Source organism: Brevibacterium aurantiacum (assembly GCF_900169065.1).
Lineage (GTDB): Bacteria > Actinomycetota > Actinomycetes > Actinomycetales > Brevibacteriaceae > Brevibacterium > Brevibacterium aurantiacum.
Genome location: NZ_FXZB01000016.1, coordinates 1 through 114392, shown reverse-complemented (window position 1 = coordinate 114392; position 114392 = coordinate 1). Strand labels below are relative to the sequence as shown.

At 64.4% G+C, this 114392-nt stretch carries 99 protein-coding genes, 3 tRNA genes, 1 pseudogene and 1 riboswitch (1 of these 104 running past the window's edge); of the genes and pseudogenes, 47 read left to right on the top strand and 56 right to left on the bottom strand.

Going from position 1 to position 114392, the window contains the following annotated elements:
- The 7 genes from BAUR9175_RS12345 to BAUR9175_RS12315 form a co-directional block, all read left to right on the top strand.
- Positions 1-1101, top strand: partial view of a 4-hydroxybenzoate 3-monooxygenase gene (locus tag BAUR9175_RS12345; protein ID WP_069599552.1) — the 3' portion only. It extends 84 nt beyond the left edge of the window; the window shows 1101 of its 1185 coding nt (coding positions 85-1185); its start codon lies off the left edge, out of view; its stop codon occupies positions 1099-1101.
- A 65-nt stretch (positions 1102-1166) separates the two neighbouring features.
- Positions 1167-1967, top strand: a complete 801-nt coding sequence (gene pcaH, locus BAUR9175_RS12340) for a protocatechuate 3,4-dioxygenase subunit beta (RefSeq protein ID WP_101583953.1) — start codon at positions 1167-1169, stop codon at positions 1965-1967.
- Complete coding sequence (gene pcaG, locus BAUR9175_RS12335; protein WP_009881622.1) at positions 1960-2532, top strand: protocatechuate 3,4-dioxygenase subunit alpha; 573 nt, start codon at positions 1960-1962, stop codon at positions 2530-2532. The genes pcaH and pcaG overlap by 8 nt, the downstream gene beginning before the upstream one ends.
- Before the next feature lie 54 nt (positions 2533-2586).
- Complete coding sequence (locus tag BAUR9175_RS12330; RefSeq protein ID WP_009881621.1) at positions 2587-3990, top strand: lyase family protein; 1404 nt, start codon at positions 2587-2589, stop codon at positions 3988-3990.
- A gap of 6 nt (positions 3991-3996) precedes the next feature.
- Entirely contained in the window at positions 3997-5295 is a 1299-nt protein-coding gene (gene pcaDC / locus BAUR9175_RS20030; RefSeq protein ID WP_096160329.1) for a bifunctional 3-oxoadipate enol-lactonase/4-carboxymuconolactone decarboxylase PcaDC, read from the top strand.
- A gap of 170 nt (positions 5296-5465) precedes the next feature.
- Positions 5466-6668, top strand: coding sequence for an MFS transporter (locus tag BAUR9175_RS12320; protein WP_069599550.1), 1203 nt, complete (start codon positions 5466-5468; stop codon positions 6666-6668).
- Positions 6669-6912: 244 nt separating this feature from the next.
- On the top strand, positions 6913-8322 hold the full coding sequence (locus BAUR9175_RS12315) for an MFS transporter (protein WP_164743221.1): 1410 nt from the start codon (positions 6913-6915) through the stop codon (positions 8320-8322).
- Positions 8323-8483: 161 nt separating this feature from the next.
- On the opposite strand, the pseudogene BAUR9175_RS12310 reads toward BAUR9175_RS12315, so the two are convergent.
- Positions 8484-8927: pseudogene (locus BAUR9175_RS12310) on the bottom strand (proline racemase family protein); the annotation flags it as partial.
- A gap of 6 nt (positions 8928-8933) precedes the next feature.
- A complete protein-coding gene (locus BAUR9175_RS12305) occupies positions 8934-11795 on the bottom strand; it encodes an aminotransferase class I/II-fold pyridoxal phosphate-dependent enzyme (RefSeq protein ID WP_096162249.1) in 2862 nt (953 codons plus the stop codon).
- Between the two features lie 109 nt (positions 11796-11904).
- On the opposite strand from BAUR9175_RS12305, the gene BAUR9175_RS12300 reads away from it, so the two are divergent.
- Together BAUR9175_RS12300 and BAUR9175_RS12295 are read left to right on the top strand one after the other, a co-directional pair.
- Entirely contained in the window at positions 11905-13689 is a 1785-nt protein-coding gene (locus BAUR9175_RS12300; RefSeq protein ID WP_257944330.1) for a thiamine pyrophosphate-dependent enzyme, read from the top strand.
- Positions 13690-13919: 230 nt separating this feature from the next.
- Positions 13920-15551 (top strand): amidohydrolase, encoded by a 1632-nt coding sequence (locus BAUR9175_RS12295; protein WP_101583950.1) that lies wholly within the window; start codon positions 13920-13922, stop codon positions 15549-15551.
- Between the two features lie 3 nt (positions 15552-15554).
- On the opposite strand, the gene BAUR9175_RS12290 is transcribed toward BAUR9175_RS12295, so the two are convergent.
- A complete protein-coding gene (locus tag BAUR9175_RS12290) occupies positions 15555-16916 on the bottom strand; it encodes an aspartate aminotransferase family protein (protein WP_101583949.1) in 1362 nt (453 codons plus the stop codon).
- 121 nt (positions 16917-17037) lie between these two features.
- On the opposite strand from BAUR9175_RS12290, the gene BAUR9175_RS12285 reads away from it, so the two are divergent.
- Positions 17038-17649 (top strand): YigZ family protein, encoded by a 612-nt coding sequence (locus tag BAUR9175_RS12285; protein ID WP_101583947.1) that lies wholly within the window; start codon positions 17038-17040, stop codon positions 17647-17649.
- A 30-nt stretch (positions 17650-17679) separates the two neighbouring features.
- Here the strand turns inward: BAUR9175_RS12285 and ybaK are convergent, their stop codons facing one another.
- Together ybaK and BAUR9175_RS12275 are read right to left on the bottom strand one after the other, a co-directional pair.
- Complete coding sequence (gene ybaK / locus BAUR9175_RS12280) at positions 17680-18180, bottom strand: Cys-tRNA(Pro) deacylase (RefSeq protein ID WP_101583945.1); 501 nt, start codon at positions 18178-18180, stop codon at positions 17680-17682.
- 256 nt (positions 18181-18436) lie between these two features.
- A complete protein-coding gene (locus BAUR9175_RS12275) occupies positions 18437-18784 on the bottom strand; it encodes a metallopeptidase family protein (protein WP_009881606.1) in 348 nt (115 codons plus the stop codon).
- Between the two features lie 173 nt (positions 18785-18957).
- Here BAUR9175_RS12275 and BAUR9175_RS12270 point away from each other — a divergent pair.
- The 3 genes from BAUR9175_RS12270 (at position 18958) to BAUR9175_RS12260 (ending at position 19300) form a co-directional block, all read left to right on the top strand.
- Positions 18958-19030 (top strand) — tRNA-Glu (locus tag BAUR9175_RS12270).
- Positions 19031-19085: 55 nt separating this feature from the next.
- Positions 19086-19159: transfer RNA gene (locus BAUR9175_RS12265), tRNA-Asp, on the top strand.
- A gap of 68 nt (positions 19160-19227) precedes the next feature.
- Positions 19228-19300 (top strand) — tRNA-Phe (locus tag BAUR9175_RS12260).
- A gap of 53 nt (positions 19301-19353) precedes the next feature.
- Here the strand turns inward: BAUR9175_RS12260 and BAUR9175_RS12255 are convergent.
- The 7 genes from BAUR9175_RS12255 to BAUR9175_RS12225 form a co-directional block, all read right to left on the bottom strand.
- Positions 19354-20280 (bottom strand): tyrosine-type recombinase/integrase, encoded by a 927-nt coding sequence (locus tag BAUR9175_RS12255; protein WP_101583944.1) that lies wholly within the window; start codon positions 20278-20280, stop codon positions 19354-19356.
- The gene (locus BAUR9175_RS12250; RefSeq protein ID WP_101583941.1) at positions 20277-20474 is read right to left on the bottom strand and encodes a hypothetical protein; all 198 of its coding nucleotides are present in this window, start codon (positions 20472-20474) and stop codon (positions 20277-20279) included. The genes BAUR9175_RS12255 and BAUR9175_RS12250 overlap by 4 nt, the downstream gene beginning before the upstream one ends.
- A 208-nt stretch (positions 20475-20682) precedes the next feature.
- On the bottom strand, positions 20683-22185 hold the full coding sequence (locus BAUR9175_RS12245; RefSeq protein ID WP_101583939.1) for an FtsK/SpoIIIE domain-containing protein: 1503 nt from the start codon (positions 22183-22185) through the stop codon (positions 20683-20685).
- Between the two features lie 152 nt (positions 22186-22337).
- The gene (locus BAUR9175_RS12240; RefSeq protein ID WP_101583938.1) at positions 22338-22700 is read right to left on the bottom strand and encodes a hypothetical protein; all 363 of its coding nucleotides are present in this window, start codon (positions 22698-22700) and stop codon (positions 22338-22340) included.
- Between the two features lies 1 nt (position 22701).
- Positions 22702-23055: a hypothetical protein gene (locus BAUR9175_RS12235; protein ID WP_101583936.1), complete on the bottom strand. Its 354-nt coding sequence runs from the start codon at positions 23053-23055 to the stop codon at positions 22702-22704.
- A gap of 373 nt (positions 23056-23428) precedes the next feature.
- A complete protein-coding gene (locus tag BAUR9175_RS12230; RefSeq protein WP_308298042.1) occupies positions 23429-24421 on the bottom strand; it encodes a replication initiator in 993 nt (330 codons plus the stop codon).
- 228 nt (positions 24422-24649) lie between these two features.
- The gene (locus BAUR9175_RS12225; protein WP_241211341.1) at positions 24650-25510 is read right to left on the bottom strand and encodes a CPBP family intramembrane glutamic endopeptidase; all 861 of its coding nucleotides are present in this window, start codon (positions 25508-25510) and stop codon (positions 24650-24652) included.
- A gap of 195 nt (positions 25511-25705) precedes the next feature.
- Here BAUR9175_RS12225 and BAUR9175_RS12220 point away from each other — a divergent pair, with 195 nt between their 5' ends.
- The 3 genes from BAUR9175_RS12220 to BAUR9175_RS12210 all read left to right on the top strand — a co-directional run bounded on the left by BAUR9175_RS12220 (position 25706) and on the right by BAUR9175_RS12210 (position 28145).
- Positions 25706-26596 carry an SDR family oxidoreductase gene (locus BAUR9175_RS12220; RefSeq protein WP_101583933.1) on the top strand — a complete coding sequence of 297 codons (891 nt, stop codon included), beginning with the start codon at positions 25706-25708 and terminating at the stop codon, positions 26594-26596.
- 114 nt (positions 26597-26710) lie between these two features.
- Positions 26711-27694: a patatin-like phospholipase family protein gene (locus BAUR9175_RS12215; RefSeq protein ID WP_069599545.1), complete on the top strand. Its 984-nt coding sequence runs from the start codon at positions 26711-26713 to the stop codon at positions 27692-27694.
- Between the two features lie 79 nt (positions 27695-27773).
- Positions 27774-28145 carry a hypothetical protein gene (locus tag BAUR9175_RS12210; protein WP_101583932.1) on the top strand — a complete coding sequence of 124 codons (372 nt, stop codon included), beginning with the start codon at positions 27774-27776 and terminating at the stop codon, positions 28143-28145.
- A 19-nt stretch (positions 28146-28164) separates the two neighbouring features.
- Here the strand turns inward: BAUR9175_RS12210 and BAUR9175_RS12205 are convergent, their stop codons facing one another.
- Together BAUR9175_RS12205 and BAUR9175_RS12200 are read right to left on the bottom strand one after the other, a co-directional pair.
- Entirely contained in the window at positions 28165-28974 is an 810-nt protein-coding gene (locus BAUR9175_RS12205) for an isocitrate lyase/PEP mutase family protein (protein ID WP_180959240.1), read from the bottom strand.
- On the bottom strand, positions 28971-29681 hold the full coding sequence (locus tag BAUR9175_RS12200; RefSeq protein ID WP_069599542.1) for an ArsR/SmtB family transcription factor: 711 nt from the start codon (positions 29679-29681) through the stop codon (positions 28971-28973). Before BAUR9175_RS12200 ends, BAUR9175_RS12205 begins: the two co-directional genes overlap by 4 nt.
- A gap of 73 nt (positions 29682-29754) precedes the next feature.
- Here BAUR9175_RS12200 and BAUR9175_RS12195 point away from each other — a divergent pair, with 73 nt between their 5' ends.
- Together BAUR9175_RS12195 and BAUR9175_RS12190 are read left to right on the top strand one after the other, a co-directional pair.
- Positions 29755-31182, top strand: coding sequence for a sugar porter family MFS transporter (locus tag BAUR9175_RS12195; RefSeq protein WP_101583929.1), 1428 nt, complete (start codon positions 29755-29757; stop codon positions 31180-31182).
- A 9-nt stretch (positions 31183-31191) separates the two neighbouring features.
- Positions 31192-31563: a universal stress protein gene (locus BAUR9175_RS12190; protein WP_009881595.1), complete on the top strand. Its 372-nt coding sequence runs from the start codon at positions 31192-31194 to the stop codon at positions 31561-31563.
- Between the two features lie 9 nt (positions 31564-31572).
- Here the strand turns inward: BAUR9175_RS12190 and BAUR9175_RS12185 are convergent, their stop codons facing one another.
- Positions 31573-32055 (bottom strand): DUF1648 domain-containing protein, encoded by a 483-nt coding sequence (locus BAUR9175_RS12185; protein ID WP_009881594.1) that lies wholly within the window; start codon positions 32053-32055, stop codon positions 31573-31575.
- A 103-nt stretch (positions 32056-32158) separates the two neighbouring features.
- Between BAUR9175_RS12185 and mgtE the strand changes: the two genes are divergently transcribed.
- Both mgtE and BAUR9175_RS12175 read left to right on the top strand, forming a co-directional pair.
- Positions 32159-33526 (top strand): magnesium transporter, encoded by a 1368-nt coding sequence (mgtE, locus tag BAUR9175_RS12180; RefSeq protein WP_009881593.1) that lies wholly within the window; start codon positions 32159-32161, stop codon positions 33524-33526.
- A gap of 93 nt (positions 33527-33619) precedes the next feature.
- A complete protein-coding gene (locus BAUR9175_RS12175) occupies positions 33620-34885 on the top strand; it encodes a C45 family autoproteolytic acyltransferase/hydrolase (protein ID WP_101583928.1) in 1266 nt (421 codons plus the stop codon).
- Positions 34886-34910: 25 nt separating this feature from the next.
- Here the strand turns inward: BAUR9175_RS12175 and BAUR9175_RS12170 are convergent, their stop codons facing one another.
- Entirely contained in the window at positions 34911-36713 is a 1803-nt protein-coding gene (locus BAUR9175_RS12170; RefSeq protein WP_101583926.1) for an ABC transporter ATP-binding protein, read from the bottom strand.
- Positions 36710-38404 (bottom strand): ABC transporter transmembrane domain-containing protein, encoded by a 1695-nt coding sequence (locus BAUR9175_RS12165; RefSeq protein ID WP_257944329.1) that lies wholly within the window; start codon positions 38402-38404, stop codon positions 36710-36712. Before BAUR9175_RS12165 ends, BAUR9175_RS12170 begins: the two co-directional genes overlap by 4 nt.
- A 62-nt stretch (positions 38405-38466) precedes the next feature.
- Here BAUR9175_RS12165 and BAUR9175_RS12160 point away from each other — a divergent pair, with 62 nt between their 5' ends.
- Positions 38467-39348: an oxidoreductase gene (locus BAUR9175_RS12160; protein ID WP_069599536.1), complete on the top strand. Its 882-nt coding sequence runs from the start codon at positions 38467-38469 to the stop codon at positions 39346-39348.
- 34 nt (positions 39349-39382) lie between these two features.
- On the opposite strand, the gene BAUR9175_RS12155 is transcribed toward BAUR9175_RS12160, so the two are convergent.
- The 7 genes from BAUR9175_RS12155 to BAUR9175_RS12120 form a co-directional block, all read right to left on the bottom strand.
- Entirely contained in the window at positions 39383-40273 is an 891-nt protein-coding gene (locus BAUR9175_RS12155) for a GntR family transcriptional regulator (protein WP_083248655.1), read from the bottom strand.
- 43 nt (positions 40274-40316) lie between these two features.
- Positions 40317-41342 carry a 4-hydroxythreonine-4-phosphate dehydrogenase PdxA gene (gene pdxA / locus BAUR9175_RS12150; RefSeq protein WP_009881587.1) on the bottom strand — a complete coding sequence of 342 codons (1026 nt, stop codon included), beginning with the start codon at positions 41340-41342 and terminating at the stop codon, positions 40317-40319.
- Positions 41339-42631, bottom strand: coding sequence for a four-carbon acid sugar kinase family protein (locus BAUR9175_RS12145; RefSeq protein ID WP_069599535.1), 1293 nt, complete (start codon positions 42629-42631; stop codon positions 41339-41341). The genes pdxA and BAUR9175_RS12145 overlap by 4 nt, the downstream gene beginning before the upstream one ends.
- Complete coding sequence (locus BAUR9175_RS12140) at positions 42628-43659, bottom strand: 2-keto-3-deoxygluconate permease (RefSeq protein WP_069599534.1); 1032 nt, start codon at positions 43657-43659, stop codon at positions 42628-42630. The genes BAUR9175_RS12145 and BAUR9175_RS12140 overlap by 4 nt, the downstream gene beginning before the upstream one ends.
- Before the next feature lie 455 nt (positions 43660-44114).
- Entirely contained in the window at positions 44115-45311 is a 1197-nt protein-coding gene (locus BAUR9175_RS12130) for an acyl-CoA dehydrogenase family protein (RefSeq protein WP_101557048.1), read from the bottom strand.
- A 1-nt stretch (position 45312) separates the two neighbouring features.
- Entirely contained in the window at positions 45313-46539 is a 1227-nt protein-coding gene (locus tag BAUR9175_RS12125) for a CaiB/BaiF CoA transferase family protein (protein ID WP_219618409.1), read from the bottom strand.
- A gap of 24 nt (positions 46540-46563) precedes the next feature.
- Positions 46564-48276: an acyl-CoA dehydrogenase family protein gene (locus BAUR9175_RS12120; protein WP_101583924.1), complete on the bottom strand. Its 1713-nt coding sequence runs from the start codon at positions 48274-48276 to the stop codon at positions 46564-46566.
- 125 nt (positions 48277-48401) lie between these two features.
- Here BAUR9175_RS12120 and BAUR9175_RS12115 point away from each other — a divergent pair, with 125 nt between their 5' ends.
- Entirely contained in the window at positions 48402-49298 is an 897-nt protein-coding gene (locus BAUR9175_RS12115) for a LysR family transcriptional regulator (protein WP_101583923.1), read from the top strand.
- A gap of 10 nt (positions 49299-49308) precedes the next feature.
- Positions 49309-49938: a class I SAM-dependent methyltransferase gene (locus BAUR9175_RS12110; protein ID WP_240513750.1), complete on the top strand. Its 630-nt coding sequence runs from the start codon at positions 49309-49311 to the stop codon at positions 49936-49938.
- A 114-nt stretch (positions 49939-50052) separates the two neighbouring features.
- Here BAUR9175_RS12110 and BAUR9175_RS12105 read toward each other — a convergent pair whose 3' ends face one another.
- The 4 genes from BAUR9175_RS12105 to BAUR9175_RS12090 all read right to left on the bottom strand — a co-directional run bounded on the left by BAUR9175_RS12105 (position 50053) and on the right by BAUR9175_RS12090 (position 54804).
- Positions 50053-51468, bottom strand: a complete 1416-nt coding sequence (locus BAUR9175_RS12105; protein ID WP_101583921.1) for an aldehyde dehydrogenase family protein — start codon at positions 51466-51468, stop codon at positions 50053-50055.
- A 55-nt stretch (positions 51469-51523) separates the two neighbouring features.
- Positions 51524-53020: an APC family permease gene (locus BAUR9175_RS12100; protein WP_101583919.1), complete on the bottom strand. Its 1497-nt coding sequence runs from the start codon at positions 53018-53020 to the stop codon at positions 51524-51526.
- Between the two features lie 97 nt (positions 53021-53117).
- Positions 53118-54080, bottom strand: a complete 963-nt coding sequence (locus BAUR9175_RS12095) for an AraC-like ligand-binding domain-containing protein (RefSeq protein ID WP_257944328.1) — start codon at positions 54078-54080, stop codon at positions 53118-53120.
- Between the two features lie 118 nt (positions 54081-54198).
- Entirely contained in the window at positions 54199-54804 is a 606-nt protein-coding gene (locus tag BAUR9175_RS12090; RefSeq protein ID WP_101583915.1) for a TetR/AcrR family transcriptional regulator, read from the bottom strand.
- Positions 54805-54898: 94 nt separating this feature from the next.
- Here BAUR9175_RS12090 and BAUR9175_RS12085 point away from each other — a divergent pair, with 94 nt between their 5' ends.
- The gene (locus BAUR9175_RS12085) at positions 54899-56860 is read left to right on the top strand and encodes a primary-amine oxidase (RefSeq protein ID WP_096160359.1); all 1962 of its coding nucleotides are present in this window, start codon (positions 54899-54901) and stop codon (positions 56858-56860) included.
- A 228-nt stretch (positions 56861-57088) separates the two neighbouring features.
- The gene (locus BAUR9175_RS12080) at positions 57089-58282 is read left to right on the top strand and encodes an MFS transporter (protein ID WP_069599523.1); all 1194 of its coding nucleotides are present in this window, start codon (positions 57089-57091) and stop codon (positions 58280-58282) included.
- A gap of 63 nt (positions 58283-58345) precedes the next feature.
- On the opposite strand, the gene BAUR9175_RS12075 is transcribed toward BAUR9175_RS12080, so the two are convergent.
- Positions 58346-58645: a muconolactone Delta-isomerase gene (locus BAUR9175_RS12075; RefSeq protein ID WP_009881572.1), complete on the bottom strand. Its 300-nt coding sequence runs from the start codon at positions 58643-58645 to the stop codon at positions 58346-58348.
- A gap of 193 nt (positions 58646-58838) precedes the next feature.
- Here BAUR9175_RS12075 and BAUR9175_RS12070 point away from each other — a divergent pair, with 193 nt between their 5' ends.
- Together BAUR9175_RS12070 and BAUR9175_RS12065 are read left to right on the top strand one after the other, a co-directional pair.
- On the top strand, positions 58839-60440 hold the full coding sequence (locus tag BAUR9175_RS12070) for a GMC family oxidoreductase (protein WP_101583913.1): 1602 nt from the start codon (positions 58839-58841) through the stop codon (positions 60438-60440).
- Between the two features lie 76 nt (positions 60441-60516).
- Complete coding sequence (locus BAUR9175_RS12065; RefSeq protein WP_162619311.1) at positions 60517-61752, top strand: threonine/serine exporter family protein; 1236 nt, start codon at positions 60517-60519, stop codon at positions 61750-61752.
- Between the two features lie 6 nt (positions 61753-61758).
- Here the strand turns inward: BAUR9175_RS12065 and BAUR9175_RS12060 are convergent, their stop codons facing one another.
- Both BAUR9175_RS12060 and BAUR9175_RS12055 read right to left on the bottom strand, forming a co-directional pair.
- Positions 61759-62583, bottom strand: coding sequence for an SDR family oxidoreductase (locus BAUR9175_RS12060; protein ID WP_101583911.1), 825 nt, complete (start codon positions 62581-62583; stop codon positions 61759-61761).
- Complete coding sequence (locus BAUR9175_RS12055) at positions 62580-64004, bottom strand: flavin-containing monooxygenase (protein ID WP_101583909.1); 1425 nt, start codon at positions 64002-64004, stop codon at positions 62580-62582. Before BAUR9175_RS12055 ends, BAUR9175_RS12060 begins: the two co-directional genes overlap by 4 nt.
- Before the next feature lie 47 nt (positions 64005-64051).
- Between BAUR9175_RS12055 and BAUR9175_RS12050 the strand changes: the two genes are divergently transcribed.
- Both BAUR9175_RS12050 and BAUR9175_RS12045 read left to right on the top strand, forming a co-directional pair.
- Positions 64052-64783, top strand: coding sequence for a TetR/AcrR family transcriptional regulator (locus BAUR9175_RS12050; RefSeq protein ID WP_101583907.1), 732 nt, complete (start codon positions 64052-64054; stop codon positions 64781-64783).
- Positions 64784-64834: 51 nt separating this feature from the next.
- Complete coding sequence (locus BAUR9175_RS12045; RefSeq protein ID WP_101583905.1) at positions 64835-66097, top strand: MFS transporter; 1263 nt, start codon at positions 64835-64837, stop codon at positions 66095-66097.
- On the opposite strand, the gene BAUR9175_RS12040 is transcribed toward BAUR9175_RS12045, so the two are convergent.
- Positions 66060-67010, bottom strand: a complete 951-nt coding sequence (locus BAUR9175_RS12040; protein ID WP_101583904.1) for an aldo/keto reductase — start codon at positions 67008-67010, stop codon at positions 66060-66062. The genes BAUR9175_RS12045 and BAUR9175_RS12040 overlap by 38 nt on opposite strands.
- A 132-nt stretch (positions 67011-67142) precedes the next feature.
- Positions 67143-67988, bottom strand: coding sequence for a DNA-formamidopyrimidine glycosylase family protein (locus tag BAUR9175_RS12035; RefSeq protein WP_101583902.1), 846 nt, complete (start codon positions 67986-67988; stop codon positions 67143-67145).
- 120 nt (positions 67989-68108) lie between these two features.
- Between BAUR9175_RS12035 and BAUR9175_RS12030 the strand changes: the two genes are divergently transcribed.
- Entirely contained in the window at positions 68109-70055 is a 1947-nt protein-coding gene (locus BAUR9175_RS12030; protein WP_096146512.1) for an aconitate hydratase, read from the top strand.
- 23 nt (positions 70056-70078) lie between these two features.
- On the opposite strand, the gene BAUR9175_RS12025 is transcribed toward BAUR9175_RS12030, so the two are convergent.
- From BAUR9175_RS12025 to BAUR9175_RS19715, 5 genes are read right to left on the bottom strand one after another with little or no spacing between them, the layout of a single operon-like run.
- Positions 70079-70852, bottom strand: a complete 774-nt coding sequence (locus tag BAUR9175_RS12025; protein ID WP_101583900.1) for a FadR/GntR family transcriptional regulator — start codon at positions 70850-70852, stop codon at positions 70079-70081.
- 57 nt (positions 70853-70909) lie between these two features.
- Entirely contained in the window at positions 70910-71710 is an 801-nt protein-coding gene (locus BAUR9175_RS12020) for a 3-oxoacyl-ACP reductase (RefSeq protein WP_096178800.1), read from the bottom strand.
- 48 nt (positions 71711-71758) lie between these two features.
- A complete protein-coding gene (locus BAUR9175_RS12015; RefSeq protein WP_101583898.1) occupies positions 71759-73111 on the bottom strand; it encodes an aldehyde dehydrogenase family protein in 1353 nt (450 codons plus the stop codon).
- Positions 73108-73923, bottom strand: coding sequence for a gamma-glutamyl-gamma-aminobutyrate hydrolase family protein (locus BAUR9175_RS12010; protein ID WP_096162263.1), 816 nt, complete (start codon positions 73921-73923; stop codon positions 73108-73110). Before BAUR9175_RS12010 ends, BAUR9175_RS12015 begins: the two co-directional genes overlap by 4 nt.
- A complete protein-coding gene (locus tag BAUR9175_RS19715) occupies positions 73904-75268 on the bottom strand; it encodes a glutamine synthetase family protein (RefSeq protein WP_096162264.1) in 1365 nt (454 codons plus the stop codon). The genes BAUR9175_RS12010 and BAUR9175_RS19715 overlap by 20 nt, the downstream gene beginning before the upstream one ends.
- A gap of 411 nt (positions 75269-75679) precedes the next feature.
- Between BAUR9175_RS19715 and BAUR9175_RS12000 the strand changes: the two genes are divergently transcribed.
- Complete coding sequence (locus tag BAUR9175_RS12000; RefSeq protein ID WP_101583896.1) at positions 75680-77248, top strand: amino acid permease; 1569 nt, start codon at positions 75680-75682, stop codon at positions 77246-77248.
- Between the two features lie 201 nt (positions 77249-77449).
- On the opposite strand, the gene BAUR9175_RS11995 is transcribed toward BAUR9175_RS12000, so the two are convergent.
- From BAUR9175_RS11995 to BAUR9175_RS11980, 4 genes are all read right to left on the bottom strand, one after another.
- On the bottom strand, positions 77450-78937 hold the full coding sequence (locus BAUR9175_RS11995) for a catalase (RefSeq protein ID WP_009881556.1): 1488 nt from the start codon (positions 78935-78937) through the stop codon (positions 77450-77452).
- A 227-nt stretch (positions 78938-79164) separates the two neighbouring features.
- Positions 79165-80502: a hypothetical protein gene (locus BAUR9175_RS11990; protein WP_009881555.1), complete on the bottom strand. Its 1338-nt coding sequence runs from the start codon at positions 80500-80502 to the stop codon at positions 79165-79167.
- A gap of 213 nt (positions 80503-80715) precedes the next feature.
- Positions 80716-81231, bottom strand: a complete 516-nt coding sequence (locus tag BAUR9175_RS11985; RefSeq protein WP_101557061.1) for a HutD family protein — start codon at positions 81229-81231, stop codon at positions 80716-80718.
- A gap of 46 nt (positions 81232-81277) precedes the next feature.
- Positions 81278-81640 carry a VOC family protein gene (locus BAUR9175_RS11980; RefSeq protein ID WP_009881553.1) on the bottom strand — a complete coding sequence of 121 codons (363 nt, stop codon included), beginning with the start codon at positions 81638-81640 and terminating at the stop codon, positions 81278-81280.
- Positions 81641-81674: 34 nt separating this feature from the next.
- Positions 81675-81780: riboswitch (TPP riboswitch) on the top strand.
- Between BAUR9175_RS11980 and BAUR9175_RS11975 the strand changes: the two genes are divergently transcribed.
- From BAUR9175_RS11975 to BAUR9175_RS11965, 3 genes are all read left to right on the top strand, one after another.
- Positions 81780-82490, top strand: coding sequence for a TenA family protein (locus BAUR9175_RS11975; RefSeq protein ID WP_009881552.1), 711 nt, complete (start codon positions 81780-81782; stop codon positions 82488-82490). Its footprint overlaps the riboswitch before it by 1 nt.
- Position 82491: 1 nt before the next feature.
- Entirely contained in the window at positions 82492-83214 is a 723-nt protein-coding gene (locus BAUR9175_RS11970; protein WP_180957436.1) for a nucleoside/nucleotide kinase family protein, read from the top strand.
- A 47-nt stretch (positions 83215-83261) separates the two neighbouring features.
- Positions 83262-84740 carry a phytoene desaturase family protein gene (locus BAUR9175_RS11965; RefSeq protein ID WP_009881549.1) on the top strand — a complete coding sequence of 493 codons (1479 nt, stop codon included), beginning with the start codon at positions 83262-83264 and terminating at the stop codon, positions 84738-84740.
- Here the strand turns inward: BAUR9175_RS11965 and BAUR9175_RS11960 are convergent.
- The 3 genes from BAUR9175_RS11960 to BAUR9175_RS11950 form a co-directional block, all read right to left on the bottom strand.
- Positions 84712-85677, bottom strand: coding sequence for a DMT family transporter (locus BAUR9175_RS11960; RefSeq protein ID WP_096160376.1), 966 nt, complete (start codon positions 85675-85677; stop codon positions 84712-84714). The genes BAUR9175_RS11965 and BAUR9175_RS11960 overlap by 29 nt on opposite strands.
- A 109-nt stretch (positions 85678-85786) precedes the next feature.
- A complete protein-coding gene (locus tag BAUR9175_RS11955; RefSeq protein WP_029416536.1) occupies positions 85787-86974 on the bottom strand; it encodes an aminotransferase-like domain-containing protein in 1188 nt (395 codons plus the stop codon).
- Between the two features lie 133 nt (positions 86975-87107).
- A complete protein-coding gene (locus BAUR9175_RS11950) occupies positions 87108-88073 on the bottom strand; it encodes an EamA family transporter (RefSeq protein ID WP_096160377.1) in 966 nt (321 codons plus the stop codon).
- A gap of 90 nt (positions 88074-88163) precedes the next feature.
- Between BAUR9175_RS11950 and BAUR9175_RS11945 the strand changes: the two genes are divergently transcribed.
- Positions 88164-89051, top strand: coding sequence for a LysR family transcriptional regulator (locus BAUR9175_RS11945; RefSeq protein WP_009881544.1), 888 nt, complete (start codon positions 88164-88166; stop codon positions 89049-89051).
- Between the two features lie 18 nt (positions 89052-89069).
- Here BAUR9175_RS11945 and BAUR9175_RS11940 read toward each other — a convergent pair whose 3' ends face one another.
- The 3 genes from BAUR9175_RS11940 to BAUR9175_RS11930 all read right to left on the bottom strand — a co-directional run bounded on the left by BAUR9175_RS11940 (position 89070) and on the right by BAUR9175_RS11930 (position 91384).
- Entirely contained in the window at positions 89070-89933 is an 864-nt protein-coding gene (locus BAUR9175_RS11940) for an HTTM domain-containing protein (RefSeq protein ID WP_009881543.1), read from the bottom strand.
- Positions 89930-90475 (bottom strand): hypothetical protein, encoded by a 546-nt coding sequence (locus BAUR9175_RS11935; RefSeq protein WP_009881542.1) that lies wholly within the window; start codon positions 90473-90475, stop codon positions 89930-89932. Before BAUR9175_RS11935 ends, BAUR9175_RS11940 begins: the two co-directional genes overlap by 4 nt.
- Positions 90476-90568: 93 nt before the next feature.
- Positions 90569-91384: a DUF8083 family protein gene (locus BAUR9175_RS11930; protein WP_096168568.1), complete on the bottom strand. Its 816-nt coding sequence runs from the start codon at positions 91382-91384 to the stop codon at positions 90569-90571.
- A 128-nt stretch (positions 91385-91512) separates the two neighbouring features.
- On the opposite strand from BAUR9175_RS11930, the gene BAUR9175_RS11925 reads away from it, so the two are divergent.
- Positions 91513-91740 (top strand): DUF3073 domain-containing protein, encoded by a 228-nt coding sequence (locus tag BAUR9175_RS11925; RefSeq protein WP_009881540.1) that lies wholly within the window; start codon positions 91513-91515, stop codon positions 91738-91740.
- 119 nt (positions 91741-91859) lie between these two features.
- Here BAUR9175_RS11925 and purM read toward each other — a convergent pair whose 3' ends face one another.
- The 3 genes from purM to BAUR9175_RS11910 are packed head-to-tail and all read right to left on the bottom strand — an operon-like array spanning position 91860 to position 94964.
- On the bottom strand, positions 91860-92954 hold the full coding sequence (gene purM / locus BAUR9175_RS11920) for a phosphoribosylformylglycinamidine cyclo-ligase (RefSeq protein WP_096168569.1): 1095 nt from the start codon (positions 92952-92954) through the stop codon (positions 91860-91862).
- Position 92955: 1 nt separating this feature from the next.
- Positions 92956-94437: an amidophosphoribosyltransferase gene (purF, locus tag BAUR9175_RS11915; protein WP_096168570.1), complete on the bottom strand. Its 1482-nt coding sequence runs from the start codon at positions 94435-94437 to the stop codon at positions 92956-92958.
- 44 nt (positions 94438-94481) lie between these two features.
- Positions 94482-94964, bottom strand: a complete 483-nt coding sequence (locus BAUR9175_RS11910; protein WP_226829594.1) for a hypothetical protein — start codon at positions 94962-94964, stop codon at positions 94482-94484.
- 160 nt (positions 94965-95124) lie between these two features.
- Between BAUR9175_RS11910 and BAUR9175_RS11905 the strand changes: the two genes are divergently transcribed.
- Positions 95125-96105 carry a universal stress protein gene (locus tag BAUR9175_RS11905; protein ID WP_096160382.1) on the top strand — a complete coding sequence of 327 codons (981 nt, stop codon included), beginning with the start codon at positions 95125-95127 and terminating at the stop codon, positions 96103-96105.
- 17 nt (positions 96106-96122) lie between these two features.
- Here BAUR9175_RS11905 and BAUR9175_RS11900 read toward each other — a convergent pair whose 3' ends face one another.
- The 4 genes from BAUR9175_RS11900 to BAUR9175_RS11885 are packed head-to-tail and all read right to left on the bottom strand — an operon-like array spanning position 96123 to position 99993.
- Positions 96123-97022, bottom strand: a complete 900-nt coding sequence (locus BAUR9175_RS11900; protein WP_101583894.1) for a DMT family transporter — start codon at positions 97020-97022, stop codon at positions 96123-96125.
- A 38-nt stretch (positions 97023-97060) separates the two neighbouring features.
- Positions 97061-98503 (bottom strand): aldehyde dehydrogenase family protein, encoded by a 1443-nt coding sequence (locus tag BAUR9175_RS11895; RefSeq protein WP_101583892.1) that lies wholly within the window; start codon positions 98501-98503, stop codon positions 97061-97063.
- The gene (locus BAUR9175_RS11890; RefSeq protein WP_009881530.1) at positions 98500-98901 is read right to left on the bottom strand and encodes a sterol carrier family protein; all 402 of its coding nucleotides are present in this window, start codon (positions 98899-98901) and stop codon (positions 98500-98502) included. The genes BAUR9175_RS11895 and BAUR9175_RS11890 overlap by 4 nt, the downstream gene beginning before the upstream one ends.
- 15 nt (positions 98902-98916) lie before the next feature.
- A complete protein-coding gene (locus BAUR9175_RS11885) occupies positions 98917-99993 on the bottom strand; it encodes an asparaginase (RefSeq protein WP_096168574.1) in 1077 nt (358 codons plus the stop codon).
- A gap of 33 nt (positions 99994-100026) precedes the next feature.
- On the opposite strand from BAUR9175_RS11885, the gene purD reads away from it, so the two are divergent.
- From purD to purQ, 10 genes are all read left to right on the top strand, one after another.
- A complete protein-coding gene (gene purD / locus BAUR9175_RS11880) occupies positions 100027-102369 on the top strand; it encodes a phosphoribosylamine--glycine ligase (protein WP_101583891.1) in 2343 nt (780 codons plus the stop codon).
- A 386-nt stretch (positions 102370-102755) separates the two neighbouring features.
- A complete protein-coding gene (locus tag BAUR9175_RS11875) occupies positions 102756-104252 on the top strand; it encodes an aminobutyraldehyde dehydrogenase (RefSeq protein ID WP_096158227.1) in 1497 nt (498 codons plus the stop codon).
- 136 nt (positions 104253-104388) lie between these two features.
- Positions 104389-106038, top strand: coding sequence for an amidohydrolase (locus BAUR9175_RS11870; RefSeq protein ID WP_096160388.1), 1650 nt, complete (start codon positions 104389-104391; stop codon positions 106036-106038).
- A complete protein-coding gene (locus BAUR9175_RS11865) occupies positions 106035-107195 on the top strand; it encodes an ABC transporter ATP-binding protein (protein WP_009881525.1) in 1161 nt (386 codons plus the stop codon). The genes BAUR9175_RS11870 and BAUR9175_RS11865 overlap by 4 nt, the downstream gene beginning before the upstream one ends.
- A gap of 1 nt (position 107196) precedes the next feature.
- Entirely contained in the window at positions 107197-108360 is a 1164-nt protein-coding gene (locus BAUR9175_RS11860) for a polyamine ABC transporter substrate-binding protein (protein WP_226838418.1), read from the top strand.
- Complete coding sequence (locus BAUR9175_RS11855; RefSeq protein ID WP_101583888.1) at positions 108357-109343, top strand: ABC transporter permease; 987 nt, start codon at positions 108357-108359, stop codon at positions 109341-109343. The genes BAUR9175_RS11860 and BAUR9175_RS11855 overlap by 4 nt, the downstream gene beginning before the upstream one ends.
- Before the next feature lies 1 nt (position 109344).
- The gene (locus BAUR9175_RS11850; protein ID WP_096158225.1) at positions 109345-110208 is read left to right on the top strand and encodes an ABC transporter permease; all 864 of its coding nucleotides are present in this window, start codon (positions 109345-109347) and stop codon (positions 110206-110208) included.
- A gap of 148 nt (positions 110209-110356) precedes the next feature.
- Positions 110357-111778: an NAD(P)/FAD-dependent oxidoreductase gene (locus BAUR9175_RS11845; protein ID WP_096162278.1), complete on the top strand. Its 1422-nt coding sequence runs from the start codon at positions 110357-110359 to the stop codon at positions 111776-111778.
- 146 nt (positions 111779-111924) lie between these two features.
- Positions 111925-112179, top strand: coding sequence for a phosphoribosylformylglycinamidine synthase subunit PurS (purS, locus tag BAUR9175_RS11840; RefSeq protein WP_009881520.1), 255 nt, complete (start codon positions 111925-111927; stop codon positions 112177-112179).
- Positions 112179-112916: a phosphoribosylformylglycinamidine synthase subunit PurQ gene (purQ, locus tag BAUR9175_RS11835; protein WP_096158223.1), complete on the top strand. Its 738-nt coding sequence runs from the start codon at positions 112179-112181 to the stop codon at positions 112914-112916. The genes purS and purQ overlap by 1 nt, the downstream gene beginning before the upstream one ends.
- A gap of 91 nt (positions 112917-113007) precedes the next feature.
- Here the strand turns inward: purQ and BAUR9175_RS11830 are convergent, their stop codons facing one another.
- A complete protein-coding gene (locus BAUR9175_RS11830) occupies positions 113008-113760 on the bottom strand; it encodes a hypothetical protein (protein ID WP_127362772.1) in 753 nt (250 codons plus the stop codon).
- Positions 113761-114392: the final 632 nt, after the last annotated feature.

The window sequence follows — 114392 nt, the reverse complement described above, 5'->3', positions numbered from 1 at the left end:
ATCGATTCCGTCGTCATCGACAATCGCAGCCGCGACGACATCGCCCACACTCATCGGGCAGGCATCCTCGAAGCCGGTTCCGTGCGCATGCTCGAGGCCGAGGGCATCGAGTCCCGCGTGCATACTGCCGGCCACCGCCACGACGGCATCGACATCCGCGTCGACGGCGTCAGCCACTCCTTCGACTTCCCGAGCCTCATCGGCGAATCCGTGTGGCTCTACCCGCAGAACGAGATCTTCGTCGATCTCTCAGCGGCCCGCGAACGCACCGGACGCCCCACCTTCTACTCGGTCACCGACACCGCACTCGGCGATATCGAAACCGAACGCCCGTGGGTGAGTGCGACGACCGAGGACGGTGAAGAACTGACAATCAGCGCCCGCTACGTCGTCGGCTCCGACGGCTCCCGTGGCCCCTGCCGGTCAATGATTCCCGCAGACACGAAGCAGCGCTTCTTCCAAGAATATCCCTTCGCCTGGTTCGGCATCCTCTGCGAGGCCCCACCCAGCCACGAGGTCCTCATCTACTCCCGCTCCGAACGCGGCTTCGCACTGATCTCCCAGCGCAGCGAGAACGTCCAGCGCATGTACTTCCAAACCTCCCCCGACACCGAGGTGGCCGATTGGTCCGATGACCGCATCTGGTCAGAGCTGCAGGCTCGGGTCGATGGACCCGACGGTTTCGCGCTCAAGACCGGTGCGATCATCGACAAGAACATCCTGCCCTTCCGCTCGGCCGTGACCGAGCCGATGCAGCACGGCTCCCTGTTCCTCGCCGGCGACAGCGCCCACACCGTTCCCCCGACCGGGGCGAAGGGCCTCAACCTCGCGTTCGCCGACGTGTCCGTGCTGGCCCCGGCGCTGATCTCGGCACTCAAGGACTCCGACGCCGAGGCGCTGGCCGGGTATTCGCGCACCGCAACCAAACGTGTGTGGAAGGCGCAGAACTTCTCCTACCAGATGACCCGGATGCTCCACTCCGACCCCAGCCAGGATGCGTTCGAAACGAAGCGCAGCCTCGGCGAGCTCAATTCGATCCTCGAATCCGAGCACGGCAGGCGCTACCTCGCCGAGTGCTACACGGGTTGGCCCAAGGGCTGATCCGCTCACTGAACGAATCAGAAGCACCACAACGACATTGCAGCACCGAGAAGAAAGGATTGACCATGGGTGCACAGAAACTCTCCGGCCCGGACGATGCGGCCGAGTCACAACAGACACTGTCTGCCGAGATCGAGACGATCGAGACCGAACACAAGAACGCAGTCGCAGCAGGGAAGCCGGCGGAAACGCAGCCGCGCCTGGACTACCCGCCGTACCGGTCCTCGATTCTGCGGCATCCGACGAAGGACCCCAGGCACACTGACCCGGAGACGATTGAACTCCTCTCCCCCGCCTTCGGCCATCGTGACTTAGCGAACCTCGAATCCGATCTGACCATCCAGGCCGGCGGGGAACCGATCGGTGAACGCATCAAGGTCACCGGCCGTATCCTCGATGGCGACGGCCGTCCCGTGCGCAATCAGCTCGTTGAGATCTGGCAGGCCAATTCCGCCGGACGCTATATCCACAAGCGCGATCAGCACCCAGCCCCGATCGACCCGAACTTCACCGGCGTCGGCCGCACCCTGACCGGCGACGACGGCTCCTACTCGTTCACCACGATCAAGCCGGGCCCCTACCCATGGAAGAACCACCACAACGCGTGGCGGCCGGCCCACATCCACTTCTCGCTCTTCGGCACCGAGTTCACCCAGCGCATGATCACCCAGATGTACTTCCCCAGTGATCCGCTGTTCGCCCTCGACCCGATCTACCAGTCGATCACGGACCAGAAGGCCCGCGACCGCCTCGTCGCCACCTACGATCACAACGTCACCGAGCACGAATTCCTCATGGGCTACAACTGGGACATCGTGCTCACCGGAGCCAACCGCACCTGGATGGAAGAAGAGGACGATGACTGACCAGAAGCTCACCGCAACACCCGGCCAGACCGTCGGACCCTTCTACGGCTATGCTATGCCGTGGCCCGGCGACAACGAACTCGTTCCCCCAGCCAAGGACGGAGCAGTCCAGCTCCACGGCTACGTCTACGACGGGGCAGGCGCTCCCGTACCCGATGCGATCCTCGAGATCTGGCAGCCCGATGGCAACGGCGACGTCTCCCGCAATTCGGGATCGCTGCGCCGCGACGGCTTCACCTTCACCGGCTTCGGCCGTAACGCCGTGGATCCAGAGGGACGCTTCGTCTTCTCCACGCTCAATCCTGGCCCCACGGAGGCCGGCAAGGCTCCGTTCATCAGTGTTGTCGTCTTCGCCCGCGGGCTGCTCAACAGGCTCTTCACCAGGATCTATCTCCCCGAGGACACCGCAGCGCTGACGGCCGATCCGCTGCTGTCTTCCCTCGATGAAGCCGACAGGAATCGTCTCATCGCCACCCGTGAGGCTGACGGATCGCTGCGTTTCGACATACGGTTGCAGGGTGAGGACGAGACCCCGTTCCTGCGGTTCCCCAGTCACGAAGACTGAGGAGGGTCGCACTGGCTACTCAACCGCGACCGCTGCGGCTGGAGAGGACACACAATGACTGACACCGTTGCCCATACGCGCCTCCTGTTCGCCCCGGGCGATCTGCGAGGCGCCGAGGCCATCGACGATGTCGCCCTCGTGTCCGCACTCGGCGATGTGGAGACGGCATGGATCAACGCTCAGGCTCATGCCGGGCTGATCTCCGCCGACGCCCGCGCCGAGGCGGTGGAGGCAATCGCAGCCACCACCAGGTCGCTCTTGGCTGACTCTGCCGAACTGGAGACGTTGGCCGCTGACGCCGAATCCGGCGGCAACCCGGTCATTCCCTTCCTCAAAGCCGTGCGTTCACCACTCGGTGAGGATGCATCCCGTGCCCTGCACAAGGGCCTGACCAGTCAGGACGTCATGGACTCGGCCCTCGGGCTGCTCATGGCCCGCGTCGCCCGTCAGACTCATGCACGCCTCGACGTCATCGCCGAGCTGCTCGTCGGCCTCTCCGAGGCCCATGCCGACACTGTGTGCCTGGCCCGCACCCTGACTCAGCCCGCGCTGCCGACGACTTTCGGGCTCAAAATCGCGTCCTGGGCCGCCGAAGTTCACGAGGTCCAGAGCCTGACCCCGCGCATAGACTACGTTCAGGTCGGTGGAGCTGCCGGGACCAGGGCCGCAATCCGCGAGTTCGCCGGGACTCAGACCGAGACGCTGCTCCGTGAGTTCCATGTGCAGCTGCGCGGGCCCGATGCCGCGCTGACCAGCATTCCCGTGCCCTGGCACACCGACCGCGTCCGGGTCCTCAACTGGGCCTCCCACCTCACCCAATGCGTGACGGTCGGGGCCTCGATCGCCCGCGATGTGCTCATCGGCACCCGCCCTGAGGTCGGCGAACTGGCCCTGGCCGCAACCGGCGGGTCCTCGGCGATGCCGCAGAAGCTCAACCCCACTTCGGCGGTGCTGCTCCACCGCAACGGCATGCGCGCTCCCGGGCTCATGGCCACATTGACCTCGACCGCCGCGGAGGCGATCGAGGAGCGCTCCGACGGAGCCTGGCACGCCGAATGGCCTGCCTTGTCCGAGCTCATGGGCCTGGCGGTCTCGTCTCTCATCATGCTGCAGACGATGGTCGAGGGCCTGAGCGTCAACCCCGAGGCGATGCGGAAGAACGTGGACGCAGCCAGCCCAGGCATCTTTGCCGAACGCCTCAACATCGCCTTCGGCGACCGACTGTCGAAGGCCGAGGTTCAGGAGATCATCAACCCTGGTGGTGTCCCTGTTGCCGCACTCACAGCGGCCTTGGAGAAGCACCCGACTGAGGACGAGGAGACACTCGACCTGGCTGGCTTCTTCTCTCCCGAGAACTACCTCGGCGACGCCGAGGACATTCGACAGTCCATCATCGCCACCATCAACGGACCCGAGCCCGTCTCCCCGGGCCTCCTCCCCTTCGCCTCGAGAAAGTGACCTGACGTGGAACTCACCGCAACAATCCTTGCAGCACCAACTGCACCTGCCGCCGCAAACCCGCGCGTCCTCATCGTCCTGCCCTCGCTGGGCACCTCGGTGGGTGCACTGTGGCAGTCCGCTGCCACCCACCTCGGCGAGGTGGACCCGGCGACGACGATCATCGGCATCGACCTGCCGGGCCACGGCCGTTCGGCACCGGTCGACGTCTCTGCGGGGACGTCGGAGTATCCGCAGCTGACGATGAGCGACCTCGCCGAGGCGGTCCTGGCCACCATCGACCGGGTCCTGCCCGACGTGGCCGGTTCCGCTGACGCGAGCGCCGCCAGCATCAGCGTGGCCGGTGACTCGATCGGTGGTGCGATCGCACTGCAGCTGGCCCTTGACCACGGTGATCGCTTCGACCGCGCCGCCGTGTTCTGCACCGGCGCGAAGATCGGAGAGCCCAGCGGCTGGCTCGAACGCGCCGAGGTCGTCGCCACCTCGGGCACGCCCACGCAGGTCACCGGGTCGGCCCAGCGCTGGTTCGGTGAGGGCTTCATGGATCGCGAACCAGAGGCCTCGGCCGCTCTGCTGCATTCCCTGCAGGACGCGGACCGCTTCTCCTACGCCGCGCTCTGCCACGCTCTGGCCTCCTACGACGTCCGCTCTCGCCTGGCCGAGATCACCCTGCCGGTGCTCGCTGTGGCCGGGTCCGAGGATCAGCCGACTCCGCCGACCAAGCTCGCAGAGATCGCCAACGGCGTCTCCGGTGCCCTCCTCGAGGTCATCGAGGGTGCGGCCCACCTCGTGCCTGCCGAAGCACCGGCCGTCGCCGCGGGACTGCTCCACGAATTCCTGAATCCCGACGCTGCAGGGGCCACCGGCACCGGTGAGCAGAACTCGGCAACACTGCCGACGGCCTCCGGTCCCCGCGAAGCCAGCCGGGACGAGGTTCGTGAGGCGGGAATGACCGTGCGCCGTCAGGTCCTCTCCGATGCCCACGTCGATCGCGCGAATGCGAAGGTCGATGACTTCACCGCCGACTTCCAGGACCTCATCACCCGCTACGCCTGGGGTGAGATCTGGACCCGTCCGGGCCTGGAGAAGCGCATGCGATCAGCCATCACGCTCACGGCCATGATCGCCGGCGGCCACGAGGCCGAGCTCGCGATGCACGTCAAGGCAGCGGTGCGCAACGGTCTTACCCGCGACGAGATCAAGGAAGTCCTGCTCCAGTCGGCCATCTACTGCTCGGTGCCGAGTGCGAACACCGCGTTCTCCGTGGCTTCGCAGGCGCTGGCTGAGATGGACGACGAGGGCTGAAACTTCAGCGTCTGAGCTGATGCTGTTCGGATGGTCACATTATGTCTCTGGGGCTATCGGTGGTCAGCGCTGGGCAATAGGCTTGTTCGGTTGCGGTGATTCGCTCGGTTGCGTCTGCGACCGCGCGAGCCGCAGCTGATCACACCACTCACTTCGCCCGAAGGGACTTCATGAGCGACGCCCCAGTGTCCCGCCGAGTCTACAAATTCGCCGTCTTCGCGCTTGCGATCGGCGCTTTTGCCATCGGTGTGACCGAGTTCGCCACGATGGGTCTGCTGCCCCACATCGCCCGCGAACTCGGCATCACCGTGCCCCAGGCGGGCCATGCCGTGTCGTTCTATGCCATCGGCGTCGTCGTGGGCGCACCGCTGATCACCACGATCGCCGCGCACATGGACCGCAAGCTCCTGCTGCTGTGCCTCATGGGACTCTTCGCCCTCGGCAATCTCGCCTCGATGCTCGCCCCCGACGCGACCCTGTTCAACATCGCCCGCTTCTTCAGCGGTCTCCCCCACGGCGCCTACCTGGGCGTCGGCGCCATCGTCGCGTCCTCGCTCGTGGCACCCCACCGTCGCGGCCGAGCCATGGCCCGCGTCATGCTGGGCCTGACGATCGCGAATATCGTCGGCGTGCCGATCGCCACGGCACTGGGCAACATGTTCGGCTGGCGCAGCGCCTACGCACTCGTCGCAGCGCTCGGCGTCCTCACCGTCATCATGGTCGCCGTCGCTGTGCCGAAGGTGAAGCTTGCCGGGGTGCCCTCGGCTCGCGGTGAGATGAAGGCCCTGGGCCGCCAGCAGATCATCCTCACCCTCGTCGCCGGGTCTGTCGGCTTCGGCGGCATGTTCGCCGTCTACACCTACGTCACTCCGACCATGACCGATGTCGCCGGGGTTCCCCAGGTCGCGATCCCCTGGGTCCTGGCCGTCTACGGCCTGGGTATGACCGCCGGCTCCCTCATCGCCGGCCCCCTCGTCGACAAGTCCATCGAACGCTCGGGCATCGGCGGCATGATCCTCTCCGCGATCGTGCTCGCCGCCTTCGGCGCCTTCACCCACATCGCCGCGATCGCGATCATCGCGCTCTTCCTCATCGGCATCGCCGGCTCCATGATCACCACGGCCCTGCAGATGCGCCTGCTGCGCGACTCCCACGACGCCCCGAGCCTGTCCGCGGCCATGAACCACGCCGCGTTCAACCTCGCCAACGCCCTCGGCGCCTGGCTCGGCGGCATCGTCATCACCGCGGGCCTGGGCTACCGCGCCCCGGCATGGGTGGGCGTGGGCCTGTGCCTGCTCGGACTCATCGTCCTCATCATCGCCATCGCCCTGCGCCGAGGTGACGCCTCCAACCGCTCGACCGTCGAGGTCTGAGGTCTGAGGCCTGCCCAGGTCGGGCAAACGAGTTGTGCAGATCACTCGGACATACAAGTAATCTCAGCTTCTGAAACCTGCGGGTCGCACCTGATGAGACAGGAGTAGTGTCGAGCAGTCGTCGTTCACCCCTGTGTCCGGCGACCTTCATCTGACACGAGCACCATCCGCCCGTGCCTTCGTATCTCGACAACAGCGGAGCACAAAAGAAATGTCCACCGATACCCAGCCGGGCTCCCCGAACATGCAGCCCGGACCCGAGTCCGAGTCCGATGTCATCGCGGCGACTCGGAAGAACAACACCCGAGGCAAGGTTCTCACCGCCTCGATGGTCGGCACCACGATCGAATTCTTCGACTTCTACGCCTATGCGACAGCCTCGTCACTGGTGTTCCCGGCCCTCTTCTTCCCCAACCAGACATCGACGACCCAGCTGCTGAGCTCGTTCGCGATCTTCGGCGTCGCCTTCGTCGCCCGCCCCCTGGGCTCCATCATCTTCGGCCACTTCGGCGACCGCATCGGACGCAAGAAGACACTCATCGCCTCCCTGCTCATCATGGGCATCGGCACCTTCCTCATCGGCCTCCTCCCGACTGCGAGCACTCCGGGCTGGGTCGTACTCGCCCCGCTGCTCCTCGTCCTCCTGCGCTTCTGCCAAGGCGTCGGCCTCGGCGGCGAATGGTCAGGTGCGGCACTGCTGGCCACCGAGAACGCCCCGAAGGGCAAACGCGCCATCTGGGGAACCTTCCCACAGCTGGGCGCCCCGGTCGGCTTCATCATCGCCAACCTGCTCTTCGTCGGACTCAACAAGTGGACCTCCCCCGAGGCGTTCCTCGCCTGGGGCTGGCGCATTCCGTTCCTGCTCTCGGCGCTCCTCGTCGCCGTCGGCCTCTACGTTCGCATGTCCCTGATGGAGACTCCCGCCTTCCAGCTGGTTTCCCAGAAGCAGCAGATCTCCAAGGCCCCGCTCGCCACTGTCTTCAAGACGAGCTGGAAGCCGCTGATCCTCGGCACCTTCATCATGTTCGCGACCTACGTGATCTTCTACTTCATGACCGCGTTCACCCTCACCTACGGCACCTCACCGGCGACCACGGATCAGGCGAAGACCGCCGCCGAGGCGGCCGGCACGAGCTTCGATCCCGCCGGGTTCGTCGCAGGGCTGGGGTACACGAAGAGTGAGTTCCTCACCTACCTCATCATCGGCGTCGTGTTCTTCGGCATCTTCACCGTGGTCTCCGGACCACTGGCCGAGAAGCTGGGCCGTCGAAAGATGCTCATGGGAGTTACGGTTCTCATCGCCGCCTATGGTCTCGTCGTCAATGTGCTGTTCAATGCCGGAACCCCAGGCGTCATCATCGCCCTGATCGTCGGCTTCATCCTCATGGGGCTGACCTTCGGGCCGATGGCCGCGTACCTGCCGGAGCTGTTCCCCGCCAATGTCCGCTATACGGGCTCGGCGATCTCCTACAACATGTCCAGCGTCATCGGTGCAGGTCCGGCGCCGTTCGTCATGGTGGCCCTGTGGCAGGCCGAAGGTGGAACGATCTTCTACTGCGGCCTCTACATCATCGGGGCTGCGATCCTCACGCTCATCGCCCTGTTCCTGGCCAAGGACACCTCTGACCTCGACATGGAGGCTCAGCTGAGCTGAGACGTCCGGCGTCTCGATCCTCGGGCCCGGCCCCAGCGCCGGTACATGCCCTAGGATCGAGACGAGGACAGCCGGCTCACCCAGGAGGACGACCATGGCACTTCCGCCGCACCTGCAACCCTTGATCGGCACTTGGCGGGGCACCGGATCCAGGCATGAGCGTAGGAGGGGACGTTGACGATGGTCACCGATTCGGCTCGACCATCACGGACAGCCACCTCGGCGACGATGAGCCCGATGGGCGTGTCCAAACGGATGCGCGTCACCGGCTCTTCCACTCTCACCATGCCGGTCTCCACAAGCACGGTGGCCACGGCGATGGTGCCGGCGCCGCACATCGGGAGCACACCGGTGACCTCGATGAACAGCACGCCCCAATCGGCATCGGAGCGCGTCGGCGGCTGCAGGATCGCCCCGGAGAGCCAGCCGTTGCCGCGGGGTTCGCACATGAGGAAGGTGCGCAGGTCATCGGAGTTGGCGATGAACCAGTCCCGGCGCTCGGCCATCGTGGCCCCGGGGAAGGCACCGACTCCCCCGGTGACGACCCGCACCGGCAGACCCTCGGTGTGGGATTCGACGGTCTGGATGAGTCGATTCGTGCGCATGTTCGCCTACTTCTTCGCCTCGAGCCGATCCTTCGGGAGGATGACACGGTAGCCCAGCCGAGCGTCGTAGCCGTGGATCTCCCTGGTGTCGAGGGCAGCCATGAAGTCGAGCACCTCGGCGGTGATGATCTGACCGGGCACGAGCACGGGGAATCCCGGCGGGTAGGGCGTGACGAACCCGGCAGAGACCGGCTGGTCCCCGGACTCGACCCGACGGCCCAGCTCCTCCGGGAGGACGTGTTCGATGTTCCAGCGGCGCAGTCCCGCGTAGTAGGCGGTGCGCAGGTCCCCGTCGGGCAGCTGCTTCGACGGATCCTCAGCCGGCACCTCGGCGGCGTAGGCCGGGGCGAAGGCGCTGAAGTCCGGCAGCGGAGGCATGATCTCGGCCGGCTCGTCGAGGGAGTATTCGGCCTGGAGTTCGTGCGGGTCGTTGAACTTCTCGGCCATCTTCACGAGGACCTCGATGAGGTAGGCCACGGCCGAGCGTGACGTGCCGATGTTCGTCATGAACAGCACTGTGTTGCGGCTCGTCTTGTTGACCTGGATGCCGTAGCGGTCCATGAGGAAGTCGTGTTTGAAGGTGTCCCCGTCGACTCCGGTGCCGCTGATCTCAATGGTGATGCGGCTGGGATCGACGACGAACTCGTCGGTCGTCCACGCATGCCAGAACGTCGCCAGACCATCGCGCAGAGGCATCGTGCGCTCTGTCTGCCGGTACTCCTCGGGGATGAGGTCGGCCGCGGTGAGCACACGGAAGGTCTTCTTCAGCAGCGGATGGCGCGAAACGGCGGAGGCCAGGCTCATCGCCAGGTCCAGCTGCTTCTGTACGAGGGCGAAGCCCTCCATCTCGACCTGCCGGCGACCGAGATCCAAGGACGCGAGGATCTGGTAGTTCGGTGAGGTCGAGGTGTGCGTCATATACGCCTCGTGGAACGACTCCTCCGCTCCGTGGGAGAACTCCTGGTCATAGACGTGGATCATCGAACCCTGACGCAGCGAGGTCAGCGTCTTGTGCGTCGACTGGGTCGCGTACACGCGCAGGACCGCGTCCGGCGGCGGGAGCAGCGACTCGTTCAGCCACACCTCGTCGGGGGCTGGTTCACCGGTCTGGGCATCGAAGAGCCGTGTCTGCTGATCCCGATACGCCGTGGCGTGGGCGTCGGTGGCCAGACGGTCTTCCAAGTGTTCGGCGGCGACCATGGCGGTGCGCTTGCGGGTGACCGGGTGGAAGCGGGCGAAGGCGAACCACGCCTCGTCCCACAGAAACACGAGATCGGACTTGATCGCCAAGCACTCGGCCATGACCTTCTCCGGGTCGTAGACGATTCCGTCGAAGGTGCAGTTGGTCAGCGTGATCATTCGCACCTCGTCGAGGCGACCGGCTGCCCGGTAGTCCAGCAGCAGCTGTTTGATCCGATTCAGCGGCACTGCACCGTAGAAGGCGACGTCGTTGAGCGGGTAGGCCTCGAGGTAGGCGGTCCTGGCGCCCGTGAGCATGAGGGCGTGGTGGTGGGACTTGTGGCAGTTGCGGTCGACCATGACGACCTCGTCGGGTGAGACGACGGCCTGATGGACGATCTTGTTCGCCGTCGACGTTCCGTTGGTGACGAAGTAGGTCCGCTTGGCGCCGAAGGCTCGCGCGGCCAGGGACTGCGCCTTCTTGATGGTGCCGACCGGTGCAAGCAGGGAGTCGAGTTCGCCCGAAGTGGCGCTCGTCTCGGCGAGCAGCAGATTGAGTCCGTAGAAGTCGACGAAGTCGCTGATCCACTTCGACCCCACGACCGAACCTCCGCGAGAGACCGGAAGGGCGTGGAAGACGCCGGCAGGGCGACGTGCGTGCTCCCGGATCGCGGTGAAGAACGGTGTGTCATAGAGGTGCTGGACGCGGCGCAGCAGCGACAGATGCAGTTCGAACTGGTCCTCACGGCGAAAGACGCGCCGGAACCGATGAGTCAGCGCACCAGCCAGGTTCTCAATGTGGGCTCCGGCCATCAGGTAGAGATCAAGTTCCGGGCGCAGACCGGCCAGAGTATCGGCCAGACGCAGCACACGACGGACCGAGTTGAGTGGGCTCATCGGAGTCGTGGGAGACGTAGCCGTGCCCTCATGGGCGAGCGCAACGGTACTGCGCAGGTCGCGACTGAGCACCTCACGGGTGTGGTCGGTGAAGCCGGGGCGGATGACGCAGGCGAGCAGATTCGGATTCGTCAGCGCCGCGACGACCGCATCATCGGCGGTCGGGACGATGACGTAGTCGTAGATGAACTGGTCGGAGGCATTGCGCAGCTTGAGCAGGTCCGTGTGCAGCTCATCGCGGCCGCCCTCGGTGGTCTCATCGACGATGAGGACCTCGAAACGGGGGCGCGGGTCCTGCCGGTCCTTGTGTTCGGCACGCTCATCCTCATTGAGATGGTCATCATCGGCGACATCGGGGACCGTGGTCCCACGCAGCCGGTTGACGGCCCGTGTGATCATGTCGTGGGCCTTGTCGAACTCACCGTTGGAGAGCAGCTCGGCGATGTCCTCGACATAGCGCTGACCGAATCCGCCCCAGTACAGTTCGATCGTCTTCAGCGAGCGCAGCGAGCGCCAGACCTCACCGTCGGCGGCGATCATCGAGAAGTCCCCGCCGCTGATGGCCAGGCGCTTGATCGCGAACTTCAGGTACTCCCACGCGTCCGAGCGAAGGCGCCAGGTGCTCGCAGGCATCCCCGGGTCGCGTTCGAGCTGGGACTGCTTGGGCCGAGACCGGAATCCGCTCTCCGACTCTCCGGAGTCCAACCGCTTTCGGGGTGTCCCTCCGGCGGCTGACGGTCCAGGCATGAATGCTGCCTGTGCCGAATATTCGTCGGAGTCGGTGCCGGTCATACTTGAGCCTCCTGGCGATGAAGTGTCTCGTTGTCGAGCGATCCCTGCGGAATCCGTTGTGCCAAGATCATACGGTGTCCGACGACCGAATGTTCAAGAGTCTGCCCACATGAGACAAAAGAATGATAAGCATGAAGCCATGGACAACTCAGCGCCACTCTCCGCCGGCCATCTCCTCGTCAAGGAGCTCGAAGCCCACGGTGTCCAGCGTTCCTACCTGGTCCCGGGCGAGTCCTACCTCGACGTGCTCGACGGCCTCCACGACTCGACCATCACCCCCATTGTCTGCCGTCAGGAGGGCGGAGCCGGCTACATGGCAGTGGCCGAGGGCCGCATGACAGGTGTCCCCGGGATCGCCATGGTCACCCGCGGCCCCGGAGCCTCGAACGTCATGGTCTCCATCCACACAGCCTTTCAGGATGCGACGCCGCTGGTCGTCTTCGTCGGCCTCATCCCCACCGCTCAGCGTGGCCGTGAGTCCTTCCAGGAGTTCGACCTGAGCGGCTGGTTCTCGACCACCACGAAGAAGGTGCTGACCCTCGATGACCCGGACAAGGCCGCCGAGGTGGTCGCCGATGCCATGCACACGGCCGTGACCGGCCGGCCCGGTCCCGTCGTCGTGGGTCTGCCCGAGGAGATCCTCGTGAAGGCCAGCAGCGGCACAGTCCTGCCCCCGCGCACGCATGGTTCGGCTGCCCCGTATGCCGGTGACGTCACCGAGCTGCGGGCCCGCATCCTGCAGGCCGACCGGCCCGTCCTCATCATCGGCGGGGAGGACTGGTCACCGGTGACCTCGCGGCGCATCGCCCAATGGTCACGCGACCGAGGCCTCGGCGTCATCGGGACCTTCCGCGCCTACGACGGCGTCGACCACGACTCCCCCAACTTCCTCGGCATCCTCGGCTTCGGTGCATCCGAGGTCGCGAAGAGGACCTTCGCCGAGGCTGACCTGCATATCTTCCTCGGCTGTGTCCGCACCGATGTGGCCACCAACGGCTTCACCATCGGCACCGACGCGAAAACCGTCGTCATCGGCCCCGATGCCGATGCCCACGGGCACTTCGGAAGCCTCGACCAGCACATCGTGACTCCGGTGAACCGATTTGCCCAGGCCCTATTCACAGAAGACGGTGCCCGCGCCTACTCGGTGTCCTCCGACGGGTCAATCGATGAGCCTGCCACCGGCGATGAGCACCTGGCCGACAACGACGAGCCCGTGCCGCTGCCCGAGTGGATCCGCGATGCCCGCTCCGAACTCGAGGAGTGGAGGGTGCCGGTCACCGGTGGAGCCACCTCGGCGAACTCCGGTTCTGGTGCGGGCTCCGGCTCAGGCGATGACGGCGACGGCTTCGTCGACATGGATGAGGCCTTTGTCCATGTGAAGGAGCTGTTGCCGGACAACGCGATCATCACCTACGGGGCCGGGAACTTCTCCGGCTGGGCGACCAGGTTCCTGCCCACGCACGGGTTCCCCTCGGCGCTGGGACCACGGAACGGGTCGATGGGCTTCGGCCTCCCGGCCGCCGTCGCCGCCGGCCTCGTCCATCCCGAGAGGCCTGTGTTCTGCATCGCCGGGGACGGGGACTTCCTGATGAACGGTCAGGAGCTGGCAACCGCCGCCCAATACGGGGTGAACCTGACCGTCGTCGTCAACGACAACTCTGTCTATGGGACGATCCTCGGTCACCAGGATCGCGAGTATCCGGGCCGCGCAACAGGCACGTCCCTGTCCAGTCCCGATTTCGCGGCCCTGGCCACGGCCTTCGGCGGTATGGGGTTGACAGTCGAACGCACGGAGGACTTCCGGGATGCCTTCGAGAAGGCACTGGCTCACAAGGGTCCTGCGCTCGTCCGCTGTCTCACCGACCCCGCGATCCGCGGAGCCCGGGTGTGAGCGGGCCGATGCGCTCCCTCCTACCGGCTGCACAGCCACGGACCCAACGGTTGGTGACTTCTGGTCGAAAATTCGCTTCGGATCGACCAGGAGTTACCAACTGTTGGGCGCTGGGACCGCGTTCCGTGCTCTCCGACGCCGCGGCGGCCTCGGTCGCCGCGCAATCCGCGCTCTCTCGCTGTAACTGATTCCTACGCTGTAACTGATTCTGACGCTGCAAAGGTGACACTATGAACATCGACGCGATCTTCACCGATCTTGATGCCCACACTCTCGACCCGGCACGTCCGCGGGCGAAGAAGATCGGCGTCTTCGCCGGCCGCATCATCGGCTTCGACGAGGAACTCGACGGCGTCACCGCAGATCGGGTCGAATCGCTGGGCGGGGCCACCGTGCTTCCGGGCTTCAACGACGTCCACTGCCACACCGCATGGTTCGGACTCACCTTGGCATCCATCGATGTCACAGCTCTGCCCGGCGGTCTGCCCGATGTCTACGCCGCGCTCGAGAAAGCTGCAGCGACGACACCGGCCGGCGAGTGGATCAACGCTACCGGCTACGCCCACCGCGACTATGACGGGCAGTACCCGGAGCTCTCCCGCCTCGACGAGATCACCGGCGACCGGCCTCTGTTCATGCGCCAGACCTCAGGGCATGCCGCGATCGTCAACACCGAGGCGATGAAGCGAGCGGGGATCCTCGACCCCGGCTTCAGCGACCCCGTGGGCGGCAAGGTCGTCACCGATGCGGCGGGCCACCCCACCGGTCTGGTCGAAGAGACCGCGCAGGGCCTCGTCCAGGACCTCATCCGCCCCTACTCACTCGACACGATCGTCGACGCCATCGACCTTGCGACTGCGTACTACGCAAAGGAGGGCATCACCTCCTTCGGTGACTGCGGCGTTGCCTACGGGTGGATCGGCCACTCCCCCATCGAGGTCTCTGCCTATTTGCGTGCCCGGGAAGAGGGCAAGCTGCGCGCCCGGGTTCAGCTGTTGCCGCAGGCCGATGGTCTCCACGAGATCGCAGCGAACTCCGCAGACGGCTTCGGAATCGGCCTCGACGCGGGAGTGCGCACCGGCCTCGGCGATGACCTCGTTTCCCTGGGACCGGTCAAGTTCTTCATGGACGGGGCGCTGAGCGGGGAGACCGCTGCTCTGCGGGAGAACTACGAGGGCAAGGACCATCCCGGCTACCTGCAGGCCGACGCCGAGGTGCTGCGCAAGCAGATCCTGGACACCTACGCCTCCGGGTGGTCCGTCGCGGTCCATGCGATCGGCGATGCGGCCGTGGATGCTGCGGTGGCCAACATCGTCGACGCCCAGGCCAAGTACGGTCGTCGAGCCGTTCCCAACCGGATCGAACACGCTGCCCTCGTCCATGATGAGCACCTGGCCACCTTGGCCGACAACGGCATCGTCGTGACCCCGCAGTCCGCGTTCGCCGAAGGCATCGGCGATGGAATGAACGCCTCGCTGGGGCCCGCGCGCCGCTCACTGATCTACCGCGCGAAGTCCTTCATCGACGCCGGTGTGCTGCTGGCCGGCAGCTCGGATCGCCCCTGCGCCGACGGCAATGCGCTGCGCGGCATCGAAGCCTTTGTGACGAGGAAGACCCGCGACGGCGACATCATGGGCTCGGCCGAGGAATGCCTGAGCACCGATGAGGCGATCGCCGCCTACACCTCGGTCGCCGCCGAGGCCTCCGGGCACGGCGCGGACAAGGGAACACTGTCACGCGGGAAGCTCGCGGACTTCGTGGCCCTCGACGCCCACCCCGCAGACGTGGCTCCTGAGCAGATCTCACAGATCCCCGTCCGCGCCACCGTCCTCGGCGGCGACTTCACCCACGACGCCCGCTAGAGCTCAGCGGGAGAAGTCGAGGTCGGTGAGCACCTTCTCGAAGACGCCGAGGCCGGTTTCGAGGTCCTCTTCGCTGATGTTGATCGGCGGGACCACATGGAGACGGTGGTAGTTGTTGAAGGGCACCACCCCGTGTTCTTTGAGCGCAGCCACCACCGAGGCGACCTCGGGTGAGCCGCCCCCGTAGGGTGCCAGCGGTTCCCTCGATTCCTTGTCCCAGACCAGTTCGATCGCCCAGAAGGCACCGACTCCGCGGACTTCGCCGACATGCTTCGAGTTCTCCGCGATCTGGCGCAGCCTGGGCCCGATGATCTCCTCACCGATGCGCTCGGCGTGCTCGATCATGCCCTCCTCGTCCATCGCCTTGAGCGTCGCGACTGCTGCGGCACAGGCCAGCGGGTGGCCCGAGTACGTGAGCCCGCCGGGGTAGGCCTTCTGCGCGAAGGAACCGTAGATCTCCTCGTCCATGATCACTCCGCCTAGGGGCACGTAGCCGGAGTTCACGCCCTTGGCGAAGGTGATGATGTCGGGCACCACATCGAAGTGTTCGAAGGCGAACCATTTGCCGGCCCGCCCGAATCCGGCCATCACCTCGTCGGCGATATAGATGATGTCGTGTTTGTCGCACAGGGCTCGCACGCCCTGCATGTACTCGCTGCCAGGCAGCATGATGCCGGCCGTGCCGGGGATGGACTCGAGGATGATCGCGGCGATCGTCGACGGACCCTCGAGTTCGATGGTGCGCTCGAGGTGGCGCAGAGTCCTCTCGGTCTCCTCCGCCTCGGTGGTGGCCGAGAATTCGGACCGGTAGAGGAAGGGCCCGAAGAAATGGACGACACCGGAGTCGCCACGGTCATTGGACCAGCGGCGCGGGTCACCGGTGACGTTGACGGCCGTCTCCGTGCCCCCGTGATACGAGCGGTATCGGGAGAGGATCTTGTGTTTGCCGGTGTGCAGCCGGGCCATGCGGATCGCATGCTCGTTGGCATCGGCGCCGCCGTTGGTGAAGAACACGTGGTCCAGACCGGCCGGGGTGCGTTCGGTGATGAGGCGGGCGGCTTCGGACCGGGCGGCGTTGACGTGGGCGGGACTGATCGTGCACAGCAGGTCCGCCTGGTCCTTGATGGCCTGGACGACCTTCGGATGCTGGTGGCCGATGTTGGTGTTGACGAGCTGTGAGGAGAAGTCGAGGAACGACTGTCCCTGACCGTCGACGATGGTCGACCCCTGCGCGCGGGAGACGGTCATCGGGTCGATGAGCTCCTGGGCTGACCAGGAGTGGAAGACATGCGCTCGATCGAGTTCGTAGGCTCTGGCGGATTCGTCCTTGATCGCCGAGATTTCAGCTTCGCTGAGCTGCTGCACAACGCATCACCCTTTCACCATTGTTCAGGTTCGTCCGCTCATCGTAGATCAGATTCCGGCGAAACGGTCCCGGCCCGTGCTGCCGGGATCCGCGTCAGTGGTCTTCGGTAGAGTGATCGGCATGCCCTACCGCACGATCGCCGCCCCCGTTGAGACCGAGATCGAGATCAAGAAGTCACGCTTCATCGGCTTCCTCGCGCCGGTCGCCGACGAGGCAGAGGCTCGGGAGGTCATCGCCGAGCGCCGCAGCGCCCACCCGAAGGCGCGCCATCATTGCACCGCGTTCGTCCTCGATCCCGATTCGCGCACACAGCGCTTCAGCGATGACGGGGAACCAGCAGGAACGGCCGGGGCGCCGATCCTCGACGTCGTCTCCGGCCACGGGCTGACCTTCGTCGTTGCGGTCGTGACCAGGTACTTCGGGGGAACTCTGCTGGGCGCGGGAGGGCTCGTCCGCGCTTACGGCCAGGCCACCTCGGCGGCCTTGGAGACGGCACGCATCGTGACGAAGCATGAGCTGGTGCCGGTGCGAGCCGAGGTGGACTACGCCCAGGCCAATGCCCTGGATCGGGCGGCCGGGAACCGGGGCTGGACGACACGGTCACAGTACGGTGCCGCCGTGCATCTGGACATGATGGTCCCCGTCGCCGAGGTGGACGCGGCCCTGGCGATATACGCAGACGTCACCGCCGGTCAGGCAGAGCCCGCCGTCGGTGACGTCGAATGGGCGTGATCAGTGCTGAACTGATCAGTGCTGAACTGATCAGTCCAGAGCTGCGATCTTCCCGACCTGTGCATTGGTCAGCATGACGAGGTCCTCGGGACGGATCTCGATCTCGAGGCCACGGCGGCCTGCGGAGACGAATACCGAGGAGTGCTCGAGTGCGGTGCGGTCGATGACGACCGGCACAGCATGACGCTGCCCGAACGGAGAGACTCCGCCGACCGGGTAGCCGGTGCGGCGCTCGGTCTCGGCCACGCCTGCCAGCTGAGCCTTCTTCGCTCCGCGTGCCGACGCGAGACCCTTGAGGTCGAGCTGCCCGGACACGGGGACCAGGGCGGTGACGGGTTCGCCGTCGACCTGGATCATCAGGGTCTTGAACACCTGGTCGGAGCCGACGCCGAGCTTATCGGCTGCTTCGGACCCGTAACGGCGGGTGCTGGGGTCGTGATCGAAGCTGTGCAGGGTGTAATCGATGCCTGCCAGGTTGAGTACACGGACGGCCGGGGTAGCCGCGCTTGTCGGTTTGGATGCCACTGTCATAAAGGGGTCGTGCCTCCTGCCCGTAAATCTGCGAGGACACGCGGAGCACTTCTGCCCGGGGCATTCGCCCCTGTGTTCCCGCGTCGATACGGACGGAATGTTGTATCGAATGCTGATGGGTACCCGCCCACAATAAGCGAAGTCCCGGCTCAAGCGCCAATCAATGACGGGTGATGAAGCACCTGCCACCGCCTACGACCTGGGGTGACGCTGGACTTCACCGTCGCTTGCGGGGACTGCGGAGGGGCGTCTGGGTTCAGCCCCAGCCGATCTCGTGGAGGCGTTCGTCGTCGATTCCGTAGAAGTGGGCGATCTCGTGGACGATGGTGATGACGATCTCGCTGCGCAGGTGATCGCGGTCCTCGGCAAAGGAGATGAGGTTGTCGCGGTAGAGGAAGATGTTGTCCGGCAGTTCGAGGCCGGAGATTCCCCGCTCCCCCACCGGCGTTCCGTCATAGAGGCCCAGCAGGTGCGTGTTCCCATCCTCGGGTCGGTCCTCGACGAAGAGGGCGACATTGTCGAGTTCGTCGGTCACGCCCGCGGGAAGCTGGTCGATTGCCTCATCAAGGATCGTTTCGAACTCTTCATCACTGAGGTCTTCCATGTCCCCAGCCTAATGGGAGGGTCTCCGAAGCGGCTGTGGACTGCCCTCTCGATCACCGGTTCGCTGGCCTTCGAAACAGTGTGACCGAGGACACGGGTTGCCGGTTTGCGCTCAGCAAAAAGGTTGGGATAAGCTTAACGTCGTTGCCCTGGGGGAATCCGAGGACAACCTGGGCCCCCATCGTCTAGAGGCCTAGGACACCGCCCTTTCACGGCGGCGACACGGGTTCGAATCCCGTTGGGGGTACGGTGTAGGATTGGAAAGTCCGCCACCACAACGGATACACTAGTTACACCAGTTAGGCCCTGTAGCGCAGTTGGTTAGCGCGCCGCCCTGTCACGGCGGAGGTCGCCGGTTCGAGTCCGGTCAGGGTCGCGGAGCACAAGGCTCTTCTTCGGAAGGGCCTTTGTTTCTCTCAGCATACTTCGGTATGTTGACGGCCTGGCTCTGTAGCTCAGTTGGTAGAGCGTTCGACTGAAAATCGAAAGGTCACCGGATCGACGCCGGTCGGAGCCACAAATAGCGAAGCCCCTGCTACGGCGGGGGTTTTCGCATCTCTGAACCATCTGTCACGCTGACTCACGATTGACCTCACTTCCATCCTCTGCGTCATAGAACCGTTCCACCGTCCTACGAGCCGCCTGCTTCCCCGCAGTCGTGTACAACGACGTGACCGCGAGTGAGCTGTGCCCCATGAATTCGCGCACGTCGTGGGCAGGTATCCCCATGTCCAACCAGGTTGTCGCAGCGTGGTGACGGAGATCGTGCCAACGCAGGCCAGGGCGCACACGGGCGCGGACTTCCCGCCACTTCAACTCCCGAGCAAGGTTCGAGGGATGCAGCGCCTTGCCCCGTGGACTAGTCGTCAGCAAGTCCCGCGGATCGGACGATGCCAAATCAACGTCGTGCGCCTCGATGTAGTCGAGCAGCTCGGGCAGGATCGGGACGTACCTGGGCCGACCGGACTTCGTCGTGACGCGCTGCCCCTGCCGGTCCAACTGAGCGTTCACGAGCAGCAGACGCCGCTCCACCTCGACCTGCCCCACCGTGACCGCCGTAGACTCCGAGAGCCGCAGCCCCGCATACGCCTGCAAGGCGAACAGCAGCCGATACCGCCGAGGCACCACGATGAACAGCTCACTGAGCTGTGCAGGCGCGAGCGCGTACGAATCACGCGGCTCCGTCTTCTGGCGCGGCAGCTCCATCTGCCGAGCAGGATTCGCCCAAATCAGCCGCTCGCGCACCGCACGCTGCAACACACGCGAGAGCACAGCCCGTGCATCAGTCTTCGTTGACCGAGCACCAGACCATGCGAAGTACGCATCTTCCAAGTCCATCGGGGACAGCTCATCGAGCCGGTAATCACCTAACGACGGCAACACCCTTATACGCCAACCGATCTCGTAGGAAGCCCGAGTCGACGGAGCCACCTGGCGAAGCACCGCAGGCAGGTGATCAGCGCCGAACTCTGCAAGCGTGGGAACCGCCGCAGTCATAATGGAAGCTCCCAGCTTCCGCTGTCACTCTCGCACTGGCCCAGGTAGAACTCAGTCGCCTCCGAGACCTTTCGATAAAGCGCCATAGCCTCCGCATCACCATTCTGATCCGCCCACTCATGCAAGGCACGCAGTAGCCGGCCCCGCTCAACCCCATCGAGCCGGTGCAACTCAAACCGCATCTCATCATTCACTTTGATCTCCTTCCGCACTTCCGCCTAGGCAGCGGGCCGCACCCCCGACCCTTCGGGCCGAGGCTATTGATTGGATCGTTCCACCAGCACGACGTCCAGGCAGTCAGCCACTCGCTCGGAGAGAGAATCCGATTCCTCATCTCCCCAGCAGGACAGGGCCGCCAAAATTATCCCCGCCTGTTCTGCACTCAACGCCGTGTAAACCCGTTCAGACATACTCATCAGCCGCCTCCTGAATAATCCTCTCGGCCACGCTTTCCGGGATGAAATGCGCACGGACCTTCCTGTACTCAGCGCCGGTGTCGATCAATGCCAGACCAGGCATATCCGTGGGGAAGTTCAGCGGCGATAGGTCAGGATCATCCGGCACATCACCCAGCGCGGCCCTCACGGACTCTGTCGTACGCAGCCGCAGCGCGAGCCGTAGATCAGCCACATCACGAATAGCAGTCGGCAGGGCATCACTCGTCGGCTTCTGAGTCATCACAATGGTGAACATGCCCACTGATCGACCCCTTTTTAAGAGGTCGATGAGCGCCTCAGTAATCCTGCCGACCTCCTTTTTCTTTTCCTTGTCCTGCCCTGCGACTCCCGAACCTACATAGGTCTGGACCTCATCCACGACCGTGACGCACACGGGATGCTCAGCAGTCGCGCCGAGCTTCTCATCCCAGAAATTCGAGCTGCCGCGCGCCTCTTTCTGAGTCCTGAGCCGGTCACGCATTATTTCCACACGCGTTTCGAGCGCATCGGCAACCATCTTTAGATCGCGATCCTCGACGCTGTAAACGTCAGCCAGCCGCTGAACGAACGCGAGATCGCTTCCACCTTTTCCGTCCCACACCGCTACGTTCGCGGCAGGAGAAAGTAGCAACGGCCCGAGGACCACCGACATGAGCGCCGTTTTCCCGGCACCGGGCAGACCAGCGACCACGCAGCCGGAAAGGCCCGACATTTTCAGTGCCGCAGGTTCGCCCTCAGTGTCACGGCCATAGGCGACGGTGCCCGTCCCTGCATCGAACGCAGGAAATTTGGAAAGCACAACACCCTGAGCGAGCGGATCGCCCTCACGGATCCGAAGCACGACGTCTGCCCCCTGGGGCTTCGCCGTAACTCTCGTCTCTCCACCAATCAGCTCACGAATCGCCTGTTCTAAGTAGCGAACCACACCGGCATCGGAAAGAGACATAGCATCCTGCTTGACCGCACGCCGACGGACGATCAGGACCAACCCCGATCCGTCAAGCTTCCACGACCTGATCTTCGGAAACTCCACGTAATCCGCGCCAAGTCGTAGCAGACCGGCAACCCCGAAAACCAGACGCAGCATGTCAAACACCGACGGCCCCTCACTGATCTGAGCACCCTGATGATCGACGCGAACCCGCCGCAGCTCCTCGCGTTCCGCATCCTCGCGCCGACGCCCAAGCCCCGCAGAGGAACACAACGACTGCCAGTAGTACAGGACATTCTCCGTCGCCGAGGCCGACGCCCACGGAACGCGCCGAGTCCGGCGTATCCACCACGTTCTCACCACCCGTCGTGCCGGAAGCGCGACAACCGCGTAGAACGCCACGAGCAGTACTAACACGACACCGGCTGCAGCCGACTGACCCGCCACCGCGAACAGCACGGTAGCCAGCAGCACGGCGACCGACAGCCGCAGAACATACGGGTACCAGCGAACGACTCGCCTCACTACCGTGCTCACGACTCAACCCCGCTGAAATATCGAGTGAGTGCCCGTGATCCACTGGTCCGCACGGTCAGCCAACAGCACGACTCCCGGCAGAGCCAAGTACAATTGCGGCGCCAAGTCACCAAAGAACAGACGGACACCGAAGTCCAGGCAGTCTGCGAGCATTAGCCCTCAGCCCCTGGCTTCGATCCCTGTCGCCCACTCCCAGACGCCGGAGAGACGCCAGCGGCAACGAAGGCAACTCCCGACTTCCCGTTGAAGTTCCACGGAATACCCGCAAGCCCCGAGAAGGTCACAGGCCCATCAGCCTCAGGCCTCGTGGACGACGCTACGCTCACGTTGAGGAGTTCGCTCGCCTCCTCTGCATCACCGCGCCTCAACACCTCGACCGACCAGACCGGCAATCCGTCGGCGTTGCCTTTCTGGTGGGGTTCTCCTTGGCCACCATCCGGACGAATCATCTTCGGACGCACACCCACAGCCACAAGACCGCCGAGCGCCGCCTGATCCACTGGAATCTGTCGCATGTCAGTTCTCCTCCTTCAGGACTTCACTCACTCGATCAATCAGCCACGTAGTCGGCCGCACAGTATTGACTCGACGCCCACGACCCGTGCCGCTCACTTTCACTTCGAATTCCAGAAGTTCCCCATCGACGGCGGAGATCGCACGGCGAATAGTGGGCTTACTGGTCCCCAACTGCTCAGCTAAGTGCGTCACGTTGACCGGCGCAAAGCTCTCCGTCAGTCCGATCCGAGAAATCACGGCCTGCACCATGAGCTGCTCGTATGGCGACCCCACCTCCTCTGCGCTCCCTTCGAACTCCTGCAGGACTGCGTAGACCGCCCCCATCTCCCTCAGCGAGGCACCTGAACTCTTCATGTCTTCCTTCCCGCCTGGGCCACTCCCAAGCTGACACGTTCACTGTAACACCATGTTCCAGCTCAAGCAATAGCTAATATGCTACACCGTGATCTGCCCATCGACCAGCAGATGTTCCAAAATTCCATAGAGGTCAAGCGCGCGCGTCCCGCGCGCGTGCGCTAACCTGCGCGGGCCTGCGAGCCACCTGCGGCCGGGGGCTTGCGCTTGCGACTTCGTCGTTCGCGCCCCCGGTCCTCGGCGTCTCTCCGGCCTGCTCGGGCGCAACAACACATCGGAACGGCGCACAACCCCTCCGGGATTCGAACCCGGACATGACGAAGTGCCGTCCTGACACTCAGCTCTCAGAACGGCTCAACACTCCGACTACTGATCAGGGCACAGACCCTCCAGACCCGTACACACCCGTCAGGAACGCCTCCCGATGGATCGCCAACGCCTCAGCGAAGCTCATCGACTCGACACCCCTGTCGCCTTCACAGCTGGCATCGCCCAGATGCTCCTTCGCCCATACACGTCGCTGTTCTTTCAGTGTCTTTCGGCGCAGCACAGACCACTCCTTCGACCGCGACACCGAGTGAGACCCGGCGCCCAACGACCGATGCCGACGATGCCCACACGAACGACCGGCACACTCCTTCGTGCAAGCCATGTCATCTCGCGCGGCAGTATGCAGCGCCTCAACATGCGCAGTCGCCTCCGCAGAGCGATTCTCCACCGCCTCAATACCGAGGTCCTTCACCACGTAGCCCAAAATCTTCCCTAGATAGGCAATCGCCTTACGCGCCGATCCACCGTCTAGACCGACCACTTGAACATCAGACTGCCGACCCCACCGCCAAGAACGCCCCTCGTCAATCGGGCTCGGCGCAACGACACCGGCACAGGTCTGCTCGATCAACGACACCAACGACGCACGAGGCATCGACATACCCTCGACACGAATAAGGCAATGCATATGAAGCACTCCGCGCGCCTGCCACTCACGCACCGCAGCCACCTCGAACCGATCCGGCAACGCACGATGCAGCGCGATCTGCGAAAACCGCCAAAGTTGGCCCATATCGCGATTAAACGCGGCCTGAGCGGCATAGTCATACGAGCCAGGACTCACCGGCACACCACGCAGCACACGATCACGCTCCGAATGCTGCCGACCACACGCACACCGCGACACCGACCGCCCAGCCTTCGGCACTCGGTGAACTTTCCCAAACGAGGGAGCCGTCAGAGTCAGCAACACGAACACCTCTCGCCCCGACCCAGCACCCCGGACACCATCGGACAGGATCGCCTGCCAGTCACGCCGGTACACCCGAGCGCACTTTGGGCAGGTCAAGAAAGAACGCGACCCGCAGTTGACCATCTCCCCCGAGGCCGTCATGACCTTCCTCGCGCACTTACGCCGAGCGACCACACGCGCTAACGCCACCTGCTCAGCCGCGACCATCAGCGCTCCACTCGGGACGAGAATGAGACTGAAAATCGAAAGGTCACCGGATCGACGCCGGTCGGAGCCACCACACAATGAAAACCCTCGCTTCGGCGAGGGTTTTCGTGTATCCGCAGCCGGCCCACAGCCGCCCAAGCTCAGTCAGCCCTCGCTGAGCGCGGGCAGGGATGCTTCGGGAACCTGCCGCCGATTGCGCGGTGGGAGGATCGTGCCGCGTCGATGAGCCATCCAGACGAAGACGGCCCCTGCGAGAATGCAGATTGCAATGGAGAGCACACTGCCCTCGGGGCCGAAGTCTCCGCCGGTCAGAAGCACCGGGCCCGACATCGTCGCATCCAGCAGCCCCTGCGGAGTATCGGCCCCGGAGACTTCGGTGCTGAAGACTCCGCCAGCAGCGATGTTCCATCCGAAATGCAGACCGATCGGAACCCACAGTCGTCTTGTCGCCATATAGGCAGCGGTGAGCATAAAGCCGGCCTCGACCGCGATGGCGATCGCACCGAAGAGTGAAGCGTTGGGGTTCAGCAGGTGCATGAGGCCGAACGCCAGTCCGGCGACCACCATGGCGATCCATGACCCGGTCCGCTCTTCGACGACTCGGAACAGGACACCCCGGAAGATCACTTCCTCGGTGACCGCGGCTGCTGCCATGAGACCGAGCAGCCCCAACAGTGCTCCCGGAGATCCGAGTCCATCAACCGTGTACCCGCCGAGGAGCGCAATGGCAGCGATCGAAAGACAGAACAGGCCGATGCCGATGAGCGCTCCGAGGCTGAGCGCCCGGAGAGCACCTGCCGACGACACCTCGACGACCGGGCGATGTTCAGTGCGCCGCACGACAGCGCGGTAGACGATGAGCGTGAGGGTGGCAGTGATCAGCCCTGCCAGGAGAGCAAACACCCCGTTTCCTCCGACGATATTTGCCGCGACTCCTCCGAGCGCGGTGACTGCCACAACGGCGACAAGCTGTTTGATGAGACGCACGACATTGACTCCATTCATAGGATGACCGGAAGCGTTCGCCCCGTCCATCCGCGACGATAGGGGGCACGTGTCTGGGCCGACATCACTCTGGAGAGTGAAAAGAGAAGAGACCAACTGGTTACGAATCGGTAACTATGGCATGTATTGTGATGTCAGTAACAGCGCCCCCAATCGAACCATGCGCTGAAACTCGAGCTGCAAAGGAGCAAACATATGACCCGCGGTACCCCAATCGAAGGTGCACGAGTACTGATCACCGGCGCCGGCAGCGGCATCGGCCGTCTGATGGCACTCGACGCCGCAGCGCGTGGAGCAGCGGAAGTTCTCATCTGGGATCTCTCAACTGAGAGCGGACAGCGCGTTGCCGACGAGATCGCGGCAACCGGCACCAACGCCCGGTCCTTCACCGTCAACGTGGGCAACTCCAAACAGGTCACAGCAATCGCCGAAGACACCGGCCCCGTGGACGTCCTCATCAACTGCGCCGGAATCGTCACCGGCACGAAGCTGCTCGAGGCCGATGAGGCCGCGATCCGCCGAGTCTACGATGTCAACACCCTCGCCCTGTACTGGGTCACCCGTGCCTTCCTGCCCGGAATGCTCGAGCGCGACCGGGGCACGGTGGTCACCATCTCAAGTGCTGCAGGAATGGTCGGCGTAGCCAGGCAGACCGACTACTCGGCGAGCAAGTACGCCGCGGTGGGCTTCACCGAATCGCTGCGTGCCGAACTGCGCGCCGATGGTCACAACGTCAACACCCTCGTCGTCTGCCCGTTCTACATCAACACCGGCATGTTCGAAGGCGTCAAAACCAAGTTCCCACGTCTCCTGCCCATCCTCGAAGAGACCAACGTCGCCAACGACGTCCTGGACTCCGTCGAATCGGGTCGTGAGCAGCTGGTCATGCCGTCGTTGGTCCGCATCCTGCCCGGGGCGCGACTGCTGCCAACACGGGTCTTCGACAAGGTGATGGACTTCCTCGGCGTCAACAAGACCATGGATCACTTCACCGGCCGCCGCCCCGTGATCGCAGAACAGAACACTGCATCACCGGCCGCCGAGCTCAACGATGCCGACCCTGTCTCGGCACCCGCACCGCGCTGAGAAACAACACGGCCCACTCCTCTCATTGTCCCCGCCCCTGCGGGTAGACAATGAGAGGAGTCCCGTCGGCACGAGGGTCGCCGGGATACCGAGGTCTCTGAGGAGGAGTGCGTCATGGCCGTCACCGATCTGGTCCTCGAAGGCGGGGGCGCCAAACTCCCGGGACTCGTCGGCGCGGTCAATGCGCTGAGCTCGGCGAACTATTCCTTCAACCGCATCGCGGGAACCTCGGCCGGCGCGATCGTGGGCGCTCTGACTGCCGCAGGATTCCCTCCGGAACGACTCATCGAAACGATTCTAGGCAAGGACTTCACCGACTTCGAAGACCTCAGCCCGGCCTTCCGTCTCGCGCCGTGGCTGGGGAAGATTCAGGGGCTCGTGTTCCATAAGGGGATGTATCTCGGCTCGGCCCTCTATGACTTCCTTGACGAGCTCCTCGCCGCGCAGGGCATCCGAACCTGGGGCGACCTGCGCCTGCACGATGCCAACAGTGCACTTCCGCCGGAACGCCAGTACCGCCTCGTCGTCATCGTCTCCGATGTCTCACGTGGTCGCATGCTCCGTCTGCCCTGGGACTACCGCGAGGCACTGGGCGTCGACCCGGATTCGCAATCGGTCGCCGAGGCGGTCTGTGCTTCCGCGGCAACTCCGTTCTTCTTCCGGCCCCGCTCCCTGCAGGCAGACCCGCATACCGCCGGCGGTGCCTCGGTGCTCGCGGCCGATGGTGGCCTGCTCTCGAACTTCCCCGTCGACATCTTCGATCGCAGAGACAGCCAGCCTGCACGCTGGCCCACCCTGGGGGTGATGCTCTCGGCCAAGACCACGGCCGAAGCCGAATGGCGGCCCAATGCGAACACCTACCAATATGCGCTCTCGCTGCTGTCGACGATGATCAATGCCCACGACCGGCGCCATATCGATGAGCCCTCGGTCACCGATCGCACGATCTTCGTCGACACCGGTGCACAGAGCAGCACCGACTTCGATCTGACGATGGCGGACAAGATGGAGCTCATCGGGTCAGGTGAGGCCGCGGCCGAAGAGTTCCTCAGCGCCTGGGACTGGCAGGCATGGAAGGAACGCTACGACCGCAGGTGATCGCACCACCTGCGCACCGCCCGCTGCTCGTGCAACAATGTGAGCGTCGACAGACACGACCACCACCGAAGGAGCGATCATGAGCGACAATCCCAACGATCCGACACAGTGGCAGGACGAACCCGAGATGGGTGCACCGCTGATGGATGACCCCACCCTCGACGAACCCACGGCCGATGAGCTCGATGATCCGGAGCTCAATGCCGCCGAGGCGGAAGCCGATGACGTCGACCCGGACCTCGATGTCGAACCCATCGACGCCGAACCCGGTGCCGATGGCCCCGAGGGCACAGGCATCGAAGGTGCCGATGATGCCCTGCTCGAGGACTCGGGTGAGGGCGACGAACTCGATGCCCCGGACATCTCCGGTGAGTTCTCCACGGATTCAGCCACCGCGGCCGATCTGGGGAATCGTCCCGGTGATGAGATGCTGACCGAAGACGAGGACTGAACCGAGAACTGACCTGTGGTTAGTCGCCCAGCTGCGAGACCGTCCGGTAGGTCAGCACATTCGCTGTCTGCGCCGGGCGGTCTTCTCTCAGCCCACTCAGTGACTGCGCTGCCGCCGAGATCGCGGCCCGGTAGAGCAGCGAACCGGTGCTGATCCTGGCCACCCCCACCTCGGCGAACTGCCCACGTGAGTACCGCGGACTGGCGAGAACGTTGACCGGCAGCGGACTCGCGTCCACGATCGGCTTAACGACTGCCAGATCTAGGTCACCGGGAACGAAGATCCCATCTGCCCCGGCATCGACATAGCGGCGCATCCGCTCGAGGGTATCGCCGAGGCTGTCCTGACCGGTCCAGTACGTGTCGATCCGCGCGTTGACGAAGAGATCCGGGAATCCCTCCTTGATCGCGGAGACCTTGCCCACCAGGGCCAAAGGTTCGACGAGGCGCCCGCGAGCGGAATCCTCGATGTTGATTCCGTCGATCCTCAGGTCGGCGCCCTCTCCTGCGAAGGCGCCTCGCAGAGTTTCAACGACTGTGGCCGGGTCGTCACCGTAGCCGTCTTCGAAATCGCAGGTGAGCAGGGCATCGGGCAGTGACCGTCTGATGTTTTCCAGCAGGTCCGCCATCGCCCTGAGCGTTTCACGATCCTCATCGGCGACGCCGATTCCGGCGGCCACACCCAGACTGGTGGTGCCTACGGCAGGGTGACCCGCCTCGGCGAACAATCGCGCACTTGCCACATCCCAGGCACAGGGCAGGATGAACGGGTTTCCGGGTATGTGAAGGCTGTGGAAGGTCCGGTGCGGGTCGGTAGTTGTGCTGGTCATAGCTGTGTCACCTCGGTGGTGAGAATCCAGTCGAGTTCGTCCCGACCGGTCGGTGTGAGTGTGAGTGCGCGAGAGCTGCGACGGCGGACGATCCATTCCCGGTCGAGGAATTGTGCGCAGATGGCATCTCCCAGCCACCCGCCGAGGTGGGTGCGTCGTTCCGTCCAATCGAGGCAGGCACGTGTCAGCGGGCGAGAGATTGAGGCCGCGGTGGGGACATCGATTCCCCATTCTTCTGCCAGGCCAGAAATTCCCGGCTCGGTCACGGTCGCGGTGTCATCGGCCCATCCTCTCGCGGTGACTGCCGCCCAGATCTGGACTCCCAGATGTCCGGCGATGTGCCGGTAGCAGGTTCGTGCCTCAAGGAGGTGCCGGTCGCGGGTCTTGGCCGCCAGGCTCGGGGCCGATTCGATCCGCTCCCCCGCCAGCGCACCCGTGTGTTCGAGCCAGTCGGCGATGTCTCTCGAGGCCAGCTGCACATAGCGGTGCCGACCCTGCCGACGTTCGGCCAGTACGCCGCGAGCGATGAGGATGCTGACGTGTTCGGACGTCGATGACATCGGCACCTGCAGGGCACGTGAGAGCTCCGTGAGCGTCCATGCTCTACCGTCGAGGAGGCTCGTGCAGATCATGACGCGGGTGGGGTCGGCGAGCGCCGAGGCCAACGCGGCGATGTCCGGTGCCGATTCCGGGTGGCTCCTGGTCATAGCTCGATGGTATGCCCCTGAATGTTCGGGCTCGGCCGAACTGTGTTAGAACGAGAGAGGAAAGGAGGCGCTCTTGTCGTCATCGCCCTATCCCCATCGACAGCAGTTCGACTTGCCGCATGCCGGTTCTGGTCGTCCTGTTCACCGCCTCGGCATCATCGCCACTGTTGCGACCTTCGGCGGTCTCCTCTTCGGCTATGACACCGGAGTCGTCAACGGCGCTCTTGAGCCGCTGAGCGAGGACTTCAACCTCACCGCCCTCTCCGAGGGCCTCGTCGTCGCCAGCCTCATGGTCGGTGCCGCTTTCGGTGCCGTCTTCGGCGGTCGCGTCGCCGATGCCTATGGCCGCCGGCACACGATTCTGCTGCTCGCCGGTGTCTTCATCATCGGCACTCTCGGCTGTGTACTCGCCCCGGGCGCGGAGTTCCTCATCGGCTCGCGCTTCATCCTGGGCATCGCCGTCGGCGGGGCCTCTGCCACCGTGCCTGTGTATCTGGGCGAGATCGCGCCCTCGGAGAAGCGCGGGTCGTTCGTGACCCGCAATGAGCTGATAATCGTCGCCGGACAGCTGGCAGCGTTCATCATCAACGCCGTGATCTTCAACATCTGGGGCCACGTCGACTCCATCTGGCGCTGGATGCTCCTCGTCGCCCTCCTACCCGCGATCGCCCTGCTCGTGGGCATGATTTTCCAACCCGAGAGTCCTCGCTGGCTGATCTCGAAGGGCCGCACCGAGGAGGCTCTCGCGGTCCTCAAACAGGTCCGCTCCCCCGAACGCGCCGAGGCGGAGCTCGCCGAGGTCACCCACCTCGCCTCCGAGGACGCCAAGCAGGCCACCGGTGGGCTCTCCGACCTCGGAACCCGTTGGGTCCTGCGCCTGGTCATCATCGGTGCGGGCCTCGGTTTCTTCCAGCAGCTCACCGGCATCAACTCGGTCATGTACTACGGCACGCAGCTGCTCACCAATGCCGGACTCGACTCCGGGGTCGCCATCATCGGCAACATCGCCAACGGCGTCTTCTCCCTGGCCGGCATCTCGGTGGGCATGTTCCTGCTCAACAGGCTGCCGCGTCGAGTCATGTTCCTCACCGGCTACGCGCTCATCGCGTTCTTCCACATCCTCATCGCGCTCACCGCGGTCGTCATTCCACCGGGACCGGCCCAAGCCTGGACAGTCCTCGTCTTCCTCGTCCTCTTCGTCTTCTCCATGCAGGGCACGGTGGGACCGCTGACCTGGCTGATGCTCTCAGAGATCTTCCCCATGAAGATCCGCAGCTTCGCCATGGGCATCTGCGTTTTCGTGCTGTGGATCATGAACGCCGTCGTCGCCCAATTCTTCCCACCGCTCATCGAGGCGATGGGCATGACCGCGACCTTCAGCATGTTCGCCGGCTGCGCCGTCATCGCCTTCATCTTCCTCTACACGCTCCTGCCCGAGACGAAGGACAAGGACCTCGCCGAGTTCGAGCGCGAGTTCAAGGCGAAGTACGGCAGAAAGTAAGGAGTCACCATGTCAGTTGCGGTTGCAGTCACCGACAGCCCCGAAGGCCGCACGGCCTTGGACAGTGCCGTCGCCGAGGCCCGAGCCCTGGATACCGGTCTGCTGCTCATCAACCTCACCCTCCACGATTTCACCGACGACGAGATCCCTGCCGATCTCGATGTCACGCTCATCAACCGTTCCGGACGCGGTGACCGTGATCCGGTCACGGCCGTCCTCGATGAGCTGTCCGACCACGCCGAGGTGGATCGACTCGTCCTCGGTGTGCGCAGTCGGTCCCGGGTGGGCAAGGTTCTGCTGGGTTCCGTCGCCCAGCGCCTCATCCTCCGCTCCCCCGTGCCCGTGCTCACCGTCCGGGTGCCGGAGGCTGCCCGGCGTTGAAGCGGAAGCTCAACCGGCCGAGAGTGTTCGTTTGACCCCGAGGATCGTCGCGGTCGCCAGGCCGAGGATGCCGGCGAGGAAGAATGGGGCGCCGTAGCCGCCCCAGACAGAGATGGCGGTGCCGACGTAGACGATGAACAGGGCCGCTGAGACCCACACCATCATCCGTTCAGACTCCCGAAAGACGGACTGCGCGTTCTCTGCGGTCACGACGACCGGGAAGTTGAGCATCTGCGGCCGAGTGGACAACCATGAGGTTGCGGCGATGAGCACACAGAGCAGACCGACGAGGACGAACAGAGTCCAGCTCGGACCGTAGCTGTCGGCCCTGCCCGCAAGGTCGAAGTGAGTGGGAATCAGATCGGGCAGAAACGGGTAGCCGGCCAGCAGAACCGCGGAGAGCACTCCAGTGGCAAGCAGCGTCGAGCGTCGCACCCACTTGGTGAGAGTCCCGGTCACATAGTTCGTCGCGTAGTTGTCGTGCCCCACCATATAACGATCGTACCCGTCACCAGCGGGCCGCTTTGGGCCCGGCGTCTCACGGTGACATAGGCTGGACAGCGATCACCCGGGCCCCGGACGCTAAGGAGCAGTCATGACTGATATGACGGTGGAGAACTCGGCGGCCGACCGCCTCGAATCCGCGCTGTCGGGACGCATCGACCGGGCCGCGATGGACGAGATCGCCGAACTTGCCCACCAGGTTCCCCTCCCCGAGCTGACCCGCCTCGTCCACACGAGCACACCCCTGCAGTCGGCGGTCCTTTTCCGCATCCTGGATAAGGATGAAGCTCTTGCCGTCTTCGAGAACCTTCCTCCGGGTTACCAGGCGGAACTGATCCAGAGCCTGCGGGAACCGGAGGTCGCCCACATCGTCGAGGGCCTCGACCCCGACGACCGTGCCGAACTCTTCGGCGAACTTCCCGCCAACGTCGCCCGCAGGCTGATGAGCGGACTCGATGCCGAAGAACGCGAGATGACCACCGCGGTCCTCGGCTACCCGAAGAAGGCGATCGGCCGGTACATGTCACCCGAGGTGCTCAGCCTCCACGAGGATTGGACCGCCGCCGAGGCGATGGAGGTCGTCCGCGCTCGCATCGACGGTCCCGAGACCGTCTACCTCCTGCCCGTCGTCGGGGTCGGTCGTGTCCTCTTGGGCGTGGTGTCACTGCGTAACCTCATCGCCGCCGAGGCCGAGGCTCCCGTCGGGGACCTGGTGCGCGAATCCATCAGCACGCAGGCGCTGACCGACCGTGAGGTCGCCTCCCGCCAGTTCCTCTCCCACCGGCTCATTGCGATGCCGGTCGTGGACCAGGAGGACCGCCTCGTCGGGATCCTGACCATGGACGACGTCCTCGACATCGTCGATGAGGAGGACGCCGAGGACATCGCCCGCTCCAGCGGCTCCGAACCCCTCGACCGCTCCTACCTGTCCTCGACGATCTTCCGGCTGGTCAAGAGCCGCATCGTGTGGCTGCTCGTCCTCGCCGTCTCCGCAATCCTCACCGTCCAGGTTCTCGAGGTCTATGAGGATCGGCTCGACCAGGTCGTCATCCTCGCTCTCTTCATCCCGCTGCTCACCGGCACGGGAGGCAATACCGGCAACCAGGCCGCAACGACAGTGACCCGGGCACTGGCCGTGGGCGAGGTGAGAATCCGCGACCTCGGGAAAGTCATCTGGCGCGAGCTGCGGGTCGGTGCACTGCTGGGAGCTGTGCTCGGCACCCTGGGCTTCATCGTCGCCGGTCTGGTCTATGGGTGGCCGATCGGTCTGGTCATCGGACTGACTCTGCTGTCAGTGTGCATGATGGCCGCGACCGTGGGCGGACTGATGCCGATCATCGCGAAGCGCGTCGGGGCGGATCCGGCGGTGTTCTCCAACCCGTTCATCTCCACGTTCTGCGACGCCACCGGCCTGATCATCTACTTCACCATTGCCACGACGATTCTGGGGCTCAGCTGATCGCAGTTCGTCTCGCGGCCGGTGAAAGATCCAATCACCAAGTCTTGTCAAGGTTAAGTTGACACACCAGGAGTGTCAACTTAACCTTGACGCATGACTTCATTCAATTTCTTTGCAATCACCGAAGACCGCCCCTCGACCCGCTGGCAGTCACTGTTCGATGCCGTCTGGCCCGGCTACCGGGCGTGGTACCTCCGCGACGGGGATCTCGCTCGGCCCAGTCTGGCCACAGCCGAGGCCAAACTGCGCGAACACATGCCCGAACTCGTCCCCACCTGGCAGCGCCTGGTCGAACTCGCACGCGGGGACGAGACCGCGGCACGCATGCTCACCCTGTGGAACCCGCCGCGTTTCCTCCCCGGCTGTTCACAGGTTGCCTTGCAATCACATGAGCCGGCGCTGGTGCGCAACTATGACTACGGGTTGGAGCTGTTCGAACAGGTCCACGCCTCGACTCGCTTCGGCTCACGCCGGGTGATCGGGACCTCCGACTGCCTATGGGGTCTCCTCGATGGGATGAACGAGGACGGACTCGCCGTCTCCTTGGCCTTCGGTGGGCGTCCAGGCGACGGTGACGGCTTCGCCGCTCCGCTGGTCGTGCGCTTCCTGCTGGAGGTCGCCGACTCCGTGCCGGAGGCCCTGCGCCGACTCGAGACGATACCGGTGTCCATGTTCTACAACCTGACCATGATCGATGCCGACGGCACAGCAGTGACGGCCTACGTCGGTCCCGGGATGGCCCCGGAGGTCATCGATGATCCGGTGGCGACGAACCATCGCGGTCGCCACCCGGAGTTCCCCGAACATGCACGACGATTCCGCAGCCTCGAGCGACAGGACTTGCTCACCGAGGCAGTGGAACAGGGGTGCGATGTGCAGGAGCTGGCCGAGAGAATGCTCAGCCCCGGAGTCTTCAGCGACGACTACGACAACGCCTTCGGCACCCTGTACACTGCCGTCTATCTGCCGCTGCGAGGCGAGGTCGAATATCATTGGCACGACCGCACCTGGACCCGCAGCCTGAACTCTACCGAGGAGATGATCATCGTGACCCTCGATGAAGACAGCCCCGAACCGATACCTGTCGACGGGCAGCCCGAGAACCAGCCGATCACGGACCCGGTCAGGGAATTCGCGGGCTCCGCTGTGGCCGATCTGCTCGACACAGCACGGCAGGCCGTCCACGATCTGTCCCATTCGCCGGACCCCGAGGCGTTTTCGGCTCTGCTCAGCCTCTCCGCCGAGGTCGGTGAGGCTCTGGGGACCAGTGCTCGCACGATGGCCGAGCACAATTCCTGGGCCCGGGTGGCCGAGATGGCCGACGTCAGCCGTCAGGCAGCCTGGCAGCGCTGGCGCTGAGCGTCCACGCGCCCCGGCCGCAACATCACGCCGACCACGCCGACCACAGTTGGGCGTAACGGCCACCTGCCGCGACCAACTCCTCGTGCGGGCCCTCTTCGACGACCCGTCCGTGCTCCATGACGAGAACCCGGTCAGCGGTCTCGGCTTGGCTGAGGCGGTGGGCGACGACGAGGGCACCACGTCCGGCGAGGGCGGAACGGGCAGATGCTTCGAGCACGTGAGCACCGGCGGATCCGGCCTCCGCGGTCGCCTCGTCGAGGATCGCGAAGTCGGGGTCGGCAAGCACCAGCCTGGCCAGGGCGATCGACTGGTCCTCAACGGCGCTGAGGCGTGTGCCGCCGTCACCGACCTCGGTGTCCAGCCCGTGCGGCAGTGCGGTGGCCCAGCTGGCACCGACCGTGTCCAATGCCGCGATGATCTGCTCATCCGTGGCCGCCGGGACCGGCAGCGCCACGTTCTCACGCAGGGTCCCGGTGAACGTGTGCACCTCCTGGGCGACCATCGTGATGTGCCCGCGCAGCCTGTCGTCGGGCAGCTCGGTCAGTGACACCGACCGTTTCGTCTCCCCCGCCGAGGTGGTTGTGCCCCTGGCGAGTTCAGCTCGGCCGCGGGTGGGTGCGGAAAGTCCCGCAGCGATCCGGGCCAGCGTCGACTTCCCGGCCCCGGTGGTGCCGACGACGGCGACGACCTCACCGGGGTTCAGACGCAGACTCACACCCTTGAGGACATGATTGCTCGATTCGGGATCCTCATCGTAGGAAAACCATAGGTCCTCCAGCACCAGGGCAGGACGGTCGATGCTGATGTCGTTCGTCCGCCTCGGCGAGCTTGCTGCCTCATCGATGACGCCGACCATGCGGGTCAGTGAGGCACCTGCGGATTGGACCTGGTCGAAGAGGCCGACCAGGGCACCGATCGGGTTGAACAGGCGGTGGAAGACCAGGGCCGCGGTGGTCACGGCACCAGCGGTCGTCTCCCCGAAGTAGACGAGGGCGAATCCGGCGATGAGGAGCAGAGAGAGCACAACAGCCTCGGCGCGGTTATTGCGTGAGAAGGCGCGGGTGAGGAAGCTGAATACGCCGATCGAGAGGTCCCGGGCCTGCCCTGAGGCGGCGTCGATGCGGGAGAGCTCCCCGGACTCCGCACGGTAGGCACGCAGGGTTCGGGCACCGGTGAGTCCACCGAGGAGACGTCCGGCGCGACGCCCGAAGGCAGCGCGCTCCTCCTTGTAGAGCGGTTCCGACCTGGGCAGATACCAGCGCAGGGTGAGCCAGTACATCGGCAGGGCGACGAGGCCGACGATGCCCAGGCGCCAATCGATCGCGGCCAGACCGACAGCGGAGACGATGACGATGAGGAGTGATTCGACGACGAGTGGCAGCACCTGCGCTGCGGCCTCACTGATCTTGCGGGAATCGTCGGCGACCCTCGAGACCAGGTCACCCGTTCCCGTCGATTCGATGCGCTGTGCTTCGAGGGTGAGCGCGGAGTCGACGACCTGTGTGCGCAGGTCTGCGACGACGGGCATCGCGATATGGGCCAGCGCCCACGCGCCGATCCAGGTGCCCAAGGCCATGACCACGCCCGCGATGGCCACGGCGATCGCGCACGTGATGACGACATCTGAGCCGGCTCCGGCAGGGAGTTCGTCGACGAGGCGGCCGATCGCCCACGGTCCCACGAGTCCGGCACCGGCGTTGGCGATTCCGGCGAGGATGAGGACGATGAGCCAGTTCCAGCGGGCGCGCAGCAGCGGAGCCAGATGGGCGAATGAGCGACGCCGAGAGGCGATCGCCAGTGTGGTCTGAGGAGACTGTTCACTCATCGGGTCACCGCGTTTCGGTAGGCTGCGGCGGCGTCTGCAGCAGAGTCGTCCGCGGCGGCGAGGAGCTCGGCGTGCTTGCCCACGAGGCTGGGGCCGGTGGTGGGCACGAACACGACCGAGTCGGCGGCCGCGAGGAAGGCCGGTGAGCTGGTGAAGATGAGCGTGGCGGCACCACCGCGTGAGCTGCGCAGGTCCTGAAGGCCGGAGGCTATGCGTGCTTCGGTGACGGCGTCGACCGCGGTCGTGGGTTCGTGGAGGATAAGGACCTGCGGGTCGGCGTGCAGGGCCCTGGCCAGGGCCACCCTTTGGCGCTGACCACCGGAGAGGTTGCCGCCGAGTTCCTGGATGCGGTGGTCGAGTCCATTCTCGACGAGACCAAGGAGTTCGTCGACACCCGAGGCGGCCAGCACCTCGGCGCTCACAGGGGCCTCGCCGGCACCCGGGATCATGGTGATGTTGGAGCGGATGGTGCCCTCGAACAGGTCGACCGTGTGCGGTGAGACGAGCATCTGCCCCACCGTGGTACCGCGGGCGTGGGTGCTCAGGGCGGCGAGAAGCGCCGACTCCGGTGCGGGGTCCTCTGTGACGATGCAGGTCAGGGTGCCGAAGTTGGTGGTGACGTCGACCGTGCGCTCCTCCCCCACGGACCAATCGCGGATGCTGATCGCCTCGTCGTCGATATCGACGGTCGGTGCTGGTGCGTCCGACGGTGCTGTCGTCGGCTCGGCATCGTCTATGTCGTTCAGCAGTTGGGTGATCCGTTGGGCTGCTCCGTGGGATTGGGCGAAGAGGCCGACGATCTCGGCCAGCGCGCGCATCGGTTCGGTGAGGAATGCGGTCATACCGAGGATGCCGATGAGTGCGCCCACGCTCATCTGTCCGTCGATGAGGCGCAGGCCGGCGACGATGAGGACGATGGCGAGCACGACCGACATGACGAGTGCTCCGAGGCCGGCGAGGCGGCCGGTCCTCTCACCGGTGGCGATGCCGGCGGTCGCGGCCTCGTCCGAGGTGTGACGGTAGCGGTCCACGGCCCAGGTTTCTCCGCCCATGGCCTTGATCACGCGCAGCCCGTGCATGAGGTCGGAGGCCGACCGGCCGGCTCGCGCCACGGCCTCGAGCTGTGCGTTGGCCTTGGTGGACACGGATCGTCCGGGCAGGGCAACGATGAGCAGCCCGATGGGCACTGCAATGAGGACGACGAGTCCGGTCACGGGGTCAGCGATGAGGAGGAAGACGGCGGCCGTGATCATGCCCAGCACCGAGGCGATTCCTCGTCCCAGCTGGGCGAAGGACTGGGCTGCCGTGTCCGCGTCTGCCGAGGCGATCGAGAGGACCTCACCGGAGGCGCGGTCGGGTGGAAGGTTCGCCGAGGTGAGAGCTGCGTGGGTGATTTCCACGCGCAGGGCGTGCGCCTCATGTTCGCGGGCAAAGTTGCACAATCGTGCACCGAATCTGTAGCCGAGGCTGAGCACGGTGAAGAGCAGGGCGATGCCGAGGATGGAGACGAGGAGCATCGGGAGGGAGAGCGGGATGATCGCGACGTCGACGACGATGCCGATGGCCACGGGGACGAGTGCCTCACAGACCTGCCACAGCGACATCGTGATGACGCCGGGAAGCAGGAAACCGAGCCGCCGGCGGACGGCTCTGCGGAGAAGCATCGAACCTGATGAGGGAGTCTGCGGCACGAAGGCTACCCTAACATTTTGCGAGGAGTCATGAACGTCTCACTTGGGCTTACGATGGCCTTATGGGCAATAGGCTCGATGGCAACATCGCATCAGCGGCTGACCGCACCATCGTCATCACCGGTGGCAACAGCGGAATCGGCCGAGGCACAGCGTCCATGCTTGCGGGCATGGATGCACATGTCGTGCTGGCGGTGCGCAACCTGGACAAGGGACGGGCCGCGGCGAAGTCGATGCGCGGACCTGTCGATGTGCGAGAACTCGACCTCGCCGATCTCGCCTCGGTGCGTGCCTTCGCCGAGGAATTTTCCGACCCGATCGACATCCTCATCAACAATGCGGGGATCATGGCCCCGCCCCTGGGGCGCACTGCTGACGGGTTCGAATCCCAGTTCGGCACGAACCATCTGGGCCATTTCGCCCTGACAAACCTGCTTCTTCCCCAGATCCGAGATCGGGTGGTCACCGTGTCCTCGATCGGACATCGAATGGGGACCATCGACTTCGATGACCTCAGTTGGGAACGCAGACCGTATAAGCCGATGCCGGCCTACGGGCAGTCAAAGCTGGCGAACCTCCTCTTCACCTCCGAACTCCAGCGCCGGCTCACCGAGGTGGGCTCGTCCGTCATCGCGACCGCTGCCCATCCGGGTCTGGCGGCGACGAACCTCTACCGACTGCAGGGCAACCGCCTGCTTGCGTCCGTCACCGAGGCTGTGATCGGTCTGATCTCGCAGGACGAGCAGCAGGGTGCGGTGCCGACACTGTGCGCAGCGACAGCCGACATCCCGGGCAACAGCTATGTCGGGCCGCGCCGTTTCAAGGAGACCTTCGGACAGCCGAAGCTCGTCGGCCGCTCTCGCGAGGCGCAAGACGCCGAGGTGGCACGGCGCCTTTGGGCTGTGTCGGAGGAGCTGACTGGGGTGGAGTTCCCCGAGCTCTGAAGCGGGCCACACCCTGATGATGAACTTGTCGCGCTCAGCCCAGCCGGCTCATGCGCTTCGCAAGATCATTCATCTGAGTAGCGATGGATCGTGCTGTTTCACTCAGATCGGTCGCATCAGCCGCACCGTTTTGCGGAAGTGAAGTCTGCTTCGGCGTCGATAAAAGTCGGCTTCCGGGGGGATCTGAAATCGCCTCAACGTCGAAGACCACACGATCAGCGCGATGCCAGGTGCAGAAGTACTCGATGGCATTGCCTTGGTCGTCACAACTGGTGCCTTCGAGCACCAGGAGCGGCGCGGCCAGCGGCACCGCGAGCGACGCGGACAATTCTGCCGACGCCGATACAGCCCGGACTTGACGATGGCCTGCTGTCACAGGGATTCCGAATCGCGCGCGCAGGGTCTCATGCAGAGACGAGTCCACCAGATCTTTCGCTTCGAGTCCTGGCACAAGGCTGAGCGGAAGCCAAGTATGAATAATGGCAATCGACTCGCCATCGACACTGCGGCGGCGGTTGAGCGCGAGCAGTTCTGAAGTGCCCAGCGCCTTTTGGGCACGTGGATCAGCTGCACGTTCGAGCGAGATGATCTCCGTCGTGACGGAATCGCCAGAGTTCGAGAATTGAGCGGAGAGGCCAGACATCTTCTGCACGGCCCGGTGGTGTTCATGCTGCGGAGCAACGACGCTGCCACGACCACGTCCGCGCTGGATGAGGTTGTCATTGGTCAATGCCGCCATCGCTTGTCGAACGACGGATCGTGAGATTCCGAACTTACCCTGGAAGTCTGCTTCCGTCGGCAGCCGCGTGCCCGGAGGAAGCGCACCTTCCGCTATGCCTTGCCGAATCACTTCGCTCAGCTGCCGGTGAAGAGGCTCGTCCCGCGAAGAATCGAGCACGCCCGAAGGTAGGCCATCGATCCACATTGTCGTTCCTCTCCATGCGCGCAGACTCAGCGTAACAACAGTCTCACATTGCTTGAGCCGCGTCCCAGACGACGCCCCATTCAGGTGCCAGAGTCGCAGCACGCTCGATCGACAGAACGAGACTGGCCTCGCGGGCGATGCCCTCTCCGGCAATGTCGAATGCGGTGCCGTGGTCGACTGAGACTCGCACAACCGGCAGACCGACGGTGATGTTGACTCCGTCATCACCATAGACGGCTTTGAAGGGGGCGTGTCCCTGATCGTGATAGCAAACGACCACGAGATTGTAGTTGCCACGCACAGCGGCCGGAATGAGTGCGTCTCCTGGCAGCGGGCCGACGACATTGAGTCCGTGTTCCTGTGCGGCCTCGACTGCGGGAGTCAGCACATCAGCGTCCTCATCACCGAACAGGCGGTTCTCACCTGCATGCGGGTTGAGGCCCGCGAGCCCGATGCGCTCTTCGGGTGTACCCATTGACTCTGCGAAGGCACCGGCCAGCTTGAGGACGCTCAAGGTGCGGTCGAAGGTGATGTTCTCAATCGCCTGCTTCATTGAAACGTGAGTAGTGAGGTGGAAGAAATAGAGATCGCCGGCTGAAAGTACGAGCGAATAGTCTTTGACGCCGAACTCATGTGCAAGAAGTTCAGTGTGACCGGGGAAGTTATGGCCTCCTGCGTGCATGGCTGCCTTATTCAGCGGTGCGGTGACGATTCCATCGACTTCACCTTCTCTGGCGAGGCGGCAGGCCTCAACGACGAAACGGTAGGAACCGTCTCCTGCTGCTGCACTGAGTTCACCGACACCAACCTCCGCGAGAGAAGGGCCCACCTGGATAACCTCGATGGTCCCGGGAATGTTCTTCGCCTCCCCCGGGGCGCTGATCTCACGCACTGCTTCAACGTCACCGCCGACGAATGCGACACCGCGCTTGACCGAGGCGATGTCACCGATGACAACCGGAGTGCACTTTGTGCGCAGATCATCATGGCCGAGAAGTGACTTCGCGGTGATCTCCGGTCCGATGCCTGCGACATCGCCGAGTGTGATTGCCAATACGGGGAGAGTCATTGCGTTGATCCTTCGTTGTTGTGCAGAAGCTCTGCTGCGATTTCTAAGACGTCTGATCGGCGGCCAAAGCCTCCGGCTTTTGTGATGACAGTTGCGCCATGGGCCCTGCCGCCCTCAATGGCCCCGATTGGCATACCTTCGCGCACCGTTGAGTGGATGCGCAGGCTCACGGCGCCGAGGCGGTTGAGCACGGCGCGTGCTCCTTCCCCGCCCAGCAGCATAAGACTTGTGGGAACGGAATCGCGCATCAGCGTTGCGGCCGCTCCGGCAAGCAGGTCGGCGACGAGGTCCGTGGAACTCGTCCTCTCCTCCGGGGCATCGACGATGACGATAGGGGTCGATGCTGTGGATGACACGGTCTCCAGCCAAGCAGACCGAGCCGCCTCGTCAGAGAGTGCGGTCAGATCGGGAGTCAGGACTGTAACCTCGGTGGCCTGAACTTCAGGGGGCTCGACGTCGACGAGGGCCTGCACCTGTTCTCGAGTGACAGTATGGAGTGAACTGGCGACGATGATGACTCGCTCGCATGTGCGGTCTGATTCGGCCGGGGCAACGAGGCCTGTCCCCCATTTGACAGCCAACGCGGCCGCGAGACCTGCCGACCCGACGGGGACGACGTCGTCACCGAATTCGACAGCCGCCTCGGCGATGACATCAAGATCTGCCGATTCACCGGCATCGATGATGATGATCGGCGAGGATGCCCGTGCAGTTCGGATCGATGCCACCAAAGCCGCAACCGTGAACGTTTCACCGTGCGGCTTTGTCACGGTGGCAGAACCGGGGAGAAGCTCGGAAAGAGAACTCGTCGACACTGGCGTGACGGGATCACGGCCAATCACAGTGTCCTGCACCGGCGTCCCGTTGACCAGCAGCTGTCCGTCGCTGACGGTGCGCCCCATGGCAGGGTAGGCCGGACAAACGAGGGCAAATGCTCCTGGATGATCTTGTTGCCAGGCTTCGAGAGCGCCATCTATTTGCGATGAGATCGTGCCTCTCATGGTTGAGTCGATCTTCAGGTAGAGGCGAGTCGCAGCATCGTGTCCTGACAACACGGCGGCACGTGTGCGATTCTGCGCCTCGGCTCGGGTGAGAGCTCGCGCATCGGTCACCAGTGCGCTGACGGCGCCAGGTTCCCGGTGCGTCACGCTGTCCTCAGACAGCAGGAGCTGTGTCTTCCACCCAGCGTAAGCGAACTGGACGGAAGAGTCCGTGGCTCCGGTGAGGTCATCGGCCACAACCACCACAGAAGGCGCATCGGGCGACTGAGGCTTAAGTTCTTGGGTCACAGTCCTTCAGACCTCAGGGGTGACGTGTCCTCGGCTCCCGATTCGGTGTCTTGTTTCTTGATTCCTCCCTGGCGCTTGAGCACCCAGGCTGCCAGCAGTGGAGCCAGGATTGCTGAGACGAGAACGGCGGAGGCGACCTGAGCAGTGGCAACTTCCATGTAGGGCTCGAAGGCCGGATCGGCCCCGGCAATAATGGCTGGCGTTGCGATCGCGTTGCCTGCGGTCGTTGCCGAGGCGATGCCGATGCCCGACTGGCTGCCACGGCGAAGAATCCAGCGGTATCCGAAGTAGGCAAGGGTACCGGTGATGACCGTGGCGATCGCGCCGACGACGAGACCGGAGAGTCCACCGGTGACGACATTGCCGAGGTCGATTCCGGTGCCGAGCGCGAAGGCGAAGAACGGAATGACCATGTTCGGGATCGGTCGCATGATCTCGGTCCACTTCGCGTCAAGGTTTCCGACGATGATGCCGATGATCAGAGGGATGACAGCCGCGAGCAGAAGGGTGTAGGGAATGTCGGCCAGACCGGCTGCTCCCAGGAAGAGCATCGAGAAGAACGGTCCGTCATTGATCGCCGACGCCATGTAAGCGCCGCGGTCGCGTGCGTCTCCATAGCGACCGGTGAAGGCAAGCCATAGTCCACCATTGCTGTTGTCCATCATGACGATGAGCGCCAAGATTGAGACGCCCAGAATTCCCTCGATGCCGACGAACTGGCCCAACAACACGACGAGGCCAGCTGGGATGATCGACTTCGTCAACAGGATCGTGCCGGTGGTCGCAAGCACGGGGCCCGAGGTTTTCAGGGTGATCTGCATGCCCGTTGCGAAGATGAGTATGCCGATGAGAGGCAATGCACTGTCGCGGAACAGCGCCGAGGTGAAGTTTCCCAGTTCGAGGAAGCCAGGGAAGAATGTTCCGACGATGGATCCCAGGATGAGCGGAATCAGCATGATGCCGCCAGGAATTCTGTTCATCCCGTCGAAAAGCGGAACGCGACTGGTGATCTGTGATTCGGCAGCCATGACGAATCCCCTTTGTGTGAGCAGTTGTGAGCACATAGTCGTCTATGTAGGTACTTAGTGTACGTACATATTTACGAAGCGGCAAGAGTCTCCTGCCGTGGCATGAGGTGCACGAGGCGAGTTGCGTCATCTCGTCTGTGCCCCTACCCAACTGCGATTGCTATCAGAACTGCTGTCGATCAGTGGGTGCGATCGCTGATCACCCGCGCCACCTCGCGCAGTACACTGGAAGTAAGCGCGAGGGGGCGATGATCATGGTCAGCGGGTGCCAATGGAGTTCGATCCGCAGCATGGAGAGCGCACAGCTGTTCGTGGACGAGGCTCGTATGCAGACGGAGCTGCGTGACGAGCGAGCACAGCGCCGGCGTGAGGCTTTCGACTATTGGTGGTCGCGTTTCCGAAGCCTCATCTGCAGATCCGCCTGATGCGACTCTGCCGCGCGTGGAAAGCTCGCCCTACCGGAACGCCTGCTCACCCGTGATGTGACGACCCAGAATCAGAGTGTGCACCTCATCGGTTCCCTCGTAGGTGCGCACCGATTCGAGGTTGTTTGCATGCCGCAGCGGTGAGTATTCGAGGGTGATGCCGTTGCCGCCGAGCATCGTCCGGGCTTCCCGGCAGATGGCGATGGCCTCTCTGCAGTTGTTGAGTTTGCCGACCGAGATCTGGACAGGGTCGAGCGTCCCGGCGTCCTTGAGGCGACCGGTCTGCAGTGCCACAAGAATCCCCTTCTGGATCTCGAGGACCATGTTCACCAGCTTCTGCTGGGTGATCTGATAGCCGGAGAGCGGCTTGTCGAACTGCATTCTCTCCTGCGCATACTTCAGGGCCACCTCGTAGGAGTCGCGAGCGGCGCCCATTGCGCCCCACATGATTCCGTAGCGGGCCTCATTGAGGCAGGAGAACGGCCCCTTGAGTCCACGCACATCGGGCAGGACAGCCTCGGCGGGCAGTTGGACATCGGCGATGTCGATATCGCACTGGATGGAGGCGCGCATCGACAGCTTCTGTTCGATCGGGGTCGCGGTGAAGCCTGCGGTGTCGGTGGGGACGAGGAACCCGCGGATGCCTTCGTCGGTCGCGGCCCAGATGACGGCGATATCGGCGATGGAAGCCAGGCCGATCCAGCGCTTGGCTCCGTTGAGGGTCCACGAACCGTCGTCATTGCGTGTTGCTGTGGTCGCCATCGATCCCGGGTCGGATCCGGCGGTGGGCTCGGTCAGGCCGAAGCAGCCGATGATCTCGCCCTTGGCCATGCCCGGCAGGTACCGGTTCTTCTGCTCTTCGGAACCGAACTTGTGGATCGCGGACATCGCCAGCGATCCCTGGACGGAGACGAAGGTGCGTAGGCCTGAGTCACCGGCTTCGAGCTCCATGGCTGCGAGGCCGTATTCGACGGCGGATCGTCCCGGGCAGCCGTAGCCGTGCAGGTGCATGCCTAACAGTCCGAGCTCGCCCATTTCGCGCACGATCTCGACGGGGAAGTGCGCGTTTTCATACCAGTCGGCGATGCTCGGACGGAAACGCTCATCGACGAAGGCTCGCACCTTGTCGCGAAGTTGGATCTCGACCTCGCTGAGGAGGCCTTCGAGGTTGAGGAGGTCGGACTTGTCGAGGTCGGCGGCGTCCTGCGCAGTGGCGGTCGTAGTCATTTCAGGCTCCTGTGGTGGCTGGGTGTGGGTGGTCGGCGGCGCCGAGGAAGTCGTGAGTATCGGCTCCGAGCTCCGGTGGCGCGGAGCGCACGGGTGGGCGGACTCCGTTGAAGTTGACGGGGAATGCCACCTGCCGTATTGGTCCGGCGGAGGGATGGTCGACCGTCTGGACCATCCCGAGGGCTTCGGTCTGCGGATCGGCATAGACCTCGTCGAGGTGTTTGATCGGTGCAGCGGGGATCTCGGTGGTCGAGAACCTCTCGCACCAGTGCTCGACGGTGTTCGTGCGCAGGGTGCGGGAGAGCTCCTCGTTGAGGTATTCGCGGTGCTCGACTCGACCGCGGTTGGCCGACAGGCGTTCGTCATCGCCGAGGTCGGGTCGCTCGATGGCGGTGCACAGGCGCTGCCACAGGGAGTCGTTGCCGATGGCGATGACGAAGTAGTCATCGGCGGCCCGATACGCCTGGTAGGGCACGAGGTTGGGGTGCCCGGATCCCAGCGCATGTGGGCGATTGCCGTCGGCGAAGTAGTTCGTCGCCCAGTTCACGTGCAGTGCCAGCTGTCCTTCGTAGAGCGAGGTCGTCAGGTATTGGCCCTTGCCGGTCCGGCTGCGTTCGAAGAGTGCGGAGACGATTCCGATGATGCCGAACAGCCCTGCACCCAGGTCACCCATGGCGAACCCGGCCTTCATCGGCGGTCCCCCTGCCTCACCGGTCAGAGACATGAGCCCACCGCGAGCCTGGGCGACCATGTCATAACCGGGTTCGTCGCGCATCGGCCCGTGATCGCCGTAGGCGGAGATGCGGAGGATGACGAGGTGCGGGAACTTCGCTGCCAGTTCCTTGTAGTCGAAGATCGTCTGCAGTGAGCTGCCGGGTCGGAAGTTTTCGACGAGGACATCGGCCTCGGCCAACAGCTCGTGAACCTGGGCCTGTCCTCGTTCGGATTTGAGGTCGATCGTCACGGACTTCTTGCTGTGGTTCGCTGCGTGGAAGTACGTGGCATCGGCACCGACCATGGGTGGACCCCAGGCACGAGTCGGGTCTCCCCCATCGGGGTGTTCGACCTTGATGACCTCGGCACCGAGGTCAGCCAGAGACATCGTGGCATAGGGCCCGGCGAGGATCTTCGAGAGATCGATGACGCGCACACCGGCAAGAGGGCCTGCGAAGGACCCACCTGCCGCGGTGCTCGTATCGGGCGTGGATTCTGTTTCTGTGGTTCTCACGACTTACTCCGGTGTTCTGTGACTTCAGGCCACGGGTGCGGGTGTGGGGACGACGTCGGTTGAGACAGCATCGCGGGGCACCGTTTCGCCATCGACGATGTCTTCGAAATGAGTGAGTGTGTCGACCACAGCATTCTCATCGGCAGTGATGTTGCTGCCGATGAAGGCCCTGGCGACGAGCAGCTTGCGGAAGTTGTCGTCACGGCTGACTTCGGCATCGGCCTGCTCGAGCAGCAGGGCAGCCATGATCAGGTGCGCCAAATCGTCGGCATAGCCGCCGATGAGCGCCTCGGCAGCATCCGACTCGACGCTCAGGATCACGTCACCGCGATCAACGATCGCCGTCCACCTGGTCAGGAGCTCACGGATCTCAGGACCCGCCTCGGCGAAGGTGATCGTGTTCAGTTTCTGCGTCATCGTCTCGGCCAGGAGCTGGTGCGTGTTCTGTTTGCGCATGCAGCGCAGGACATCGAGGGCGATGACGTTGCTTGAGCCCTCCCAGATCGAGCCGAGGTGGGAGTCGCGGACGAGGCGGGCGTCGGGGAATTCCTCGATGTAGCCGCGACCGCCACGGACCTCCATCGCCTCACCGGTGACGAAGCGAGCACGTTTGCAGATGTAATGCTTGGCCAGCGGCGTGAGTACGCGAATCTGCGCAGCCGCGGAAGCATCGCCGGCATCGGCCTTCTGGAGCATGTCACCGCAGTAGAAGACGAGCCCGAGCGCTGCCTCGGCATCGGCCTGCAGCGGCAGCAGAGTCATGCGCATCAGAGGTGCCTCGATAAGGGCCTTGCCGAAGACGACGCGCTGGCGGGCGTGGGCGAGCGCCTCGTTGATCGAGCGGCGCATGAGGGCGGTGGCGCGCATCGCGTTGGACAGGCGGGAGGTGTTGACCATCTCCGCCATCTGCCGGAATCCGCGCTCGAGCGCCCCGACCTGGACGGCATAGGCTCCGCTGAGGGTGACCTCGCCGCTGGGCATGGACCTGGTGCCGAGCTTGTCCTTGAGCCGGTCGATGACATAGGAGTTCTTCGTCCCGTCCGGGCGGTGCTTGGGCAGCATGAACAGTCCGACGCCGCGTGTGGTGTCATCGCCGCCGGGGAATCTGGCGAGGGTGAGGATGATGTCGGCGTCCGGGTTCGAGGCGAACCATTTGCGCCCGGACAGGGCCCAGTTCTCACCGTCGCGTTCGGCCACCGTCGAGGTCTGGGCGATGTCGGTGCCGGCGTGGATCTCGGTCATGAACATCGCTCCGGTGAACCGATGATCGGGATCGGTCGAGATCAGCCGGTCGATCGCCTCGGCGATCTGCTCTCCTTCGCCGAACTTCCGCAGGGTCCTCGCAGCTGCATCGGTCATCGATACCGGGCAGGCCAGACCGAACTCGGCTTGGACGAAGACGTAGGAGAGGATGTACTTCACCAGGTGCGGTGGCACGTCGTCCCAGCCGTGGAGTCCGCGGTGCGAGAGTGCGGAGAGGCCGTACTCCTCGTAGGCGGCCTTCTGCAGCTCCTGGTAGCTGTGGTGGTAGTCGATGGTGTCGACCCGGTCGCCTTCGCGGTTGAACTGCTCGAGCCTCGGCGGGTTTTTGTCCGCGACGTCGGCCAAAGGGGCGAGGCGCTGCGCGGCGTCGGCCCCGAGCGCAGTGAGCACCGGGGCGAGCAGCTCTCGATCTGCCGATTCAAGGTAGGACTCGATCAGCGGCTGCAGGGCGGGGTCGAGGTCGACGTAGTTCATGGTTCCTTACTGTTCCACTTGTATTACGCGGTGTCCAAGACGTAATATCATGGTTATTATTTGCAATTCATTATCAATGCTTGGCTGACAGTGGATAGAGCCGGTCAACGACGAAAGCGAGCACCATGGAGCTGCGGCACTTCTCGGCGTTCCTCGCCGTCGCGCAGGAGCTGCATTTCGGGCGGGCCGCGGAGACCCTGCACATCGCCCAACCGGCATTGAGCCAGATGATCCGCTCGCTTGAGAAGGACCTCGACGTGCAGCTGTTCGAACGGACCACGCGTCGGGTGCGACTGACATCCTCGGGTGAGGCGCTGATCGAGCCCGCTCGGTCGATCCAAGCGCAGGTCGAGGGTGCACGTCGCATCGCTCGTGCTGCGAAGGAGGGTGTGGTCGGCCGGGTGCGGATCGGGTTCGGCGGGACGAGCGGCTATTCGATCCTGTCCCTGCTCGCCAGGGAGGTCGCGCACCGGCAGCCGGGCATCAGCCTGGAGATGCACCCGCAGACGTATTCCGGTGAGTCGGCGCTGGCCGTTCGCGACGGGACCATGGATATGGGGATCATCTCCCCGCCGGCACCTGCGGGCATCGCCGTCCACGTCATCCGGCAGGAGCGGGTCATGGTCGCGGTCCCCACCAGCCACGAGCTCGCCGATGCGGAGAGCGTGTCGATGGCTGACCTGAAGGAGCAGCCATTCATCACGTATGCGCCGTCACACGGTTCGCAGGTGCGGGAGGCGATGATGCGCCTGGCCGATCAGGCCGGCTATCTTCCGCACATCGCGCAGGAGGCACCTGATCCCTACAGTCTGCTCGCGCTCGTGGGCGCGCAGGTCGGGATCGCGATCGTCGTCGAGTCCTCGAATCACATCCGCATCGACGGGGTCACCTATGTTCGTCTCGCCGAGGGTGGGGATGCGTTCACATTGGCGCTCGGTTGGCGCCGCAACAATCCCTCGAAGGCTCTGGCTCGGGTCGTCGAGATCGTGCAGGAGATCCTGCCCGAGGCGAGTGAGGGTTGAGGTGATGGAGATGCCGATTGATGACAAGGCTTATGCGGCGAAGATGCGCGGATTTGTGGATTCAGGCACCGACCTTGAGGTCGATGTTCGCTTCATCGACATGATCGTTGATCGCGAATCTCGCGTTCTCGATATTGGATGCGGTATCGGGAATGCTGTCAACGGACTGCAGGCCAGAGGCCATGACGCGTTCGGGATCGATCCGAGTTCCGAGGTTTTACAAGTGGCCGGGGAACTCTACGACCCTTCGTGGTTCCGGTTGATGAGCGCCACCAAAATCTCGGCTGAGTCCTTGGCCGACGAGGGCTTGCCGCAACTCTATGATGTCGTGCTCATGTCGGGCAATGTTCCTGCGTTCCTTCCCGAGCTCGGAGATGTGTTCAAGCGAATCGGGGAGGTTCTCCGACCAGGTGGAATCCTCATCATCGGTACCACCACACACGTTCAAGGCGGTCCGAGCGATCAGGATTCTGCGTGTGAGGCGAGCGCTCTCCGCTTGAACCAGCGCTTCGGCGATTGGCACCTCGGCCAGTTCGACGAAACGTCGCCATGGTCAGTCAGCGTCTTTTCGAAGCCCGGCCCTCGCCCGGCACCGGTTTCGCCGGATGGAATGTTCGTCCTTCCGAGTCCACCTCACTAATTTGCCCGACGTCACTAAAACTCCCCGGCGCCACGCGAAAATCGTGACGTCGAGGAGTATTAGGGAAACGGACCGGCTGCGGACTCGCGAGCGGCCGCGCCGGGAGAGCAGCTGTTACCAGCTGATCACGTGGGGAACGCTGACGTGCTTGAGGCCTTCGATGCCGAACTCGAGTCCGAAGCCGGATTTCTTCACGCCGCCGAAGGGGATGCGTGGGTCCACGGCGCCATGCTTGTTGATCCACGTCGATCCTGCCTGGAGACGAGCCGCGACCTTTTTGCACTCCTCGAGATCGCTGCCCCAGACCGATGAGCCCAGGCCGACCTCGAGCTCGTTGGCCCAGCCGATGGCCTGTTCGAGGTCGGTGTACTTGATGATCGGCAGGGCCGGGCCGAACTGCTCCTCGGCGACCAACGGGTTGTCGTTGTCGATGTCGGCCACCAGCGTGGTCGGGTAGAAGTAGCCCGGCTGGTCTGCAGCGGGGTCACCGCCGGTGAGGACACGGGCGCCGGAGTCTTTGGCGGCCTGCACGAGTTTGGCGACGATGTCGTATTGCTGCTTGTTCTGCAGCGGTCCGAGTACGTTCTCCTCTTCCAGGCCCACACCCATCGGTGACTGCTTGGCCACCTCGACGAGGGCTTCGCAGACCTGGTCGTAGAGGGATTCGGGAACGTAGAGGCGCTTCATCGCCGCACAGGTCTGACCGGTGTTGATGAACGCACCCCAGAACAGGTCGCCGGCAATGGCGGCAGGATCGGCGTTCTCGAGCACGATTCCTGCGTCGTTGCCTCCCAGCTCCAGCGTCAGCCTGGCCAGGGTGTCCGCGGCCGAGCGCATGATGGCCTGGCCGGTCTTTGTCGATCCAGTAAACATGATCTTGTCGATGTCGGCGTGGGAGGTCAGGGCCGCACCGACCTCGCCGCTGCCGGGAACGACCGTGAGAACGTCTGCAGGCAGGACCTGGTTGATAACTGCGACGAGCGCCTGCACGGACAGAGGCGTGTACTCGGAGGGCTTGAGGACGACGGTGTTGCCCATCTTCAGCGAGGGCGCGAACTGCCAGACCGAGATCATCATCGGCCAGTTCCAGGGACCGACGGCACCGACGACTCCGACGGGCGCGTAGTGGAGTTCGGCGTGGGTCTCCTCATCGTCGACGAGGACCTCTGGCTCGAGTTCGAAGGCGGCGTTGGCGCGCAGCCAAGCGGCGCATGCTCCGACCTCGAAGCGGGCGTTGGGTCCGTTGAGCGGCTTGCCCTGTTCGCGTGAGAGCAGCTCGGCCAGCGCTTCGGCGGAAGCTTCGATTGCGTCGGCGGCCTTGTTCAGCAGCTCGCTGCGTTCGGCAGAGGTCCGCGCTGCCCAGTCGGACTGGACCTTGCGGGCGGCAGCGACAGCGGTGTCGATGTCGGCGGGGCTGCCTTCACGGGTACGACCGACAACCTCGCCGGTGGCGGGGTCGAGCAGTTCGCGGCCTTTGGGATCATCGACGGATGACAGCAGTCCGGCGAAGGTGGTGAGGTCGGTGCTCATGATTCTCCTTTTTCGAGGGTGGATCGAGTGATTGCGGGTCGGTTGAGTCGGGGCCTCATCCCAGGCTTCCACCTGTGCCGATGCCTGCATAGACCTGTGGGCGACTCGACCGGAGGACGAGTGCCCAGATGGTCCCGATGATGCCGGGCACGAGCACGATGGCGGGCAGCAGCCAGGACAGCACCGAGGTACCTTCAAGTCCGATGAGGACGTTGAAGTTCACGACGATGGAGATGAAGAGGATGAGCAGTCCGATCGCTGAGAGACCAGGTGCGATTGCTCTGGTCCACAGCGAATATTCGTGTGAGTGAGAGCGCAGGAATCCGACGACGGCCAGCGCAGTCAGAGCCATGAGCAACACGAGCCCGAAGGCACCCATATTCGTCAGCCAGGTGAAGAGGGTGACGACGGGAAACAGCGGGTCCTCACTGCCCGGACCGGCAATGGCGAAGACGAGGATGACGACGAGTGCCAGCCCTGACTGGGTCAGAGATCCGGCAATCGGGGCACCCGTACGACGCGAGGTCCTGGCGAGAACGCTCGGCAGCACCCGATCACGCCCGAGGGCGAAGAAGTAGCGGGCCACGATGTTGTGGAAGGCCACGAGTGCGGCCAGGAGCGAGGTGAGGAAGAGCAGGTTCGCGAGGTCGACGAACCAGACCGGGGCATGTTCGCCGAGGAAGACGAACATGAGGTCGGGGCCGAACTCCTGCGATCGCCCGACGACGTTCGAGGTTCCTTCGGCCACGGTCATCGCCCAGGCGGAGAATGCGTAGAAGACGGCGATGATGCTCACCGCGATGATAGTCGCCCGTCCTGCCGTGCGCTTGGGGTCCTTGACCTCTTCGTTGTAGATGGCACCCGATTCGAAGCCCATGAACGCCGCGATCGAGAACGCCAGGGCCGCGCCGACTCCGGGTGCGAAGAGTTGGTCGGGAAGCATGCCACCGGCGGTGACGCCCTCGGGGCTGTGGCTGAGACCGATGATGTCGTAGATGATGACGACGAGGAATTCGGTGCCGACGATGATCCCGAGGACCTTCGCGGAGAAGTCGACCCGCAGGACACCCATGATTCCGACGATGACCCAGGCGATGAGTGCACAGACCCACCAGGAGACCTGCAGGCCGAAGATCGAATCGAGGAAGGAGGAGAAGACGAAGCCGAACATTCCGGCGATGCCGATCTGCATCGAGTTGTAGGCGACGAGCGCGGTGACGGCCGCGCCCATCCCGACGGGCTTGCCCAGGCCCTTGGAGATGTAGGCGAAGAAGGCACCGGCGTTGTGCACGTGCCTGCTCATCGCCGCATAGCCGATGGCGAAGAGGACGAGAATGATGCCCAGAACGACGAACGACAGTGGGATTCCGAGGAGACCGGTGATCGCGAAGTTGCTCGGGACGCCGCCGGCGACCACGGTCAACGGCGCCGAGGCGGCAATGATCATGAAGACGAGCGCCACGGTGCCGATGCGGCGGGCATCGAGACCCGTGGTGGTTGGCTGGTCGGATGCGCTGTCAGGTTCGCTTCCAGTGCTGAGATTCACGCCCATGTGATCCCCCTTGCGATAGTGGCTGTATCGTCAGGTTCTCCCATCGCCCCCTGCCGCGTCTTGGCTCTGGGGGCAGGACTCTTGACTTTCGGCGCAGTCAGGTCAGCGAGCTGCGGCGGTACTGGGCCGGTGGCCGGCCGACGACGCTGCGGAAGAGTCGCGAGAAATGGGCCGGGTCGCCCAAGCCCCAGCGGGCACCGATGGCGGCAACCGGCACCTGCACCTGTGCCGGATCGGCCAGATCCTGCCGGCAGCGAGCGATCCGGCGACGACGAATCTCGCCCGACACCGTCTCACCGCTGCCTTCGAAGACCTGGTGAAGGGCTCGCACGGACATGAAATGCGCGGCGGCAATCGTCGACGGTGAGAGCTGCGGATCGGCCAGGTTCGCATCGATATAGGCGGTGATCTGCGACCACAGGCGCTGCCGCTCCCCCGGCACCTCCGCCTCGGCGAGTTCATCGGCCATGACTGTGGTGAGCAGGTCGACGACGTTGCCAGCCAACCTGATTCCGATGGACCTACTGAGTGTGGGCAGCATGGCCCCGGCCTGGGTGATGATCTGCGTGGCCACGGCGCCCAGCTGATGCTCGGCGCCGATCGAGGTGGCTGTGAGCTCACCGACGGTGTCGGCGGGCAGGTTGACCCGCGACTGCGGGAACATCATGACGTAGGAGGAGAAGTCGCAGTCGAAGCTCAGCGTGTAGGGCCGGGAGGTGTCGTAGATGGCCAGTGAGCCCGGTGCCAGGGAGACTTCCCGCCCGTCCTGGATGAGCAGTCCGTGGCCCTTGAGCTGGAGGGAGACCTTGTAGTAGTTGTTGGCCGCCGCGGCAGTGCCATCGGCCGGTCCTGCCGTCTCGCGGGAGATGAGACTCGGTGTGCGCAGCACGGCGTGGGGGTTCGCACTGATGTGGGACATAACGACGGAATCGTAGTCGCGGGCGCTGATGGTCCCTTGGAAACCGCCTCGGCGCTGGGGTTCCGTGTCCAGCGGCACGAACGAGTCCGAGACGAGGGACTTCCAACCGTCGAAATCAGACGCTGTGCTCTCTAGTAACATCTTCGTCCTCTGCAGAAACGACCGATCGTCGACCTCTGCGTCGGCGATCACTTGGCGCTCACTCTATCCCCAACTGAGCAGGGAGTCACGAGCCGGTCTGGAATTACCGACCAATTGGTCACGAGTTCGGAACATTGACCGTCATGCGGTCGATGACATAGTCGAGTTGGGTGCGGAAGCCTGCGAAATCGGTGTTCTCGGCGCCGATCATCGCGGTCGTCTGCGCACCGAGCAGATAGGTCAGGAGGACATCGGTCGCAGGCTCAAGAACCACCTCGGCGGCCAATTCTCCGTCCGTGCGGGCCTGGTCGAGCCACTCCACGATCCACGCTCGCCACTGCGTCATGGTCTTGCGGGTGGTGCGGGCATGATCGGGACTCTGGGCCACCTCGGCGAAGAAGGACAAGACGATCCTGGCCTCGTCCTGGAGTTCGGGCGTGACCGGCAGGACTTCGGCGGCGAAGGCGCGCAGGGCGTCGATTCCGCGCAGGTGCGAGGTCGAGAACTCGACGCGGCGGTTCGTGGCCTCAAAGACGAAGAGGTAGGTGGCCGCGAGCAGGTCGGATTTGGAGGCGAAATACGACTTCATCGCACCGTTGGCGAATCCCGCCTCGGTGGCGATATCGCGCATCGTCGCTCCAGCCAGCCCCTGCCTGAGGATGATCCGCAGAGTCGCCTCGACGAGGTCGCGCCGACGCTGGTCGTGATCGACGATCTTGGGCATGCTTCCTCCGGTGCAACACTCTTGACTTTAATTTCTACAAGTGTAGATTATTACGTGAGTCAGCACACATATACCACGTTGCAAAGGTGCACACATGTCCTGCCATTCCACTCCCGCTGAACCATCCTCCCGGACCGAACTCACCCCGTTCTCACTGCCGAGTCAGGACGAGATCGCGAGCGTGACCTCGGTACTGCGCGAGGCCGGGCACTTCCCCGCCGAGGCGCGCATGGCCTACGTCGGCCTGCTCGATCCCGTGCGCGGTCAGAAGCGCACCACCGCCGAGGTGGACCGTCGTTTCCGTGCCCTCGTCATCGACAAGTCCGCCGGCACATCCCGCGACATCATCGTGTCCGCAACGCATGCCCGGGTCGACTCAGTCGCGGAGGTGGACTCGACGTCTGAGGGTGAGTTCCCGGTCATGGAAGAGGAGTTCGAGATCGTCGAGGAGGTCCTCGCCGCGGACCCGACGTGGCAGTCCATCCTCGCCCGACGTGGCCTGCCCGTCGAGCAGGTCCGTGTCGCTCCGCTGTCGGCCGGTGTCTTCGAATACCCGGAGGAATCGGGCCGACGAATCCTGCGTGGCCTGGCCTTCCTTCAGCCGAACGAGACCGATTCGGCCTGGGCACACCCGATCGACGGCCTCGTTGCGTATGTCGATGTGACCAATCGGAGCGTCGATCAGATCCTCGACCTCGAGGATGTTCCGGTGCCCACCGAGCACGGAAACTACACCGATCCCGAGCTCACCGGTCCGCTGCGCACCACGCAGAAGCCGATTGAGATCACGCAGCCGGAGGGCCCGAGCTTCACGCTGACCGAGGGCAACCACATCGAGTGGGAGAAATGGTCCTTCGACGTCGGCTTCGACATGCGTGAAGGTCTCATCCTGCACAACATCGCCTTCACCGACGGCGAGACCGCCCGCACGATCCTCGACCGGGCCGCGATCGCTGAGATGGTCGTGCCCTACGGCGATCCCTCACCGGTGCGGTCGTGGCAGAACTACTTCGACACGGGCGAATACCTCGTCGGCCAGTGGGCGAACTCGCTCGAGTTGGGGTGTGACTGCCTGGGCGACATCACGTACCTGTCTCCGTGGGTGGTGAACAACCTCGGCGAGCCCCGGCAGATCAAGAACGGCATCTGCATGCACGAGGAGGACGCCTCGATCCTGGCCAAGCATTCGGACCTGTGGTCGGGTGTGGACTACACCAGGCGCAACCGTCGGTTCGTCATCTCCTTCTTCACCACTGTCGGCAACTACGACTACGGGTTCTACTGGTACCTCTACCTCGACGGCACGATCGAGTTCGAGGCCAAAGCCACCGGCGTCGTCTTCACCTCGGCCCTGCCGAACGGATCAACGGACTTCGCCTCCGAAATCGCACCCGGCTTGGGCGCCCCGTTCCACCAACACCTCTTCGGGGCACGTCTCGACTTCGCTCTCGACGGCGGCAAGTGCCGGGTCGAAGAGGAGGACGTCGTGCGCCTGCCGACCTCGGAGACGAACCCGCGCGGCAATGCCTTCAGCCGCAAACGCACCGTACTCGGTACTGAACTGGCAGCTCAGCGGGATGCGGACCAGTCGAAGGCCCGGACCTGGGTGGTGACGAACCCGGAGTCGACCAACCGCCTCGGAGAACCCGTCGGGTACAAGCTCCATCCCACAGGCCTGCCGACGCTGCTCGCGGCCGAGGACTCCTCGATCCACCGGCGGGCGACGTTTGCGTCGAAGGCGCTGTGGGTCTCGCAGTACCACGAGGACGAACGCTACCCGACGGGTGATTTCCCGAATCAGCATCCCGGGCATTCGGGCCTGCCCGGATGGACCGCGGCGGATCGCAATGTCGACGGCGAGGACATCGTGCTGTGGCACAGCTTCGGCCTCACTCACTTCCCCCGGATCGAGGACTGGCCGATCATGCCCGTGGACACGGTCGGCTTCAAGCTGCGACCCGAAGGATTCTTCGACCGCTCCCCCGTTCTCGATGTTCCCGCGCCGGCCTCGGGCGGACACTGCGGTGACTCCGACGGCGACTGCTGCGAGGGGTGAGTGATGAGCGATCCTGAGCAGCCATGGGCGGAGACCACGGTGCTCAAGACCTATTTTAAGGGAAATCTGGTCTACGAAGCGTGAGCACCAGCCGGGCTGCGGCAGGAGTCCTGATACAACTGGGAGCAGACTGCAATCACCCAGCCTGATCAGGAGCACTGCGATGACGCCCCTTCCCTCTGACATGCACGGACCCGCGTTGTGCTCGCATCTCAGAGCCGATAGCTGATGCCGTCCGTGGGCAGGCTGGGCAGGAGAGGTGCGTTCTGGGCCTCCGCCTCGGTGCTGGCTCTGGTGCTGTGGTCGAGTGGGGCGCCGAGCGTCCTCTACCCGATCTACGCACAGAAGTGGGGGCTGAGCTCGGCGATCGTCACGCTGGTGTTCGCCTCCTACCAGCTTGCGCTGATCGTCGTCCTCCCCCTGTTCGGCAACCTCTCCGATCAGTTCGGCCGCCGTCTTGTGATGATCTGGGGAGTGGGACTGATCGCGGCGTCGGCCATCGCCTTCGCGATCGCCCCGAACGTCTCGTTCCTATTCCTGGGACGTGTACTCCAGGGCGCCGGTTCAGGATTGGCGATGGGTGCCGCGACAGCGTCCTTGGTCGAGAACAACACGACGGGCAATGCCAGATTCGCCAGTTCTCTGGCGACTGTCTCCACCGCGGCCGGGCTCACCGTGGCACTCGTGCTCAGTGGAGTATTCGCCCGCTTCGCGCCCATGCCTCTGTTCTGGAGCTACATTCTCCTCCTGGCGCTGACCGTCTGTGCTGTGATCGCACTCGTCCTCACCCCGGACGATCGCCCCACCCTGACGCACAAGTGGCGGCCTCGAGCGATGCGCCTTCTCCCCGAACTGCGCCTGAGCTTCTCGCTGGCGACCCTGTCGGTGTCACTGGCCTACTGTGCAGGGGCGATTTTCCTCTCGCTGGGTGCACACATGATCGGACAGTTCGCAGGCACTTCGGACACAGCACTGGTGGGAGCGCTGCTGGGATGCTCATCGGCAACGATCGGACTCACCGGACTGTTCCTCGCCCGAGTTCGACCGCACGTTGCCCTGCTGGTCGGAACACTTCTGACACTCGTCGGCCTGGCGCTGATGGCCGCGGCGGCGGCATTCGGCTCGCTCGGCATGTTCTTTGCTTGGTGCCTCGTCGGCGGAGCCGCCTACTCATTTGCCTTCACGGGCGGCCTGGGCGTGATCAACCAGGCCGCGCCGGTGCGCCATCGTGGTTCGACTCTGTCCCTGCTCTACCTCATCGCCTATATTCTGCAGGCCGCCATCGCAATCGGCATGGGCGCACTCGCCACCGCCAGCACACTGGGAACAGCGGTCGGCGCCGCCGCAGCAGCACTGGCTGGGCTGAGCATTGTCGTCCTGGTGCTCAGCTATATCGATGCGCGGGCTCGACGCCGACCTTGAGTCTGAGCCTGACTCCGAGAATTCTGCGGGAATGCAGCCTCAGAGGCAGATTCAGAGTCAGCCTCAGAGCTGGCGGAAGAAGTCGTCGGTCGTCGCGTTGGGGTGCTTGGCCAGAGGCGTGACCTTGACGTTCATGTAGGCGAACATCGGGAAGCCCTGGAAGGTCGCGTGCAGGAAGTCGAGATCGTCGACATCGTAGATCGAGATATTGGAGTACTCGCCGACGATGCGCCAGATGCCCTTCATGATTCCCCGTTCCTGGAGATCGGCGGAATAGGCCTTCTCCTTGACCTGGAACTCGGCCTTGGTCTCATCGGTCATCGATTCTGGAAATACGACATCCATGCGTGCAACGAACAGCATTTCGCCTCCTGCTCCGTCTGTGTGAGTGTTTCGATGGCCACTATAGGGCCTTGCCGGTATGGACAGTTCGGCAGTCCATTATTGTGTCCGCCTGATTGACCCTCCACGCACCGGCAGTGTCCAAACTTGTCTGTTCGTGCAGAGTTCCGCTCTTCCCCTGTTGCCGCATCAACCCGCTCACTAGCCTGGCGTCATGAACGCCACCACCGCAGACAGCGCAGTCAGCCCGACCGACCTTCCCAACGAGCACTTCGACTATGTCGTCGTCGGTGCCGGATCTGCAGGGTGTGTGATCACCCGCAGGCTCATCGACGCAGGTAAGAAGGTCTGCCTCATCGAGGCTGGCGGGGACGAGACGAACCCGAACATCGATCACCTCAACACCCTGGGCCTGATCTGGCATTCGAAGCAGGACTGGGACTATTACACGACTCCGCAGCCGGCCGCGATGAACCGCAAGATCCACCTGCCTCGCGGCAAGGTCCTCGGCGGCTCGAACGCCCTCAACGCCGTGATCTGGGTCCGCGGCGATGCCTGGGACTACGAGCAGTGGGTCGAATCCGGCTGCCCCGGCTGGTCCTGGGACGAAGTGCTGCCCGTGTTCAAGGCCATCGAAAACTATGACGGCGACGTCACGGAAGCCCGCGGCACCGACGGACCCATGGACGTGCGCATCGACTACCCCCGCAACCCCATCCAGGAGGACATGGTCGCCGCCGGGCAGCAGACCGGCCTGGACTACAACCCGGACTACAACTCCGGCAGCGTCGAAGGCATCTCCCGGATCCAACTCAACGTCCGCGACGGCAAACGATTGAACACCTGGCGCGCCTATCTCAAGCCCCGCCTCGGCGATGGGAATCTCACGATCCTCACCTCGACACATGCTCGTCGTCTCCTCATCGAGGACAAGACCGTCACCGGTCTTGAGGTGGACTTCCGCGGTCGCGTGGGCACGGTCACCGCCGACGAGGTCGTCCTCACCACGGGCGCGCTGGCCTCACCGGAACTGCTCCTGCGTTCGGGCATCGGACCCGCCGAGGAGCTGCGCGAGGTCGAAGTCGATCCCATCCACGACCTGCCGGGTGTAGGCAAGAACCTCCAGGATCACTGGCTCTCCCCCGTCATCTTCACCACCGGATCCGAGCCCGTGCCGATGGGTGAGGTGGCACCCGCCGAGGTGCATCTGTTCTGGAAATCGAACCCCGACCTTCCGGTGCCCGACACCCAACCACTGTTCTTCTCCGTGCCGATGTACGCCCAGGATTCCGCACCGAACGTGCAGACCGGACCCGACAACGGCTTCACTCTCCAGGGCGGAATCGTTCGCCCCGAGTCCCGTGGCGAGGTCACGCTCAGCGGCCCGAATCCGCAGGACCCGACCCTGGTCAACCCGAACGTCCTGTCCGAACAGGCCGACGTCGACGCCCTCGTGGCCTCGGTGAAGCAGTGCCGGGAGATCGGTCGCGCCGATGCCCTGGCATCGTGGCAGCCCACGGAGATCTTCCCCGGCGCCGAGGTGGCCGATGAGGATCTCGAAGAATATGTCCGGGGATCTGTGGTGACCTACCACCACCAGGTCGGCACCTGCCGGATGGGACAGGACGACACCGCCGTCGTCGACCCGCAGTCGTTCAAGGTCCACGGACTGACCGGCCTGCGCATCGCCGACGCCTCGATCATGCCGCAGGTGCCCACGGGCAACACGAATGCGCCGACGATCATGATCGCCGAGCGCGCGGCAGCCGTGCTCGTCGGCTCCGCTGTCGGGGGGATCACCGCACCAGGGAAATGACGCCAGCCCACCACTGGGCCGCCTGCTGGTAGTCTTCGATCTCGTCGGCCGGACTGCGAACGAGAGGGGTGTGGCAGTGACCGAGAACACCGATTCACCTGCTGCCGCCCAGGAGCTGCTGGTCACCATCGGGGCCGGGCTGCTTGCGGGTGGGATCTCCTCCGTCGACGTCGAGGACGCCCTGACCGGCCTCGCCCGCACCATGGGCATCAGAAAACTCCGCGTCGCCGCCCTCCCCCGCGGCCTGTTCCTCACCTCCGGGTCCGGGGATTCGACGAAGTTCGAACGCATCGGCCCCGACCTGCGCTTCGACCAGACGGCGAAGCTACTCGACATTGTCGACGCCCTGCGGGCCCGGCGACTCACTATCGAAACCGCCAGATTAAAGATCGAAACCGAGGTCCACGCGGCACCGCCGCGCTGGCCCGGGTGGCTCTCCAACCTCGGCGCCGTACCCATCGGCATCGGGCTGTGTCTGCTGCTCGAGCCCGGCCTGGTCAACCTGGCCTTCGCGGCCTTCGGCTCGCTCATCGTCGCCGGTGTCCTCGCCATCAACGGCCGGTGGCCCAATCTCAATCCGCTGCTGCCGGTGAGCTCGGCGTTCATCGTCTCCGTCATCGTGCTCATCGGCTACCGGCTCGACTGGCTCGAAAGCCCTCTGCGCACGATCGTCGCAACGCTTGCGCTGCTGCTTCCGGGCAGCGCCGTGGTCACCGGGCTGACGGAGATCTCCGCCGGAGCGCTCTCGGCCGGCAGTTCACGGCTCGTCTCGGCCTCGGTGCAGCTGGCGATGTTCATCGCCGGCGTCGCCGGTGCGGCCGCGATCACCGGCACCGGCGCCGAGGCGCTGCGGAACTCCCAGCTCGCCGACTCGGCCTGGCAGCTCTCTGCCCTCGGGGTCCTCTGCGCCACGATCGGATTGATGCTCTACCTCTACACCCCGCTCGAACACACGGTGCCGATCATCGTCACCATCGCGGCCGCCGCGACGGCGCAGCTGGGCATCGGCGCCGAGTTCGGGGCCGCAGTGGGCGGTCTCGCTGGAGCACTGGCCGCCTCGCTTGTGGCCGTCATCCTCTCCCGCCTGCCGCGCGGACCGATCTGGCGAATCAGCTACGTCCCCGCCTTCCTCATCGTCGCCCCCGGTTCATTCGGCCTGCTCAATGCCTCTCAGCTCGAGTTCGGTGACGGCAGCGGAGTCGCGGGCAGCATGCTGGCCGCTGGAGCAACGTTCTTCTCGATCGCCATCGGCACGGTTATCGGCGCAGCCGTCGCCCACACCGTCGAACCCAAGGACGAGATCGTCGCCTGAGACTCCTCACCGCCGGGAAGCGGTGAACGAAGCCTCGTAGTCCTGCCGCTGATTCTTGCGCGCCAACAGCTGGTTAGGCACCATCGCCCCGAAGAGTCGGTCGCGGATCGCCAGCGGCAGCAGATTGGCCACCTTGACGGCCGGGCCGATGAAGCCGGGCACGGTGATCTCGAACCGGGGTCGAAGTGCGGACTTGACCACACTGCGGGCCACCTCGGCGGGGGTGAGCAGTTTCGCCGCACCACTCGAGGTTCCTGCCGCCAGCGCCGTGTCGACGACCCCAGGCATGATCGTGGTGACCACAACGCCGGTGCCGCGCAACTCTGCGCGGATGGCCTTGAGGTAGCCGAGCACGCCGTGCTTCGTGGCAGCATAGGTCGCCTCCCCCGGGGTGGGCAGGATGGATCCCGCCGAGGCCACGGTGATGAGGTGGCCTCGACCGCGGGCGACCATGGCCGGTGCTGCGGCCTTGATCCCGTTGATCACGCCGAGCAGGTTGACCTCGATCTGTGCCCGGGCTGCCGAGTCCGGCTCCTCGGCGAAGGGACCGACCCACATCAGGCCCGCATTGCCGATGAAGATGTCGATTGGCCCAAGCTCGTGGGCCACCTCGGTGAGGAACGCGTTGAGGCATTCCGGGTCTGAGACGTCGAGCCGGTAGGCACTCACACCCAATTCCGCGGCAGTCTCCTGGGCAGCGTCGAGGTGGATGTCGCCGATGGCCACCTTCGCCCCGGCGGCCGTGAACTCGGCGGCGATCTCCCGACCGATGCCCTGGGCGCCGCCGGTGATGGCCACTACCTGTCCGTTCAGGGAACGCTTCTCACTCATGCCGCCACCTTTCCTTTGCGGGGGGTGCGTTGCCGCCCCGTTCGCGTCTCACGATCAAGTTCTCGCAGATAGTGGTCGAAGTCGACCTGCATCGTGTGCCGGGGCGAATCGTAGAACTGCCGCTTGTTGCGACGATCGTCCTCGTGCATCCGCCGCACCATCTCCTGCCGGTCCGGCAGCACGTATTCCCCGGTGAGCGACTTGACGGCCAGCCTGGACTGAGCTTCGGCCAGCGGCATCACGGCCCCGACGGGCTGTAGGAGACCGATGAAGAACAGGCCCGGTCGGTCGGGATGGACCATGCGCTTGAACAGCGGCAGATCGTTGCCCTCGGCAGAGATCAGGTCCGGATCGAAGAACGGAAATTTCACCCGATAGCCGGTGGCCCAGACGATGAGATCGGCCGGTGCCTCACTTCCATCGGTGAAGACCACCCGGTCCCCGTCGAGTCGTTCGATGCCCGGATTTACCGTGATCGCACCGGCGCCGAGGCGGTCCCTGATGGCATCCGACTGCACCGGATGTGATTGGCCGGGTGTGTGTTCTGGGACGGGCAGACCGTATCGGCGCAGGCCCCCGGAGAGCAGTGCGGCGATGCGCAGTCGTGCCGCTGTCACCCACCACGGCGCCCAGCCGGGCAGGGCGATCTGGTCGGCGGCGAGACCGAAGAGAGTCTTCTTCATCACCCATTGACCACGGCGAATGGAGAGATTGACGGAGCGCGCCCGATGAGAGCCCTCGACGGCGATGTCCATCGCGGAGTTGCCGGCACCGACGACCACAACGTCGCGGCCCTCGAGCTGGTCTCCGCTGCGGTAGTCGTGGGCGTGGATCTGCTCTCCGTCGAACTGGCCCGGGTAGCCGGGGTCAGGCCAGCGGGCATCCCAGTGGTGGCCGTTGGCGACCATCACGGCATCATAGTGGCGGGTCTCAGTCACCGCTGACTGGCCCCCGGTCTGGTCGTGGGCCGAGCCGGCAGAGGACCGGATGTCGACATCCCAACCGCCGCGCTCACCTCGGCGGACGTGGGTGACTTCGGTATTGAAGGTGATCGTGTGGCCGAAGCCGAAGTGGTCGACATAGTCCCGGAAGTAGGCGTAGACCTGATCGTGGCTGGCGTAGTGCGGGTAGTCCGCGGGCATCGGGAAGTCGGAGAAGGCCATGCGCGGGCAGGAGGTGTTGATCTGCAGGGTTTCGTAGCAGGCGCTGACGCCGTTGGGGTTGTCGAAGAGCCAGTTGCCGCCGAATTCGCTGCCCTTCTCAAAGCAGTCGAAGGGCACACCTGCGGTGTAGAGGGCTTTGGCTGCGGCGAGTCCGGAGGCTCCGGCTCCGATCACGCAGACCTGCGGCAGTGCAGGGTCTGGTCGGATCTCCTCGGTGATCGCTGGGGCTCGATGTTTCTGTCTGACGTTGTAAGGCATGTCACAATACTGCCGTTGAAAATCAGAATTTTCACTATACTGGGGGAATGAATATTCCTGCTCCCGACAATTCCGCCGACACCGACTCGGCGGGATTGTGGCGTGGGACGTCCCGGACAGACCGCGACGGGGCCCGACGCGACAGGCTCCTCGCCGCAGCCCTCGAACTGTATGGAACACGCGGCTTTCGCGCGACGTCGATCCAGGCCCTGTGCCAGGAGTCAGGGGTCTCGAGCCGCTCCTTCTACGACCTCTTCCCCGCCCGCAGATCAGACGCCGGGCAGGAGTCGCTGACGGCACAGGAATCGCTGCTCGAAGAGCTCTACATCATCCTCAACGAGGAGATCGGGCAAGCCCTGACGACGCTGACGATTCCGGCCGGGACCAGCCTCCTCGAGGCCACCATCCACATCGTCTCCACCGCCCTGATGCCGATGCTCAGCGACGAGCGCAAGGCCCGCGTCCTCGAGGTCGAGGCCGTCGGAGTCAGTGAGTCCCTCGAAGCCAGACGCAGAGCGACGATGCGCATGCTCGCCGCCGCGGTCGATTCGGCATTCGAAAGTGTGCTGTCCGTCTTCGTCCTGCCCGGATCGACGTCCTCGCTGCGCCCAGACGACGGCGGCCTGACCAGTCTCATCATCGTCGGCGGGATCACCGAGGCCCTGGTCCAACGCGTGCACACCCCGGTTGCTCAGCGTTCTTCGACTGATGACTTCCTCACCGGCATCGCCAAGGTGGCCATGCGCGCCCATGGGGTGTCCCCCAGCGCTGGCGCGTGACACGATTGGCCTGTCAGCGATCTGGAAACGCATAGTCGTGCAGGAGAGACAATGGCTGTCGGTAAGTCGTGGGCGGGACGGGGCACAGGAGCCGCCGTCCTGGCCATCGTCGTGGCACAGTGGTTCGGAACGTCCCTGTGGTTCAGCCCCAGTGGTGCCGTCGACGGCCTCTCTGCCTGGCTCGGTTCGACACCGGCACAGTTCGGTTGGCTGATTGCGGCAACTCAGATCGGCTTCATCGCCGGGACGCTGTTGAGCGCGGCGACCGGGATTGCCGACCGCTTTCCGCCCGAACGCATCTTCATCGTCTCCAGCCTCGTCGGTGCTGCGCTGAACTTCGTGTGGACGCTCGGCCCCTCGGACCTCGTTCTCGTCTGGATCTCCCGCTTCGCAGTCGGAATGAGCCTCGCAGGCATCTATCCGATGGGAATGAAGATGATCGTCAAGCGGGCCCAGGCGAAATCTGCGCAGGCTCTGGCCTGGCTCGTGGCCATGCTCACCCTGGGCACCGCGATGCCGCAGTTCCTGTCGGCAGTCGGCGCGGCCCTCCCCTGGCAGTCGATCATGTGGGGTTCATCTGCTCTGGCCGTCCTGGGAGCCGGACTCATCGCAGTGATCTCTCGTCGCGGGACAGCGATCTCTAATCGCGAGGAGAAGCCGGCGGACGCGACTGTGCCGCCACGTCCCGCGTCGCCAGCTGTCGCCGAAGGCTCGGCTCTGCGCAGACTGTTCAGCGACCGGATGTTTCGCGCCGCCGTCTTCGGATACGTGGGCCACATGTGGGAGCTCTACGCCTTCTGGGCAGTCGTGCCCACACTTGTCATCGCGGCCCTGTCTCACCCAGGCAGCCCCACCGCCCTGGCGACGACGAGCTTCCTCGTCATCGCCTCCGGCGTCCTCGGATGCGTGGCCGGCGGAATCATCAGCCGCCGAACCGGCAGTGCCAAGGTCGCCGCAACAGCACTCGCCGGATCCGGACTGATGTGTCTGATCTACCCGCTGCTGCCCGAGGTCGGCCCGCTCCTCATCGCGGCTCTCGCGCTCTGGGGGCTGCTCGTCATCGCCGACTCTCCCCAATTCTCGGAACTCGCCGCCCGCCATGCTCCCGCAGAGCTGACGGGAACGGGGCTGACGGTGATGAACTCCCTCGGTTTCGCCGTCAGCGTCATCAGCATCGTCATCCTGCAGAGCCTCATCGCAGCGATCGGAGTGAGCGCCGTATGGCTGCTGCTGCCGGGGCCTGTCCTCGGTCTGATCGCGATGCGACCGCTGCTGATCAGGCGAAGGGCGCCGAAGACCGATCCAGACGAGTGACCTCGTCCTCACTGAGGCTCAGCTTCGGGGCTGCCATCAGGTCATCGAGCTGCTCAGGAGCGCGCGCCGAAACGATCGGAGCGGTCATCCCCTTGGCCAACAGCCAAGCGAGCGCCACAGTCGCCGGTGCCACGTCGTGGGCTTCGGCGATGGAGACCACCTCGTCGACGACCGCGAGCCCATCGGCGTTGAAGTAGCCCTGCACCATTCCGCCGCGGCTGGCACCCTCGAGATCGGCCTCGGTGCGGTACTTTCCGGTGAGGAATCCTGCGGCAAGGCTGAAGTAGGTGAAGACGCCGAGGTTGTGCTCGCGTGCCAGCGGAGCCCGTTCGGTCTCGTAGTCACGACGGAAGACAAGGCTGTACTGGGGCTGGATCGCCACCGGTGTGGCCAGATTCTCCGCCTCTGCCACAGCCAACCACTCGGCCAGACGATCCTTGGAATAGTTGGACACGGCGATGTGCTTGGCCTTACCGGCACGCACGATCTCATCGAAAACCCGGGCCACCTCGGCGATGGGGGTCACCTCATCATCGCGGTGAGCGTAGTAGAGGTCGACATAGTCGGTCTGGAGACGCTGCAGGGAAGCGTCGATGGCGGTGCGGATATAAGCGGGGTCCTGCGTCTGGTGCTCGGGATGGTCGCCGACCTTCGTGGCGATGACGACCTTGTCGCGGTTGCCGCGGGCAGCGAGCCAGGTGCCGATGATCGTCTCTGATTCGCGGCCGGTGTTGCCGGGCACCCACGCCGGGTAGGACTCGGCAGTGTCGAGGAAGTTGCCGCCGGCGGCGACGAACGCATCGAGGACGGCATGGGATGTCGCCTCGTCGGCGGTCCAGCCGAAGGTGTTGGTGCCCAGGTTGATGGGGAAGATGCTCAGGTCGGTGCCCGGGATCTGAATCTGCTTCGTCATGATGCTCCTGTGTCCTCGAGGTATCGGTGGGCAGTTCGCGCGCTGTATCGCACGTTCTCACTCACCTCATGCAACGATGACCCCGGGGGCATAAATTCCCTCGTCAGCACACCCGCTTGGGTGTGGAGCAGGCTATTTGAGGAGCCGGTCCATGCGGCGATCGCTGAGTTTCTTTCCGCCGGTCTGGCAGCCGGGGCAGTACTGCAGCGACTGATCGGCATAGGAGACCTCGGCGATGGTCGAACCGCACACCGGGCAGGTCTTCCCTGTGCGTCCATGAACGCGGAATCCGCGCTTCTTCGCCGCCTTGACCTTCGCCGGCGGCAGATCGATGAGAGCCTCGCGGGCGTGGCCGAGGACCTCGCGGATCGTGTCGAGAAGGCTCGGCGCATCGACGCCGTTGGCCGTGGCGAAGGGCGAGAGCTGGGCGGTGTGGAGGATCTCGTCGGAGTAGGCATTGCCGATGCCTGAGATGAGCGACTGGTCTTCGAGCACGGTCTTGATCCGTGCAGTCGATCCGGCCAGCGTCGCTGTGAACTCAGCGGCGTCGATGGACAGCGCATCGGGTCCCGCGTTCGCGATGGCCGGCACCTCGCTGCGATCGGCCACGAGGGAGGCCGCGGCGTTCTTCTTCGTGCCCGCTTCGCTGATGTCGAACCCAGCACCGGAAGCCAGGTGGAGGCGCAGAGCCAAGGGACCTTTGCCCATCCTCACCGGGCCCGTGGGCACCAATTCATGCCAGACCAGCCACCCGGCGCGGGCGAAGCGGCACACCAGCTCGAGCCCGTCGAAGGCGACGATGAGGGACTTGCCGACCCTGGAGACTCCGGTGATCTCGAGACCGTTGAGGGCCTCGAGCGGCGGATCTGCGGTCTTGAGGATGCTGAGTTCACCGATGTCGGTTCGGGTGACGAAATCACCGACGATGCGTGGGCGCAGAAATGTCACCAGTGCGTCGACCTCGGGCAGTTCCGGCATAGGACCAGTATGCGCTTCTTGGCACCGGCGGCACACTACTCTTGTCGGGCCGCAGTCCGAGGGCTAACGTGGACAGACCACGTGAGTGCGTGCACTGCCACCACCGCAAGGAGGTTGACGATGGCTGAAAATGTCGCCCAGAAGCTCATCAGTTCCCATCTGGAATCCGGGACGATGACGCCTGGAAACGAGATCGGGGTCCGTATCGATCAGACGCTGACACAGGATGCAACGGGAACTCTTGTCGCTCTCGAGCTCGAAGCCCTGGGGCTGGACCGGATCCGCACGGACACCTCTGTGCAGTACGTCGATCACAACCTGCTCCAGACCGATGAGAAGAACCCGGAGGACCACATGTTCCTCCGCTCTGCCGCGCAGCGCTTCGGCCTCTGGTTCTCCCCTGCCGGCAACGGCGTCTCCCACCCCGTGCACCAGTCACGGTTCGGCAAACCGGGTGCCACTCTCATCGGCTCCGACTCCCATACCTGCGCCGCCGGTGCCTTGGGGATGCTCGCCATCGGCGTCGGCGGGCTCGAAGTCGCCATGGCCATGGCCGGCGATCCTCTCTATATCGCGGCACCGCAGGTCATGGGCGTCGAACTCACCGGCGAGCTTCCGCCCTGGGTCTCGGCCAAGGACGTGATCTTGGAGATGCTGCGCCGCCATGGGGTCAAGGGCGGGGCCGGCAAGATCATCGAATACCACGGCGAGGGGCTGCGGGGTCTGAGTGCCATGGACCGCCATGTCATCGCCAATATGGGTGCCGAACTCGGTGCCACCGCAACCGTCTTTCCTGCCGATGACGCGGTCAGGGAGTTCCTCGAAGCCAGCGATCGAGGTGAGGACTTCACCCGCATCGTCGCCGATGAGGGCGCCGAATACGATCTCACCGACTCGATCGACCTCTCAGCGCTCGAACCCCTCATCGCAGCACCGTCCTCGCCGGGCAATGTCCGTCCCGTGCGCGAGTGCACCGATGAGGAGGTCTTCCAGGTCGTCATCGGCTCCTCGGCGAATCCGGGACTGCGTGACTTCGCCGTCGTCTCCCAGATCCTCGAGGGCCGCCAAGTCCACGGGCAGGTGTCCCTCGATGTCAACCCGACCTCGCGGGAGATCCTCGCCGATCTCATCGCCGGCGGCTGGTTGACCTCGCTCGTCGGATCCGGTGCGCGCATCCACCAGTCCGGCTGCATGGGCTGCATCGGCATGGGCCAGGCCCCGGCTGTGGGTCGCAACAGTCTGCGGACCATGCCCCGGAACTTCCCCGGACGCTCCGGCACCGACGAGGACGCGGTCTGGCTGTGCTCGCCGGAGACAGCGGCGGCTGCGGCTCTGACCGGGCGCATCACCGACCCCCGGGACCTCGACATGGACTACCCACAGGTGCGGCTGCCGGAGAAATTCTCCGCCAACAGGTCCATGCTGGTGCCGCCGCTTCCCGTCGAGGAGGCCCGCGAGGTCGAACTGGTCAAGGGTTCGAACATCTCCTCGCTGCCGGACTTCGAACCGCTGCCCGAGGACATCGACCTCGAGATCCTGCTCAAAGTCGGCGACAACGTCTCCACCGACGAGATCATGCCCGCCGGCTCCCGTGTTCTGCCCTATCGCAGCAACATTCCCAAGATCTCCGAGTTCGTCTACATCCAGGTCGACGACACCTATGCCACGCGTGCCGCGGCGCACGATGGCGGTCATGCCATCGTCGGCGGTGAGAACTACGGTCAGGGATCCTCGCGTGAACATGCCGTGATCGCCCCGCGCTACCTGGGTCTGCGCATCGTCATCGCCAAGTCTCTGGCCCGTATCCACTGGCAGAACCTCGCGAACTTCGGTGTCCTGGCACTCGAGTTCGCGACCGAGGACGACTACGAGACCCTGTCCCAGGGCGATGTCCTTGAGTTCCGTGGCCTGCGCGATCAGCTCGGTGCCGGTGAGACGATCAGCGCCGAGGCGGGTGGACGGTCGTTCGAATTCCGCCATACGCTCTCACCCCGGCAGATCGACATGGTCCTCGCCGGTGGCCGCATCGCCCAACGTGCCCAACAGGAGGCAGAGCGGAAGAGCTGAGCTCGCCTCGAGGCTGCCCGTGATCAGGGTTCGGCGAGGAAGCCGCGCAGCAGTGCGGCGGTGCCGTCGAGATGCTCGGCCATGGCTGTGCGGGCCGCGGCCGCGTCGCCGGCGAGGATCGCATTGTGGATCCGCTGATGCTGCTCGTGGGAATGGACCAGGTTGGGTTCGATCATCGGAATCCGCTCAAGCAGTTTGTTCGCCCGGGTCCTGCTCTCGACCATGGAGCGCACCAGGCTCGGCGACCCCGTGACCTGCGCCCAGGTCAGATGCAGCTGGGAGTCCAGGCGTCGGTATTCGGCCAGACTCGACTGCCGGCTCGTGTCCATTGCCGCAGCCAGCTGGCCCCGTTGGGGTGCGGTGAGATCTTGTCCGGCGGCCACCTCGGCGACGCCCATCTCGATGACACGACGCCAGGTCAGGGTGTCCTCGACCTCCATTGCGGAGAATTCGGCACCGAGGTTCGCACCTGTGTCGGAGGCGGAGGCGGGAGCCCAGCCGCCTGCGGGAGCGCTGGAGACGAACGTTCCGCCGCCGCGACCTCGGCGAACACTGACCCAGCCGGCGGTCTGGAGTTCCGAGATCGCCTCACGCAGGGTCGCGCGGGAGACCCGCAGCTGCTCGGCGAGTTCGCGTTCGGGTGGGAAGCGCTGACCCGGCGGGATGATCCCGAGGCGGATGATCTGGAGCAGACACTCGATCGTCTCTTCGAAGATATTGCCCGAGCGGGCAGGAGCGATGGCACGCAGCGCCGTCACCTGGCTGCCGGAGGCCTGCGCTTCATCTGCCTGAGTCACTCGCGTTCCCGTCGTCTCATGTCAATGCTGCATCACTCGACATCATGCTATCCCTGCTCACAGCGGGGTCGTGTAGGCGTTGGTCAGCCCTCCGTCGACGGTGAACGACTGGGCGGTGACGAATGAGGCATCGTCGCTGGCCAGGAAGGCCACGGCCGAAGCCATCTCGGACGCCTCGGCGAAGCGTCCCATCGGCACATGCACCAGACGCCTGGCCGCCATCTCCGGGTCCTTGGCGAAGAGTTCGCGCAGCAGCTCGGTGTTCACCGGTCCCGGGCACAGTGCGTTGACGCGGATGCCTTCCTTCGCGAACTCCACACCGAGTTCCCGTGACATGGCCAGCACTCCGCCCTTCGACGCGGTGTAGGAGATCTGAGAGGTCGCCGAGCCCATGAGTGCGACGAACGAGGCCGTGTTGATGATCGATCCGCGACCCTGTCTGCGCATGTGTTTGAGCGCCGCCTTCGAGCACAGGTAGACCGAGGTGAGGTTGATGTCCTGGACCTTGCGCCACACGTCGAGGCTGGTCTCCGTGATCGAGGCGTCCGCCGGTGGGGAGACACCTGCGTTATTGAAGGCGACGTCCACGCTGCCGTGGGTGTCGAAGGCCGTCTGGAACAGGTTCTCCACCTGGTCCGCGTCGGTGACGTCGGTGGACACGAAGAGGCCCCCGACCGCCTCGGCGGCGGCTGTCCCTGAGTCTGCGTTGGTGTCGGCGATGACGATGTTCGCGCCTTCGGAGGCGAGGCGTTTCGCGGTGGCAAGCCCGATGCCGCTGGCGCCCCCGGTGACGACGGCGGTGCGTCCCGGGAGGCGCCGGCAGATGATCTGGTTGTCCCCGCCTGCTGTGTCGTTCATGGTGTGTCCTTTGCCTGGTGGTGGTGTTCGTGGGGAGATTGAGACGGCTCAGTCCGTGGCGATGAAGAGGTTCTTCGTCTCCGTGAATGAGTCCATCGCGTGGGGGCCGAGTTCGCGGCCGATGCCGGAGCGTTTGAACCCGCCGAACGGGGTCGAGTAGCGCACCGCGGAATGGGAGTTCAGCGACAGGGCGCCGGAGTCGACGCCCCGGGCGACGCGCAGTCCGCGGCCGACATCGCGGGTCCAGATCGAGCCCGAGAGTCCGTAGGGCGAATCGTTGGCCATGGTGATCGCCTCGGCTTCGTCACGAAAGCGTTGGACGGTCACGACGGGTCCGAACACCTCCTCGGTGACGATGCGATCATTCGGTGACTTCGGAAGCACGACCGTCGGCGCCATCCAGTAGCCGGCTCCGCTGGGGGCGCTGCCGGTGAAGGCGATGTCGACGCCGTCGAGGAAGCCGGCCACGCTCTCGTGGTGGCCGGCGGAAATGAGTGGACCCATCTCTGCCTCTTCGCGGCTGGGGTCGGTGACGACGACTCCGGAGACTGCGGGTCCGAGGAGTTCCATGAAGCGGTCGAAGACGGAGTCGTGGACGAGGATGCGCGAGCGCGCGCAGCAGTCCTGGCCGGCGTTGTCGAAGACTCCGTAGGGTGCGGTGGCTGCGGCGAGTTCGAGGTCGGCGTCGTCGAAGACGATGTTCGCGGACTTGCCGCCGAGTTCCAGTGTCGTGCGCTTCATCGTCTTGGCCGCGTCGGCCATGATCTTCTCGCCCACCGCGCTCGATCCGGTGAACACGATCTTCGCGACCCTGGAATCGTCGGTGAACGTCTGTCCGACGACCGAGCCCTTGCCGGGGATGACCTGGAAGACTCCGTCGGGGATTCCGGCCTGCAGGGCCAGTTCGCCGAGGCGGATCGCCGTCAGCGGGGTCAGCTCGGCGGGTTTGAGGACCACGGTGTTGCCCGCGGCGAGTGCCGGTGAGAACCCCCAGCCGGCGATCGGCATCGGGAAGTTCCATGGCACGATGATGCCAACGACTCCGAGTGGTTCGTTGAAGGTGACATTGACGCCCCCGGCCACTGGTATCTGATCGCCGAGGTGGCGTTCTACTCCCCCAGCGAAGTAGTTGAGGACGTCGCGGACGTTGCCGGCCTCGCCCCGGGCGTTGCCGATGGTGTGTCCGGCCTCGGCGACTTCGAGTGCCGCGAGGTTGTCGATATCGGCGTCGACAGCGCGGGCGAAGGCGCGCAGCAGTTCGGCTCGCTCGGCTGGTGCCGTGGTCCGCCACCGGGTGAAGGCGTAGGCGGCCCGGCCGATCGCATCCTTCGTCGCCTCGGCGCTGTGCGATTCGACCGAGGTGATGAGCTCCTCGGTCGCGGGGTTGATCACTTCGGTCATCGGTGGGCCTCCGCCTTCGTCTGTGGTGGTGTGGCGTTCAGTGGTGGTGCGGGTTTCGTCTTCTGTGCGCGTCGTGCCGCGGCCTCGACGAGTCCGGTGAACAGGCGCAGATCTTCGAGTGTCTCTTCAGGGTGCCACTGCACCGCGAGCATCGACCCGTCCGGGGTTTCCAGTGCTTCGATGCACCCGTCGGCGGCGTGTGCGCTGACGATCAGTCCATCGCCGAGGCGGTCGATGGCCTGGTGATGATGGCACCTGACTGTGGCACCGGTTCCGATCAGGCCGGCTACGGCGGTGTCGGGCGCAGTCGTCACGGCCACCTCGGCGAATTCGTCCTTCTTCTCTGCCTCGTGAGCGCCGAAGTCCGCAAGGTCGGGCACGTGCTGGTGCAAGGTTCCGCCGTGGACGGTGTTGACGATCTGGGCGCCGCGGCAGATCGCGAACACCGGCACCTTCGCGGTGCGGGCGTGACGGTACAGGGTGATCTCGAAGGAATCGCGACGCACATTGGGCGCCTGGGTGCGGGGATGGGCCTGAGCATCGTAGAGGGCGGGGTCGACGTCATCGCCTCCGGTGAGGATGATGCCGTCGAGTTCGGCCACCTCGGCAAGCGTCCACGGATCTTCCGGTGGCAGGAGGACGACGCGGCCACCGGCCCTGGTCACGGCGGTGACGTAGACGCTGGGCAGGAACGCCGCGTCCCTGTCCCAGACTCCGAATTGGCCGCGGCCGTAGTAGGTGGGCAGGCCGATGAGTGCGCGGTGGGGCCCCGGGTCAGCGGCTGGGTTCTGATCAGAGTCGTTCGAAGCCACGCCGGACCTCCCAATCGGTGACCGCTGCGTCGAAGGCCGCCATCTCCACTTTGCCGGCGTGGGTGTAGTGGTCCACGACCTCGTCGCCGAAGGCGCTGCGGGCGATGTCGGAGGATCCGAAGGCGGCCACGGAGTCGTGGAGGCGACGCGGAATGCTCCGCACGTCCTGTGTGTAGGCATTGCCCTCGAGGGCCTCGGGCAGTTCGAGTTTGTTCTCGATTCCGTGGATTCCGGCCGCGATGAGAGCCGCAGTCGCGATGTAGGGGTTGGCGTCGGCACCGGGGACGCGCTGTTCGAAGCGCAGTGCCGGGCCGTGGCCGACGATGCGCACGGCACAGGTGCGGTTGTCCCATCCCCAGCCGACGGCGGTGGGGGCGAAGGAGCCGTCGGCGAAGCGTTTGTAGGAGTTGATGTTCGGAGCGTAGAGGTAGGTGAAGTCGTGCTGAGTGGCGACGACGCCGGCAACGAAGTGCTTCATCGTCTCGGACATCTCGGTGCCATGGCCTGCAGGAAAGACCGGTGTTCCGTTGGTGTCGCTGAGGCTCATGTGGATGTGGCAGGAGCTGCCTTCGCGGTCGTTGGGCTTGGCCATGAAGGTCACCGACTTACCCTCCTGGTCCGCGATCTCCTTGGCGCCGAGTTTGTAGACGACGTGGTTGTCGCACGTGGTGAGCATGTCGGTGTAGCGGAAGCCGACCTCGAGCTGACCGAGGTTGCATTCGCCCTTCGCGCTTTCGGTGTAGAGGCCAGCGCCGTCCATCTCATTGCGCAGGCGTCGCAGGTAGCCTTCGACCTGGCCGGTGCCGAAGAGCGAGTAGTCGATGTTGTAGGTGCTGGCGGCTTCGAGGTTCCGGTAGTCGTTGCCCATCGCCTCGCGGTAGCCGGTGTTGTAGAGGGCGAATTCGAGTTCTGTGGCGCCGATGGGTGCGTAGCCGAGCGTCGAGAGGCGCTCCAGCTGAGCCTTGAGCACCTGTCGTGGTGAGACGCTCAGCGGTGATCCGTCGAGGAAGGCCAGGTCGCATTGGACCATCACGGTCGCCGGGTGCCAGGGGATGCGGCGCAGGGTCGAGTAGTCGGGGACGAACTTGAGGTCGCCGTAGCCGCGTTCCCAGGAGGTGAGTTCGTAGCCGTCGACGGTGTTCATCTCCACGTCGGCGGCCATGAGGTAGTTGCAGCCTTCGGTGCCGTTGTCCATCACCTCGTCGATGAAGAACCGTCCGGTGATCCTTTTGCCCTGGAGCCTGCCCTGCATGTCTGTGGCGGCGACGAGCACGGTATCGACGCGGCCGGCGGCGATCTCTGCCTGCAGCTGTTCTAAGGTCAGGTCTGATGAAGTCACGCTCATGGTTCCTCTTTTCGGTAGCACGCCCAGGTGACGCGTGCGCATCTTTGCGACGCTCTGCATTCCTGCGGTGATCACGCTTCGCTGCAGTGGTGGCTTGGGAAGACTCTCACATTTAAGGTATGCCACCGAACCATTGATACGCAATAGTCCCGGATAAATTGAGGACAGTTCTGTTTTTAGGTCTGCGCAAATACCTATTGACAAACCATTTCCGCGGTGAGAAGCTCAACGACAGAACAGAGTTGTGAACTGCGTCACGCACTAATTTCGTGACTTCCGCATGCGCCGGTTTCGGGGCCTGCGCCGACGGCGGGCCTGATCCCGACGATGCCGATCGGTCAGCGACGACCACTTCGGAACCGCGGACCGAGCCCTCTGGAAACAATCATTTCGAGAAGAACGGTGTTCTCCATGAGCAATGAAGCCGCACCACCCAATGACCCGACACCAGGTCCAGCCCTCAGCGCCGATGAGGCCAGTCTTGCCGAGCTCGGGTACAAACAGGAACTCAAGCGCGGGATGTCGGGTTTCGGCAATTTCGCCGTCTCCTTCTCCATCATCTCGATCCTCGCCGGCTGTATCACCTCCTACAGCATCGCGCTGGGGTCGGGCGGTCCGGCTGCGATCACGATCGGCTGGCCCTTGGTCGGCGTCTTCGTCCTCTGCGTGGCGCTGGCCATGGCCGAGGTCTGCTCGAAGTACCCAACGGCCGGTGGGCTCTATTTCTGGGCCGGTCGCTTAGCCAAACGCAACAAACGGCATTGGGCCTGGTACGTCGGATGGTTCAACTTCCTCGGCGAGGTGGCCGTGACTGCGGCCATCGACTACGGCGCGGCCACGACCATGATGGCCTTCGCGGCGCTGACCTTCGGTGTCGTGCCCACCGCACTCAACACTTTCATCCTGTTCCTCGTCATCATCACTCTGCACGGTCTGCTCAACACCTTTGGGGTCAACCTGGTCAACCTGCTCTCGGGCGTCTCTGCCTGGTGGCATATCGTCGGTGTGCTCATCATCGTCGCTGCCCTGTGGATCATGCCCACGAAGCACCAGTCGTTCAGTTGGACCATGACGGCCTGGCACAACGAAACCGGGTTCACGTTCATGCCCTTCGTCTTCCTCATGGGCCTGCTGATGGCCCAGTACACATACACCGGCTATGACGCTTCGGCCCACGTGGCCGAGGAGACGAAGAACGCCTCGACCGCAGCGCCTAAGGGCATCGTCATGAGCGTGCTGATCTCGATCATCGGCGGTTGGATCCTGCTGTATTCGATCACTGCCGCCATCCAAGACGGTTCCGAGGCAGGGCTGACCGCGCTCAACGCCACCGCCACGGGACTGCCGCCTGCGCAGGTGTTCCTCGATGCTCTGAACAATCCGACGATGGCGAAGTTCCTGCTCTTCATCGTCTGCGGCGCCCAGTTCTTCTGCGGCATGGCATCAGTGACGGCGAACTCGCGGATGAGCTACGCGTTCTCCCGCGATGACGCGATTCCCGGGTCCAAGTACTGGAAGAAGGTCAACCCACGCACCGGAACTCCCACGAACTCGATCTGGCTGTGCATCGTGCTGTCCTCGGTGCTGACGGTGCCTGCGCTGTTCAATGAGACCGCCTACTTGGCGGCGACGAGCGTGGCGGTGATCGGGCTCTACATCGCCTATGTTGCACCTGTGCTGCTGCGCAGACTCAAAGGCGACTCGTTCAAGCCGGGTCCGTGGAACTTAGGCCGCTGGAGCGCGGTCATCGGGTGGGTCGCAGTCGTCTGGGTGATCCTGATCTGCATCCTGTTCGTCCTGCCGCCCACGCTGCCGATCACCATCTCGACGTTCAACTACTCCCCCATCGCGGTCCTCGCGGTGCTCATCATCAGCGTTGTGCTCTGGTACGCCAGGGGCAAGAAGCACTTCATGCAGCACCTCGACAAGGAGCAGCTGGCCATCGACGAGAAGAAGCTGCTCGACGAGATCGACGACTGAGCTCGCGGGGTCAACACCCCGCCCGCACTGTGCCCACAATGTCAGCAACCCTCCGGGCGCTGAGCAACCTTAAGCGGGGTTGCTCAGCGCCCGGAGGGTTGCTGAGTTGTCAAAGAAGGGCGGGCAACGGCATCAGTGCTGGGCTGATGCCGCTGCCGCCAGCCAGATCACGTGGTTTCGCGACTCACGCGGTCTCGCGACTCACTTAGTCTCGGACTTGTACTTGTCCTCGATGGCGCGGCCGACCTCTTCATCGATGTTGCGCCAGTACTGGAAGACGTTGGAGAGCACGGGCTCTTCCACGCCGTCCTTGAGTGCACCGACGACGGTTTCGATGAGACCCTGACGCTCCTCTTCGGAGTAGACCTCGCGGATCAGTGTGTGTGCCTGACCGAAGTCGTCGTCTTCTGCGTGCAGAGTGGCGGCACTGCGGACCAGCTCACCATCGGACTCCCACCGCGCTTCGACCTGAGTCTCCTCGGCTTGGTACGGACGGCCGTAGGAGTTGGGCGCATAGTTCGGGGCATCACCTGAATGGTGGTACTCCATCTGACCTTCCTTGTCATAGGAATTGGTCTTCGTGATGGGAGCGTTGACCGGCAGCTGGTTGAAGTTGGTGCCGATGCGGTTGCGCTGCGCATCCGGGTAGGAGAAGACGCGGCCCATGAGCATCTTGTCGGGCGAGATTCCGGTGCCCGGCACGGTGTTCGAGGGGCTGAATGCGGCCTGCTCGATCTGCGCGAAGTGGTTCGACGGGTTCTTGTTGAGCGTGAACTTGCCGATCTCCATGAGCGGGTAGTCCTTCTTCGACCAGGTCTTCGTCAGATCGAAGGGATTGAACCGGTAGGTCTTGGCCTCTTCATACGGCATGATCTGAACGCTGACGGTCCATGACGGGTAGTCGCCGCGCTCAATCGCGTCGAACAGGTCGCGACGGTGCATGTCCGCGTCCTCGCCGGCCATCCGTCCGGCTTCCTCGTTGGTCATGTTCTCCACGCCCTGGTCGGTGTGGAAGTGGTACTGGACCCAGAACCGTTCGCCGGCTTGATTGGCCCACATGTAGGTGTGCGAGGAGTAGCCATTCATGTTGCGCCAGGTCTTGGGCAGGCCACGCGGTCCCATCAGGTAGGTGACCTGGTGTGCCGATTCCGGCGAAAGCGACCAGAAGTCCCACTGCATGTTGTTACTGCGCAGTCCCGAATCGGGGGTGCGCTTCTGCGAGTGGATGAAGTCGGGGAACTTCATGGGATCGCGGACGAAGAACACGGGGGTGTTGTTGCCCACCATGTCGAAGTTTCCGTCTTCGGTGTAGAACTTGAGTGCGAATCCGCGCACGTCGCGCCAGGAGTCGGGTGAGCCCAGCTCACCGGCGACGGTGGAGAACCGTGCGAGCATCGGTGTCTTCGTGCCCTTCTGCAGGAACTTCGCCCGGGTGTAGGCGGAGACGTCTGCAGTGATCTCGAGTTCGCCGAAGGCGCCGGATCCCTTGGCATGGGGGCTGCGCTCGGGAACGCGTTCGCGGTCGAACCGAGCCAGCTTCTCAACGAGTGCAACATCGTGGAGGAGGAGCGGGCCGTCTGCTCCGACACTCAGCGAGTGCGCGTCGGACTCTCGTGGGGCACCCGATTCGGTCGTCGAGGGCTTCGTGCCGTCGAATCCTGGATGTTCATGATCAGCGTGTTTAGTCATTGCTTCTCCTTCAACCGATTGAGCGACGGGGAGTCATTCTTCCCGGTCCACTTCATCCATCATAGGACGAACATCGCTCGCCTGTATGCGATGAAGCGAAGGCCGATCACGGCTCCCCTGATATCGAGTTCCTGGCAGCGTGCAGAAGACTGGCGCAACCGATTTCCACGCTATCCAGGTTCCTTACTCGGTACAACCAAGGCCACCCTGCTCAATATTCCTGACCCTCAACCTGCGGCAGTCGCGGCGCTTCCACCGCCTGCAGAGCTCGAGCCGGAACCGCTGCCCACACCGTCACCAGAGCCTCCGCTGGAGCTGGATCCTCCACTCGAGCTGCCGGAGCCAGAGCTTCCTGCTTCACCCTGCGAGCCGGAACTCGAGCTCCCGTCCGTCGAGGTTGCGCCCCCGCCCGAGGTGTCCGCTCCGGCACTGCTGGATCCGCTTGAATCGCTGGCGGCTCCTGCGGTGTCGTCGCCGGTGGTTGTGGATGAACTGGCATCGGTGCCCTGGTCGGTCCCCGTCTGATCTGCAGTCGAGGAGGTGGTGGAGCTGCCCTCGTTCGCCGAGGTGGACTGTCCTTCACTCGTCGACGGGCTCTCGGCTCCGCTGCCCTGATTCGGGTTCTGTCCGGGCTGGGAATCGTCCCCGGAGGAACTGGATTCGGCAGTGCCGCCGCCGTCTTGCGATGTCTCGGAGTCATCACCGGTGCCGGAATCTCCGGTCACTGATCGTGAGATCTGTGAGGTGCCGGGCGAGATGTCGGCGTCGGTGAACGATTCGGCCATGACTACGGCACCCAGGCCGATTCCGAATGTCGCCACCCCGATAGCCACCGGGTAGAGGACGCGTTTACGGCGCAGCTTCTGCCACCACGTCTTCGGTTCCTCGTTGGCCGCCTCGGTGGCATCGGGCGATGGGTGCTGCGCTGACGGAACGTCGACGGTCGTGGCTGCGTCCGCCTCGTCGCTCAGGCTCCCGAAGGTGCTGGTGGCGTGGGATCGCTGAGTCTTGGCACCGAGTGACTTCGCCTTCACTGCCGGAGCGAGCTTCGTGCCGACTTCTTTGATCTTCTCTTTGCCCTTGTCGAGGCTGCTGGTGTAGAGCGTCACCGCGAGTCCGGTGATGATGCTCGCGACCCCTGCACCGACGACCGTTCCGGCCACGCCCAGCTGCCCGCCGATGACCGAGGAGGTGGCGGCGGCTGCGGCACCGGCGACGAGCTGGGTCGCCGAGACCCTGCTCTCGCTCTTCTCCTTCTTCTCGCCGTCGTCGCCCTTCGCATTCTCGGCAACGTCATCCTTCGCTGTCGATTCACCGACTGCAGTGGTGTTCTCCTGCATCATCCGAGTCGCCGACCCTGCTGATACCGGCTGCTCTTCGCGTCGGATCGGATTCGGCGGCATCACCGGTGTGCTCACGTGCGAGCTCGGCGTCGGTGTCGACTGGGTGTTCCTGGCGTGTGTGGCGGCGAGTTCTTCGGTGATCAGAGGCAGGGTCTGAGACGCCTGCGCGGCCGCTGTGCATTCTTGCTCATTCAGTCTGCCTGACTCATTCTGATTCGACACCAAAATACCTCCGATGACTGGTCCCTGAGTTCAGTATCGCCCGTCCATTTTCGGAGTTCCTGACCCACCCCCTCAGAAGCTGGGACAACACTGTGAGAAGGCAGCGCCTCCGTGGCTGTTGACCTGCGATGATACCGACCTGTGTGACGCACAGGACAGGCGCTTTGCAGGATATTCGCAGGTCCAAAACGGGCGCCCACGACGCCCCGTTTTTCAGTGCAGAATGGCCACGCCGAGGTGGCCCGGAAGTACGTTCGTCTGCTCGAGTTCCAGCAGCTGGAATTTCGGGTATCCGGGGCCCGATTCCAAGGTGACTGCGAACAGCGCCGAACCGGTGAATTGTGTCATCATCTGTAGGGCATTTTGCTCCGAGGTGGCCTGGTCATCCGTCTCGACCATGAGGTTGAGCGCGAAGCACGGCTCTTCCAGACTGCTGAGGGAGACGTTCTGCTCCCCACGGAATTTCACCGGCGCTGCCGGCGTCACTGAGTGCACCTGTCCATCGATCTCAAGGGCCACCTCGGCGCCGATGGGGAGGAAGGTCCGCGCCAAGCCCGGCAGCGGCGAGAACGCAGCCGGACGGTCCAATCGCGCAATGCTCAGGCGCCAGCGTCGAAGGTTCGGGGTCAGAGCCTGGGACTGGATGAGTGAGACGAGCTCGGTCGTCTCCCCTGCCCCATTGGCCCACGGAACCGGTTCGAGGTCGTCGAAAGAGGTGATCACGTGCATGTGATCACTCTAGTCTCGACTCAGCTCGAGGCTGCTGGTGAGAACGTCAGTTCAGGACGAGACAGAACGGATGGCCTGCCGGGTCGAGGAAGACGCGGAAGGTGTCCCCCGGCTGGTCGACGGCTTTCCCTGCACCGAGTTCGACCACGGCAGCCTCGGCGACGTCGAGGTCATCGACGACGACATCGATGTGCATCTGCTGCGGGTGGGACTGCCCCGGCCAGCTGGGTGCGTGGTAGTCCTCAACCTGCTGGAAGCAGATCGGGGGCCAGGATTCGGATGTGATCTCTGCCCAGGTGCCATCGTCATCGACTCTGACCTGCCAGTCGAGGAGTTTTCCGTAGAATTCCGCGAGTTCACCGGCGTCGGGAGCATCGATGACGATGACGGGCTGCTTTGCGATAGCCATGGTCGTGAGTCTACGCGCCGCCGATGCTAGGCTCGAAACACCACAGGGGAGCGCCAGAAGACTGACGCTGAGAGTGCGCAAGCAGACCCTTCGAACCTGATCCGGTAAGCACCGGCGGAGGAAGTGAGGAGTGACACCGATGAGCGATGTCGACACGAAACACACGATCAGCAGCATTCGGCTGACCCCAGGAGGGCCTGTTGCGGCGCTGAGAGCGGAGGCGTCTTCCGCTTGGGAGGCCGCGGTCGGGCATAGATTCGTCACCGAACTGTTTGCCGGCACGGTCGACGACTCCGTGATGAGGAAGTACCTGATCCAGGATTACCAGTTCTTCGAATCGTTTCTCTCGATGCTCGGCGCATGCGTTGCCTATGGCGATGCCGTAGGGCCGAAGCTGCGGTTTGCCAAACAGCTCGGGTTCCTCGAAGCCGACGAGGATTCGTATTTCCTCACGGCCTTCGCCGAGGTGGGTGTCCCTGCCACCGACTACGCTGACCCCCAGCTGACTGGGCCGACTGAGGGCTTCCGTGACCTCATGTACGAAGCCGTCGACTCGGCGTCCTACGCGGACCTGCTGGTCGTGCTCGTCATCGCCGAATGGCTCTACCTCGATTGGGGCGAGCGCTCGGAACCGATGCCTGTACGCCGAGTCCATTCCGGGTGGATCGAATTGCACCGTGGTGAGGATTTCCGGGCGTGGGTGCAGTTCCTCATCGACGAACTCGAGCGAGTCTTCCCCACTGGCGAGGACGCGGAATCCGCCGCGGTGCGAGACAGGTTGTCGCGCATCTGGCACCGAGCGGTCGAATTGGAGTTGGCCTTCTTCGATGAGGCGTATGTGCAGGGGTGAGATGCCGAACACCAACGGAGACGGCACTCGCGCCGCAGTGCTCTGCCGACTGCTCTCGCAAGTGCGAGAGTCCGCTGCCGGTGGGCGCAGCCTCGTGGCCATTGACGGCCTCGATGGAGCGGGCAAGAGCGTCCTCGCCGAGGAATTGGTCCAACTGGCAGCCCAGGACGGGCTTCGCCCGGTTGCGTCGCTGAGCATCGACGGATTCCACCATCCCCGCTCGGTCAGATACACCAATGGTCGTGGGCCCGATTCCTTCTACCGGGACTCTTATGACTACGAAGCCTTCATCCGATCCGTCGTCATTCCGTTCAAACAGGGAGCATCGGTGGTTCCATCGTTCTGGGATGTTGATGCCGACGTGACCGTTTTACCCGCACAGCTCGACCTGCCGCAGAACTGTGTCCTCCTCGTGGATGGGATCTTTCTCCACCGGCCCGAACTTCGCGATCTGTGGGATGCGAGCGTGTGGGTGCAGGTTCCTTTTACGGTCTCAGTACCCCGGGGAAACGAACGAATCCCCGGCACATATGATTCGGACCCCGAGTCACAGTCCAACCATCGTTATGTCGGCGGCCAGCGTCTCTATCTCGCAGAATGCTCGCCGTGGAAGTCGGCAACGTGGATTTTCGACAACGAAGATCTCGAGCTCCCCACCCTGCGGCGACTCTCTGAGGAGTCAGCGGGGAACCCAAGGACCGAGAACACAGTTGCCGAGGACTAGGAGACAGCCAACCAAAGCGTGTCAGTCCCCTCCCCTAGACTGAGCCCATGAGCAATGCTGAGGTAGATGCCGTTGTCGTCGGATCCGGGCCCAATGGCATGGCCGCCGCGGTCACCATGGCTCGGGCGGGCCTGTCCGTGCAGGTGTATGAGGCCCAGTCGACCATCGGCGGCGGCGCCCGCACCCTTGACCTGGGACTGGCCCCCGGCATCACCCATGACATCTGCTCGGCCGTGCACCCGCTGGCGATCTCGAGCCCGTTCTTCGTCGACTTCGACCTGCGCGCCCGGGGCCTCGAGTTCACCACCCCCGAGGTCTCCTACGCTCAACCGCTCGACAATCAGCCAGCCGCGCTGGCCTTCCACGATCTCGAGACCACGGTCGACCACCTCGGCGCGGCCGGTCCCGAATGGCGGCGTTTCTTCGCCCCACTGCTCGAGCGCGTCGATGATGCGATCTGGCTGTCGCTGGGCGACAAGCGCTCCATCCCGGAGACGCTGCGCGACGTTCCCGGTATCGCCAATGTGGTGAAGTTCGGGCTGCGGCTGCTGACCCAGGCCAGCCCGGCCTGGAACATTCCGCTGTCCCATGAGACGTCTCAATCCCTGTTCACCGGTGTCGCCGCCCACGCGATCGGCGGGCTGCCATCCATGGGCACAGCCGCCACGGCCACAATGCTCTCGACCATTGCCCACGCCGGCGGCTGGCCCTCCCCTGTCGGCGGTTCGCAGGCGATCATCGATGCCATGGTCGCCGACCTCGAAGCACACGGCGGTTCGGTGACGACGAATGCGCGCATCGATCACGTCTCCGATATGCCGGCGGCTCGCGCGTACCTCCTCGACACCTCGGCGCTCAATGCCGCACAGATCTTCTCCGGTCTCATCCCGGCCAAGGTCGACAGGTCGCTGCGCAGCTTCAAGCAGGGCAACGCCGCGGCCAAGGTCGACTTCGTCCTAAACGGACCCGTGCCCTGGGCCGATCCCAACATCAACCGGGCCGGCACCATCCACGTCGGTGGTACCCGGGCGCAGATGGCCGCCGCCGAGGCGGACGTGATCGCCGGACGCATGCCCGCTCACCCGGTCAGCCTGGTCTCCGACCCCACAGTGTTCGACCCATCGCGCGAGGTGGGCGGCCTGCGCCCATTGTGGACGTATGCTCATGTCCCCTTCGACTGCCCTCTCGATCCGGCCCAGTACATCATCGATCAGATCGAACGCTTCGCCCCCGGTTTCCGCGACACCATCGTCACGTACAACTCGATTCCCGCATCAGAGATGGCCGGGCACAACCAGAACTACATCGGCGGCGACATCGCCACCGGGCTCGTCTCCTTCTACCGGATGATGGCCCGCCCACGCACCAGCTGGGACAACTACGGCCTCGGCGTCCCCGGTGCCTACCTGTGTTCGGCCGCGACCCCACCCGCACCCGGCGTGCACGGCATGAACGGCTGGTTCGCGGCTCAGCGAGCGCTGAAGACGCAGTTCGGCATCACCGAGGCCCCGAGCCTGGCTCCCTGAGGATCTGCCGTCGGCGGCGCGAATGCCTCCGCCACACACCATTGGCCACAGCGACCGCCACGACGACGAGGCCGGCACCAAGTGCCTGGCCCACGGTGAGCTGCTCGCCGAGGATCAGCGCCGCGAGGACGAGGGCGAGCACGGGTTGGATGAGCAGCAGGCTCGCCGTCATCGACGGCACCAGCCGGACGCTTCCCCGATTGATGAGCAGCCAGGCCACCACCTGCCCCAGCAGGGCCAGAGCGATGAGGTACATCCACGCGCTTGGGCCGATCCCGGTGAGATGGAGGCCGCCGGTGAACTGGGCGATGACCGCCGATGTCACCGCCGCCGAGGCTGTCGCCCAGGCCAACGGCTGAATCGTTCCCTCGGCCTTGCGCCTCGTCCCTCGTCGGGTGAGGAACATGTACACGCCGTATCCGATCCCGGCGATGAGGGCGAGAACTGTGCCGAGTACGGCGTTGTCCCCCACCTCGGCCAGGGTCACGATCCCGCCCACCAGGCCGACGCCGATGAGCATCAACGGCAGGGAGATGAGGAACCGAACACTCACACGCTCACGGTCGATGATCAGAGCCAGCAGCGGGAGAACGATGACCTGGACGTTGACGAGCACGGTCGCAACGCCGGCACCCACGAGGTAGATCGACGCCGTCCACGCAATGTAGTCGATGCCCAGCGCAACTCCGGCCGCAACCGCCCAGAGGATGCCCGATCGCGAAAGACCGCCGTGACGCCGACGTTCAAGAAGCGCCAACGGGATGAGTGCAATGACGGCGATCGCGCACCGCAGCACGGCGGTCGTCGCCGCATCCACGCCCGCGAGCTTGACTAGGATCGCTGAGATCGACAGGCACAGCGCACCCGCGAGCACCGCCGAAGCGGCGAGTGCTGTGGGTGCCTCCGGCGCTGGAGCGACCCTGGGTTTGACGGTCATATGCTGACCGTATGCCCGCGGCTGCGATTTGGCACTACCTCAGCCGCGTTTCGTCGGCTACCCGCGTTCGCCCCCGGTCCGGCTCGGTGACGATCGTTGATGATCTCGCTCAGATGTGCTCGCGGAGTATCCCGCCCAGCCGGGTGAGGGCATCGACCATCTCCTCGTCAGACTGACCCGAGTAACTGAACCGGGCATAGTTGCTGCGTTGTTCGGCCGGGAAGAACGATCCTCCGGGCACGTAGGCGACTCCGGCTTCGGGCAGGGCATGTTCGGCCATGAACGCCTCCGCATCGAAGCCTTCGGGGAAGGTCACCCAGGTGAAAAGCCCGCCTTCAGGAGTGGTCACAGCCACCTCGGCGGGGAAATGCTCGGCCATCGACGAGAGCATGAGATCGCGCTTGGCGCGGTAGACGGCACGGGCGCGTTCAATGTGGGCGTCGATGTCGAAGGACTCTAAGAACCTGGTCGTGGCGGTCATGTTCAGGGTCGACGACTGCGTGTCGGCAGCGAGCTTGAGCAGGCCCAGTTTGTCGAGGATCTCCGGTGCCGCGCTCACCCACCCCAGGCGCACGCCTGGGGCGAGGATCTTGGAGAAACTGCCGAGGTGGATGACCCGGTTCTCCGTGTCCAGCGAGCGCAGCGTCGGCAGCTGCTGACCTTCGAACCGGAGTTCGCGGTAGGGCGAATCCTCGAGGATGAGGACGTCGTATTCGTTGGCTAGCTCGATCAGGCGTCGGCGCCGCTCGAGGCTGAGCGTGACTCCCGTCGGATTCTGGAAGTCGGGGATGACGTAGATGAACTTGACGTTCTCCGTTGACCGCAATGTTGCTTCGAGGGCGTCGACGTCCATGCCTTCGGAGTCCATGTCGACGGCGGCGTACTCGGGCTGGCAGGGGTTAAAGGCGATGAGGGCACCGAGGAACGTCGGGTTCTCCGTGACGATGACGTCGCCGGGATTGATGAGGAGTTTCGCCACGAGGTCGAGCCCCTGCTGGGCTCCCTGCAGGACGAGCACGTCGTCGGCATCGGTTGCCGCACCCTGGTTCGACATGCGCTTGGCGATCTGCGCGCGCAGTCCAGGCAGCCCCACAGAGGCGGTGTATTGGAGAGCCGTCGCGCCTTCGTTTGCGAGGACGTCGGCGAAGACCTGCTGGAGTTCTGCGACGGGGAACAGACTCGGATCCGGGTAGCCACCGCCGAATGACGTGATCGCAGGGTCATCACCGTATTTCAGCAGCTCACGGATGGCGGACGGCTGGACCCGAGCGATGCGATCGGCGAACTTCGATGACACTTCTTCTCCCTTGAGAACTGACTGCGAGCATCCGGTCGTCGTGATTGGCTCCCGCGACTCACAGGTGGTGGTGAGGTGATCGTAGCGCCGAAACATTCGCACGGTGAACGGTGTCCGTTTGGCGGTTCACCGGTCAGCACGTCCCCGCGGGGACGTCGGGGCTGGGCTCGTCGACGTCGGCCACGTCTTCGGCGTCTGCAGGAACCACCTCGGCGAGAATCTTCGGTCCCTTCGCAGCCCGCATCCCCGCGCCGAGGACGCCGATGATGACGAGCGCCGCCCCGCACAGCTCACCGAACGACACTGTCTCGCCGAGGAAGAACCAGGCGGCACTCATGCCCACGATCGGCACCAGCATCGAGAACGGAGCAACGACTCCGGCAGGATTGCGCGACATCAACCATGACCAGATGCCGGAACCGAGGATTGTGGCGATGACAACCGTGTAGACGAGGCCAGCGATGCCCAACCAACCGGTCGGGGTCAGCAGCGTCGTCAGAGAGTGGCCGATCGTGCTCGGGCCCTCGACGAAGAGGGAGAGGATGAGCATCGGCACCGGCGGGATGACGGACATCCACATCGTGAATTTCACCGGCTCGACCGAGTGGGCCTGTCGGTTGCAGATGTTGCCGATCGCCCAGCCCAGGCCACCGGCGAGGGTGAGGAGGAACGGTAGGAAGCTCGCGCTCGAATCGAGGCGCTGCCAGCCGACGACACCCAGACCGGCCATGGCCACGATGAGGAATGCCATCTGCGATCCCCGGACCCGCTCGCGCAGGAACGTCATTCCCAGCAGCACCGTGAACGGCCCCGAGGCCTGAAGCACGAGGGAAGCAAGTCCTGCCGGCATACCCGCCGCCATCGCCCAATAGAGGAAGAGGAACTGCAGGAGGCCGAATCCGAGTCCATAGCCCACGATCCACCGGAACTTCACGTCCGGCTTCGGGATGAAGAGCAGAGCGGGTAGCGCGAGCACGGCGAAGCGCAGGGCGACGAGGAAGAAGGGCGGGAACTGATCGAGGGAGAGATCGATTGCGAGGAAATTCAGTCCCCACATGACAGCCACCGAGGCGGCGAGAAGACAGTGCTTGAACGACATGACTCCATTGTTCTGCGCACTGACAGTTAACACAATCGAATTATTCTACACAGACCTTGTAGCTGAACTTCATTCTTGTAGCATGGGCGCATGGATCCCCGGCACCTCGAGCTGCTGCGCCAACTCGACGAACGCGGAAGCGTCACGGCTGTCGCCGAAGCCACGTTTCGCACGCCTTCAGCGGTGTCCCAGCAGCTCAAGCAGGCAACCAGGGAGGTCGGACATCGTCTCGTCGAACCTGCCGGTCGCAGTCTCAAACTCACGCCTGCCGGGCGACTCCTGGCTGCCGGAGGGCAGGACGTGGCCTCGGCACTTGCCCGCGTGGAAGCGGACTGGGAGGACTACCTCGGCGAGGCCTCCGGGGAAGTCCGGATTGCCGGATTGCCCAGCGCACTGACCTACTTGGTGCCCCCTGCGCTCCGGCAGCTGCGAGAGACGAGCCCGAAGATCACCCTGCGCACCGTCGACGTGGACCTGGCCGAACACGAGTTCGCGGGCCTGACCTCCGACGTCGACATCGTCGTCGCCCACAGCCTCATCTCCGAACGACCCGCGGGGACCAACGGGCTGAGCGTCGAGTCCCTGGCGACCGAACCCATCGACGTCGCGGTCGCAGATTCCCACCCACTGGCAGGTCGGGATGAGCTCACGCCTGCTGACCTCGTCGACGTTCAGTGGATCAGTGTGCCCCACGGTTTCCCCTTCGCCACGATTCTGACGTCGATAGAACATGTCACCGGACGCGAGCTCGAGGTCACTCAGCGCATCCGGGACAACCGACTCATCGAGGCGATCGTGTCCTCGAGTGACCAAGTCGCCCTGCTGCCGCGATTCACGACCCCGAAGGGCGCCGGGCTCACGCTTCTCCCGTTGAAGGGGGTAGCGACCACGCGGTGGGTTGTGGCGGTCATGGCCCCCGACACCGCCGAACGCGCAGCCGTCAAACGTGTCCTCGACGCCCTGCGGCAAGACACTTAGCGCGTCACTGGGGACCGGTCAGCGAGTCGCTGCGAACCGCTTCGGCACGAGCTTCTCCAGGGGCAGGAACGCCGCCCAGCAGATGACGGTCGGGAGGAAGTGGATGCCCAGGGCGATGTAGGTCATGAGGTGGAAGAGCATGAAGAAGATGACGGCACCGTAGAGCCACTTGCCCTTGAAGAACAGCACGATCGGCGAGAGGAACTCGAAGACGAGAGTTGCCCACTGCCCGGCGATGAGAAGACCCGGCATCTCGAGGAACGGCTTCGACCATTCGGCACCGCGGCGCATCAGCGCCCAGATGATCACAGCCCCGTTGGCCCAGTGGGTGATGTTGCCCGAGGCGATCCACTTCATCACCACCGAGTAGAAGTAGGTGAGGACGACGGAGATCTGCACGACCCGCAGTGCCCACCCTGCCTTCGCCGAGGTGGCTCCCACATCGCGGAACCGTGCGATTCCGACCGTCGGCAGCACCACGACGGCGATGACGAGTGCCATGTGGTCGTGGGCGACGTAGCCGTAGCCCTGCGTGTAGAACATCCACAGCCCGAAGGTGATCGCCACGGCCCAGCCGCTGATGCGTTGGAGGATTCCGGCGGCCGCCAGCAGTGAGAAGACGATGATCGCGGCCAACAGAATCTGTGCGCCGAGGACGCTGACGGGTGGGATGTGGAGGAATCTGGCCAGCCACAGGGGCTGATAGAGCTCGGGAGTCCAGCCGTGCGGGATGACGTCGGCGGAGATGGTGAGCACGTCGATGATGACGAAGATGTAGACGATGACGCGGAATACCGCGACCCGAGCCAGCGGGAGCTGGGGCGTGAACCAGGCGATGACACGGTTGCCGGCTTTCACCTCGGCGGTGGTGGAATTGCTCACTGCACCTCCCAGGTCGCCAGGATCTTGTGTTCGGGTTCGCCGACGCTGCGGCCGTTCTCCAGCTGAGTCACGGTGCGGCAGAGGATCATCTCCTCCGGCTTCGGCTCATTCGGGTGCAGGCGTTCAAAGGAGTCGGCCATGGTCTGCATCAGCTCGGGGTTGGCGATGACCCGGTCGAGCTGGGATTCGATGTCGCCGCGTTCGATCCCGACGGTGTCCGTGTTGAAGCCGAGCCGGCGTGGTTCGTCCTCGCCGGGGAACTGCGCTTCGATACAGGTCGAGTTCACGGTGCCGTTGAGGTCCTTGGCGGTCGCGTACTGGGTGAGTGACCCGAGCGGGAAGAAGTCGTTGGTGTTGAGGAACTGTCCGCAGGTGAGGATGATCAGGGCCACCGCGGTCGCGCCGAGGCGCCAGGTGATCGACCAGGTCGACATCGGCTTCGGCTTCGTGGCGGTCGCTGCCCTGTCTGCAGGCCCTGGCTCGCCGGCCGTGTCCGATGGCGGCTTCCTGTTCGTCAGGAGTCGACGCTTCTTCTCATCCATGCGCTGTGTGGTTCATTCTCTCGACGCCGCGGGTACGCAGACTATCGTAGCGGCCACTCACGTACCGGCGACTCAGGAGTTGAACGGCTCAGCTCAGGAGCTGCGGGCGTAGAGATTGAGCTGCTCCCACATCGCCGCGTACTTCTGGAAGGAGGCGACCGCGGTTTCGGGGTCGTCATTAGACAGCGCGGTCACCCACGAATCGACGAGCTCCGGTGCCTCATTGGGCCAGAGCACATCGCTCATCCCACCAAGATCGAGTTCGAGCACGGAGTTCATATCGAAGCCGTCGACCCACTGCGCCAAGATCGAGGTCTGTTCGACCATGTCCACGACCTTGGACTTGTCGGCCACGGTCTCCGCCGCCCATTCCATCCTCGCCGAGGCGGCCAGAATGTCCGTACGAATGAGCACTCTCAGCCCGGCATCAGTTTCGTTCGTAATGATCTGGTCTTCGCTCAGAGAGAAGAACAGCCACCATGACGGCGGCACGTCCCAGGCCGAGACTCGGGTGAAGACCCGAGTGTCCTTGGCATCCTGGAGCCACTCGGCGCGACGGCTGGCAGCCCTCCTGCGTGCGGACTTCGGAGCGATGATGTCCAGCGTCGCCTTCGAGGTGTGCTCGCTCAGCGACTCGAGTGCCTCCCACCCGCGAATGTCCTCTTGAGCGGGGCAGTAGCGGTCCACTCCGTCCGAGGTCTGAGACGCTGGAAGGAAGATCGGAGTGTTGCGAAACGATTCGGCTACAGGGCTCGGCGGCAGTGAGATCAAGCGCTGATCGGCATCGGCGGAGACCAGCTCCTCGACCCGGGTACGGTTGTCTTCCACCTGGTCGTCTTGCAATGCGGAATGAACCACGGTGGGTTCGAAGATTCGCAGAGTGACGACATAATCGCGACTGTAGGACATGCCTTCAGCCTATCCAAGGTCGGGCTTCAAAATGGAACTTCCCAGTACGAACAGGTAGGATTTAAGCGCATAGCAGAGATCTAGTCCGGGGCGCTTCGCCCCACATGACGACGGAGGGGGTCACGCCAGTGGGTCGCGGCCGCGCAAAGGCAAAGCAGATCAAGGTTGCCCGGAAGCTGAAATATTACAGCCCGGACACCGACCTGAATAGACTCCAGCAGGAACTGGGTTCCGAGTCGCAGGCGTCCGGTTCGTCAGATCCGTACGACAACGAGCCGGACTATTCGGATTACGCCGACAAGTACAACGTCGACGATGACGACGAAGAAGACGACTATACACAGCGCGAATCTTGACCGATCAGCACTGATGTGATCGACGCTCAGAGAACCTGAGCATCGGATTCGCTCAAGCAAGAAGGCGGAGACTTCGGTCTCCGCCTTCTGCTTTGCCCGAACGCTTTCGTCCGCCAGCCTCAGCCGAGGATGGCGGCTCCGCCGTCGACGCCCTTGGCGCCCTGAACGTAGTCGAGTTCCGAGGCCAGTGCACCGTCGTCGACGCTGACGTCGCCGAGGACCCACGAGCCCGGGCTGGCGGCGAGCACACTGTCGACGGAGTCAGCAGAGGTCACGAGGACCATTCCGACGCCGAGGTTCCAGGTCCGCTCGCGGTCATCCTGCGGGACTCCGCCGAGATCACCGAGGGTCGAGAATACAGGCGGGATCTCCCATGAGGACCGCGACATCTTCGCCACGAGGCCCTTGGGCAGCACGCGCGCCACATTGGCCGAGAGTCCCCCGCCGGTGACATGCGAGACCGCATGCACAGCATCGGGCAGAGCCGAGAACAGGGCATTGAGCTCACCGGTGTAGACATGAGTGGGAACGAGGAGTTCCTCACCCAGGGTGCGACCGAATTCGGGGACATTGCGATCAAGACCCCAGCCCGCCTCGACGATGATGTGCCTGACCAGGGAGTAGCCGTTGGAATGGATGCCCGAGGACGGCAGTCCGATGAGCACGTCACCGGCCGAGACCTTCTCCGGCCCCAGCAGCTTGGACGCATCGACGACACCGGTGGCGGCACCGGCGACATCGTATTCGTCGACGCCGAGCAGACCCGGGTGCTCTGCGGTCTCTCCCCCGACGAGGGCGACATCGGCACTGGCACACGCCTCGGCGATGCCCCGGACGATATCGGCGATACGCTCGGCCACGACCTTGCCGCAGGCGATGTAGTCGGTCATGAACAACGGCTTGGCACCGCACACGATGATGTCATCGACGACCATTCCCACCAGGTCGTATCCGATGGTGTCGTGCTTGTCGAGAGCCTGCGCGATGGCTACCTTCGTGCCCACGCCGTCGGTCGACGAGGCCAGCAGCGGGCGCTCGTAGTCCTTGAGTACGGAGACGTCGAAGAGTCCGGCGAAACCGCCCACCTCGCCGACGACGTTCGCGTTGTGTGTGGCCGCAACCGCGGACTTCATCATTTCGACGGCGCGGTCACCGGCCTCGACGTCGACGCCGGCGGCGGCATAGGTGGTGGACTTAGCTGGATCGGTGCTCAACTCAACATCCTTTTTCGGCGGGGGTGTTGTTGACAGGTATCGGGTATTCGCCCGAGAAGCAGGCGGTGCACAGCTGGCTGCGCTTCTGCTGGGTGGCCTCGACCATCCCGTCGAGGGAGATGTATCCCAGGGAATCGGCGCCGAGGTTGTCGCGGATCTCGTCCATGTTCAGACCGTTGGCGATGAGCTCGGCCCGGGTCGCGAAGTCGATGCCGTAGAAGCAGGGCCACTTGACCGGCGGGGAGGAGATGCGCACGTGGATCTCCTTCGCACCAGCCTCACGCAGCATCCGTACGAGCGCACGCTGGGTGTTGCCGCGCACGATCGAGTCATCGACGACGACGAGGCGTTTGCCCTCGATGTTCTCACGCAGAGGATTGAGTTTGAGGCGGATGCCGCGCTGACGCAGAGTGTCCGAGGGTTGGATGAAGGTGCGGCCGACATAGGCGTTCTTCATCAGCCCCTGTCCGAAGGGGATGCCGGACTGTTCGGCATAGCCGACGGCCGCCGGAGTCCCCGATTCCGGGGTGGCGATGACGAGGTCGGCGTCGACGGGGAATTCGTCAGCGAGCTGACGGCCCATCTGAGTTCTGGCCGCATGCACGGTCTTGCCGTTGAGCACACTGTCGGGCCGAGCCAGATACACGTATTCGAAGACGCAGCGGGCCTGGTCCTGTTCGGCGAAGCGGAAGGAACGCAGACCGTCCTCGTCGATGGCGATGAGTTCGCCGGGTTCGACATCACGGACGAAGGAAGCACCGACGATGTCGAGGGCCGAGGTCTCGGAGGCAACGACCCAGCCGTTCTCCATCCGACCCAGCGACAGCGGCCGCACACCGTGACGATCGCGGGCCGCATAGAGCGTGTTCTCGTCCATGAAGGCCAGTGAGAACGCACCTTCGACCTTGGGCAGAAGGTTGAGCGCAGCCTCGGTGAGGTTCTCGCCCTCTTCCGTGGCGAAGAGCTCGGTGACCAGCGAAGTGTCATTGGAGGAGTCGCGGAAGGGCCGGGTGCGGCTGACCTTCTTCGTCGCGTCCTTGACGACCTGATCGGCGTCATCACGACGACCATCGGCCATCGCCTCGAGCTCATCGAAGTTCGTCAGGTTGCCGTTGTGCGCCAATGCCACAGTCCCGAACGGGGTGGGTCCCAGCGTCGGCTGTGCGTTCTCGAACGAGGGTGAGCCCGTCGTCGAGTAGCGCGTATGCCCGAGCGCGATGTGCCCCTGCAGAAGTTCGAGATCCCGCTCATGGAAGACCTGCGAGACCAGGCCCATGTCGCGGTAGATCAGGATCTGCTTGCCGTTGCTGGCAGCGATACCCGCGGACTCCTGTCCACGATGCTGCAGAGCGTAGAGCCCGAAGTAGGTGAGTTTGGCGATTTCCTCGCCTGGCGCCCAGACTCCGAATACTCCGCAAGCATCCTGAGGTCCGCGGTCCAGGGGGTCAATTTCGTGCGTTAGTTGCCCGTCTCCTCTTGCCACGTGAAAGATTGTCTCACATGACTGAGCCCACCTTCACAGGATGTTCAGACTCCGGTACTCGGCGACCCGTTCCGGGGCTCGTCATCGACACTGCCCTCCGCCTCGGCGACGGGATCGGGCGACGTCTCTGCGGTGGTATCGGGTGACGTCTCAGCGCCGGCCTCCGGTGCTGCCTCGGCGCCGGCATCGGGATCCTCACCATTGGCTTCGGCGATGCGACGGCGCGCGATCTCCTTCGGATCATCGACCATGTCGATCTCTGCACCGACGCGGTACTTGCGTGCTTTCCGCCGGCCCGACCAGTCGAGGATCAGTGCCAGCAGTCCGCCGAGGAACAGCCCGCCGACGCCGAGGATGAGCAGCAGCAGCCCGGCTCCCTTGCCCACGGTGTAGCCGGTGGGGATCGCTTCGGGATCGACGAAGAGGGTGAGCGCACCCGCGACGAGAACGCCGAGAATCGCACCGAGTCCCATGAATACCGAATACTTGGGGCTGCGACGAACGGCGACGTCGATCTGGTCCTTCATGATCTCCTCGGGCATCGGTGTCAGTGGCGGGTCAGAGGCGCCCGCATTTCACGTCGCGGACAGTCTAGTCGAGATCACCTCCGTCGATTCCCAGGCAGTTATCCGACCGATCCCATAAGGTAGAGGCAGGCACAGTAGGACTTCTCACATAGGGGTGGACATGTCTCATACGATCATCGTCGGAGTTGACGGCTCCGCCAACAGTCAATGTGCGCTGCAGTGGGCGATCAAGCATGCACAGCTGACCTCCTCCGAGATTCGCCTCGTCGCGGCCTACACCGTTCCCGGCGTCAACATGAGCCAGGCCGACATCGTCTACCCGGCCGATTTCGACGTTGCGATCAAACGATCGGTGCAGCAGCTCGTCGACGACAGCGCCAGAACCGTCACCGATGCCTCGGTGCCGGTCTCGACCGTGGTCTCCCCCGGGGATGCCTCAGGTGCGCTGGTCGACAACTCGAAGAACGCCGACCTCGCCGTCATCGGCGCCCGCGGTCGCGGCGGTTTCGCCGGTCGCCTGCTCGGGTCCGTGGCCTTGGCGATGCCCGCCCACGCACACTGCCCCACCGTGGTCATCCCCAGCACGTGGCCAGAGCACCCGCTGCCGGAGAGGCCGCTGCCGATCGATCTGCCCGTGCGTTCCTCCTCCGCGCAGACGTCCGCCGCCGAGTCCGGGGACAGGCGCCCGGACTTCACCGGTGAGATCGTCGCCGCGATCGACCCCTTCGAAAGCGACGGCCCTGTCCTGCGAGAGGCGGCAGTGCAGGCTCGGATCTACGGTCTGCCCCTGCACCTGATCGGCATCACCGCCGCCCATGTGCTCTCGCCGGAGTGGATGCCCAGCGAAACACACCTGGAGAAGATGTACGACGAGGCCGTGACTTCGCGTGAAGAGGCGGCGAAATCTCTGGCGGAGGAATTCCCCGAGGTTGAGGTCCGCTGGTCGATCTTCGATGCCCCCGCCACCGAGGTGCTCATCAGTGCCACCTACACCGCCGAGCTCATGATCATCGGCTCCCGGGGCCGCGGCGGCTTCGCGTCCACCATTCTCGGTTCAACCTCGCAGGCAGTCCTCTCACACTCGGCCTGCCCCACCCGAGTCGTGCGCGTGCTCCGCCGAAAGGGTGGGAGAAAGCGCTGACCCTCCACGAGGAGAACTCAGCCGAGGGCGATGAGGCCGATTCCGGCGACGACGACCACGGCACCGGTGAGCTTCATGGCGATGTTCTTCTCCCCGAAGAACCACCAGGCCAGCAGTGTGCCGACGATGATCGAGGTCTCCCGCACAGGGGCGACGAGGGACACCGGTGCCTGCTGCATGGCGAAGAGGACGAGCAGGTACGCCAGCGGGGAGAGGATGGCGACGGTGACCAAGGCTCGTTTGTGGCCGGACACGATCGACCTGAAATCCGCGCGCCGTGACGGACCGCCGGGGATCGTCACGATGCCCAGGGCCATGATGATGGCGACGCAGGCTTCGGAGACGGCGAAGTAGAGCAGCGGTGAATCGGTGATGTGGTTGACGGAGAAGTCATCCCAGAGCGTGTACGAGGCGATGAAAGTTCCGATCAGCCCGCCCCAGGCCAGACCACGCCCCACGCCGTGGCTGCTTGTTGCGTGACCTCCGCCGGCTCCCTTCGGGCGCACGGTCACGACTGCGATTCCGGCGATGACGACGAAGGCGCCGATGGTCTCCGGTGCGCTGGGCCGCTCCCCCAGGAACAGCACGGCGATGATGATCGTGATGATCGGGCCTACCCCACGCGCTGTGGGGTAGACGACGCCCAGGGGTGCATGGTCATAGCCGGACTGCAGGGACACCGAGTAGGCGATGTGGAAGATCGCGCTGAGTGCGGCGGCTCCCAGCAGGCTCGGGCTGAACTCATGTGTCCCTGAGGCGAGCAGCCAGATCGCGATCGGGGCTAGGAGGATCGCTGAGAGTCCGTGATAGGCCAGCACGAAGGCGTAGCCCTTGCCGGAGACGGACTTCGCGGCGATGTTCCACAGGGCATGGGCCACCGAGGCGAAGAGCACCAGCCCGAGGACGGCAGGGGTCATCGAGGACCGTGACCAGACCGCGTCACAGTGTCAGGACCTCACAGCTTCACGACGACGGTCTTCGTCTGAGTGTACTCGTCGAAGGCTTCGATGGACTTCTCACGGCCGTAGCCGGACTTCTTGAACCCGCCGAAGGGCAGTTCGACTCCCCCGCCGGCACCATAGGTGTTGACGAAGATCTGCCCGGCCTCCACCTCGGCGGCGACCCGGTGGGCGCGCGAGATGTTCTGCGTCCACAGCGCCGAGACCAGACCGTAGTCGGTGCCGTTGGCCAGGGAGATCGCCTCTGCCTCATCGCCGAAGGTCATGGCCACGACGACGGGTCCGAAGACCTCTTCCTGTGCGATCTTCGACCCCGGGGACACATTGTCCACAATCGTCGGGGTGATGAAAGCACCCCCGGCGAGGTCGGCGGCGAGCCCCTCGGGACGGGTGCCTCCCGTGACGATCTGGGCGCTGCCGATGTCGGAGAGGAACCCTTCGACACGGGCCTGCTGCTTCGTCGAGATCAGGGGCCCGAGCATCGGATCGTCGGAGCCGTACCCGATGGTGACCTTCTCCATGGCGGCCGCCATCTTCTCGATCACCTCGGCCTGGATGTCCTGAGCGACGATGAGCCGGGACCCGGCCGAGCAGGTCTGACCGGCGTTCTGGATGATCGAGCGCACCAACGACGGGATGGCAGCGTCGACATCGGCGTCGGAGAAGACGATGTTCGCGGACTTTCCACCGAGCTCGAGCACCGTCGGGATGACCCGATCGGCAGCGGCATGGGCGATCTGCGAACCGGTCTGGGTCGAGCCGACGAAGCCTAAGTGGGCGATGCCCGGATGCGCGGCCAACGCCGCCCCCGCCTCGGCGCCCAGGCCTGTGACCACGTTGAACGCACCGGCGGGGAAGCCCACAGAGTGGATGAGTTCGGCCAGGCGGACCGTGGAGCGTGGGGTTTCGTCGGCGGGTTTGGCCACGGCGCAGTTGCCGGTGGCCAGCGAGGTCGCGGCGGCACGGCCGATGAGCTGGAGCGGATAGTTCCAGGCCACGATGTGTCCGGTCACGCCGTAGGGCTCGCGGCGGGTGTAGACGTGCATGTCCTCGGACATGGGGATCGAGTGCCCGTAGTAGGACTCGATGGTGTGACCGTAGAACTCGAAGTAGCGGGCGCAGACGTCGACGTCGGCGTAGGCCTGGGTCAGGGGTTTGCCCGTGTCCTCGGATTCGAGGCTGGCCATCTCATCGCGGTTGGCCCGGATCACTTCGGCGGTGGCGACCAGCAGCTTCGACCGCTGCTCGGTGCTCGAGCGCTTCCATTCCTGCTGTGCCCGGGCCGCGGCCTTGACCGCCCGGTCGACTTCGTCGGCTCCGCCTCGGGAGACATCGCCGAGGTGTTCGCCCGTAGCCGGGTCGACGTTGGCGTAGGTGGTCAGCGAGGGGACGTGGCGTCCACCGATGAATGAGGTGGTCTGGGTGATCTGGGCGTTCATCGCCGGCCTTCCAATTCTGCCGATGTGTACAGCGGGACGAAGTCACTGATGTCCGCGCGGGTGCCCGAGGCGTCGACGGCGCCTTCGGCCAGTGCGGCGGAGAATTCTGTCTTGCCGGTCACGATCTCCAACCACACCTGCGCCGAGGTTTCGACGACGTTGGGCGGTGTCCCGCGGGTGTGGCGGGGGCCGGGAATGCACTGGGTGACGCCGAAGGGTGGGACGCGGACCTCGACGCTGTTGCCCTCCGCCCGTGATGCGAGCTCCTCGAGTGTGAAACGCACCGCGGTGGCCAGGGTCGACCGGTCTGCCGTTGTCGCGTCGGCCTCGGAATGGGCCACCCACATCTCGAGGGCGTTGCGGCCCTCGTCGGGGTCTATTCTTCTGCGAATCGCCATCAGTGACTCTCCCTCTTACCTGATCCTCGCTATATCTTCACCCACGTTGATCTGCCCGACAACTGCCGTCCGCCCCTCGGAATCGATTCCGCCGGTGACGGACTCGGTGATCTCTGCGATGACCTCGCCGAGGAGATCGTCGCTGATGTCTGGAATCGCTCCGGCCTTGCGCAGCAGGGTCAGAGCCACGAGCCCCGTAGCCCGGGAGGACCCGTCGAGGCACTTCAGCGCCACCGAGTACCCGGATTTCGTGGACATGACGATCACGCCTTCGGCCCCGCCCTTGGCGAAGATGCCGAGGCGGTCGATGACCGTGGAATTCGGCCTGCCGTGGCCCTCGATCGCCCAGGGCTCGGCGAAGACGGCTTCCATGAGGGTACGTGCCTCGGCCCTATAGGAGGCAAAGGACTCCATCGCCGAGGTGGTCCCCGAGTCAGCGTCTGTGCAGCCCAACCGCACAACACGGCCGATCCCCCGCGCCAGGCCGGTGAGGCTGAGGGCGAAGACGGGAGCCCCGCAGCCGTCGGTGCCGAGCGCGGCCGGAGTTTCGCCGGCGAAGGCCTCGACCACCTCGGCGATCCTCGCCTGCACCGGATGGGCAGGTTCAAGGTAGGTCGCGGTCTCGGCACCGAGGGCGGTGGCGGCCATGAGGAACGCCGCATGTTTGCCGGAGCAGTTGAAATACAGGCGCGATGTCGGGTCGCCGGTGCCGGCTTCCTGCAGGCTGCGGCGGAAGGCACCGTCGGCGGGATGAGCAGACGGACAGCGGAGGTCGTCCACGCTCAGGCCAGCGGATTCGAGCATCCCGGCAACCGCCTCGGCGTGGCCGGCTTCGCATTTGTGGGACGCGGTCGCCAGTGCCGCCCAGGTGCCGGTCACCTGCTCTGTGAGACTCATCGCGGCAATCGCCTGCAGCGGCTTGAGGCTCGATCGGGTGAACACGGGAGCCTCCGGTGCGCCCAGGCTGATCAGGGGTGATCCATCCGGGTCGAGGACGACGGCGGAACCGATGTGGCGGGATTCGACGAACCCGCTGCGCTCGACGAAGGCCAACTCGGCGGCGTCGGCGGAAACGAAAGTGGAACGAGTCACGCACTCAAGCCTACGACCTTATAGTCTGGTGGGGTGAAGGTTCTTGTCATCGGTTCGGGCTCCCGCGAACACGCCCTCGTCCTTGCTCTCAGTCGCGACCCTCAGGTCGACGCCGTCATCGCCGCACCCGGCAACCCGGGAATCGCTGCGATCGCGCACACCGAAGCCGTCGATATGAACGACGCTGCGGCAGTCACCGCTCTGGCGGAGACGCTAGACGTCGACCTCGTCGTCATCGGCCCCGAGGCACCACTGGTCGCCGGGGTCGCCGACGCCCTGCGTGAGTCCTCGTTCCCGGTCTTCGGGCCCAGCTCCGAGGCCGCGGTCCTCGAAGGATCGAAGGCGTTTGCGAAGGAGATCATGGAGTCCGCGAACGTGCCCACAGCACGTGCCGTGGTCGCCTACACCCCTGACGAGGCGGCCGCTGCCCTCGACGATTTCGGCGCCCCCTACGTGGTCAAGGCCGATGGTCTGGCCGCGGGCAAGGGCGTCGTCGTGACCTCGGATCGCGCCGAGGCTCTGACCCACGCCAGCTCCTGCCTCGAGGTCTCCGACCGGGTCGTCATCGAGGACTACCTCGACGGCCCCGAGGTCTCCCTCTTCGTCCTCTGCGACGGCCAGCACACACTGCCGCTGGCTCCGGCCCAGGACTTCAAACGCATCGGCGACGGTGACACCGGACCCAACACCGGCGGCATGGGCGCCTACTCACCGCTGCTGTGGATCCCAGCCGGCACCGTCGACGACATCGTCACCACCGTCGCCCAGCCTGTCGTCGATGAGATGACCCGCCGCGGCACCCCGTTCGTCGGTCTCCTCTACTGCGGACTCGCCCTGACCTCGAAGGGAATGCGAGTCGTGGAGTTCAACGTCCGCTTCGGCGACCCCGAGACCCAGTCCGTGCTCGCCCGCCTGCGCAGCCCGCTGGGACAGACCATGCTCGCCGCCGCCGAGGGGCGCCTCGACGAGGTCGGTGACCTCGACTGGGATCCGCGCACCTCGGTGACCGTGGTCATGGCCGCCGAGAACTACCCGAGCACACCCCGCACGGGCGACATCATCCGCGGCCTCAACACGGCCGACGACCTCGACGACGTGCACATCCTCCATGCCGGGACCGCCCGCGCCACCGATACCGGCGCCGGGTTCGCTCCCGAGGACACTGTCATCTCCGAAGACGTCGCCGAGACCGGAGACATCGTCACCGCAGGTGGCCGCGTGCTCTCCGTCGTCTCGCTCGGCAACGGCCTCGACGAGGCACGGGCTAAGGCCTATGCCGCCGTGGACGAGGTCAAATGGGACGGCGAACAGCACCGCACCGACATCGCCGAGGTGGCCGCCCGCGGGCAGATCGCCGTGGCCGACATCTACCCGGCCCCCGCAGAAGCAGCCCCCGGAGAAGCGGCGGCAGTTGCTGCAGCGACGGTGGCTGCCGTCGCTCCGTCGATCGGCCCGGAGGTAACGCCGGCAGCGACCGGACTCGGCTCCCAGGCACCCGAGCTTCCGGGCTGGACGCATGTCTACTCGGGCAAGGTCCGCGACCTCTACATCCCCGATACGGCCGCCGATGCCGCCTCTGCCGAGCAGCTGCTCATGGTCGCCTCGGATCGCATCTCCGCCTATGACTGGGTCCTCGACTCAGAGATCCCCGACAAGGGCAGGGTGCTCACCGGCTTGAGCCTGTGGTGGTTCGACCAGCTCTCCGATGTCATCGGCAACCACGTCATCAGCTCCGATGTCCCCCAGGCCGTAGCCGGCCGCGGCCTCATCGTGAAGAATCTGTCGATGCTGCCCATCGAATGCGTGGCCCGTGGCTACCTCACCGGCTCCGGCATGGCCGACTACAAGGCCACCGGGTCCGTGTGCGGAATCCAGCTGCCGGCAGGTCTCATCGAGGCCGACCGTCTGGAGCCCGCGATCTTCACTCCGGCGACCAAGGCGGAACTCGGCGACCATGACGAGAACGTCAGCTTTGATCAGGTCGCTGAGACAATCGGCGCGGACCAGGCTGGAACGATCCGCGATCTCACCATCGAGATCTACCAGCGGGCAGAAGAGATCGCACGCAAGCGCGGCATCATCCTGGCCGATACGAAGTTCGAGTTCGGCACGCTGTCCGACGGCACGATCGTCCTCGGCGACGAGGTGCTCACTCCTGACTCCTCACGTTTCTGGGATGCTTCGAGCTACGAATCGGGCCAGCCTCAGGCGAGCTTCGACAAGCAGTTCGTCCGCGACTGGCTGACAGGTGAGTCCGGCTGGGACAAGTCCTCGGACATTCCCCCGCCGGCGCTGCCCGCCGAAGTGGTCGAGAAGACCCGTGCCCGCTACATCGAGGCCTTCGAGAAGCTCACCGGCCAGAAGTTCCCCGCCTGAGGCTGAGCTCAGCCAACTGGCACAGCCACAACAACGCTCATACCGACACAACGCCGCACCGCCGATACACCGCTGCCCACGCAGTGGTTTCGGCGGTGCGGCGTTGTTTCGTAGGCCGGTCTGACCCCAACCCTGCCCCCGACCCCAGTCAACGACATCGCGCGAATATCGCAGACGTGACCACTGATTCAGCAGGGAAATATGCTGACTGGTCATTGTTTTCAACTCGAATCCGTCTCATACAACGGAATCGGTGGATTCACCCCACCGGTTCCGCTACTCTGTGTGACCAGGGCCACACGGCCCTACAAGGGTCCGCACAGACAGACACGGCCTCACACAGGCCCACACATACGCAGACGTGCAACACGGTTGGAAGTGACGATATGCATTATTGGAATGGCAGCTATCACGAAGGCAGCGGCAGACCCTTCACCCTCGTCAACCCCGCCACCGGTGAGACCACCGGGGAATACACGCTCGCGAACGCTGCCGACGTCAACGAAGCCGTCGCCTCGGCGAAGGCCGCCTATCCTGCGTTCAAGGCTCTGACTCCAGGCGAACGTGCGGAGCTGATGCTCGGTCTCGCCACCCAGCTCGAGGCTCGCGCGGACGAACTCGCCGAACTCGAGTCCATGCAGACGGGCAAGTCCATCCGTCTGGCCAAGGAGTTCGATGTGCCTGGCTCGATCGACAATGCGAAGTTCTTCGCCGGGGCCGCCCGTCAGCTCACCGGTCTGGCCGCCGGCACTTATTGGGAGAAGTCGACGTCGATGACCCGGCGCGAACCCCTCGGCGTCGTCGGTTCGATCGCCCCGTGGAACTACCCGCTGCAGATGGCCGCGTGGAAGATCTTCCCCGCCGTCGCTGCCGGCAACACGATCGTGCTCAAGACCTCGGAGATGACTCCCGGAACCTCACTCATCCTCGCCGAGGCCGCCACCGCCGCGGGATTCGCCCCCGGTGTCATCAACGTCATCGCCGGTGACGGGCTCGAAGCCGGGGAAGCGCTCGTCACCCACCCCGACGTCGTCATGTCCTCGTTCACCGGGTCGACGAAGGTCGGTCGGCGCATCATGGAACTCGCAGCGGCCAAAGGATCCCGCGTCCACCTTGAGCTCGGCGGCAAGGCCCCGTTTGTGGTCTTCGACGACGCCGACATCGAAGCCGCCGCACGCGGTGCCGTGGCCGGGTCGCTCATCAACTCCGGACAGGACTGCACCGCGGCCACCCGCGCCATCGTCGCCCGCGAGCACTTCACCGCGTTCACCGACCGCGTCACCGAACTCATGGACGGCGTGCGCGTGGGCAACCCGACTGACCCCGCCACCGACATGGGCTCCCTCATCTCCCTGACCCACCGCTCACGGGTCGCCGAGGTCGTCGACCGTGCCCGCGAATCCGGGGCCCGGATCCACTGCGGCGGAACGATCCCGACGACGAACCACCTCGGCGAGGCCCTGCCCGGTAACACCGAGTCAACGGCCTACTACGCGCCCACGCTCATCAGCGGAATCGACACCGACGCCGAGGTGTGGCGTGAGGAGATCTTCGGTCCCGTCCTCGTCGCTCTCGCCTTCGACACCGACGATGAGGCCATCGAACTGGCCAACGACACCCCCTACGGCTTGGCGGCGAGCGCATGGACGACGACCACAAACCGGACGATGCGTGCCGCGGCCGACATCGAAGCCGGATGCGTGTGGATCAACGAGCACATTCCGATCGTCTCCGATATGCCCCACGGCGGGTACAAGGCCTCCGGGTTCGGCAAGGACATGAGCCAGTACTCGTTCGATGAGTACACGCAGGTCAAGCACGTGTTCATCGACCAGCACGAGGACCCGCACCACGAATGGCAGGACACGATCTTCACGTCCTGAGCAGTGCTTCGGGCACGAACCGGTAACAGCGGGTCCGTGCCCCTGTGGCCCGGCATCCCGGTGCACATACAATGACAGCCTGGCGAGCGCGTACGGCGCGCCCGCCTCACCTTCGACAAGGAAGTCGGGAGGGATCATGAACCTCGACGTTCTCGACGTCAGCATCTTCGACGGGGACTCCGTCCTGCCTGCGGACCGCATCAGCATCCGCGACGGAATCATCACCGAGATCAGCACCGGAACCGCTGCGGACCCGGCCGACCACACGATCACGGCCACGGGCAAGCTCATCACCCCCGGGTTCGTCGACGCCCACGTGCACACGACCTTCGGCGGGCAGGAGTCCCTGGCCTGTGACCTCAGCGAAGCCCAGGGTCTGCAGGCCTCACTCGACGTCATCCGCAGCTACTTGGCCGCGACGGCCGAGTCTGCCGCGCCCGGCTCCTGGGTCACCGGCGGCGGATGGTCGATGTCCGACTTCCCCGGCGGGGCACCGAGTGCTGCGATCCTTGACGAGCTGAGTCCCGAGCGCCCCATCATCCTCCTCAGCGCCGACCACCATTCGGCCTGGGTGAACTCGAAGGCCATGGACCTCGCCGGACTCGACGCCTCCACTCCCACTCCGCCCGGCGGCGTCATCGAGAAGGACGAATCCGGGACCCCGACCGGGTGCCTGCACGAATCTGCCATGGACCTCGTCTCGGTCCACGTCCCCGACGCCAGCGATGCTGAGATCCGCGCCGGGCTCCTCGCCGGGCAGTCCTCCCTCCATGCCTTCGGCGTCACCGCGTGGATGGACGCCATCGTCGGCGACTACTCCGGGCACCGCTCCCCCCTCGACGCCTACCTCGAAGCAGAGGACACAGGCGAACTGACCGCCGAGGTGGTCGGGAGTCTGTGGTGGCCTCGTGACGTCGAGGACATCGACGCCCAGGTCGCAGCCCTGGTCAGGAATCGGCGAGAACAGGGACAGTTCCGCACCACCTCGGTGAAGTTCATGCTCGACGGCATCGTCGAATCTCGCACGGCCGCCATGAGCAGCGAGTACGCCTGCCCCTGCGGTGGCTTCGGCACCAGCTACTTCACCCGCGAGCACCTGCACGCATCCTTCGCCGCCCTCGACGCGGCCGGCTTCGACATCCACTGCCACGCGATCGGAGACGCGGCCAATAAGGCGGCCCTCGACGCATTCGCCGCCATCGGGACCAGCCCGGACAGCGCCGAGCCTGGGACCAGCGATCGCCGTCACCACATCGCCCATGTCCAGGTCGTCGACCCCGTCGACATTCCCCGCTTCGCCCAGCTCGGGATCACCGCGAACCTGCAGGCTCTGTGGGCATGCCACGACCAGCAGCTGCTTGACCTCAATCTTCCCTACCTCGGGGCCGAACGCAGCACCTGGCTCTACCCGTTCAGGTCCTTCGCCGATGCCGGCACCCACCTGGCCATGGGCTCGGACTGGCCGGTGTCGACACCGAACCCCTGGGAGGCGATCCACGTCGCCGTGAACCGCTCACATCCCGATGCCGGCGACCCGGCCCCGCTCCTTCCCGAGCAGGCCATCGATTTGACCACCGCGCTGCGTGCCTACACCTCCGGGTCCGCGCACCTGCTGCGTTCGGAGGTCAACGGCAGAATTCGCACCGGCCAGATCGCGAACCTCGCATTGGCCAGCGCCGACCCCTTCGACCTCGAGCCGCAGAGACTGGCCGAGGTGCACAACGAAATGACGATCGCAGGCGGCCGCATCGTCCACGACGCCACCACCGCTGAAAGGCAATCATGACCACGACAGCCACTCCCGATGCAACGGCGCCCACACAGCTTCAGCACTTGGAAGTTCAGGGGGTGAAGAAGGTCTTCGGTGACAACACCGCGATCGAACGGCTCGACCTGTCGGTGCGCAAGGGCGAGTTCCTCTCCCTGCTGGGCCCCTCGGGCTGCGGCAAGACGACCCTGCTGCGCATGATCGCCGGTTTCGAGGCTCCCACCGATGGGGCGATCCTGCTCTCGGGCAAGGACATCGTCAGCCTCCCACCGCACAAGCGCCCCGTGAACACGGTGTTCCAGTCCTACCTGCTGTTCCCGCACATGAACATCGCCGACAACATCGCCTACGGTCTCAAACAGTCCAAGACCCCGAAGTCGGAGATCGCCGACAGGGTCCGTGAGGTTTTGGCCCTGGTGCAGATGGAGGACTTCGCCGGGCGCAAACCCGAACAGCTCTCCGGCGGTCAGCAGCAGCGCATCGCCCTGGCCCGTGCTCTGGTCAACCGTCCCCAGGTTCTCCTCCTCGACGAACCGATGTCGGCTCTGGACCGGAAGCTGCGTGAGGAGATGCAGCTCGAACTCAAACGCCTCCACACCCGCCTGGACACGACCTTCGTCTTCGTCACCCACGACCAGGACGAGGCGCTGGCGATGAGCGATCGCATCGTGGTCATGTACAACGGCGTGATCCAGCAGATCGGGACCGGTGAGGACATCTACGCCAACCCGGCCAACGGCTTCGTGGCCGGGTTCATCGGCAAGCAGAACTTCGTCCCCGCCGAGGTGACCGAGATCCACGGCTCCACCGCGACGTTGAGAACGGCGAACGCTGTCATGGAAACACCCACCCTCGACATCCGCCCCGCCTCGGCGACGGGGACTGCTTCGACGTTGAGCGTCGGGGACAAGGTGCGTGCCGCCATCCGACCCGAACGCATGCGCGTGGCTCCCGCCGGGACCGGGGACTTGGTCGCGAACTCTGCTCGCGGTCGCATCCTGTCGGTGTCCTTCCTCGGCGACGTCATCCAGTACATGCTCGTGGCCGGGGACAACGATGAGCTCCTGGCCCGGGTGCCGGCGGCCGGCAATGAGCTGCTGGCCGCCGACGCCGAGGTGGACCTGAGTTGGAATGCCGACGACGTGGCCGTCTACGACTACGAGGGCGGTGTCTGAGATGGCAGGCAGAATTCCCGACGTGCGCTTCCTGGCACCCCGGGCCGCCTCGGCGAGGCTGAGCAGGCGAGCGCTCCTGGCCGGATTCGGTGTTGTCGGTCTGGGCGCGCTGAGTGCTTGTGGCCGGAACACGACGATGGCGAAGTCACCTCCCACCGACGGCGAGCTCGAGTCGAAGCTCAACATGTACTCCTGGGGCGACTACGACAACCCGGACCTCATCGACGCGTTCAAGAACGAGCACGATGTCCTCGTGCAGGTCGACTCCTTCGGTTCGAACGAGGAGCTCACCGCGAAGCTCTCAACCTCGCGTGGAACGTCGGGCTATGACGTTGTGGTGCCGACCGGATCGAATATTCCGCAGATGCTCAAACACGATCTGCTCCAGGAGATCAACCTCGACATGATCCCCAACTTCGAGCACATGGATCCGAACTTCACGAACCAGTACTTCGATCCCGACAACAAGTACTCGATCTGCAAGGCCTGGGGCACCACCGGATTCGTCTACAACACGAAGAAGATCTCCCGGGACATGAGCAGCTGGCAGGACTTCATCGATGTCGCGCAGAAGGAAGCGGCCGGAACCACCTCGCTGCTCGAGGACCCGTGGGAAGTCTCAGCCATCGCACTCGCTGCGCAGGGCTACAGCCTCAACACCCAGGACGAGAAGGAACTCGAGAAGGCACGCACGATCATCCTCGACCAGCTGGCACCGAACACGAAGGCCTATATCGGCAACGCGGCCACGGGCATGATCCAGGGCAGCTTCTCACTGCTGCAGGCGTTCAACGGTGATGCCAGGCAGGGACTGGGCGAGGTGTCTGATCCCGAGAACTGGAAGTTCGTGTTCCCGACACCGTCTGCGAACCTGTGGACGGACTGCTGGGCCATTGCCACCGGCGCCCCACACCCCGATTCCGCACACGCGTTCATCAACCAGATGATCTCGCCGGAGACCGCGGTCGAACAGCTCGACTACATCGGCTACCCCATCGGTACGAAAGGGTTGGCCGAGCAGGCAAAGGAAGCGGACCTCGATCAGCAGGAGCTCATCTTCCCCGCCCAGAAGGTCCTCGACCGACTCGAACCCAGCAAGCAGACCCCGGCCGATCAAATCCGCACGAAGATCTACGCCGATGCGCAGGCAAGGAGCGGAGCATGAGCACGCAGGCAGCCACACCCAACGAGAAGGATTCGACCACGCAACGGCCGAGTCGAAAAACTCAACGACCGACCAAGCCGGCTGGAATGTCGGCGAAGTTCTTCGGCGCCTCGGCCCTGTCGTTCCCGACCTGGGCGTATGCGCTCTTCTTCTTCATCATTCCCGTCGCTCTCGTCATCTTCTACAGCTTCGGCTACAAACCCGACGAGTTCACGGCCGTGGCCACGGACAAGCTCTCCTTCGGCCGGTATCCCGATGCCATGTCCGCCAGCTTCGTGTCCACGTTCTTCGCGACCCTGCGGATCTCGATCGTCGGCACGATCCTGTGCCTGATCATCGCTCTGCCGTTCGCCTACTGGCTGGCCATCAAGGTCTCACCGGCCAGGCGGTCACTGGCTCTGGCCTTGGTCATGGTGCCGTTCTGGACGAACTTCCTGGTCCGCACCCTGGGGTGGCAGATCATGCTCTCCCCCGACGGTTTCCTGTCCAATTGGATGCAGGGCCTGGGGATGCTCGATGGGCCTCTCGACATTCTCTACACACGCACGGCGGTGCAGATCGGTGTCGTCTACAACTATCTGCCGCTGATGATCCTGCCGCTCTTCGTAGCCATCGACTCCGCAGGTCAGAAGCTGCGAGAAGCCAGCTACGACCTCGGCGCGGGTAAGGTCACGACGTTTTTGCGCGTGACCCTGCCGATGGCGATGCCCGGTGTCGTCTCCGGGTGTCTGCTCGTGTTCATCCCGCTCAATGGTGACTACGTCACGGCCACCGTCCTCGGTGGGGCGAGCGGGTCGATGGTCGGTCAGCTCATCGCCAACCAGTTCAATACGGCCCAGAACTGGGCGGTCGGCGCGGCGATGGCGGTGATCCTCATTCTTGCCACCCTGGTGGTCGTCGGGGTCGGCTTCGGTCTGCTCAAGTTGGGGCAGGCGATCGCTGCGAAGCTGGGCAGTGTGCCGCTGAAAGATGGGAGGGCCTGAGATGCCGAAGAAGAATACGTTCGCTCGTCGCACCCCGACGGACATCGGTCTCCACGTGTGGGGAATCCTGGTCTTCGCCTACCTGTTCATCCCGATCGCGGTGATCATCGCGTACTCGTTCAACACCGGCAAGGTGCTGGCGAACTTCCGCGGCTTCGGCCTCGACGCCTACATCTCCGGGATCAACAACGACGTCATCATCTCCTCGGTCGTCACCAGCCTCCAGGCCGCGGTGGGTGCGGCGCTCGTGTCGACGATCTTCGGCACCCTCGGCGGTGTGGCTTTGGCCCGTGCCCCGAAGGGCGCGTGGTGGGCCCTGGGCCTGACCGCGATCCTCGGACTCACGCTGGTCACGCCCGAGATCGTCGACGGCATCGCGTTCCTGCCGTGGTTCGTCACCGTCGGCGTCGATTGGGGCATCACACCGTTGAACAACGGTCTGGTCAGGCTCATCATCTCCCACTCGATGTTCTCCATGGCGATCGTGACGTTCATCGTCCGGGCTCGTCTGGCGGGCATGGACACGCAGCTCGAGGATGCGGCCGCGGACCTGGGGGCCACCCCGTGGAATCGGTTCAAGGACATCACCTTGCCCATCGCGGCTCCCGGCATCCTCGCCGGTGCGCTGATGTCGTTCACCGTCAGCCTCGACAACACGATCCTCTCCAGCTTCGTGCAGCAGCCCGGCTACACCCCGTGGCCGGTCTACATCTTCTCCGCGGTGAAGGTGGCCCTACGGCCCGAGGTGGCGGCGATCTCGACGCTGATGTTCTTCCTCACCCTCTTGGCCTTGGCCTTCGTCGGCTTCGTGCTGCGCAAGGCAGGTGGAAGTTCGACAGAGATCATCAAGACGATGGCCGGCTGATCCCCGGCGCCCTCGCCGAGGTGGGGCCCGGTTCCGCACTCCGGTTCGGTTCGTCTCACTTCACCATCACCCGAATTCTGTGACACGCTCACACTGCGAAGATTGTCGCCTGGCCTGATGAACGCCGCCGGGCAGAAGGAGAAATGACATGGACGTCACCGCCGCATTGGCCGACGCATCCACCGTGCCGTTCTGGCTCGATTCCGATCAGCGTCCCGAGCCCCTCCCGCCGCTGACTCGTGACCTCGAGGCCGACCTCGTCATCGTCGGAGGTGGTTTCACCGGTCTGTGGACGGCGCTGCAGGCGAAGGAACGCGATCCCGGGCGCCACGTCGTCCTGGTGGAGGCGAATTCGATCGGGTGGGCCGCCTCGGGGCGCAATGGAGGGTTCTGCGCCGCCAGCCTCACCCACGGTTATGACAACGGTGAGTCCCATCTTCCCGCTGAGAACGAGCGTCTGGCGCAGCTGGGGTTGGACAACCTCAACGAGATCGAAGCGGCTGTGACCCGGTACGGCATGGACGTCGAGTTCGAACGCACCGGTGAGCTCGACGTCGCCACCGAGGACTACCAGGTTCCCGAGCTGCGAGAGGCTCATGATCCCGAGGCCGGCTTCATCTTCTACGATCAGCAGGAATTGGCGCAGATCGTGAAGTCGCCGACGTACAAGGGTGCACTCTGGGACTCTCGCGAGGTTGCGATGGTCAACCCGGCCAAACTGTGCTGGGAGCTGCTGCGGGTCATCCGGGAACTCGGCGTCGAGGTCTTCGAAGGCACGAAGGTCACCGATGTCAGTGACCGGAAGACGAACGTGCAGATCACAACCCTGGTGACGTCCCAGGCGCTGGAGGACTGTGCAAGCGCTCCGTGCAGCATCATCACCGCCAAGCGGGTGGCCCTGGCGACGAACGTCTTCCCCTCGCTGCTCAAACGCGTCAGCCTGCACACGGTCCCGGTCTACGACTACGCCCTGATGACCGAGCCGCTGAGCGATGAGCAGCTGACATCGATCGGCTGGGACGGCAGGCAGGGCATCGGTGACTGTGCGAACCGATTCCACTACTACCGACTGTCGGCAGACAACCGGATTCTCTTCGGCGGGTGGGACGCTGTCTACCACTACGGGCGGCAGGTGTCGTGGAAGTACGATCAGCGGGCTGAGACCTTCGAGACCTTGGCCGCGCACTTCTACGAGACGTTCCCCCAGCTTCAGTCAGTGAAGTTCACCCACAAATGGGGTGGGCCCATCGACACCTGTTCGCGGTTCTTCTCCTTCTTCACCACGGCCTACGGCAAGAAGGTCGCCATGGCCGCCGGTTTCACCGGACTCGGCGTGGGCGCCTCGCGCTTCGCGGGCACCGTCATGCTCGACCTGCTGTCTGGGCAGGACACCGAGCTGACCCAGTTGGAGATGGTGCGCAAGCTCCCTCTGCCCTTCCCACCTGAGCCGGTGGCCTGGTTGGGCATCCAGATGACGACGAGTGCCCTCATCAAGGCCGACGGCAACGAGGGTCGGCGCGGTCCGCTGCTCAAGGCCCTCGACGCAGTGGGCATGGGCTTCGACTCCTGAGGCTGACTGTGGGGTCCGCGATTCGTGGCATCCGGTTCGTGGCGTCCGCAGCTCGGACCGAAGGCGGGAGTTCCCTCCGTGCTTGATAGACTTTGAGCGAGCGCGGGAGGAACTCCCGAACACTTTCTTGAAGGAGCAGAACACGCATGGCACGTGTCGTCGTTGAGGTGATGCCCAAACCCGAGATTCTTGACCCTCAGGGTAAGGCGATCTCCGGTGGAATGTCCCGACTCGGCTTCACCGGTTTCGGTGAGGTACGACAGGGAAAGCGCTTCGAACTCGAAGTCGAGGGTGAGGTCACCGAGGAGGTTCTCGCACAGGCTCGAGAGGCTGCAGAGAAGCTCCTGTCGAACCCGGTCATCGAGAACGTCGTGGCCGTTCGCGCCGTCGAGGAAGCCTGATGACTGCAGTCGCCACCGACCCCACCGTCGCCGAGGCGGGTGCTGAGTCCGGAGTCTCGATCGGTGTTGTGACGTTCCCCGGGACGCTTGATGATCGTGATGCCGCACGTGCCGTTCGTCTTGCGGGTGCGAAGCCGGTCAATCTCTGGCATGCCGATTCCACGCTTGCCGGTGTCGATGGTGTCATTCTGCCTGGTGGGTTCTCCTACGGGGACTACCTGCGCTGCGGTGCGATCGCGGGCTTCGCTCCGATCATGGAGGCCGTGGTCTCGGCCGCGAACGCCGGAATGCCGGTTCTGGGCATCTGCAACGGATTCCAGATCCTGTGCGAGTCGCACCTGCTGCCTGGTGCCCTCATCCGCAACGACCACCAGCATTTCATCTGCCGTGACCAGGAGCTGGTCGTGGAGAACACGAATACCGCTTGGACCGGTGACTACGCGCAGGGTCAGATCATTCGGATTCCGCTGAAGAACGGTGAAGGCGGGTTCGTCGCCACGGACGAGGTCCTCGACGAGCTCGAGGGCACCGGTCGTGTGGTTTTCCGCTACCAGGGCCTCAACCCCAACGGTTCTCTGCGCAACATCGCCGGCATCACGAATGAGGCCGGAAACGTTGTCGGGCTCATGCCTCACCCCGAGCATGCTGTCGAGGCCGGTTTCGGTCCCGAAGACGGTGGCGGCATCGACGGTCAGGGGTTCTTCTCCTCGGCCGTGCGCACTCTGGTCAAGGGCTGACCTCACCGGCTGGTCCACAAGAGGGTCCCGAAGCACGGCATAGCGCCGAGCCTCGGGACCCTCTCTGGTTCTTGCCTCAGCCGGAGTGACCTCACTCCTGCGGTTCGGTCGGATTGACCGTCACTGATGCCGTGTCCTCGAGATCACCACACGTGGCGACGGCCTCATATTCGCCCGTATCGGGCATGCCGTCCCTTGGCAGGTATCTCACCGATGCAGACTCGTCCTCACCCGCGAGCTGGTTCTTCTCCCAGACCTTCGTCCTGCCGTCCTCGTTCTCCTTGAACACTTCGAACAGGACATCGTCCTTGCTCGAGCAATTGACCATCGTCAGGTTGAGCCCCTCTTGGTAGAGCGACTCGTCGAGCGTCGTCGATTCCGGGTCCATCACGAGGGTGCCGTCATCGTAGTCGCCCCGATCGCCTTCGATGATGTGGACGCGGGCGTCAAACACGCGGTCCGGCTCATCACCGCGTTCGACCGTTACCGTGAACTCGACATTCGTATCGTCGGGCTTCTCATCCATGACAGCTGACCCGTCATACGGTCCGTCCTTCTCCACAGTCCACACCTGGTTGTCCAGGCTCGTGATGACTTCGTCCCCCTTCTTGAGCCCGTCGATCGTGAACTCGATGCCCTTGCCCTGTGTGACCTCGAGGGGTGTCATCTCTCGGTACTTCAACGCCAAGTCTGCTTCCTTCATCACCGAGTCCTGTTTCGAGCCGTCGTCGCCCGACGGGGCGGAGTCCGAAGGTGGCGTGCTGAGTCCTGACGCTGTCGCCGGTCCGGCTCCGAAGGTGGAGAGGGCGAGAGCGATGGAAGCTGCAAGTGCGAGCTTCTTCATGGTGATCATCCTTCTTTCGAATCATGGGTTCATGCCAAGTACGTCTGCCGTATTCGGTTATGCCAGTGACACTACGAAGGTCGGATGCGGGTTGTGGAGTTGTGTTCATTGTGGTCATGACAGGGCTGTCATGACGGATCTGTCACGCTGTGATGACAATGAGACTTGCTTATCGTGGAGCTGAGCTGAAGCTGAGTCGAGGTTGAGACTGCGGAGGCTGAGTCGGCTTGCCCATGCCCCCGAATCGGAACGTCGTTCCTGCTCAGTGCGTTGCGGCAGCCATGTCTGCGAGAGGGAGCTGCGTTTCTGCGTGGCGATGTCCCTGATCTGGGCACAGGTGGTGCTCAGTTTCGGAGTCACACGCTGATGACTTCGCGCGTCGCGCGCGATCCAATCGTTATGGGCATTTTCGAGCCGCTGCTCCTCTCACGGCACAGGTCCGATGCTGCCCAGGCGGCGTGCCTGCGAGATGCTGCCGTCACAGTTTCGCTGCTTGGTTCGTGGCGGGTGAGTCCCATAGAGTGGTGGCATTCCCACCAGGGACTTCACCCCCAAAAATGTGAAGAACCATCGTGGGATCCCGCTAGTAGTTCCGCCAAGAACCTCACGAAAGGCATCCCACGATGGCTGAC

Bases quoted from the DNA above. Each gene is read 5' to 3' on its own strand.
- BAUR9175_RS12110 (WP_240513750.1), top strand. From the start codon at position 49,309: ATGCCGATTGATGACAAGGCTTATGCGGCGAAGATGCGCGGATTTGTG.
- BAUR9175_RS12155 (WP_083248655.1), bottom strand. From the start codon at position 40,273: ATGTGGATCGATGGCCTACCTTCGGGCGTGCTCGATTCTTCGCGGGAC.
- BAUR9175_RS12050 (WP_101583907.1), top strand. From the start codon at position 64,052: ATGAATATTCCTGCTCCCGACAATTCCGCCGACACCGACTCGGCGGGA.
- BAUR9175_RS11850 (WP_096158225.1), top strand. From the start codon at position 109,345: ATGCCGAAGAAGAATACGTTCGCTCGTCGCACCCCGACGGACATCGGT.
- BAUR9175_RS11900 (WP_101583894.1), bottom strand. From the start codon at position 97,022: ATGACCCCTGCCGTCCTCGGGCTGGTGCTCTTCGCCTCGGTGGCCCAT.
- purQ (WP_096158223.1), top strand. From the start codon at position 112,179: ATGACTGCAGTCGCCACCGACCCCACCGTCGCCGAGGCGGGTGCTGAG.
- BAUR9175_RS12200 (WP_069599542.1), bottom strand. From the start codon at position 29,681: ATGACCAGGAGCCACCCGGAATCGGCACCGGACATCGCCGCGTTGGCC.
- pcaH (WP_101583953.1), top strand. From the start codon at position 1,167: ATGGGTGCACAGAAACTCTCCGGCCCGGACGATGCGGCCGAGTCACAA.
- BAUR9175_RS11960 (WP_096160376.1), bottom strand. From the start codon at position 85,677: ATGACCGTCAAACCCAGGGTCGCTCCAGCGCCGGAGGCACCCACAGCA.
- BAUR9175_RS12170 (WP_101583926.1), bottom strand. From the start codon at position 36,713: ATGAGTGAACAGTCTCCTCAGACCACACTGGCGATCGCCTCTCGGCGT.
- BAUR9175_RS12330 (WP_009881621.1), top strand. From the start codon at position 2,587: ATGACTGACACCGTTGCCCATACGCGCCTCCTGTTCGCCCCGGGCGAT.
- BAUR9175_RS12115 (WP_101583923.1), top strand. From the start codon at position 48,402: ATGGAGCTGCGGCACTTCTCGGCGTTCCTCGCCGTCGCGCAGGAGCTG.
- BAUR9175_RS12320 (WP_069599550.1), top strand. From the start codon at position 5,466: ATGAGCGACGCCCCAGTGTCCCGCCGAGTCTACAAATTCGCCGTCTTC.
- BAUR9175_RS12285 (WP_101583947.1), top strand. From the start codon at position 17,038: ATGCCCTACCGCACGATCGCCGCCCCCGTTGAGACCGAGATCGAGATC.
- BAUR9175_RS12105 (WP_101583921.1), bottom strand. From the start codon at position 51,468: ATGAGCACCGACCTCACCACCTTCGCCGGACTGCTGTCATCCGTCGAT.
- BAUR9175_RS11875 (WP_096158227.1), top strand. From the start codon at position 102,756: ATGCATTATTGGAATGGCAGCTATCACGAAGGCAGCGGCAGACCCTTC.
- BAUR9175_RS12035 (WP_101583902.1), bottom strand. From the start codon at position 67,988: ATGCCGGAACTGCCCGAGGTCGACGCACTGGTGACATTTCTGCGCCCA.
- BAUR9175_RS12090 (WP_101583915.1), bottom strand. From the start codon at position 54,804: ATGCCCAAGATCGTCGATCACGACCAGCGTCGGCGCGACCTCGTCGAG.
- BAUR9175_RS12210 (WP_101583932.1), top strand. From the start codon at position 27,774: ATGAGCGACAATCCCAACGATCCGACACAGTGGCAGGACGAACCCGAG.
- BAUR9175_RS11845 (WP_096162278.1), top strand. From the start codon at position 110,357: ATGGACGTCACCGCCGCATTGGCCGACGCATCCACCGTGCCGTTCTGG.
- BAUR9175_RS12175 (WP_101583928.1), top strand. From the start codon at position 33,620: ATGACTTCATTCAATTTCTTTGCAATCACCGAAGACCGCCCCTCGACC.
- BAUR9175_RS11895 (WP_101583892.1), bottom strand. From the start codon at position 98,503: ATGAACGCCCAGATCACCCAGACCACCTCATTCATCGGTGGACGCCAC.
- BAUR9175_RS12190 (WP_009881595.1), top strand. From the start codon at position 31,192: ATGTCAGTTGCGGTTGCAGTCACCGACAGCCCCGAAGGCCGCACGGCC.
- BAUR9175_RS12205 (WP_180959240.1), bottom strand. From the start codon at position 28,974: ATGACCAGCACAACTACCGACCCGCACCGGACCTTCCACAGCCTTCAC.
- BAUR9175_RS12140 (WP_069599534.1), bottom strand. From the start codon at position 43,659: ATGGCTGCCGAATCACAGATCACCAGTCGCGTTCCGCTTTTCGACGGG.
- mgtE (WP_009881593.1), top strand. From the start codon at position 32,159: ATGACTGATATGACGGTGGAGAACTCGGCGGCCGACCGCCTCGAATCC.
- BAUR9175_RS12305 (WP_096162249.1), bottom strand. From the start codon at position 11,795: ATGACCGGCACCGACTCCGACGAATATTCGGCACAGGCAGCATTCATG.
- BAUR9175_RS11905 (WP_096160382.1), top strand. From the start codon at position 95,125: ATGTCTCATACGATCATCGTCGGAGTTGACGGCTCCGCCAACAGTCAA.
- BAUR9175_RS12120 (WP_101583924.1), bottom strand. From the start codon at position 48,276: ATGAACTACGTCGACCTCGACCCCGCCCTGCAGCCGCTGATCGAGTCC.
- BAUR9175_RS12240 (WP_101583938.1), bottom strand. From the start codon at position 22,700: ATGCGACAGATTCCAGTGGATCAGGCGGCGCTCGGCGGTCTTGTGGCT.
- BAUR9175_RS12045 (WP_101583905.1), top strand. From the start codon at position 64,835: ATGGCTGTCGGTAAGTCGTGGGCGGGACGGGGCACAGGAGCCGCCGTC.
- ybaK (WP_101583945.1), bottom strand. From the start codon at position 18,180: ATGACAGTGGCATCCAAACCGACAAGCGCGGCTACCCCGGCCGTCCGT.
- BAUR9175_RS11830 (WP_127362772.1), bottom strand. From the start codon at position 113,760: ATGAAGAAGCTCGCACTTGCAGCTTCCATCGCTCTCGCCCTCTCCACC.
- BAUR9175_RS11865 (WP_009881525.1), top strand. From the start codon at position 106,035: ATGACCACGACAGCCACTCCCGATGCAACGGCGCCCACACAGCTTCAG.
- BAUR9175_RS11945 (WP_009881544.1), top strand. From the start codon at position 88,164: ATGGATCCCCGGCACCTCGAGCTGCTGCGCCAACTCGACGAACGCGGA.
- BAUR9175_RS12030 (WP_096146512.1), top strand. From the start codon at position 68,109: ATGGCTGAAAATGTCGCCCAGAAGCTCATCAGTTCCCATCTGGAATCC.
- BAUR9175_RS12160 (WP_069599536.1), top strand. From the start codon at position 38,467: ATGGGCAATAGGCTCGATGGCAACATCGCATCAGCGGCTGACCGCACC.
- BAUR9175_RS12055 (WP_101583909.1), bottom strand. From the start codon at position 64,004: ATGCCTTACAACGTCAGACAGAAACATCGAGCCCCAGCGATCACCGAG.
- BAUR9175_RS11980 (WP_009881553.1), bottom strand. From the start codon at position 81,640: ATGGCTATCGCAAAGCAGCCCGTCATCGTCATCGATGCTCCCGACGCC.
- BAUR9175_RS19715 (WP_096162264.1), bottom strand. From the start codon at position 75,268: ATGAGCGTGACTTCATCAGACCTGACCTTAGAACAGCTGCAGGCAGAG.
- purS (WP_009881520.1), top strand. From the start codon at position 111,925: ATGGCACGTGTCGTCGTTGAGGTGATGCCCAAACCCGAGATTCTTGAC.
- BAUR9175_RS12000 (WP_101583896.1), top strand. From the start codon at position 75,680: ATGAGCAATGAAGCCGCACCACCCAATGACCCGACACCAGGTCCAGCC.
- BAUR9175_RS11970 (WP_180957436.1), top strand. From the start codon at position 82,492: ATGCCGAACACCAACGGAGACGGCACTCGCGCCGCAGTGCTCTGCCGA.
- BAUR9175_RS11860 (WP_226838418.1), top strand. From the start codon at position 107,197: ATGGCAGGCAGAATTCCCGACGTGCGCTTCCTGGCACCCCGGGCCGCC.
- BAUR9175_RS12295 (WP_101583950.1), top strand. From the start codon at position 13,920: ATGAACATCGACGCGATCTTCACCGATCTTGATGCCCACACTCTCGAC.
- pdxA (WP_009881587.1), bottom strand. From the start codon at position 41,342: ATGACTCTCCCCGTATTGGCAATCACACTCGGCGATGTCGCAGGCATC.
- BAUR9175_RS12215 (WP_069599545.1), top strand. From the start codon at position 26,711: ATGGCCGTCACCGATCTGGTCCTCGAAGGCGGGGGCGCCAAACTCCCG.
- BAUR9175_RS12300 (WP_257944330.1), top strand. From the start codon at position 11,905: ATGAGACAAAAGAATGATAAGCATGAAGCCATGGACAACTCAGCGCCA.
- BAUR9175_RS11950 (WP_096160377.1), bottom strand. From the start codon at position 88,073: ATGTCGTTCAAGCACTGTCTTCTCGCCGCCTCGGTGGCTGTCATGTGG.
- BAUR9175_RS11975 (WP_009881552.1), top strand. From the start codon at position 81,780: ATGAGCGATGTCGACACGAAACACACGATCAGCAGCATTCGGCTGACC.
- BAUR9175_RS12100 (WP_101583919.1), bottom strand. From the start codon at position 53,020: ATGGGCGTGAATCTCAGCACTGGAAGCGAACCTGACAGCGCATCCGAC.
- BAUR9175_RS12070 (WP_101583913.1), top strand. From the start codon at position 58,839: ATGAACGCCACCACCGCAGACAGCGCAGTCAGCCCGACCGACCTTCCC.
- BAUR9175_RS11855 (WP_101583888.1), top strand. From the start codon at position 108,357: ATGAGCACGCAGGCAGCCACACCCAACGAGAAGGATTCGACCACGCAA.
- BAUR9175_RS12130 (WP_101557048.1), bottom strand. From the start codon at position 45,311: ATGACTACGACCGCCACTGCGCAGGACGCCGCCGACCTCGACAAGTCC.
- BAUR9175_RS12225 (WP_241211341.1), bottom strand. From the start codon at position 25,510: ATGAATGGAGTCAATGTCGTGCGTCTCATCAAACAGCTTGTCGCCGTT.
- BAUR9175_RS12315 (WP_164743221.1), top strand. From the start codon at position 6,913: ATGCAGCCCGGACCCGAGTCCGAGTCCGATGTCATCGCGGCGACTCGG.
- BAUR9175_RS11965 (WP_009881549.1), top strand. From the start codon at position 83,262: ATGAGCAATGCTGAGGTAGATGCCGTTGTCGTCGGATCCGGGCCCAAT.
- BAUR9175_RS12095 (WP_257944328.1), bottom strand. From the start codon at position 54,080: ATGTTACTAGAGAGCACAGCGTCTGATTTCGACGGTTGGAAGTCCCTC.
- BAUR9175_RS11985 (WP_101557061.1), bottom strand. From the start codon at position 81,231: ATGCACGTGATCACCTCTTTCGACGACCTCGAACCGGTTCCGTGGGCC.
- BAUR9175_RS12015 (WP_101583898.1), bottom strand. From the start codon at position 73,111: ATGACCGAAGTGATCAACCCCGCGACCGAGGAGCTCATCACCTCGGTC.
- BAUR9175_RS11910 (WP_226829594.1), bottom strand. From the start codon at position 94,964: ATGAAGGACCAGATCGACGTCGCCGTTCGTCGCAGCCCCAAGTATTCG.
- BAUR9175_RS12020 (WP_096178800.1), bottom strand. From the start codon at position 71,710: ATGAACGACACAGCAGGCGGGGACAACCAGATCATCTGCCGGCGCCTC.
- BAUR9175_RS12275 (WP_009881606.1), bottom strand. From the start codon at position 18,784: ATGGAAGACCTCAGTGATGAAGAGTTCGAAACGATCCTTGATGAGGCA.
- BAUR9175_RS11870 (WP_096160388.1), top strand. From the start codon at position 104,389: ATGAACCTCGACGTTCTCGACGTCAGCATCTTCGACGGGGACTCCGTC.
- pcaG (WP_009881622.1), top strand. From the start codon at position 1,960: ATGACTGACCAGAAGCTCACCGCAACACCCGGCCAGACCGTCGGACCC.
- BAUR9175_RS12075 (WP_009881572.1), bottom strand. From the start codon at position 58,645: ATGCTGTTCGTTGCACGCATGGATGTCGTATTTCCAGAATCGATGACC.
- BAUR9175_RS12040 (WP_101583904.1), bottom strand. From the start codon at position 67,010: ATGACGAAGCAGATTCAGATCCCGGGCACCGACCTGAGCATCTTCCCC.
- BAUR9175_RS11930 (WP_096168568.1), bottom strand. From the start codon at position 91,384: ATGTCCTACAGTCGCGATTATGTCGTCACTCTGCGAATCTTCGAACCC.
- BAUR9175_RS11890 (WP_009881530.1), bottom strand. From the start codon at position 98,901: ATGGCGATTCGCAGAAGAATAGACCCCGACGAGGGCCGCAACGCCCTC.
- BAUR9175_RS12080 (WP_069599523.1), top strand. From the start codon at position 57,089: ATGCCGTCCGTGGGCAGGCTGGGCAGGAGAGGTGCGTTCTGGGCCTCC.
- BAUR9175_RS12220 (WP_101583933.1), top strand. From the start codon at position 25,706: ATGACCCGCGGTACCCCAATCGAAGGTGCACGAGTACTGATCACCGGC.
- BAUR9175_RS12255 (WP_101583944.1), bottom strand. From the start codon at position 20,280: ATGACTGCGGCGGTTCCCACGCTTGCAGAGTTCGGCGCTGATCACCTG.
- BAUR9175_RS12235 (WP_101583936.1), bottom strand. From the start codon at position 23,055: ATGAAGAGTTCAGGTGCCTCGCTGAGGGAGATGGGGGCGGTCTACGCA.
- BAUR9175_RS12085 (WP_096160359.1), top strand. From the start codon at position 54,899: ATGTCCTGCCATTCCACTCCCGCTGAACCATCCTCCCGGACCGAACTC.
- BAUR9175_RS11935 (WP_009881542.1), bottom strand. From the start codon at position 90,475: ATGGATGAGAAGAAGCGTCGACTCCTGACGAACAGGAAGCCGCCATCG.
- BAUR9175_RS11995 (WP_009881556.1), bottom strand. From the start codon at position 78,937: ATGACTAAACACGCTGATCATGAACATCCAGGATTCGACGGCACGAAG.
- BAUR9175_RS12185 (WP_009881594.1), bottom strand. From the start codon at position 32,055: ATGGTGGGGCACGACAACTACGCGACGAACTATGTGACCGGGACTCTC.
- BAUR9175_RS12230 (WP_308298042.1), bottom strand. From the start codon at position 24,421: ATGGTCAACTGCGGGTCGCGTTCTTTCTTGACCTGCCCAAAGTGCGCT.
- BAUR9175_RS12060 (WP_101583911.1), bottom strand. From the start codon at position 62,583: ATGAGTGAGAAGCGTTCCCTGAACGGACAGGTAGTGGCCATCACCGGC.